This window comes from Ruegeria sp. YKSF070 (assembly GCF_059612725.1).
Genome location: NZ_JBXWRD010000012.1, coordinates 1 through 101,449, shown reverse-complemented (window position 1 = coordinate 101,449; position 101,449 = coordinate 1). Strand labels below are relative to the sequence as shown.

Sequence of the window (101,449 nt, the reverse complement as noted above, 5' to 3'; positions counted from 1 at the left end):
CTGCCTGTCCGCGATGCCGCGCCGCATGCGCGGGATCGGCGAGCAGCTGGATCACGTGCCGCCGCTGCCCGCGATGGATATCCTGCTGGTCAATCCGCGCGTGACAGTCTCGACGCCGACCATCTTCCGCACGCTTGCTGAAAAGAACAATCCGCCCATGGAGCGGGACTTGCCGCGATGGCGCGATCTGCCCGATTTCGCCGGTTGGCTCGCAAACCAGCGCAACGATCTGGCCCTGCCAGCCGTTGTCCAGCAACCGGTGATCGCCGAAGTCATCGATGCATTGAGCGAGGCCGGCGCACTTTTTGCTGGTATGTCGGGATCTGGGGCGACCTGCTTTGGATTGTTTTCACCCGATCCTCCGCCCGCTGAGCCGGTGCTTAGACGACGTCACCCGGACTGGTGGTACGCCCGGGGTCGGCTGCTCTGACCTCTTGTCCCCCTTCATTTCGCCAGAAATACTCCGGGGGTGAGGCCTGTCAGGGCCGAGGGGGCAGCGCCCCCTTGCGTCAGTTCAGCCGCGCCACCACATAATCGGCAAGATCGCTCAGCATGGCACGGATCTCGTGATTGGGCAGCACCTCCAGTGCGGTACGCGCCTTCTCGGCCCAGACGTGGGCATCGGCCCGGGTCGCCTCCAGCGTGCCGTATTTTTCCATCAGCGCCAGCGCCTCGCCCAGGTCTTCCTCGGTCTGTTTGCCTTTTTCGATGGTTCGCACCCAGAATGCGCGCTCTTCGTCGGTGGCTTGCGCCACCGCCTTGATCACCGGCAGGGTCAGCTTGCGCTCGCGGAAATCGTCGCCCACGTTCTTGCCCGTCGCCTTGGCATCGCCCTGATAGTCGAGAAGATCGTCGGCGATCTGGAACGCGATACCCAGGGCATCGCCATAGTCGAACAGCGCCTTGATCTGTGCCTCGGGCACACCGGCGATCACGCCGCCGACCTCGGTTGCGGCGGAAAACAGCGCCGCCGTCTTACCCCGCACCACTTGCAGATAGATGCTCTCATCGGTGCGCAGGTCGCTGGCCGCGGTCATTTGCAGCACTTCGCCCTCGGCGATGGTTGCGGCGGCATTGGCCAGGATGTCCAGCACCCTGAGAGAGCCGGTTTCCACCATCAGTTGGAAACTGCGGGCAAACAGATAATCGCCCACCAGCACCGAGGATTTGTTGTCCCAGAGCAAATTGGCCGTGGGACGACCACGGCGCTGGCCGCTTTCGTCCACCACGTCGTCATGCAGCAGGGTGGCGGTATGGATGAACTCGACCGTGGCGGCCAGCTTGACATGGTCCTCGCCCTGATACCCGCACAGCCGCGCCGCCGCCAGTGTCAGCATCGGGCGCAGGCGCTTGCCGCCTGCCTCGACCAGATGCGCCGTCACCTCGGGGATGCGGGGCGCGTGTTCAGACGCCATCCGTTTACGAATCAGCGTGTTTACCGCCGCTATCTCATCGGACAGGGTTGCGGCCAGCATCTCATGCGGTTTCGTGCTCACCTTGGCGTCCATCGCTCTCCTGCAACAAGGCTCGACAATGCGCCAACCTTGCCCTTACATCCATCCTTATGAAGGAACTTTTGCGCAGCACCGACCCGACCGTCATGGCCTTTGCATCCGCCCTTCTCGAGGGCGAGGATATAGACTGCTTTCAGATGGACGTAAATATGAGCGTCCTCGAAGGCGGCATCGGAATCTTTCCGCGCCGCATGATGGTGCGGGACGAGGATTATGACGACGCCCTGCGCGTGGTCACCGACAATGGCATTCCGCTGGGAAGATGACCACCTTTGCCGAGAGCGAACTGACCTGCGACGCTTTCCTGGGTGGGCATCTGCAACTCTATCAACCGCGGGCCGGGTACCGGGCCGGGGTCGATCCGGTGTTTCTGGCCGCCAGCGTCACGGCGGATGCAGGACAATCGGTGCTGGAACTGGGCTGTGGCGCTGGTGCCGCAATCCTGTGCCTGGGTCGTCGGGTGCCGGAACTGGCGCTGACGGGGGTCGAATTGCAGTCGGGCTATGCCGATCTGGCCGGGCGCAATGCGGCGCTGAACGATATCGCGCTCGACGTTGTCGAAGGCGATATCGCGGCCCTGCCGCAGGCGCTGCGACAGCAGAGCTTTGACCATGTCATCGCAAACCCGCCCTACTACCTTGCTGGCACCCACAGCCCGGCCAGCGATGCGGGGCGGGCCACCGCGTTGGGAGAGCAAACGCCGCTTGTGCGTTGGGTCGATGCGGCTGCGCGCCGTCTCCGCCATCGCGGCTATCTTCATATGATTGCAAAGGCCGACCGTCTGCCGGATATGCTGGCCGCCTGCGACGACAGGCTGGGCTCGCTTGAGGTGTTACCACTGGTTCCGCGTCAGGGCCGCGCCGCCGAGTTGGTGATTCTACGCGCCCGAAAGGGCGGGCGGGCGCCGTTTCGCCTGCATTCCGGGCTGATCCTGCATCAGGGCACCCGGCATCCGGGCGACCGCGACCATTACCTGCCTGAAATCGCAAAGGTTCTGCGCGAACCCGCACCGCTGCCATGGCCCGGCGCGGGATAAGCCGGGTTTGGCCGATATGTCGGTTTTATGACAGAATGCGACCGCTGCCCGCGTGACAGGCCGCTTGGGATGTGCTCAACTCGATTCATTGACAACAGAGAAGGAGGATCGCCATGAGTGTGAGCGCGCATTTGACCGAACTGAAGAAAAAGCACGCAAATCTCAGTCTCGAAGTTGAACAAGCCCAGCGTTCGCCAGGTACTGACGACCTTCAGATCAGCCAGCTGAAGAAACAGAAGCTGAAGCTCAAGGAAGAAATCGAGCGGCTGTCCGTCTAAGCCGCAAAGCTGGCGCGCGCTGCCAGCAGCGCGCCGCCAGTGATCAGAAGCGCAGAGATTGCCAGAACCCAGCTGGGCGCTGCGATGCCGCTTATTACCAGAACAAGTGTTGACAGCAGGGGAGCGGCATAAGAGCTCGTTCCCAGCAGTTGGATGTCTCCACGTTTCACCCCGATGTCCCAAACGTAAAAGGCCAGGCCCACCGGACCTAGGCCTAGTGCTAGTGTGGCTCCCCAGCCCAGCATGTTCTGTGGCCAGACCGTTTCTTCGACGATGAAATGCAGGCCCCATGACGCTACCGCCGTGGCCAGGCAGAACACGGCGACCGAACTGGTGGGGGCGTTCCCAAGGCGCCGGGACAGGACCGAATAGCCCGACCATGTCAGCGCGCAGAGCATCGCAAGCCCGTAGCCCGGCAGAAATTGTGTCTGGAATTCGGAGCCACCGCCGTCGGTGATGATCAACGCCGCCCCGGAAAAGGCCAAGCCTGCACCCACAAGATGGCCCCGCCGCAGGCGCTCCCCCGGCAGCAGGCCCGAAAACAGAACTATCAACAAAGGCCAGAGATAGGCAATCAGTCCCGCCTCGGCCGCAGGCGCCAGCCTGAGCGCCGAGAAATAGAGCGCGTGATAGCCGAACAGTCCCAGCGTTCCAAAGGCATATACTCTCCAGCCGACGCTGCGCAGTTGCGAGAGGTTGCCGGTGGCCATGACCCAGACCAACCCCAGCGCCCCGCCAACGGTAAAGCAGAGCGCGTTCAGCAAAAGCGGTGGCACCGGCGCCGATCCGACCGTCAGCAGCGCCAGCAACGCCCAGAGCAGAACGGCAACAAAGCCGATGGCGGTGGCGCGGGTGCGGGTCATGCGGGCGGGATGTCCTTGACGTGAACGATTGTCAAACCGTCCGAGATATGAGCGGTTTTTGCGATCTCGGCAAGAAACCAATCGCGGAATGCCGCGATCTTGGGTTGGGCTTCCGACCCGGCAAGGCAGACGAAGCGAAATCGCGCATCGGTCTCGATCGCAGTCTTGAACGGCATCACGAGTCTTCCCTCGATGACGTCCTTGATGATCATCGGGCGGCGGCCCAGCACTACGCCCACCCCTGCGACCGCCGCGTCGATGGCATGGTCCGCATTGGAAAAATGCGCCCCGCGTTTGGGGGCGAAATCCATGCCCACTGCGCGGAACCATGTGGGCCAGTCGATGGGCGGATCCAGAAAGCTGATAGATTCGTCAAAGATCAGCGGCGCTTCGCGCAGGCTTTCCGGTGTCGGGTACTGGCTCGCCAACTCGGGGGTCATCACCGGGATCATCCATTCCTTGCGGGCAGAGACGGAATAGAGTCCCGCGTCCAGCCCCTGACCAAAGCGGATCGCCACATCGACCCCATCCCGCGCAAGGTCGACCAGCCGCAGGCTGGTCGAGATGCGCAGATCGATCTCTGGATGTGCGCGCGCAAAGTCGTAAAGCCGGGGTGCCAGCCATTTCGCGGTCAGAGCTGGCCCGGCGGTCACCGTCAGGGTGGTGTTGTCCTGCAGCCGACGGGCGGCCCGCCAAGCGGCGGTCAAGACCTCGAACCCTTCCTGTGCGCCCGGGGCCAGGGCGCGCCCTTCCTCGGTCAGTTCTACCGCGCGGTTGAGGCGCCGAAACAAAGGGCGGCCCAGATGCTCTTCCAGCGATTTGATCTGAAAGGACAGCGCCGCAGGGGTCACGCTCAACTCGGCTGCGGCCTTGGCAAAGGACATGTGTCGGGCCGCGGCATCAAAGGCGCGCAGGGCGGTCAGCGGGGGTAGGCGGTCGCTCATGTCGATTCAGTTTTTCTTGTCTGAAGGTCGAAAATGTCTCGTTTGTGATGTTTTTTGATTGGGTGCATATTCACGTCAAGTCAAGCAAAACTGAATAATTCACGAAGGAGCCCCGCCATGATCGAGATGACAACCAATCCCGCCGCCCGTCGGGCTATGGACCGCGCGCATATGGAACGGGCACAAGCCTTGCGCACGGTCTGGGGATGGCTTTTCGGTTCCCGCTGACCGCTGCGCGCGCGGACTTACGGGATTGGGGGTCGGCCTGATGCGCCGGCCCCTTGGCCGTATTGCAGGCATGAAAAAGGCCGCCCCGCAATGAGGCGGCCTTTATCCCGGATCGCACCAGATCAGACGAAGAACTGAGCGCCGTTTGCCGAAATGGTCGAGCCGTTGATGAAGCCCGAGTCCTCAGACGCCAGGAAAGTCACACAGCGGGCGATCTCCTCGGGCTCACCCAGACGCCCGGCGGGGATGCCAGCGACGATCGAATCGCGCACCTTTTCGGGGATCGCCATCACCATCTCGGTGGCGATATAGCCGGGGCAGATGGCATTTGCGGTGATACCGGCGCGGGCGCCTTCCTGGGCCAGCGACTTGACGATGCCCAGATCGCCCGCTTTGGTCGCGGCATAGTTCACCTGGGCGAACTGGCCTTTCTGACCGTTGATCGAGCTGATCACGATGACGCGGCCGAACTTGCGCTCGCGCATGCCGGGCCAGACCGGGTGCACGGTGTTGAATACACCGGTCAGGTTGGTGTCGATCACCTGATGCCACTGTTCCGGGGTCATCTTGTGGAACGGTGCGTCGCGGGTGATACCCGCGTTGGCGACCACGATGTCGATCGGGCCGACTTCGGCTTCGACCTTGGCGATACCGGCGGCCGATTCCTCGTAATCGGCGACGTTCCACTTGTAGGTGGCGATGCCGGTTTCGGCGGTAAACTTGGCTGCGGCTTCGTCATTACCGGCATAGGTGGCGGCGACATTGTAGCCTTCGGCCTTGAGCGCCTTGGAAATCGCGGCGCCGATGCCGCGCGAACCGCCGGTGACGAGTGCTGTACGTGCCATTGAAGAATCCTCCAGATCTGAATTGGCTTGATAATGCTGTTACGCTGCGGGGGCAAAATACGCAATATTGTTTCGCGGAGATTTTCCGCATTGCAGAATGTCAATATTGTCGCACTTGCAGCATGCTCTTGGAATGCCACGAAAAAGGGCGCCTGACGGCGCCCTGTTCCTATGGCCGGTTCGGGCGATCAGTCACGCTCCACGCAGAGGGCGACGCCCATGCCGCCACCGATGCAGAGGGTGGCGAGACCCTTTTTGGCGTTGCGGCGCTTCATCTCGAACAGAAGGGTGTTCAGGACGCGGCAGCCCGAGGCGCCGATCGGGTGGCCGATGGCGATGGCACCGCCGTTTACGTTGACGATGGCCGGATCCCAGCCCATGTCCTTGTTCACCGCGCAGGCCTGGGCGGCAAAGGCTTCGTTGGCCTCGACCAGGTCCAGGTCCTCGACCTTCCAGCCGGCCTTGGCCAGCGCCTTGCGGCTGGCGTGGATCGGGCCGACACCCATGATCGACGGGTCGAGCCCGGCGGTGGCGTAGGAGGCGATGCGGGCCAGTGGCTCGATACCGCGCTTTTCCGCGTTCTCGGCGGTCATCAGCAGGGTGGCGGCGGCACCGTCGTTCAGGCCGCTTGCGTTGGCGGCGGTGACGGAACCGTCCTTGGTGAAGGCGGGGCGCAGTTTCTGCATCGCCTCGATGGTGGCGCCGTGACGGATGTATTCGTCCTTGTCCATCACGATGTCGCCCTTGCGGGTCTTAATGATGAAGGGGACGATTTCATCGGCGAACTTGCCGGCATTCTGCGCGGCTTCGGCCTTGTTTTGGCTGGCGACGGCGAATTCGTCCTGCATCTCGCGGCTGATCTGCCACTGCTCGGCCACGTTCTCGGCGGTCTGGCCCATGTGATAGCCGTTGAAGGCGTCCCAAAGACCGTCGCGGATCATGGTGTCGATGTATTTCATGTCGCCCATCTTGTGACCGGCGCGCAGGGCGGCGGCATGGGGTGACAGGGTCATGTTCTCCTGGCCACCGGCGGCGACGATCTCGGCATCGCCCAGCAGGATGTGCTGTGCGCCCAGCGCCACTGCACGCAGGCCCGATCCGCAGACCTGGTTGATACCCCAGGCCGAGCTTTCCTTGGGCAGGCCGGCATTGACATGCGCCTGGCGGGCGGGGTTCTGGCCCTGGGCGGCGGTGAGGACCTGACCCAGAATGGTCTCGCTCACCTCGGCCTTGTCGATGCCGGCGCGCTCGACAACGGCTTCGAGCACCGCGGCGCCAAGGTCATGCGCCGGGGTATTCGCGAAAGAGCCGCCAAAGCTGCCGACGCCGGTGCGGGCGGCAGATGCAATTACTACGTTGGTCATGTGATCCGATCCTTTGCCGTCATGATCCTATTGGGGAAATCTGACGGCATGACGGGGCGATGTCGACCCCGGAGCGCCCTTATCCCCGCTCTAGCCCCCTTGACATAGCCCAGTGCTGCACATGCAGCAACTGACAGCTTGTCTCACAAGTAATGCCAGGATGGTGATCAGCCGTTGGCCTTTGCGGTTTCGGGTCGTTCCCAGGCCGGCGTGACGGTCGGCGCGCCGTAGAGGTAACCTTGCAAGCAATCGACCCCGTTTTCAGCGAGAAAGCGCGCGTCCTCTTCGGTTTCGACCGATTCGGCGATAATCAGCATTTCGAACTCGCGGGCCAGCGCGATCAACGCTCTGACGGTGGCGCGATTGGCGGCGTCGGTACTGACCTGACGGATGAAACGACCGTCGATCTTGACCGCGTCAAAAAAGAAGTCGCGGAAACTGTTGAAGTCGATGGGGCCGTCACCGAAATCATCCAGCGCAAAGGCGATGCCGCGCGGTTGCAGCCTGTCCATGAAGTCGATCACGAGTTCCGGAACGGCCATGGCCGAGGTCTGATTGATCTCGAGGATCAGCCGATCGGCCAAGGTTTCGTCCCGCTTGAGAAAACGTTCCAGCACCTGCATCCATTTGCGGTAACCTATCGAGCGGGCGGACATGTTGATTGACAGGCGCAGCGTCGGGTTGCGAACCAGCGCCCGCAGACCGGTTTCCAGCGCGATACAATCCAGTTCCCGCCCGATTTCGGTATTCTCGACAGCTGGCATGAAATCACGTGCGGGGATGACCCGGCCGGTTTCGTCCAGCACGCGAATGAAGCCTTCATAGAAGGCAGTGCCATGTGGTGGCACGGTTTGCAGGACCGGCTGATAGGCGAGCAGACAATCGCCATGCCGTACAGCCTCGGTCGCCATGGCGACGGCGGATCGGTCACGGCTCGAGACCGCCGCGCTCAGGGGGTTTTCCGCCCCTTCGGGCAAGTCTGCCAGTTTCTTGATCCGGGGGCGCATCGAGGTTCCTTGTCTGACAGGCCAGAACGAGAGATGTGCCCAGCCTTGGCCAAAATCGTGAACCACAGGTTAAGCGCAGGATTTGACTAAAAGACGGATCACTCGGCACTGTGTCACATCGTGCTCGCGTACCCCTCTGATTTCACAGAGATCTCACGGCTATTGCGATGGCGCGGCCCATGATCTTGCGACGAGATTGTTAGAATGTGACCGAGTTTCTAGCCTTCGAAACCGGGTGTCCCCTTTTGGTCAGGGTGGCGGGCCAGGTAGCGCGCCTTGATCCCCTCCGAGGTTTCTCGGCTGCCATCATGGCTGTAGCCCGGCGGAGCAAAGGCATAGGCCAGCCGCTGCCGCCAGCTCAGACCCGGTTGGGTCACATCGCGCCAGATCCCCAGCCATTCGTGAAAGGCCACGCGCAACGGGTTGAATGTGCCAAGGTTATGGACAAGGCCGTAATCGACCCTCTCATCGTCCTGCTCGGGAACGAAGGTGCCGAACATCTTGTCCCAGATGATGAAGACACCGGCATAATTGCAGTCCAGATAGCGCGGGTTGCGACCGTGGTGTACGCGGTGATGGCTGGGCGTGTTCATCACTGCCTCGAACCACCGCGGCAATTTGCCGATCGCCTCGGTATGGATCCAGAACTGGTAAATCAGGTTCAACCCACCGCAGAACAGGACCAGAGCGGGATGAAAGCCCAGCAGCACCAGCGGTGCCTTGACCACCATCATGAAGGTAAACGTGCCGGTCCAGGTCTGCCTGAGGGCTGTGGTCAGGTTGTAGTGCTGGCTGGAGTGGTGGTTCACATGGCTGGCCCAGACCCAGCGTACCCTATGGCCGAAACGGTGCACCCAATAATAGCGCAGGTCGTCCAGCACGAAACAAATCAGCAGCGCCCAGATGGATGTGCCCATGTCCAACGGCGTAATCTGCCAGAGCAGCATGAAGAACCCCCAGGCGATGAAGCCCAGCACAATGCCCTCGGCCACCGATCCGGCACCCATGATAAGAGAGGTGACGGCATCGCGGGTCTCGTACCGCCCGCCGCGTTTCTTGATGGCGATCCACAGGAATTCGATCAGGATCGCAGCGATGAAGAAAGGCACAGCCAGCTGGGTTGCATCGGGATAGCTGATCGAATCGGTCATGCGCGGGCCAGTCTTTGTTGCCAGATCGGGGTTTCATCGGGGTCGAGTCTCAGGGTGACGCGGGGCGCGGTGAAATCGTGAAACCGGATGATCAACCCATCCGCAGTCTCGCTCAGCGCATAGTCTTGCAGCCGTCGGCCAACGGTGTCAGCGCCCAGTGCCCAAAGCAGGCCGGGCCCTGCCTCGGTCTCGACAAGGGCGGCATGGCCGTCGCGGGCCAGCAGGATATCGTGCACCTTGTCCTGGGGAAAATGCCGCAACCATGCGGCGCGCGCGTCTTCGGGCAGCAGGACCGCCCGGCTCGAGCGCCCGGTCAGGTGTAGGATGACGGCGATGGCCGATATGCCGCCGATCACCAGGATCAGCAGGATCTCAAGTGGCATGGGCTCCTCCCTGCGCCAAAGAGTGGAACCGGAGCGCGGCGCTTGTCAAAGGGTCGCGTGGCGTCAGCGCGTGGCGAGCCCGCCGGCATTGCACACCGCAGCCGCCTGCAAAGGCGTGCAGGTGCCGGTCATCGGGGACTGGATGATCGGGTGTTCGATCCCCAGAAGGTCACACAATCTCTGGTCGGGCCACATGGTCATTCCTCCTGAGCGCGGACACAGACAGGGTAGCATGAAGCGCGCCGGAGGTCTTGGTTTTGGCTCTGCTGGCTGGCCCCTCCTCTTGGAGCAGGGGCGCACCACGTCGCAGGAAAGGGGACGGGTGCCCTAGCCTTCGGTGCCGATGACCGCCGAGATGATGGCGCGGGCGCTGTCCGAGTTCCAGTCGGCATCGCCGATCAGCCGGGCGACCTCCATCCCGTCGGCGTCGATCAGCACCGTGATCGGCAGGCCGATCACCGCCATCTCGCGCGCCAGCGCCTGGCGCGGGTCCTGGTGGCGGGGCAGGTTGTCGACGCCGATCTCGCCAAAGAATTTCTCGATCCCAGCGGGCGAGTTGCGGCCGGTGGCGATGGTCAGCACCTCGAAATTCTCTCCGCCAAGCTCGGACTGGAGCGCCGACAACTGCGGCATCTCCTTGCGGCAGGGGGCGCACCAGGTGGCCCAGAAGTTCAGCAGAACCACCTTGCCCTTGTAATCGCCCAGCGTCGCCTCGCCGGCACCATCGGCCAGCTGGAACGGCACCTGCGACACGGCGCGGGTCTCGGGCAGCACGATCAGTTTCTTCATGTCGCCATCGCGCAGTGCCTCGATCTGCGCGCGGTCGGCGGCCAGGCCGAGCGATGGATTTGCGCCCAGCGCGGCGGCGGTATAGACGAGGGCGAGCAACAGTTTCTTCATATCCCCTCCGAAGGGTTCATCACGATGACCGACAAGACCTCGAACCAGATGTGGGGCGGCCGCTTTGCCGCCGGACCGGACGCGATCATGGAGGCGATCAACGCCTCGATCGGGTTCGACAAGCGACTGGCGGCCCAGGACATCGCAGGCTCGCGGGCCCATGCGGCCATGTTGGCAGCCACGGGCGTTATTACGGATAGTGATGCCGAGGCCATTCGGGAAGGGCTGCTCACCGTTTTGTCAGAGATCGAGGCGGGAGAGTTTACCTTTTCCACCGCGCTGGAGGACATTCACATGAATGTCGAAGCGCGGCTGAAGGAGATCATCGGCGAACCGGCAGGGCGTCTGCACACCGCGCGATCGCGCAACGACCAGGTGGCGACGGATTTCAAACTGTGGGTGCGCGACCAGTTCGACGCCGCCGAACAGGGGCTGTTGGCATTGATCCGGGCGCTTCTGGGTCAGGCCGAGGCCGGGGCCGATTGGGTGATGCCGGGGTTCACCCATCTCCAGACGGCCCAGCCGGTGACCTGGGGCCATCACATGATGGCCTATGTCGAGATGTTCGGCCGCGATCTGAGCCGGGTGCGCGATGCCCGCGCGCGGATGAACGAATCGCCCCTGGGCTCGGCGGCGCTGGCGGGAACGTCGTTCCCGATCGACCGGCACATGACGGCGGCGGCGCTGGGGTTCGACCGACCCACTGCCAACTCGCTGGATGCGGTCAGTGATCGTGATTTTGCGCTGGAGTTCCTGTCGGTCGCCTCGATCTGTGCCATGCACCTGTCGCGCTTTGCCGAGGAACTGGTGATCTGGTCCAGCGCCCAGTTCCGGTTCGTGATCCTGTCGGACCGGTTCTCGACGGGCTCGTCGATCATGCCGCAGAAGAAGAACCCTGATGCCGCCGAGCTGATCCGGGCCAAGGTGGGCCGCATCTTTGGCGCCAATACCGCGCTGATGATGGTGATGAAGGGGCTGCCGCTGGCCTATTCCAAGGACATGCAGGAAGACAAGGAACAGGTGTTCGACGCGGCTGACAACTGGATGCTGGCGCTGGCGGCGATGGAGGGGATGGTGCGCGACATGACCGCCAATCGCGACAGCCTCGCCGCGGCTGCGGGCTCGGGTTTCTCGACCGCGACCGATCTTGCCGACTGGTTGGTGCGCGTGCTTGGCCTGCCGTTCCGCGATGCACACCACGTGACCGGCGCGCTGGTGGCGCTGGCCGAAGGCAAGGGCTGCGACCTGCCGGACCTGAGCCTGGACGAGATGCAATCGGCCCATGCCGCGATCACCGCCGATGTCTATGGTGTCCTTGGCGTCGAAAATTCGGTAAACTCGCGTCAGAGCTATGGCGGCACCGCGCCCGCGCAGGTGCGCGCGCAGCTCGCCCGCTGGAAGGAGATGCTGGCATGACACCGATCCGCCTGACCCTCGCCCTTGCACTGGCCGCGCTGGTATCCGGTTGCGGTGCCGATGGCGAACCGGTGCAGCCGACGGTGGCGGCCAATGTCGGCGTCTCGGGCAGCGGTACCCATGTGAGCGGCGGTGTTGGGTTGGGCAAGGGTCCGTTCAACCTCTGGCTCGGGTTCTGAGCGGCCAGTCGTGTCCGGGGGCGCCGCCCCCGCCGCGGCAAGCCGCGACTCCCCCGGAGTATTTTCGGCAAAGTGAATGATATTCTGGCCGTTGCTTCTTTCTGGTTCAAAATACTCCGGAGCGCGAGGTGGAGCCTCGCAAAAATCTTCTCCGCTTTGCGTGGCGGCAATTGATCCGCCACCGGATTTCAGGCTAAGCGCGCGACATGGATCATTTTCTTTATCGTGACGGTGCGCTCTGCGCCGAGGATGTCCCCCTGGCCGAGATCGCGGCCACGGTTGGCACGCCATTCTATGTCTATTCCACCGCCACGCTGCTGCGGCATTTCCAGCTGTTTGACGAGGCGCTGGACGGGACCGAGCACCTGATCTGCTACGCGATGAAGGCGGCCAGCAACCAGGCTATCCTGCGTACCCTGGCACAGGCAGGGGCGGGGATGGACGTTGTCTCGATCGGCGAATACCTGCGTGCTCGGGCAGCGGGTGTGCCGGGCGAGCGCATCGTTTTCTCCGGTGTCGGCAAGACGGCCGATGAGATCCGGATGGCGCTCGAAGGTGGCATCCGCCAGTTCAACGTCGAATCCGAACCCGAGATGGAGGTCATCAACGCCATCGCTCTGGAACTGGGCAAGGTGGCGCCGATCACCATCCGGGTGAACCCGGACGTGGATGCCAAGACCCATGCCAAGATCGCGACCGGCAAGTCCGAGAACAAGTTCGGTATTCCGATCGCGCGCGCCAGTGCGGTCTATGCCCATGCTGCGGCGTTGCCGGGGCTGGAGGTGGTGGGGATCGACGTGCATATCGGGTCTCAACTGACCGATCTGGCGCCGTTCGAGACCGCCTATCGCAAGGTGGCCGAACTGACCGAGCGGCTGCGCACCGAGGGCCACGATATCCGCAGGCTCGACCTGGGTGGGGGCCTTGGCATTCCCTATACCCGCTCGAACGAGGCGCCACCTTTGCCAATGGAATACGGCGCGCTGATCAAGCGGACGCTGGGCCATCTGGGTTGCGAGATCGAGATCGAGCCGGGCCGCCTGATCGCGGGCAATGCCGGGCTGATGGTGTCGAAGGTCATCTATGTCAAATCCGGCGAGGGGCGCGATTTTCTGATCCTCGATGCGGCGATGAACGACCTGATCCGCCCGGCCATGTATGACGCCCATCACGATATCGTGCCGGTGATCGAACCCGAACCGGGGGTCGAGCCACAGCCCTACGATATCGTCGGCCCGGTCTGCGAAACCGGCGATACCTTTGCCAAGGGGCGGATGATGCCACCGCTGACGGCTGGTGATCTGGTCGCGTTTCGTAGCGCTGGCGCCTATGGCGCCGTTATGGCGAGTGAGTACAATACGCGCGCCCTGATCCCCGAGGTTCTGGTGCATGGGGATCAATTCGCGGTTATTCGCCCACGCCCAAGCTTTGACGAAATCATAAATCGCGATACCATCCCCCCATGGCTCTGACGCGGTGACCCCGTCGCGCGGGCCGACAGGAGGCCCGATGTGACCCTAAACCGCCCGCCGAACCTGCCCTTACCACTCTTTGCGTTGGGTCTGACGCATGCAGGCCTTTGGGCCGAACGGTTGTGGCGGGGGTTCTGGCCCTTCCTCTCGGTGCTGATGCTGGCACTGGCACCGATTCTGCTGGGCCTGCACGAGCTTGTGCCGGTGGAATGGGTCTGGGCCTTTGCGGCCGGATTTGCGCTGGCACTGGTGGTGACGCTTGTACTGGGTCTCCGGCGGTTCCGCAGGCCGTCCCGGGACGAGGCGCTGTCGCGGCTCGACGCTGCGCTGCCGGGACGACCGATCCAGACCCTCCTCGATGAACAGGCGGTCGGCGCGCAAGATCCGTCCTCGGCAGCGCTCTGGCGCGCGCATCAGTCCCGAATGGCGGCGCGGGTCGCCAAGGCGGAACCGGTCGCGCCCGATCTAGTACTGACCAAGCGTGATCCCTATGGACTGCGCTTTATGGCGGCGCTTTGTTTCGTCGCGTCGCTGCTCTTTGGCTCGGTCTGGCGGGTGGGGAGCGTGGCCGATCTGGCGCCGGGCGCGGCGCAGGCCGCAGCAGGGCCCAGCTGGGAGGGCTGGATCGAGCCGCCACGCTATACCGGTCTGCCGACGCTCTATCTGAACGACCAGAACGATGAGGTGCTGCAACTGCCGCAAGGCAGCCGTATCACGCTGCGGTTTTATGGCGAGGTGGGACAGCTGCGTCTGGCCGAGGATGTCTCGGGCAAGCCGCTGGAGCGCCCCGAACACCCGGAACAGATGGTTGAGGTCACTCGCAGTGGCCCCTTCGAGATCGAAGGGCGCGGGGGGCGCGGATGGCAAGTGGTGATGCTGTCGGACAATGCCCCGCAGGTCGAGATCGTGGGTGCGGCCGAGACCCAAGCAGGCGGAAAGATGGTCCTGCCTTTTGCCGCAATGGACGACTATGGCATCACCGGTGGGCGGGCTATCATCGCACTGGATATCGAGGCGGTTGACCGCCGGCATGGGCTTCGGATCGAGCCCGAACCGCGCGACCCGGTGGTCGCCGATCTGCCCTTGCCGATCACCGGGGACCGGCGCGAATTCACCGAGAACCTGATCGAGGATTTTTCGCAGCACCCTTGGGCTCACTTGCCGGTGACGATCACCTTGATCGCCAGCGATGCGGCAGGGCAGGAGGCCGAGACGCTGCCGTTTGGCACCGCTCTGCCGGCGCGGCGCTTCTTTGACCCATTGGCAGGGGCTGTGATCGAACAGCGCCGTGACCTTCTCTGGTCACGGGACAACGCGCCGCGCGTGGCCCAGATATTGCGGGCGATCTCGCACCGTCCGGACGAGGTGTTCCGCTCGCAAACCGCCTATCTCCGGCTGCGGGTGATCCTGCGTCGGATGGAAGCGTTGCAGCGTTTTGGCCTGAAACCGTCGCAGCAGGAGGAGATTGCCCAGGCGCTTTGGGATCTGGCGATCATGCTCGAGGACGGCACCCTGTCGGATGCGCTGGAGCGGATGCGCAGGGCTCAGGAGCGGCTGAGCGAGGCGATGAAGAACGGCGCTTCGGACGAGGAGATCGCAGAACTGATGCAGGAGTTGCGCGAGGCGACGCAGGATTATCTGCGACAGTTGGCGCAGAACCAGCAGAACGAGCAGGATGGCGAGCGGCAGGCGCAAGAGGGCGAGAGCCTGCAAATGACGCAGGATGACCTGCAAAAGATGATGGATCGCATCCAGGAGTTGATGGAACAGGGCCGCATGGCCGAGGCGCAGCAGGCGCTGGAAGAGTTCCAGCAGATGATGGAAAACATGCGCGTGACCCAGGGACAGGGCGACAATGGCCAGTCCGAAGGGCAGCGCGCGATGGAGGGGCTGGCCGAAACGCTGCGCAACCAGCAAGGGTTGAGCGATCAGGCCTTTCGCGATCTTCAGGAACAGTTCAACCCGGGCGCGCAGGCAGGCGAGAGCCAGCAGAACGAAGGCCGCAATGGGGGACAGGGCCGGGGGCAAAGCCACGAGGGCGAGGGCCAGGGTAGCCGCCAGTCTGGAACCGGACAGGACGGCGCCCAGCCGGGTGAGCCCGGCGAGACTGGCGAAGGCTCGCTCGCCGACCGGCAGCAGGCGTTGCGCAACGAATTGGGGCGGCAGGAACAGAACCTGCCCGGACAGGGTACCCCCGAGGGCGATGCCGCGCGCGAGGCATTGGATCGGGCCGGGCGTGCGATGGAGGGCGCCGAGGAGGCGCTGCGCGAGAACGATCTGGCCGAGGCGATCGACCGCCAGGCCGAGGCGATGGAAGCCATGCGCGAGGGCATGCGCTCGTTGGGCGAGGCGCTGGCGCAGCAAAGCCAGCCGGGACAGGGCAGCCAGGAAGGCGATCAACGCGCCCGGAGCCAGGACCCGTTGGGGCGCACTCCCGGTTCGCAGGGTGGTGTCGACACCGACGAGTCTCTTGTACCGGGCGATGATGTCTATCGCCGGGCGCGCGATCTGCTGGACGAGATCCGACGCCGCTCTGGAGAAAGTGACCGCCCCAAGATCGAACGCGACTATCTCAAGCGTTTGCTCGACCGGTTCTGAGGCGGGGTTACGCCGACCGCCTTATTTCGGCATCAGCATGCTGGCCTGCGCATCGAGCCACAGTCGGGCCTGATCGACCAGCGCCACATAGGCGCTGAGCATCGGGTCGGCCTGCGGCACGGTGCGCGCCACCAGCGGGGCATTTGCGTAAAGCAGGAACAGGACTGCGCCAAAGATCAGCATCACCAGAAACCCGCGCATGAAACCACCAGACCGACGACGCCGGGCGGGGCCTGCATGCACGGGCGTGGGTGCCACCGCCGCACCGTCCGAGTTGCGCAGGGTCGAGTTGATTTCCTCGATATCGGGCAACAGCCCCCGGCGTGAGGTGTTGTCTGCTTCTTGCGCCACCGGTTCCTGCCCGCGCATCCGGGCCATCCGGTCCTGCGCCTCGCGCGCGCGGCGCCCGGGCTCGTCGCCTGGATAGGCGTCCAGACCCAGATCGGGTTGACTTTCCAGAGCGTCGGCTTCGCGAGCGCGCAACTCGGCCTCGCGGGCGGCCTCTTCGCGCAGGATGTCCGAGATGTCGGGGTCGATGCCACGGGCCTTGGTTGTCTCGGCCGTGTCATCGGTCGCGTCGACTGCGTCTTCGGCCTCGCTGTCGTCCTGCCAGTTGTCATCTCCATCGTTGGCGGTGTCGCCATCAGGCGCTGGCGTCTGTTCGCTGTCGAGGTCGTCGAAGTTTTCGGTCGCTTCGGCCTCGATCGCCTGACCGGCCGCTGGCTGAAACCAGGTATGGCCGCAGTTCGAGCATTGTACATCGCGGCCCTCGGACGGGATCACCTCGTCCGGAACCTCGTATTGTGCGTCGCAATTCGGACATGTCAGACGCATGCTGTCTCCCGGTTTCTTTTTCTGCCTAAGCTTGGTTTTTTCACAGATCATAGGCGGTTGCGCCCATTGCGGAAAGAGTGATTTGCCGCAAGTCGTCGCGAGTGTCGCCCATTGGACCCAGCACAGGCGCAGGCGGGCATTGAAACCACGTTCCCCATCGGGCAAGAAGAGCCGGCAATATCAGGGGGCCGATGTGATCGAGCTTGAGAATGTGGGCTACAGCTATGGTGGCGACGAATTGCTGAGCGAGATCTCGGTCGAGTTGTCGCCGGGGTCGTTCCATTTTCTGACTGGCCCCTCCGGCTCGGGCAAGACAACGCTTCTCAAGCTCTGCTACGGGGCGCTTTTGGCAACCTCGGGACAGGTCCGCGCCTTTGGCGAGGACATGCGGCGGCTGGATCGGGACCAGATGGCGCTGTTTCGCCGCCGTATAGGGGTCGTGCATCAGGATTGCCGCTTCCTTGACCATCTGCCGCTGGCCGAGAACATCGCGTTGCCGTTGACCGTCTCGGGCCATGAATTGTCGCAAGAACAAGAGAACCTGCGCGAACTGATGGCCTGGGTCGGACTATCCAAACGGGCCGAGGCCCTGCCGCCTGAACTGTCGGGGGGGGAACGCCAGCGCGCGGCGCTGGCCCGTGCGGTGATCATGTCGCCAGATGTGGTGGTGGCAGATGAACCCACCGGTAACGTCGACTGGGAGATGTCCCAGCGGCTGCTACAATTGCTGGTGGAACTGAACAGGATGGGCAAGACCGTGCTGATCGCTACCCACGATCTGAGTCTGATCCGTGCCGCCAAAAGCCAGGTTCAGGCGCGGGTGCTGCGGATCTCGAACAAGCGGCTGCAACTGGCGGGGGCGGATCTGTGAGCAAGGGAACCATCCGCGCATTGTTGATGGCCGATAAACAGGCCGACCGGGTGGTGCCGCCTTCGGGCTTTACCGCGCAACTCACCTTGTTCGTGTCCGGCGCGATGGCTTTTCTGGCGGTGTTCGCGCTGGCTTTGTCGCTGGCCTCGGGGCGGTTGGCGGACCGCTGGGCCTCGGAACTGGCCCGGGCGGCAACGCTGCGCATCAATGCGCCCGCCGATCAGGTCGCCGCACAGACGCAGGCGGCGCTGTCCATCCTGAAACAGACACCGGGCGTGGCCGAGGCCCGCGCGCTGAGCCGCGAGGAACAGGCGGCGCTGCTGGCGCCTTGGCTTGGGCCTGATTTACCGCTGGACACGTTGCCGGTGCCGCAACTGATCGAGATCGTTGGCGGCGAACCCGCATATGACGCACAGGGGTTGCGACTGCGGCTGGCGGCCGAGGTTCCGGGCGCTGTGCTGGATGATCACCGGCGCTGGCGCGAGCCGCTGGTGGATGCGGCCAATTCGCTGCGCCGTCTGGCGCTGGTGTCGATCTTGCTGATCGGTGGCGCCACGGCGGCGATGATCACGTTGGCGGCTAATGCGGCGCTGGCGGCCAATGCGCAGGTCATCGAGGTTCTGCGGCTGGTCGGCGCGCGCGACCGCTATATCGCGGGCGCCTTCGTGCGCCGGTTCACTTTGCGGGCGTTGATCGGGTCTGCCGTGGGGGTGGTGCTGGGCATGGGCGGAGTGCTGTTGCTGCCCGAAGCCTCGGACGAGGGTGGCTTTCTGACCGGGCTCGGTTTTCGTGGCGCAGGCTGGCTGCTGCCGCTGCTGATCCCGGTTCTGGGCGCGGTGGTTGCTTTTGCCGCAACCTGGAACGCGGCCCGCCGCAGGTTGAAGGAGCTTGCATGATGATACAGTGGGTGCGTTCCATCGTCTTTACCATCGTCATTTACATCTGGATGGCCATCCTGGGGCTGCTCTTTACCCCTTATGCGCTGGTCTCGAAGAAGGGCGCGCTCAGGGCCTGCAAGCTTTACGCGCGCAGCACGATCTGGATGGCGCGCTGGATGGTCGGCATTCAGGGCGAGATACGCGGACCGGTGCCGACGGGTGAGGTGCTGATAGCAGCCAAGCATCAGTCGTTCTTTGACATCTTGCTGATCTTTCACGCGGTGCCGCATGGCAAGTTCATCATGAAACGCGAGCTGTTGTGGACGCCCGTGATCGGGGTCTATGCCAAGCGGCTGGGCTGTATTCCGGTAAACAGGGGCAAGCGCGGTGCAGCGGTGGCCAAGATGGTCAAGGACGTGGCCAAGGAATTCGCCGAACCCGGTCAACTGGTAATCTATCCGCAGGGCACCCGGGTCGCGCCGGGCGTATCCAAACCCTATAAGGTGGGCAGTGCCGTCCTTTACGAGGGGTTGCAATACAGCTGCATCCCGGTGGCGACCAATGTGGGGTTGTTCTGGCCGCGTGACGGGCTCCTGCGAAAGCCGGGGCGCGCGGTTGTGGAGTTCCTGGACCCGATTCCGCCGGGGGTGCCGCGCGATGCCTTCATGCGGCGCCTGGAGACCGAGATCGAGGGCGCCTCGGACCGGTTGATGCGTGAAGCAGGATATGAGACCGCGCAGAGTTGAGGCACGGCAGGGGGCGCTGCCCCCGTCGCCCGACGGCGACTCCCCCGGAGTATTTCCAGCGAAATGAAGCCTTGAGGGCGCCTATGCCGGGGCGGCGGTGCTGCCGCCCCGAGGCTTTGACGTTGTTACGAGTGGATCGGGCCGTCGCCGCAGGCCAGCGCCGCCTCGCGCACGGCCTCGGAATAGGTGGGATGCGCGTGGCAGGTGAGTGCCAGATCCTCGGCCGAGGCGCCGAATTCCATCGCAACGCAGATCTCGTGGATCAGCTCGCCTGCCGCCGGGCCGATGATATGGGCGCCAAGGATGCGGTCGGTCTCCTTGTCGGCGAGGATCTTGACGAAGCCGTCGCTGGCGAAATTGGCCTTGGCGCGGCCATTGCCCATGAACATGAACTTGCCGACCTTGTAGGCGCGACCCGCTTCTTTCAGGCTTTGTTCTGTCTCGCCGACATTGGCGACCTCGGGCGTGGTGTAGATCACGCCGGGGATGACGCCATAGTTGACATGGCCGTGCTTGCCCGCGACCTGCTCGGCGGCGGCCATGCCTTCGTCCTCGGCCTTGTGGGCGAGCATCGGGCCTTCGATCACGTCGCCGATGGCGTAGATGCCGGGCACGTTGGTCTGCCAGTCCTTGCCGACCTTGATCTGGCCGCGCTGGGTCATTTCGATGCCCAGCTTGTCGAGGCCCAGACCGGCGGTATAGGGTTTGCGCCCGGTAGCGACCAGCACGGTATCGGCTTCGATCTCGTGCTCGGTGTCCTTTTTCATCAGCTTGTAGGTGACCTTGGCCTTGCCCCTGGCCACTTCGGTCTTTTGCACCGCGGCGCCCATGACAAAGTTCAGGCCCTGCTTTTTCAGGATGCGCTGGAAGGTCTTTTGCACCTCGCCATCCATGCCGGGGGTGATCACGTCAAGGAATTCGACCACCGTCACCTCGGCACCCAGGCGGGCATAGACCGAGCCCAGTTCCAGCCCGATGACACCGGCGCCGATCACTACCAGGGATTTCGGGATCTTGCCCAGTTCCAGCGCTCCGGTGGACGTCACGACGGTTTTCTCATCCACCTCGACACCGGGCAGCGAGGCCGGCTCAGACCCCGAGGCGATGATGATGTTCTTGGCCTCGTGGGTGTCGTCGCCCACCTGCACCTTGCCCGCGGCGGGGATGGTGGCCCAGCCCTTGATCCAGTCGATCTTGTTCTTTTTGAACAGGAATTCGATGCCCTTGGTGTTGCCCTCGATCACCTCGTCCTTATAGGCGAGCATCTGTTTCCAGTCGACCGAGGGCGCCTTGCCCTTGAGCCCCATCTTGGCAAAGTTGTGCTGTGCCTCGTGCAGCGAGTGCGAGGCATGCAGCAGCGCCTTGGAGGGGATGCAGCCCACGTTCAGGCAGGTGCCGCCCAGGGTTTCGCGGCCTTCGACCACGGCGGTCTTCAGTCCCAGCTGGGCGCAGCGGATGGCGCAGACATAGCCGCCGGGGCCGGCGCCGATTACGATGACGTCATAGTTAGCCATTTTAACTCTCCTTCGTGTGCGCCGGGTGGGGTATTGTGGCCCGGTGCCTGAAATGTCGTGCCGGTGCCGGATCAGACCGGCGTCAGCAGTTTCACCGTGATATGGGCAATGCCGCCGCGTTCGTGGTGCATGGCCAGTTCTTCGCTGTCGAAGAAGGCCTTGGCCGAGGCGAGGTCGGTGATCTCGAACAAAGCCACCGCATGATCGGCGCGATCAGGGTCGCGCCAGATATGCAAATCGCGGATGCCCGCGGCCTTGCGCATCGCGCGATCCTCGCGGAACACCTTGAGCCAAGCGTCGAAGTCGGCCACATCGGCCTGCCAGAGGGCGTGGGTTGCCATGGGTCAGTGTCCTTTTGATCCGGCATGTAAGGCAGCGGGCCGCCGGTGCGTGACCCGGAGCGCGGCGAATCTGGATAGCATTCCGTCAATCATCTGATCCGTCTTACTCGGCTTTCTTGTCTGTCCGGCCTGGGATGGTTTCGGCCTCGCACCGGACATGGTGCGAGGCCTGTCGTCTTTGATCACAGATCCATCAGCAAGCGGCGGGGATCTTCCAGCGCCTCTTTCACGCGGACGAGGAAGGTCACCGCGCCCTTGCCGTCGACGATACGGTGATCATAGGACAGCGCCAGGTACATCATCGGGCGGATCTTGATTTCGCCGTTGATGACCATCGGACGGTCCTGGATCTTGTGCATGCCGAGGATACCCGACTGCGGGGGGTTCAGGATCGGCGAGGACATCAGCGAGCCGTAGACGCCACCGTTGGAGATGGTGAAGGTGCCGCCCTGCATTTCGGCCATGGACAGCTTGCCATCGCGGGCGCGCTTGCCCTTTTCGGCGATCGCCTTTTCGATCTCGGCAAAGGACATCTGGTCGGCGTCGCGGATGACCGGCACCACCAGGCCCTGCGGCGTACCGGCGGCGACGCCCATATGCACGTAGTTCTTGTAGACGATGTCCTGGCCGTCGATCTCGGCGTTGACCTCGGGCACTTCTTTCAGCGCGTGGCAGCAGGCCTTGGTGAAGAAGGACATGAAGCCCATGCGCACGCCGTGCTTCTTCTCGAATGCGTCCTTGTAGGTGTTGCGCAGCGCCATCACCTCGGTCATGTCCACCTCGTTATAGGTGGTCAGGATCGCGGCGGTGTTCTGGGCGTCCTTCAGGCGGCGGGCGATGGTCTGACGCAGGCGCGTCATGCGGACGCGCTCCTCGCGCGCGGCATCCTCTGCCAGGGCAGGCGCGCGGGACGCTGCGGCGGGGGCCGAAGCCGCGGCAGGGGCGGCGGCCGGTGCGGCGGCTGCGGCGGCGACGGCCGCCGCGACATCCTCTTTCATGATGCGGCCGTCACGTCCGGTTCCGGTGACCTGTGCCGGGCTGATCCCGGCTTCGGCCATCGCTTTTTCAGCCGAAGGAGCGTTGGCGATGTCCTTGCTGGTGGACGCTGCGGGAGCGACAGTGGTGGACGGGGCGGCGGGTGCGGGAGAGACGCCCGAGGCGCTGCCCGAGATCACCGCCAGCTTGGCCGATGCGTTCACAGTTGTGCCTTCGGCCGCGATGATTTCGGCCAGCACGCCGGATGCAGGCGCGGGTACCTCGACCGAGACCTTGTCGGTTTCCAGCTCGCAGAGCATTTCGTCCTGCGCGACGGTGTCGCCCACCTTCTTGAACCAGGTCGAGACAGTGGCTTCGGTCACCGATTCACCCAAGGTGGGCACCATCACGTCAACCGAGCCGCCTGACTCGGCGGCAGGCTCTGCCGCCGCTTTCGCGGTTTTTTCGCCTGCGGCGGGGGCCGCACCTTCGCCGGCGGCAATGGTTGCCAGCAGCGCGTTCACGCCAACGGTTTCGCCTTCCTTGGCCACGATCTCACCCATCACGCCTGCGGCGGGGGCGGGGACCTCGACGGTTACCTTGTCGGTTTCCAGCTCACAGAGCATCTCGTCCACTGCCACGGCGTCGCCGGGTTTCTTGAACCAGGTGGCCACTGTGGCCTCGGTCACGGATTCGCCAAGCGTGGGGACACGAACTTCGATCGTCATCGCTTATTTTCCTTCGATGCTCAGCGCTTCATTCACGAGCGCCTCTTGTTGGGCTTTGTGTTGGCTGGCCAGACCGGTCGCGGGAGAGGCCGAGGTCGCACGGCCGACATAGGTCGGGCGGGTGTGCTTGGCGCCGATGCGGGTCAGCACCCATTCGATATTGGGCTCGATGAAGCTCCACGCGCCCTGGTTCTTGGGTTCTTCCTGACACCAGACCATCTCGGCCCCCTTGAACCGCTCCAACTCGTTGATGAGCGAATGGGCGGGGAAGGGGTAATACTGCTCGATCCTGAGCAGATAGACATCGTCGATGCCGCGCGCGTCGCGTTCCTCGAGCAGGTCGAAGTAGACCTTGCCCGAGCACAGCACGACCCGCTTGATCTTGTCGTCGGCAACCAGCTTGGTGTCTGAGTTGCCATATTGCGCATCATCCCACAGCACTCGGTGGAAAGACGAACCGGTGGTGAACTCTTCGGCCTTCGAGACTGCCAGTTTGTGACGCAGCAGCGATTTCGGGGTAACCAGGATCAGCGGCTTGCGGAAGGTCCGGTGCAGCTGACGGCGCAGGATGTGGAAATAGTTGGCTGGCGTGGTGCAGTTGGCCACGATCCAGTTATCCTGACCGCACATCTGCAGGAACCTTTCCAGACGGGCCGAGCTGTGCTCGGGGCCCTGGCCCTCGAACCCGTGTGGCAGCAGGCAGACAAGGCCCGACATCCGCAGCCACTTGCTTTCGCCTGAGCTGATGAACTGGTCGAACATGATCTGGGCGCCGTTCGCGAAGTCGCCGAACTGGGCCTCCCAGAGCGTCAGCGCATTGGGTTCGGCCAGTGAATAACCGTATTCGAAACCCAGCACCGCATATTCGCTGAGCATCGAGTCGATCACCTCGTAATTCGCCTGACCCTTGCGGATGTTGTTGAGCGGATAGTACCGCTCTTCGCTGTCCTGGCTGATCAGGCCGGAATGGCGCTGGCTGAAGGTGCCCCGAGTGGCATCCTGACCGGCCAGGCGGACCGGATAGCCCTCGGTCAACAACGAGCCATAGGCAAGCGCCTCGCCAGTGGCCCAGTCGATGCCCGTACCGGTATCGAACATCGCCTTTTTGGTTTCAAGCAGACGTTCGACAGTGCGGTGCAGCGCGAACCCCTCGGGCGCGCGGGTCAGGGCATTGCCGACCTCGGCCAGGGTTTCGGGCGTGATCGCGGTCTCGCCGCGCACATATTCCTCTTTGTTCTTGTCCAGATGCGACCAGCGGCCGTCCAGCCAATCGGCCTTGTTGGGCTTGTAATCCTTGCCGGCCTCGAACTCTTCGTTCAGATGCGCCTGGAAGGCGGCCTTCATGTCCTCGATCTCGCCCTCGGGGATCAACCCGTCCTTGACCAGACGCTCGGTATAGAGGCTGAGCGTGGTCTTGTGGGTCTTGATCCGCTTGTACATGATCGGGTTGGTGAACATGGGCTCGTCGCCCTCGTTATGGCCAAAACGGCGATAGCAGAAGATGTCGATCACCACATCCTTGCGGAACTTTTGCCGGAACTCGGTGGCCACCTTGGCGGCGTGCACCACCGCCTCGGGGTCGTCGCCGTTGACGTGGAAGATCGGCGCCTCGACCATCAGGGCGATATCGGTCGGATAGGGGCTGGAGCGGCTGAAATGCGGCGCGGTGGTGAAGCCGATCTGGTTGTTGACCACGATATGCATGGTGCCGCCGGTGCGATGGCCGCGGATGCCGGAAAGCTGGAAGCATTCGGCCACAACGCCCTGACCGGCAAAAGCCGCGTCGCCATGCAGCAGCACCGGCATGACCGAGGTGCGGTCCTTGTCGCCGAACTGGTCCTGCTTGGCGCGGGCCTTGCCCAGAACGACGGGGTTGACCGCCTCGAGGTGCGAGGGGTTGGCGGTGAGGCTGAGGTGAACCGTATTGCCGTCGAACTCTCGGTCCGAGGAGGCGCCGAGGTGGTATTTCACGTCGCCTGAGCCGTCGACATCCTCGGGCTTGAAGCTGCCGCCCTGGAATTCGTTGAAGATGGCGCGATAGGGTTTGCCCATCACGTTGGCGAGGATGTTCAGGCGGCCACGGTGCGGCATGCCGATGACGATCTCGCGGACCCCCAGCGCGCCACCGCGCTTGATGATCTGTTCCATCGCGGGGATCAGCGCCTCGCCGCCGTCGAGGCCAAATCGCTTGGTTCCCATGTATTTGACATGCAGGAACTTTTCGAAGCCCTCGGCCTCGACCATCTTGTTCAGGATGGCCTTGCGCCCTTCGCGGGTGAACGAGATCTCCTTGCCGTAGCCTTCAATTCGTTCTTTCAGCCAGGCGGCCTCTTCGGGGTTCGAGATATGCATGTATTGCAGCGCAAAGGTGCCGCAATAGGTGCGTTTGACGATGTCGATGATCTGCCGCATCGAGGCATGGGTCAGCCCCAGCACGTTGTCGATGAAGATCGGCCGGTCCATGTCGGAATCGGCAAAACCATAGGTCTTGGGATCCAGCTCGGGATGCGGGGTGCCCGCGCGCATGCCAAGCGGGTCCAGATCGGCCACCAGATGGCCCCGGATACGATAGGCGCGGATGATCATCAGGGCGCGGATCGAATCCAGCACCGCGCGCTTGATCTGGTCATCGCTGACCGGAACGCCGGCCTTGGCGGCCTGTTCCTTGATCTTGCCACCAGCGGCCTTGGCGTCGATCTCGGCCCATTGTCCGGTCAGCGCGCCGGTCAGGTCGTCGGCGGGCATCGGCGGCCAGTCGGTGCGCGCCCAACTGGGGCCGTCGGCCTCTTTCTTCACATCGGTATCCGCATCGCCCATCGCGCGGAAAAACTCGGCCCATGCGGCATCCACCGCGCCGGGGTCGTTGGCGTATCGGGCATAGAGCTGTTCGAGGTATTCCGCATTGTGCCCCTGCATGAAGCTTGAGGCATGAAACTGGGAGTTGGGCGATTGTTCGGTCATTGGTTCACCTGACTTTCCTAGCTCTGGATTTCGCGGGTTGCGATGGCCAGAACGGGTTCTTTGAGCGATCTGAAACTGTGGCCTGCATTCGGTATGGCGGTGAATGTGGCGTTCAGGCCGCGCGCCTGAGCCTTGGCCACATAGTCCCGGGCAAGGCCGGGCTGCGTATTGGAATCGTTCTGGCCGGTCACCGCGATGATCCGGGTTTGTCGTGGTATCTGGTCGAGATAGCGGATCGGCGATTGGCTTTTGGGCCAGGGCGTGCCGCGTGCGGCCCGCCAGCGCGGAATGTCGAACGGGCCTGACACCATGATTGCCGTGTCGATCAGGCCCGGTACCGTTCCCAGCAGCGTGGCGGTCTGTGCCGCTCCGCCGGAATGAGCCACCACCACCAGCTTTTGATGCGGATATGCCTGGCCAGCTGCCGAAATACCCTGTGCCAGCAGATTGTTGTTCTGTTTGGTGTAATGGTCGCGGCTGCCGTTGTTCGATCCCTTGCTGCGGCGCCCGGCGACGGAATAGCCGGGCCGCGCCATCTGGATGACGGTCGACTGCGGGTTTCGCGCGGCCAGTTCCGTGGCAAAGGACGCGATGTAATCCGGCCCGGAATCTCCGTGTAGGACGATAACCAGCGTTTTGGGGCCCACACCATGAACCTGGCCCGAAATCGGCCCGAACATTTCGGCCAGCAACGGGGTGCCAAGACACAGGAACAGCGCTGCAAGGCCAGCCGCGAGGCGCTGGTGAAAGCGGGCCGGATGCGAGACGTGGGCACTCATGGCGACACCGCCCGGTTGGGATGGGGACCGTATTGATTGGTGCCCGGCTGGCTGGGCCGGGTCAGCCACCACAGCACCAGAAGCGGCGAGACGATCAGGACGGCGAGCGTCGGGATCAGCAACAGCAGCGTGGCGCGGGTGAAGAGAAGGTCGAGCGAGCCGCCAGCGGCAAAGCTGGAAGCGATGCCGATGCCGAAGACCAGGATCAATCCGGCGCCGATCATCAGCAAAATGGGAAACAGCGCAAAAAGCCCGTTGCGGCCGGTGTCGTGCATCCGGCGAAAGGCCACGGCCAGATGCGGCAGGAACACGGCGAGTGAGAACAGCGCTGCGAGGGGGCCGGTATTCTCGATACTGGCGCTGGCGCCGGTGTCCGAGGTTTCGACCGTGGTGGTCACGGAATCGAACAGCGCCGCGTCGAGCAGGGTTGCCACCACGTTGCCCAGCACCATGAACAGGAAAAAATACCAGTACTCCGGGCGAGAAGCCCGCCCGGAGAAGGTGAAGTATTTCGAGAAACACGTTCCTATGGCCTTGCCGAACGTCATGTGTCCTCCCGATTTGCGCGCCGCCCCGCATTGACGCGGGGCAGGCCGGTTACTTGCCGATCGCCGCCAGCACGGCCTCGCCCAGGGTTGCCGGGCTGTCGGCCACGACGATACCGGCCGAGCGCATGGCTTCGATCTTGTCCTCGGCGCCGCCCTTGCCGCCGGCGACGATAGCGCCCGCGTGACCCATGCGGCGGCCCGGAGGGGCAGTGCGGCCCGCGATGAAACCGGCGACCGGCTTCTTGCGGCCCTTCTTGGCCTCGTCCTTCAGGAACTGGGCGGCCTCTTCCTCGGCGCTGCCGCCGATCTCACCGATCATGATGATGCTTTCGGTTTCGTCGTCGGCCAGAAACCATTCCAGCACGTCGATATGCTCGGTCCCCTTGATCGGGTCGCCGCCGATGCCCACGGCGGTGGACTGGCCCAGACCGATATCCGAGGTCTGTTTGACCGCCTCATAGGTCAGCGTGCCCGAGCGGGACACCACGCCGACGCTGCCGCGCTTGTGGATATGGCCGGGCATGATGCCGATCTTGCAGGCATCGGGCGTGATGACACCGGGGCAGTTGGGGCCGATCAGGCGCGAGGACGAGCCTTCGAGCGCGCGCTTGACCCGCATCATGTCCAGAACCGGGATGCCTTCGGTGATACAGACGATCACCTCCATCTTGGCGTCGATCGCCTCGAGGATCGAATCGGCGGCAAACGGCGGCGGCACATAGATCACGGTGGCGTTTGCCTCGGTCACGGCCTTGGCCTCGTGGACCGAGTTGAACACGGGCAGGTTCAGGTGGGTCTGGCCGCCTTTGCCGGGGGTGACCCCGCCAACCATCTTGGTGCCATAGGCGATGGCCTGTTCCGAATGAAAGGTACCTTGCGAGCCGGTGAAGCCCTGGCAGATGACTTTGGTATTTTCGTCGATGAGGACTGCCATCTTGGCGTTCTCCTTTGAAATCTGGCGTAGTGTGGGCAGCACTGCCCACCATTCAATGAGGGATGGTGGACGGGCCGCCCACCCTACGTTCAGCCCTTGACCGCTTTCACAATCTTCTCGGCACCATCCGACAGGTTGTCGGCGGCGATGACGTTCAGGCCGGAGGTGTTGATGATCTCCTTGCCCTTTTCGACATTGGTGCCTTCGAGACGGACGACCAGCGGAACCTGAAGGCCCACTTCCTTGACCGCGGCGACCACGCCTTCGGCGATCACGTCACAGCGCATGATGCCGCCGAAGATGTTGACCAGGATGCCTTTGACGTTCGGGTCCGAGGTGATGATCTTGAACGCCTCGGTCACTTTCTCCTTGGTGGCGCCGCCGCCGACGTCGAGGAAGTTGGCGGGCTCGGCGCCGTAGAGCTTGATGATGTCCATGGTGGCCATCGCCAGACCGGCGCCGTTCACCATGCAACCGATCTCGCCATCCAGCGCGATGTAGTTCAGGTCGTATTTGGAGGCTTCCAGTTCCTTGGGATCCTCTTCGGTGGTGTCGCGCAGTTCGGCGATGTCCGAGTGGCGATAGATCGCGTTGCCGTCAAAGCCGACTTTGGCGTCCAGCACCTTGAGGCTGCCGCCCTCGGCCACGATCAGCGGGTTGATCTCCAGCATCTCCATGTCCTTCTCGACGAAGGCCTTGTAGAGGAGACCCATCAGCGAGACGCATTGTTTCACCTGCGGGCCGGAAAGGCCGAGCGAAAACGCGATGCGGCGGCCATGATAGGGCTGGTAGCCGGTCACCGGGTCGACGCTGAAGGACAGGATTTTCTCGGGCGTGCTGGCGGCGACCTCTTCGATGTCCATGCCGCCCTCGGTCGAGCAGACAAACGAGATGCGGCTGGTCTGACGGTCGACCAGCAGGGCCAGGTACAGTTCCCGCTCGATGCCCGATCCGGCCTCGATATAGATGCGGTTGACCTGCTTGCCCGCCGGACCCGTCTGGTGGGTGACCAGGGTGCGGCCCAGCATCTTCTTGGCTTCCTCGGCGGCCTCTTCGACCGATTTGGTCAGACGGACACCGCCCTTTTCACCGGCATCGGCCTCTTTGAACTTGCCCTTGCCACGTCCACCAGCGTGAATCTGCGCCTTGACGACCCACAGCGGGCCGTCCAGTTCCCCGGCGGCGGTTTTGGCGTCTTCTGCACGCAGCACAACGCGGCCGTCCGAAACCGGCGCGCCATAGCTGCGCAGAAGGGCCTTTGCCTGATATTCATGGATGTTCATTGCATCTGTCCCGTCTGACTGCGATTGACCCGTTATAGGGTGGTCTAGCGGCCATTTTTAAAGGGTTATTTGACGCGGACGGGAAATATCGTGAAGATTTTGCACGTTTGTGATCACACGGTTTCAGGCTGTGATCACATATGCAAAGCCTTGCGAGTATCTGTGATTCGCCATTGGTTGCTGCCGCAGAAAACGGCCTTGTGGCGGGGTTTTCCGACTTTTGCGCTAACGGCCCGGCGGACCGTTCGGGTGTCTGAAGCAGGGAAAGCGATAGCGTGTTTTCTCGCGCCCCCGACCCGGCTCGAACAAGTGCGCGAACCGACGGTCCGCAAGGCTATCCGTCAATCTGCCCGCAGACAGCTTGGGCAAGAGTGCGGTGTCGGACCTTTTGGGTTCCAGCCGGGGAAAGGTTCTCTGACAAGGACACTTTCGCCAGCAAACTGCCGAGGCAGATGGCAAGATGGCATGAAAAAGGCCGGCCCCCATGAGGACCGGCCCTGAAGATTGCATCGCCGGGGATCAGGCCAGAGAGCTGTCGATGCCCTTGCAGGCCTCGACAAGGCCTTTGACCGCGTTGACCGAGTTGTCGAACATTTCCTGTTCTTCCTTCGTCAGAGTCACGTCGATGATGCGCTCGATCCCGCCTGCGCCGATCACGGTGGGCACCCCTACATACATGCCCTTGACGCCCAGTTCGCCGTTGCAATGCGCGGCGCAGGGCAGGACGCGTTTCTGGTCCTTCAGATAGGCCTCGGCCATTTCGATGGCGCTGGTGGCGGGGGCGTAATAGGCCGAACCCGTTTTCAGCAGGCCGACGATTTCGGCGCCGCCGTCACGGGTGCGCTGCACGATGGCGTCCAGTTTCTCCTGGCTGGTCCAACCCATCTTGACCAGATCGGGCAGCGGGATACCGGCAACTGTCGAATAACGCACCGACGGCACCATGGTGTCGCCATGGCCGCCCAGCACGAATGCGGTGACATCCTTCATCGACACGTTGAATTCTTCGGCCAGGAAATGGCGGAAGCGGGCCGAGTCGAGCACGCCGGCCATGCCACAGACCTTGTTCGCGGGCAGACCCGAGAACTGCTGCAGCGCCCAGACCATCGCGTCGAGCGGGTTGGTGATGCAGATGACGAAAGCGTCGGGGGCGTTGTCGCGGATGCCTTCGCCGACCGATTTCATGACCTTGAGGTTGATGCCCAGCAGGTCGTCGCGGCTCATGCCCGGCTTGCGTGGCACACCGGCGGTGACGATGCAGACATCCGCACCCGCGATATCGGCATATGACTGGGTGCCCTTGAGCTTGGCGTCGAACCCTTCCGAGGGGCCGGATTCCGCGATGTCGAGCGCCTTGCCTTCCGGCGTGCCTTCGGCGATGTCGAACAGGACAACATCGCCCAGTTCCTTCAGCGCGACGAGGTGGGCGAGCGTGCCGCCGATCTGACCTGCGCCGATGAGCGCGATCTTGGGTCTGGCCATTTGGAGTATCTCCGGTCCGGTTGAAAATCGTCGCTGTGCTAGAGCGTAAAGCGGCGTCGCGCAAGTGTTCTGCGACGCGGCATCACGGCGCATTCCCCCTGTCCGAAAGCGGGTGATTGCGCTAAAAGCGTTGTAAGGTAGAGAGTTAGGGGGAAATGGCGAGTGCTGGAACCGGATATCGGCTTTTTCGCGGTGACCATTCCAGCGGTGATCTTTGCAGGTGTTTCCAAGGGTGGGTTCGGCTCGGGCGTAGCTTTTGCCTCGGCCTCGATTCTGGCGATCTACCTTGACCCTGGGCAGGCGCTGGCGTTGATGCTGCCCTTGTTGATGTTGATCGACCTGGCGACGCTAAAGCCCTATTGGCGCAGATGGAGTTGGCCCGATGCCCGGTTACTGATCTTGGGCGGGTTGCCCGGTGTGGCGCTAGGCGCGCTGCTCTACCGCGCGACCGATGCCGATCTGTTGCGCCTCCTGATCGGGGGGATTTCTCTGGCGTTTGTGGCCTGGCAGATGGCGTGCGGGCGCGGTTGGGTGCGAGAATTCCCCTCGCGCCTGCCTCCGATGGCTGGGTTGCTGGCGGGAGGCGTGGCTGGATTCACCAGCTTTGTCAGCCATGCGGGGGGGCCGCCGGCGGCAGTCTATCTGCTGTCTCAAAGGCTGGGAAAGACTGAGTTTCAGGCCACCACGGTGTTGACCTTCTGGGCGCTCAACGTCGCCAAGTTTATTCCCTATGCCTGGCTGGGAATGTTCACCCTGGACACTGCGAGTGCGGGTCTCTTGCTCGCACCCTTTGCCCTGCTCGGGGCCTGGTTGGGCGTCAAGGCACATCACCTGGTGCCGGAACGGGCTTTTTTTGCGCTGGCCCATGTCATGCTGACGGTCACCGGGGTCAAGCTGATCTGGGATGCGTTCAACTGAGCCGGGTCAAAGTGGCGCGCCGATCCGATCCGCAAATGCCTCACGAGGGAGGGGGCACATCGGACCGGCGCGCAACCCGGTTCAGGCGTCGTTGCCACTGGTCGGCAGCGCCTCGGCCAGTGCCTCATAGGACTGACCGCTGGCCACCATGCAGGTCATGCCATTGGGCAGGGTCACCGTGATGGTCCAGGTTCCGGTCTCGTCCGAGGCAAAAACCTCCATCACCGAGCCCTGCTGCACCAGTCCGATACCGCGCCGTGCCTCGCCATATTTCTGCGCCAGTTGGTCCAGCACCATCTGACGCGGCGCGCAGTTGTTGCTGTGCGCCTGAAGCTGGCCCGCCGCCAATGCCATCAGGCCAAGGCCCATCGTCATCTTGATAATCGTCGTCTTCATGGGTCGTCCCCTTTTCCGGGGCAGCCGCGATGCGCCCAGGCCTGCCGGTATTCCTGGTCAGCCGCACCGCCCGTTGCCGTTGGTCATGGCAGAACATGTCTCGGCCCGTTTTGCCCGGTGGCCTGCCCCAAGGACCCGCATGTCCTGTTCCGATACGAAAACCCTGCCGAAAAGGTGCTGAAAACCGGTTAATCCGGCGCGCGCCGCCTTGTTGTGCAAGGTTCATGCTGCATTGCGGCGTTTTTTGCCTTGAACATTCCGGCAAAAAATGCACCTCTCCGCGCAACAATATTTCTCTTGGGAGATCTGACATGGATCCGCGCCAGCGCCCCTATCGTTCCGTCCTCTATATCCCCGGCTCCAAGGAGCGGGCGTTGGACAAGGCGCGCAGCCTGCCGGTGGATGCGATCATCTTTGACCTTGAGGATGCGGTTGCCGCCGATGAAAAGGACAACGCGCGCGAGACGCTGAAGGCGGCGCTGGCCCAGGGCGGATATGGTGACCGGGTCAGGATCGTGCGGATCAACGGGCTGGACACGCCCTGGGGGCGGGCCGATGCTGAGGCGGTGCGCGAGATGGATGCCGACGTGGTGCTGCTGCCCAAGGTGGGCAGCGCGGCGGATGTGGACGCGCTGGCCGCGATCACCGGTGACCTGCCGATCTGGGCGATGATGGAAACTCCGCGCGGCATGCTGAACGCGGCGCAGATCGCCGCGCATCCGCTGCTGACCGGGTTCGTGATGGGCACTAACGATCTGGCCAAGGAGTTGCAGACTCGGTTCCGCGCTGACCGTCTGCCGATGATGGCCTCGCTGGGCCTGTGCCTGCTGGCGGCCAAGGCCGAGGGGCTGATTGCCATTGACGGGGTCTATAACGCCTTCAAGGATGACGAGGGGCTGGCCGCTGAATGCGCTCAGGGCCGCGACATGGGGTTTGACGGCAAGACATTGATCCATCCGGCGCAGGTGGATATCGCTAATGCGGCTTTTGCCCCGTCCGAGGCCGAGATCGACCTCGCCCGCCGCCAGATCGCTGCTTTTGCCGAGGTCGAGGCCAGCGGACAGGGCGTGGCCGTGGTGGATGGCAAGATCGTGGAAAACCTGCACGTTGCCACCGCCCGTGAAATTCTGGCAAAAGCAGAGGCGATATTGGCTTTGCAAGCGGGATAAACTCTCATGGGCTTCGTTCTTCTGATCCTTGGTGTGGCACTCTGGTGGGCCGCGCATCTGTTCAAGCGGGTTCGGCCTGCGCAACGCGCCGCAATGGGCGATCGCGGCAAGGGCAAGGTGGCGCTGGTGTTGCTGGGCTCGGTCGTGCTGATGGTGATAGGGTTCCGGATGACGCCTTATGTGCATGTCTGGGCGCCGCCCGCCTATCTGACCCATGCCAACAACCTGTTGGTTCTGGTTGCGATCTGGATGATGAGCCCGGCCGGAACCAAGGGCAAGCTGCTCAACAAGATGCGCCATCCGCAGTTGGCTGGTTTTCGCGCATGGGCGGCGGCGCACCTGTTGGTGAACGGAGATCTGGCGTCGATTATCCTGTTCGGCGGACTGTTCGTCTGGGGCATTGTCGAGGTCGCCGCGATCAACGCCGCTGAACCCGAGTGGAGCCCGGGCGAACCCGGCACGCTGGGCAAGGATGCGATGTTCCTGGTCGCCTCGGTCGTGCTGATGGCGGTTATTGGGTATATTCACGGGCTGGTCGGCCCCTGGCCCTTCCCGGCATAAGGACGCGCGATCATGGCCAAGCTCTATCGCCTCCTGACCGAGGAGGATACCTCCGCCTTCTGCCACAAGGTTTCCGATGCGCTGGCCAAGGGATGGGAGCTTTATGGCTCTCCAGCCTATGCCTATGACGCGGCGAACGGCATCATGCGCTGTGCACAGGCTGTGACCAAGGACGTTCCGGCCGACTATTCCCCTGACATGAAACTGGGACAACAATGATGGCAAAGACCAATCCGGGCCGCTTCTTCGAAGACTACACTGTCGGCCAGACCCTGCATCACGCGGTGCCGCGCACCGTGACCAATGGCGAGCGCGCGCTCTATCACGCGCTTTATCCGGCACGGCATGCGCTCTACTCCTCGGATGCGTTTGCGCAGGCGTGCGGCTTGCCGGGCAGCCCGATCGACGATCTGGCGGCGTTTCATGTGGTGTTCGGCAAGACGGTCCCGGATGTGTCGCTGAACGCGGTGGCCAATCTCGGCTATGCCGAAGGCCGCTGGCTGAAACCGGTTTATGCGGGCGATACACTGCGCTCGGTTTCCGAGGTGATCGGGCTCAAGCAGAACTCTAACGGCAAGACCGGAGTGGTTTATGTCCGCACGCGCGGGCTGAACCAGGGCGACGAGACCGTGATGGAATATGTCCGCTGGGTGATGGTGCGCAAACGCGATCTGGATGCGCCCGCGCCCGAAACCGTGGTGCCTGAACTGAAGAAGGCGCTGGCGCCCGTCGATCTGGTGGTGCCCGAGGGGCTGGATTTCTCGGCCTATGATTTTGCGCTGGCGGGTGAGTCGCATCGCTGGGGCGACTATGCCCTGGGCGAAACCATCGACCATGTGGATGGCGTCACGGTGGAAGAGGCCGAGCATATGCTGGCGACGCGCCTGTGGCAGAACACGGCCAAGGTGCATTTTGACCTGACCTTCCGCCCCGATGGGCGGCTGATCTACGGCGGGCACGTGATCTCGATGGCGCGCGCGCTGAGTTTCAACGGGCTGGCAAATGCGCAGATGATCGTCGGGCTGAACGGCGGGGCGCATGCCAATCCCTGCTTTGCCGGCGACACGATCAAGGCCTGGACCGAGGTGCTGGACAAGGCCGATACCGGCGCGCCCGGCGTCGGTGCGTTGCGCCTGCGGCTGGTGGCCACCAAGGGCGGTGCACCCTTTGCGCTGCGGGGTGAGGATGGCAAGTATCTGCCCGACGTGCTGCTTGATCTGGATTATTGGGTGCTCATGCCGAAATAGTCTGTGAGCCGGGACAGGAGTGCGCTGTGCTGTCAGACATGACGCGCAAGTGATCGCATTTGTAATCAACTGTGATAGCCTATGGTCATGTCTTTCTGGCGAGCATTTGTTTTTAGCCTTTTCTTGACCCAGCCAGCTGGGGCTTGCGATCTCGCCCTGGCGCTGGCGGTGGACGTGTCCGGCTCTGTCGATGAAGGCGAATACCGCACCCAGATGGATGGATTGGCCCATGCGCTCCGCGATCCGGTCGTGTCCGAGGCGCTGGTGCGGGCGCAGGCGCAGTTGATGCTGGTGCAATGGACCGGCGCCGCGCGCCAGCGGGTAACCATTCCCTGGACCCAAGCGAGCAGTTTCGAGGCGTTGGACAGCTTCGCCGACCGGGTTGCAGCCGATCCGCGCGTCTGGCGCAATTATTCCACCGCAATTGGCGAGGCGCTGGAAGTTACCATGGCGGCTTTTACCCAGGTGCCAGAATGTGCCCGCCATTTGATTGACGTCTCAGGCGATGGCCCTTCGAACGAGGGGGTCGAGCCGCTGGCGGTGCATCGCGACCTGCGTGCGCTGGGGATTACGGTGAACGCGATTGCCATCGAGCAGAGTGAGCCGGACCTGACCGCCTACTTCTACGAAAACGTCATCGTGGGCGAGGGTGCTTTTGTCGAGACCGCCAATGGCTTTGCCGATTATCCTGCGCGCATCCGCAAAAAGCTGCTGCGCGAGGTCACGCAGCAGACTGCGGCATTGGACTGAGGTACCGGTGAGAGATTCGTGATCACATCCAACCTGACCTGCTAACGCTCACATGCTGAGAATATGGAAGATATTGTGATCACGCGCCAGATCACCGTGATCACAAAGGCGCAAATCTTGCCGGGCGTGCCAAAAAACCGCGCCCTTTTGCAGTTGCGGCGCGTGACAGGACGCAAAAAAGAGGTAAAACCAAGCGCAGCCAACGGAAAGGAGCCATCATGGCCGATGTCAATCGGGGTAACCGCCCGCTTTCGCCGCATCTTTCGATCTATCGACCGCAGCTGACCTCGATCACCTCGATCCTGACGCGGATTACGGGCAATGCCTTGCTGCTTGCGGCGTTGCTGATCGTCTGGTGGTTCCTGGCCGCCGCGACCTCGCCCGAGTATTTTGCTGTCGCCGACGCGGTGGTCACCTCGCTGATCGGCGATCTGGTGATGGCGCTGTCGCTTTGGGGGCTGTGGTATCACACGCTGGCCGGTATCCGGCACCTGATCTGGGACAATGCGCTGGGTCTTGATCTGCCGACAGCCGAGAGACTGGGCTGGGCGGTCGTGATCGGGTCTGTCGTTCTCACCATCCTGACCCTTCTGGTTATCGCGTAACGGAGGCCAAAGATGCGCTATCTCACAGACCGCAAACGCGCCGTTGGCATGGGTTCGGCCAAGACGGGCACCGCTCATTTCTGGGCGATGAAGGTCAGCTCGGTGGCCCTGCTGATCCTGATCCCGCTGTTCGTGTTCACCTTTGGCCCGATGCTGGGCGAGCCGCACCAGGCGGTGCTCGACTATTTCTCGCGCCCCTTCCCGGCCATCGTTGCCGCGTTGACGCTGGTCGTCGGTTTCAAACATTTCGCCGACGGCGCCCAGGTGCTGATCGAGGATTACGTGCATGGCCTGATGCAGAAAATCCTGATCATCCTGGTGATTTGCCTTTCCTATGCCGCTGCTGCGACCGGCCTTTTCGCCATCGCCCGCATCGCCCTCTAAGACCGGAGCTTTTTCAATGGCTGCTTACGAATACGAAACGCATGAATACGATGTGGTCGTGGTCGGCGCCGGCGGTGCCGGTCTGCGGGCCACGCTGGGCATGGCCGAACAGGGGCTGCGTACAGCGTGTGTGACCAAGGTCTTCCCGACCCGCTCGCACACCGTGGCCGCGCAGGGCGGGATCGCCGCCTCGCTGTCGAACATGGGTCCGGACCACTGGCAGTGGCACATGTATGACACCGTCAAGGGGTCGGACTGGCTGGGTGACACGGACGCAATGGAATACCTCGCGCGCGAGGCCCCCAAGGCGGTGTACGAGCTGGAGCATTACGGCGTTCCCTTCTCGCGCACCGAAGAAGGCAAGATTTATCAGCGCCCGTTCGGTGGCCACACCACCGAGTTTGGCGAAGGCCCGCCCGTGCAGCGCACCTGTGCAGCGGCGGACCGGACCGGCCACGCGATCCTGCATACGCTCTATGGCCAGAGCCTCAAGAACAACGCGGAATTCTATATCGAGTATTTCGCCATCGACCTGATCATGTCCGAAGATGGGCAGTGTCAGGGCGTGGTCTGCTGGAAGCTGGATGACGGCACCTTCCACGTCTTCAATGCCAAGATGGTGGTGCTGGCAACCGGCGGTTATGGCCGTGCCTACTTCAGCGCAACCTCAGCCCATACCTGCACCGGCGACGGTGGCGGCATGGTTGCTCGCGCGGGTCTGGCTCTGCAGGATATGGAGTTTGTCCAGTTCCACCCGACCGGCATCTACGGCTCGGGCTGCCTGATCACCGAAGGCGCGCGCGGTGAGGGCGGGTACCTGACCAACTCCGAAGGCGAACGGTTCATGGAGCGCTATGCGCCCCAGTACAAGGACCTGGCGCCGCGCGACTATGTCAGTCGCTCGATGACCATGGAAATTCGCGAAGGCCGCGGCGTGGGCAAGGACGGCGATCATATCCACCTGAACCTGAGTCACCTGCCGGCCGAGGCGCTGGCCGAACGGCTGCCTGGCATCTCGGAAAGCGCCAAGATCTTTGCGGGCGTCGATGTGACCAAGGAACCGATCCCGGTTCTGCCCACTGTTCACTACAACATGGGCGGTATCCCGACCAACTATTGGGGCGAGGTGCTGAACCCTACCGCCGACAACCCGACCGCCATCGTGCCCGGCCTGATGGCCGTGGGTGAGGCCGGTTGCGCCTCGGTGCATGGGGCCAATCGCCTCGGCTCGAACTCGCTCATCGACCTTGTTGTGTTCGGCCGCGCCTCGGCCATTCGCGCTGGCAAGGTTGTGGACCCCGAGGCGCCGAACCCGGTGCTGAACCTCGCCTCGGTCGAAAAGGCGTTTGACCGTTTCGACGGGCTGCGCAACGCCAAGGGCAATGTCGCCACCGCCGAACTGCGGCTGGAGATGCAGAAGACCATGCAGGCCGATGCTGCCGTGTTCCGTACCGCCAAGACCATGGCCGAGGGTGTCGAGAAGATGACCGCGATCGCCGCCAAGATGGACGATCTGAGCGTCACCGACCGCAGCCTGGTCTGGAACAGCGACCTGATGGAAACGCTGGAGCTGACCAACCTGATGCCCAGCGCGCTGGCCACCATTGTCGGTGCCGAAGCGCGCAAGGAAAGCCGTGGCGCCCATGCGCATGAGGATTTCCCGACCCGCGACGACGAAAACTGGCGCGTTCACACCGTGTCGCGCGTGGAGGGCAACAAGGTCGATCTGAGCTATCGACCGGTGATCACCGACCCGCTCACCACCGAAGAGCAGGGTGGCATCAGCCTGAAGAAAATCGCGCCCAAGGCGCGGACCTTCTAAGGAGAGGAAACCATGGTACAACTGACCCTCCCGAAGAATTCCCGCATCACCACAGGCAAGACCTGGCCCAAGCCGGAAGGCGCTACCAATCTGCGCAAGTTCCAGATCTATCGCTGGAATCCGGACGATGGGCAGAACCCGCGCGTCGATACCTATTTCGTCGATATGGACGATTGCGGGCCGATGGTTCTGGACGCACTTATCTATATCAAGAACAAGGTCGATGCGACGCTGACCTTCCGCCGCTCTTGCCGCGAGGGGATCTGTGGGTCCTGTGCGATGAATATCGACGGGATCAACACGCTGGCCTGCATTTACGGCATGGATGAGATCAAGGGCGATGTGAAAATCTATCCGCTGCCGCATATGCCGGTGGTCAAGGATCTGATCCCGGATCTCACCCATTTCTATGCTCAGCACGCCTCGATCATGCCCTGGCTGGAAACCAAGACCAACCGCCCGGCCAAGGAGTGGAAGCAATCCATCGAGGATCGCAAGAAGCTGGATGGCCTTTATGAATGTGTGATGTGCGCCAGCTGCTCGACCTCGTGCCCCAGCTATTGGTGGAACGGCGACCGCTATCTGGGGCCTGCCGCGCTGCTGCATGCTTATCGCTGGATCATCGACAGCCGGGATGAGGCCACGGGCGAACGCCTCGACAACCTGGAAGATCCGTTCAAGCTGTATCGCTGCCATACCATCATGAACTGTGCCAAGACCTGCCCAAAGGGGCTGAACCCGGCCAAGGCGATTGCCGAGATCAAGAAGATGATGGTGGAACGCACGGTTTGAACCGTTCAGCGACCACGGTTGCAGCGGGTCCGCCCCTGGCGGGCCCGTTCTCTTTCCGGGATGGGGTGCAGCCTTGTTTTTTCTGCATGTCCAGTCTGCGCAACTGTGCGATGAATTCCCTGTGTCGCGCGCTTAGGTTCTTGCGAAGGGAGGGGCCAAATCTGATGCAAAGGATGACGCCCATGAAAGCCGCAAACAAACCCGCCAGACCCCAAATCCCCGTGCAAGAGGCGCTGGACCTGCTTAACCAGGCTTGGGCTTACTACGAACCCGAACCAGTCGTGGTTGCAAAGGAAGAGCAACCCGACCTCTTCCAATATGCCAATGCCGCCTGAGGGCAGATTGCCTAAGCGGTACTGACAAGATAGGACGAGGTCATGCCCGTCCTTCTTCTTTTTCTGGCGTTGGTTGTCTTCGCTTATCTCTTCTGGCGCGCCCGCAGCACAACCCTGACCCGAAACTGTCGTTGGCGGTTTGACCGAGATCGCGAAATGTGGACTTGCGTCTACTGCGGCGGTCAGGTTTCAGGCTCTGTGGATAAGCCGCCAACCTGTTGCGTTGAAACAGCAAATTTGGTCGACTAGAAAGAAATTTCCGCGCTACGAAATTTCCGCTTGAAACGACTCATCATTAGACCGATATCGCGATTCAAGACGCCAACGCACGCGCCTCTGTCGTAAGGGACGCACCCTATGGTTACGCAGCGACGGTAACGTCTCCACTTTTGCCGCACGGCTTTGCCGCGTCTGTTGGAGATGACCTTGAACGCAGTTGTAACCGGGCCCCTGGCCTGTGAAAGCGCGACTCTGTCCCGCGCCGAAACCTTTATCCTGTCCAACCGTTTCGATCGCCCGACGCTGGTGATCGACACCCAGGCCGTTGCCCGCCAGTTCGCCGCGCTGGCCCAAGGGCTTGGCCGCGCGCGTATCCACTACGCGGTCAAGGCGAACCCGCTGCCGGAAATCCTGTCGACGCTGGCCCGCCTGGGCAGCAATTTCGACGCCGCCTCCCGGGCCGAGATCGAGCTGTGCCTGGCCGCCGGGGCCTTGGCTGACCGCATTTCCTTTGGCAACACGGTCAAGAAACCGGCTGATATCGTCTGGGCGCATGCGGCGGGGATCACTCTGTTTGCCGCGGATGCCGAAGGCGAGTTGGACAAGATTGCAGCCCATGCGCCGGGCGCGCAGGTCTATGTCCGTATGATCGTCGAGGCTTGTGAGGCCGACTGGCCGCTCAGCCGCAAATTCGGCTGTGCGCCGGACAAAGCCATCGCTGTCCTCGACTATGCGCGCTCTGTCGGCCTCGAACCGGTTGGCCTGTCCTTCCACGTCGGCTCGCAAACCCGGCGCGCCGAGATGTGGGTGCCGGTGCTGGATCAGGTGGCCGGTGTCTGGCATGCCGCCCGCGCCGCAGGGCATGAACTGAGCCTGCTCAATATTGGCGGTGGTTTCCCGGCTTTCTACGGTCAGGAAGTGGATGCGCCCGAACTCTACGCTGCCGAGGTGATCCGCCTGATCAGCCAACGGTTTGGCGAGGTACCGCAGGTCATGGCAGAACCGGGCCGCGGCATGGTAGCCGAAGCCGGTGCGATTGCCGCCGAGGTGCTGCTGGTTTCGCGCAAATCCACCAATGACCTGCACCGCTGGGTTTACCTGGATATCGGCAAGTTCTCGGGCCTGGCCGAAACCATGGACGAGGCAATCCGCTATCAGTTCCTCACCGAACGCGAGCATGAGCCGACCGGTCCCTGCATTCTCGCCGGCCCCTCCTGTGACAGTGCTGATGTGCTTTATGAAAAGAAGATGGTGCATCTGTCGCTGGGCTTGCGCGATGGCGACCGGATCGTGATCCGCAACTGCGGAGCCTATACCTCGACCTATGCCAGCGTCGGTTTTAACGGTTTCCCACCGCTTGACGTTGTCGCGATCTGAGACACTGCTGTCGGAGACGGTCTTGCGCCGTCTCCGTTCCGACGGCTTTATGGGGTGGCAAACAGACAGGTGACCGCCCGATGACCGATGCCCCCGCCGATGCCGATGCTCGCCGCGCCGTAAAGCCGGTGATCTGTTATCCCAACGACAGTCTTCCTCGCCCCGACCTGGATCTCTATCGCGCCGCGCGCGCGTCTGCCCGCAAGACGGGCGAGGTACTTGTCCCGCCGCGCGAGGGACGGTGCTTCGAGGTCAAGGCGGGCCAGGTCTTTCGCATCAGCTCCGTCGAGGGACCGCAGGTGGGGGACTTGAACCTGCATAACCTGCATGACCTGAGCGAGCGGTTCTTCTCGGGCAAGACACGCGCCCTGCACGGTACCCACGTCAGCACGGGTGAACGGTTGTGGTCGAACCTGCCCTACCTCCGTCCAATGGCGACGATCATCGAGGATACCCTAGGCTGGTACGGGATCGACCAATATGGCGGTTCCGTCCATGATGTGATCGGCACCCGCTGCGATCCCTATACCGGCAATTTGCTGGCGGGTGGTCATTACCACCATTGTTGCCATTCGAACCTGACGCGCGCCCTGGCCGACCATACCGGGCTACCGCTGCACGATGCCGAGATGCTGGTACATGACGTTCTGAACGTGTTCATGTGTACCGGCTTCACCCGTGATACCGGGCAATACTTCATGAAGGCCTCGCCGGTGCGACCGGGGGACTATCTTGAGTTCTTTGCCGAGATCGACCTATTGGGCAATCTAAGTGCCTGCCCTGGCGGCGATTGCTCGTCCGAGCATTCCTCGGATATGGCCGCTTGTCATCCGCTGCTGGTGGAGATCTTCGAGCCGCAGGCCGACAACTTGAGCACTTGGTCCAGCCCGCCGATCAACGGCTATGATCGTAGCCACGGGCGGTGAGCGTACGAAAAACGCGGCCTAAAAGGGCCGCGTATTCCTTTTGTGATGGACTCAGGCTTCGGGAAAGGCTGCGTGCAGAGCAATCTCGACCATGTCGCCAAAGCTCGTCTCGCGCTCTGCGCTGGGTAGAGCAGCCCCGGTCAGCAAATGGTCGGAGACCGTCAGCACCGCCAGCGCCCGGCATTTGTGCCGCGCGGCCAGGATGTAAAGCTCTGCCGCCTCCATCTCGACCCCCAGCACCCCATGGCGCACCATCTGTTCGTTCAGATCGGGCCGTTCGTCGTAGAAAACGTCCGACGAATAGATGCCGCCCACATGGGTCCGCACACCCTTGGTTTCAGCGGCGCGTGCCGCGGCGTGCAACAGGGACCAATCGGCGCAGGGGGCAAAGTTCAACTCGCGAAAGATGCCGCGTGACGGCGTGCCAAGCGTCGAGGCTGTCATCGCCAGGATCACGTCTCGCACCTCGACACTGTCTTGCATCCCCCCGCAGGAGCCAATCCGGATCAGCGTTTTTGCCCCATAATCGCGGATCAACTCGTTGGCATAGATCGACAGTGACGGCATGCCCATCCCGGACCCATGAATGGTTACCCGATTACCGCGCCACATGCCGGTAAACCCCAACATGCCCCGAACCTCATTTGCCAGAACCGGATTATCCAGGAACGTTTCGGCCGCCCATTTCGCGCGATAGGGATCGCCGGGTAACAGAACAGTTTCCGCGATTTCGCCAGCCTTGGCGCCAATATGGATCGTCATTTCCCCAAAATCCGCTCAGATTTCCAGATCGGAGATATCTGCGCCGCTCTGAATCGCATCATGCACCCATTGCGGTTTGCGTCCGCGACCCGACCAGGTCTGTTCCGGATTGGCGGGATTACGGTATTTGGGCTGGGCCTTGGTCCCTTTGGTCGACTTGCGTGTTTCGCCGGACAATTCGGCCAATGAAAAACCGAATTCCGCTGCCGCCTTTTCCGCCGCTTTCAGGGCTTCCTGACGTTCGCGTTGTTCGGCGGTTTTGATGGCTGCGTCAACCTTGTCCCTTAGGTTGATCAGTTCCTTACGCGTCATGCCGCTAAGATCGTGTCCCATCCTGTGTTCCTTTTTGAGTTCTATTGAGCGCAAAAAAGTGGCGCCAATCGCGCCACGTTAAACACAGACAAAGACGCGTTTCAGCATCATTTTATTAGGGTGGCGAATTTATTCTGCAGCTATTTCGGTGTCTCTGACAAGCGTCACAATATCGCCCATTATTCCATTCAATTCGAAATCCTTGGGGGTGTAGACTTTTGCAACACCCATTGCGCGCAATTTTTGGGCGTCCTCGTCAGGGATAATGCCGCCAACGATCACCGGGATATGTGACAGACCGGCAAGGCGCATGCGATCCATCACCTCTTCGACCAGCGGCAGATGGCTGCCCGACAGGATCGACAGGCCGACTACATGGGCCTGTTGCTCGAGCGCCGAGGTGACCAGTTCCTCGGGCGTGAGGCGGATACCGTCATAGCTGATGTCCATGCCACAGTCGCGGGCGCGAAAGGCAATCTGCTCGGCGCCGTTGGAATGACCGTCCAGCCCCGGCTTGCCCACAAGGAATTTCAGGCGCCGACCCAGCTTGTCGCTGACCGCATCAACCGCCGCGCGCAGGTCTTCCAAGCCTTCGGTCTTGTTCGAGACCGACCCGGATACACCGGTGGGGCCGCGATAGGTGCCATAGGCCTTGCGCATCTCTTCGGCCCATTCGCCGGTGGTGACCCCGGCCCGGGCTGCCGCAATCGACGGTTCCATTACATTCGCTCCGGTCCGGGCCGCGGCGCGCAACGCCTCCAGCGCCGCCGCCACCGCCGCATCGTCGCGTTCTGCGCGCCAGCTATCCAGCCGCGCGATCTGTTCCTGCTCGACTTCGGGATCGACGACCATGATGCCGCCATCCTCGGTTTGCAGGGGCGAGGGTTCGCCCTCGGTCCAGCGGTTGACGCCGACCACTACGGTCTCGTTACGCTCGATCCGGTTCAGCCGTTCGGCATTGGAATCCACCAACCGCGATTTCATGTATTCGATCGAGGCAACGGCGCCGCCCATCGAGTCGAGATTGGCAAGCTCTGCGCGCGCGCCCGCCTTCAGCTCTTCGACCTTGGCATCCACCACCGGGTTGCCATCGAAGAGGTCGCCAAACTCCAGCAGGTCGGTTTCATAGGCCAGGATTTGTTGCATCCGCATCGACCATTGCTGGTCCCAGGGGCGCGGCAGGCCCAGTGCTTCGTTCCAGGCGGGCAACTGCACAGCGCGGGCGCGGGCCTTTTTCGACAGGGTCACGGCCAGCATCTCGATCAGGATGCGATAGACGTTGTTTTCCGGCTGCTGCTCGGTCAATCCCAGCGAGTTCACCTGCACCCCATAGCGGAAGCGGCGGAATTTCGGGTCTCTGACGCCATAGCGGCTTTCCAGAATCTCGTCCCACAGATCCACAAAGGCGCGCATCTTGCACATTTCGGTGACAAAGCGGATGCCGGCATTCACAAAGAAAGAGATGCGGCCGCACAACGCCGGGAAGTCTTCGGCCGGGACACGCGGTTTCAACTCGTCCAGCACAGCGATAGCGGTGGCCAGCGCATAGGCCAGTTCCTGTTCCGGTGTCGCGCCCGCCTCTTGCAGGTGATAGGAACACACGTTCATCGGGTTCCATTTCGGCACGTTGGTGTAGCAGTATTCGGCCACATCCGCGATCATCTTCAGGGACGGTTTCGGCGGGCAGACATAGGTGCCGCGCGACAGATACTCTTTGATCAGGTCGTTCTGAACCGTGCCTTGCAGCCTCGAGACATCCGCGCCCTGTTCCTCGGCCACCGCGATATAAAGCGCCAGCAGCCAGGGGGCGGTGGCGTTGATCGTCATCGAGGTGTTCATCTGCTCCAGCGGGATCTGGTCGAACAGCACCCGCATGTCGCCCAGATGGCAGATCGGCACACCGACCTTGCCCACCTCGCCCCGCGCCAGCACGTGGTCGCTGTCATAGCCGGTCTGCGTCGGTAGGTCGAAGGCCACCGAAAGGCCGGTCTGCCCTTTGGACAGGTTGTTGCGATAGAGCGTGTTCGAGGCCTTGGCGGTCGAATGGCCGGCATAGGTGCGGATCAGCCAGGGACGGTCCGCCTTGCGGTCGGAGTTTGCAGTCTGACGGTCTTTTTGCATCTGCGACATGGACGGCCTCTCGATTCTGCTTCGGTAACAAAGTTTCACTAAGGGGTTCTAAATCGCAATTTTCGGGACATGTCAATTCGCTGCATTGCGGCGAAGCCATCTCGCATCATTCGATTGTGAGGGGCCGCGATTGGTGGCAGTGTGCCGGAATGACGCAGACCGTGGAACTCCCGCTTTGGCTATTCGTGCTGATCGTGCTGTTTGCCGCGGTCACCTTCGCCTCGCACTTTCTTTTCCCATCAGTCCGCTGGTTTTTCCGCCGCAGGCTGGAACGCGCGGTTGCCCGGTTGAACACGCGGTTGGCCCGACCGATCCAACCCTTCAAGCTGGCCCGCCGTCACGACATGATCCAGCGGCTGATCTACGATCCAGAGGTGGCGCGGGCCGTGCGCGACCAAGCCCAGGCCGAGGGTATCCCCGAGGCGGTCGCCTTCGAGCAGGCGCGACGTTATGCGCGCGAGATCGTTCCGGGCTTTTCGGCCTTTACCTATTTCAGTTTTGCAATCCGGTTGGCACGCTTTCTCTCGAACGCGCTCTACCGTGTCCGGCTGGGCCATGTTGACGCCGAGGCGCTGCGGGGCATCGACCCCGAGGCGACGGTGGTCTTCGTCATGAATCACCGAAGCAACATGGATTACGTTCTGGTCACCTATCTGGCTGCCGAGCAATCCGCGCTCAGTTATGCGGTGGGCGAATGGGCGCGGGTCTGGCCTCTCAGCCGGCTGATCCGGGCGATGGGCGCTTATTTCATCCGCCGTAGATCGCGCAGCGATCTCTACCGCAAGGTGCTGGCCGCCTATGTCCGCCACGCGACCGAAGCTGGCGTGACACAGGCGATGTTCCCTGAAGGAGGGCTCAGCCTGTCGGGCGGGTTGGGGCGACCCAAGCTGGGTCTGCTGAAATACATCGTAGACGGCGCCGACCCGGCCGGGCGCGATGTGGTCTTTGTTCCCGTGTCGATCAACTATGACCGGGTGCTCGAGGACACGATCCTGACAGCGGCCGCCAGCCGCGGAGAGCGCCGTTTTCGCGCGCGGATTGGCGTGATCACGATCTGGTTTCTCAAGCAGTTCTGGTGGCGGATCACCGGACGGTTTCACCGCTTTGGCTATGCGGCCGTCAGTTTCGGCAGGCCTCTGTCTTTGTCCGGATTTCGAACCAAGGCCAAGGGAGACCCGACAGTACCGCTGGCACGCGAACTGATGGCGCGGATCGGGGCGGTGGTGCCGGTGCTGCCGGTGCCGCTGGTGGCCTGGCTGATCCAGCAAAACGGGCCGATGACCCGCAGTGCTTTGGCCGCGGGGTTCGATCATGCCCTTGCTGCGTTGCCGCATGCACATATCCACATGCCGCGCGAAGACCGCCACTATGCGATCGAAGTCGGGCTGCGGCAGTTGATCGAGCGGCGCATCCTGGTCGAGAGTGATGGCCGCTTTGGTCCGAGTACCGAGCGGCAGGACCTGTTGGCCTATTACGCGGCCTCGATTGCACATCTTATGGATGGTGGCGCTGCATATGCAGCGGAACTTTCTGCGATTGCAGGGTCATAAAATTTCAAAACATCGACCAAATGCTATTGCAATATTGCGCAGCCGTTTGTAGGTCATGCTGAGGGCCGCGATTCTGCGTTGCGGCAAAAAGATCGAAAAAGGAGGCCACCATGGCTTTGGACACCGACAGCGGTATCGCGTCCTACGCGGCGCCCGAGAAAGACCTCTATGAGATGGGTGAAATCCCCCCGATGGGATTCGTGCCGAAGAAGATGTACGCATGGGCGATCCGCAAAGAGCGCCACGGTGATCCCGATACCGCGATGCAGGTCGAAGTGGTTGACGTGCCGACGCTCGACAGTCACGAGGTGCTGGTTCTGGTGATGGCCGCCGGCGTTAACTATAATGGAGTCTGGGCCTCCAAAGGTGTTCCGATATCGCCCTTCGATGGCCATGGACAGCCCTATCACATCGCCGGTTCCGATGCTTCGGGTATCGTCTGGGCCGTTGGGGATAAGGTCAAGCGCTGGAAGGTCGGCGACGAGGTCGTGATCCACTGCAATCAGGATGATGGTGACGACGAGCATTGCAATGGCGGTGACCCGATGTATTCGCCAAGCCAGCGGATTTGGGGTTATGAGACGCCGGACGGCTCCTTTGCCCAGTTCACCAATGTACAGGCGCAACAGCTTATGCCGCGGCCCAAGCACCTGACTTGGGAAGAAGCTGCATGTTACACGCTGACGCTGGCGACCGCTTACCGGATGCTGTTCGGCCATGAGCCGCATGATCTCAAGCCCGGTCAGAACGTTCTGGTCTGGGGGGCGTCCGGTGGTCTAGGGTCCTATGCGATCCAGCTTATCAATACAGCGGGTGCGAACGCGATTGGCGTCATCTCGGATGAAAGCAAGCGCCAGTTTGTCATGGACCTTGGCGCAAAGGGTGTCATCAACCGCAAGGATTTCAACTGCTGGGGTCAACTGCCCACGGTGAACACCCCCGAATATGCCGAGTGGTTCAAGGAAGCCCGCAAGTTCGGCAAGGCGATCTGGGATATTACCGGCAAGGGCGTGAACGTGGACATGGTCTTCGAGCACCCCGGCGAGAGCACGTTCCCGGTCTCGACCTTCGTGGTAAAGAAGGGCGGTATGGTTGTGATCTGCGCGGGCACCAGCGGCTACAACCTGACCTTTGACGTGCGCTATATGTGGATGCACCAGAAGCGCCTTCAGGGCAGCCACTTTGCCCATCTCAAGCAGGCAATGGCCGCGAACCAGCTGATGGTCGAGCGTCGTCTCGACCCGTGCATGTCCGAGGTGTTCACCTGGGCCGATCTGCCTGAGGCGCATATGAAGATGATGCGCAACGAGCACAAGCCGGGCAACATGTCGGTGCTCGTGCAATCGCCCCGCACCGGTCTGCGCACCCTCGAAGAGGTTCTGGACGCCCGCGGTTAACCCAACCGCCAGACCTGACTGACATGATGGCCTGCGAATCACGACCATGGTTCGCGGGCCATTTTTATTTTTTGGGCACGTTCTCGGGGTTTCAGGAGGTTAGAAATTTCGACCTCGCTACTTTTGGGGAGTGGAAAGCAGTGAATTTTCGCCCGCAAGCCGCACATGCTATAGTTGTGTTAACCTTTCGTTAACCGTTTCGGAGAGACTCTGATGCCGCAAACTGAGTGGATACTGGACGTCCTGTCGGACCTCAAAACCTTCGCCAGCGCGAACGGGCTGAGTGCTCTGGCCGAGCAGCTCGACGACACCAAGATCGTTGCCGCGGCAGAAATCGCGTCCAAGAGAGAAGAGGCGCTGTTACCGACCCATGGGCAGAAAGGTCAACCTGAACCCGATTTTGGAGGACTTGGACGCCACCAGCGCGCTTGAAGATCTCGAAAGGGTTACCGTCAAACTGCGCGATACGCTCGAAATTGACCATATCGTCTATCATTGGGTTGACAGCGCAGGCGATCAATATGGATGTGCAACCTATCCTCAGGCCTGGCAGGAACGGTATCTGGAAAAGAACTATCATCGGATAGATCCGGTGATTCTGGGATGTTTTCAAAGGTTTCACCCGGTCGACTGGAAGCGACTCGACTGGTCCGGCAAGGTCGCCAAGGCGTTCTTGCAGGATGCGCTGGAACACGGGGTCGGCAATCAGGGATATTCGATTCCGATCCGAGGCCCGAACGGACAGTTCGCGCTCTTCACGCTGAACCATGTCTGCGATGACGCGGAATGGTCCGAATTCACCGAAACCTATGGGCGCGATCTGATTCTGATCGCACATTTTTTTAACCGCAAGGCGCTGGAATTCGAACGCTCGCGCCAACCGGAGCAACCTCGCAATCTGTCGCCGCGCGAGGTTGACGCGATGACGTTGCTGGCTCTTGGTTACAGTCGGGCACAGGTGGCGCATTCGCTGTCGATCTCGGAACACACCCTGCGGGTCTATATCGAAAGTGCCCGTTTCAAACTGGGCGCGCTCAACACAACTCATGCGATAGCGACTGCCATGAGTCGTGGGCTTATCGTGGTTTAAGCAGCGTCCGCACTGCTGACCAGATGTTAACCATTCGTATGTACCCCTTTTGTTCCATAACGGACGGCAAGGGAACGAACGAATGCTGCGCTATTTGTATGCAGATGAACTGCATCGGTATCCGAAACTCGCGAAATCCATGTTTGTGGATCGTGCGGACCAGTTCAAGACACGCCTGGGATGGAATGTACACGTCAATGAGCACGGGGAAGAGCGCGATCAATACGACGATCTGAACCCGCTTTATGTCATCTGGGAAGAACCCGATGGCAGACATGGCGGCTCGATGCGATTTCTGCCCACGACCGGGCCGGTCATGATCAACGATGTGTTTGGGCACCTGACCGGCGGCAGCCCGATTTGCAGCCCGCTGATCTGGGAGGTGACGCGGTTCTGCCTCTCGCGGCGGGCCAGCTCGCGAGTGGCGGGGGCGATCATGCTCAGCGGTGGCGAAGTCATGGAGGGTTTCGGCCTGACCCATATCGCCGGGGTCTTTGACGAGCGGATGATCCGGATCTATCGGCTTATCGGTTCCTCTCCCGAAGTCTTGGGGAGCGAGGGGGAAGGCCGCGACAAGATTTATGTCGGGCTCTGGCCTTTCTCACCCGCCGATTGCACCCGGGTCGCCGAACGGGCGGGCATCCCGCGCGAGTTGTCACGGCTCTGGTTCAACCGCGCCTTTGGCAGGGCGGGCCGCCATCGGATCGTGCGTACGGGATAATTTCCGAACCGGTCCGGTCCTCTCTGGCACGGCGCGACCACCGACTGTAGGGTCGCGCCATGACCACAAATGCTGTTACCTATTCCGATGATCAGGCCAATGCCTTTGACGCCATTGCCGAGCTTCTGCGTGCGGCCGGGGTCGATCTGGACGATGATGCGCTGCTGCGCCCGCCCGGCGGGGGCAAGACCGGGGTGATGGCAGTGATTGGTAAGGCGGGGTCGGGCAAGACCCTGTTGCTGGCCGAACTCTGCAAGGCTTTGACTGAGGCCGGGGTGCAGGTTGTTTCGGGTGACTACGAAGGCCGCAAGAGCAAGGACCGGCGCACGTTGGCGGTACTTGCCCCCACCAACAAGGCCGCCAGCGTACTGCGTCTGCGCGGGGTCCCCGCAACCACGATCCATCGTATCCTCTATACTCCGGTCTATGATCCCGATTACGAGCGTATCGCCGAATGGCTGGCCGGCAATGGCGAAAGGCCCGAGATCGAGGGGCTGAGCGATGCGGCGCTCGACCGTGCGGCGGCGTTTTATGCACGCAACACATCAATTCCCGGCGCGTTGGCGGCGGCGGGATTGCGCGGGTCGGATTTCATAACCGGCTGGAAACGCCGCGAGGAACCTCTGGATATCGGTTTCATCGACGAGGCCTCGATGCTGGATGACCGTCAGTTCGAGGATCTGAAAGAGATCTTTCCCACCCTGATCCTGTTTGGCGATCCAGCGCAGCTGGCACCGGTCAACCAATCCGGCTCGATGGTGTTCGATGGGTTGCCTGCGCCGCGTAAACTGACGCTCAGCCGTATTCATCGGCAAGAGGCCGACAGCCCGATTCTGGATTTGGCCCATGCTCTGGCTGATCCAACGCTCGATTTCGAAGCGTTCGAGCGCATGGTCGAAGACAAGGCTAGACAGGATGATCGTGTCGTCTGGGGCGGCAGGGTCGAGGTCGACCTGATGGCCCGCAGTCCGGTCCTGGTCTGGCGCAACGCCACCCGGATTCGCCTGATTAACGCCTTTCGCTCGGTCCACGGGGCGCCTGAGACCGAACTTCTGGAGGGTGAACCGCTGATCTGCGACGGGATCGAGTTGCCGCTCAAACACCGCAAGAAACGGCTCGACCTCGAAGCGCGAGGCCTGATCAAGGGCGCGCAGGTGATCTATCTGGGCCCCGGCCGCAAACCGGGTTTCTCGCGCCTGCATGTGATGGGCGCGGAGGATCCTCAGGTCAGCGCCGCCTCGATCGTCAAGATCGAAAAACCCGACGAAGAAGAACCTTTCATTCCTTTCGCGGCACGCATGGGGGCGACGTTCCTGCATGGGGCGGCGGTGACCATCCACAAGGCGCAGGGGTCGCAATGGGAGACGGTGCAGGTCTTTGCCCCTGACATCTATGCCGCTGCCCGCGCCGGACGCGTCGAGGCAGGGCAACCCCTCTGGAAACGACTGGCCTATGTGGCAATCACCCGCGCGCAGGAGAGGCTGATCTGGGTGGTGCGCAATCGCCTGTCGAAACCGACCTATCCGCTGCGGGTCGATGATCTGCGGCAGGCCGCCGCGCCGGTGCTGACGCTGGAAGAGGAGCAAGAGGCATGAGAACCATCCTGATCACAGGTGCCAGTTCCGGCATCGGGCGCGCCACCGCCGAACTGTTCCTTGGGGAAGGCTGGACCGTGGGTTTGCTGGCTCGGCGTGGAGAGATGCTGGAGGAAATCGCGGCAGGTCACGACCGCGCGGTCCCGCTGGTCGCGGATGTGACCGATCCACAGTCAGTCGAGCGGGCTGTTACCCGGTTTCAGGGCAGGGTTGGGCGGCTGGATGTGCTGTTCAACAATGCGGGTATCTTTGCTCCGGCCGGCACCATTGACGAAATCGCTCTCGATGACTGGTTCACAACCGTCAATGTGAACCTGAACGGTATGTTCCTTTGCGCCCGAGCCGCTTTTGCCTGGATGCGAGGGCAGGCGCCACAGGGTGGTCGGATAATCAATAACGGGTCGATTGCGGCCCATGCACCCCGGCCGAACTCGATCCACTACACCACGACAAAGCATGCGATCACCGGTCTGACCCGTAGCTTGTCACTGGATGGCCGCGCCTTTGGCATCGCGGCGGGACAGATCGACATCGGCAATGCCCAGACCGATATGGTACGGGGCCTGAACGAAAGGGCGCTGGCCGAAGGCCGCACGCCTGATCCGTCGATGGCGGTCGAGGACGCGGCCCGATCGGTTCTGCACATGGCGACCCTGCCGCCCGAGGCAAATGTCCTGTTCATGACGGTGATGGCGACCACGATGCCCTATGTCGGGCGCGGCTGAGTTCTAGTTTCCGCGCAGCGCCCGGAATGCGGCAGAGGCGCCCCAACCGGCGGCGATCGCAATGGCCAGCGACATCAGCCCATACAGAACCGGTTGCTGATGCGCCAGATTGAACAGGAACCGTTCCAGCCCCACCTTTCGCACGTCGATCGTGGTTTGGAAGTTCGAAACCACCTTGCCGCCGCGAGTCAGGAAGATACGCGCGACATATTCGCCCTCGGTCAGGTTGGCGGGCATGTCGATCTCGGTCCGGAACAGGGTCTGCTCATCCACGGCAACGGTGTTCTCGCGGATGGAATACAGCCCTTCGTTCTGGCGAATGCGAACAACGGCTCGGGTAAACTCTTGCGCGTCGGCTATGTTCATGTCGGCGCCTACCGAGCGGATTGCCCGCTTGATGGAAACCTTGTGGCGCAGGTCCTCGGTATCGCTCAGGGCCTGGCTGAACGGCGCACTGGTCGCGGCGGCATAGAAACTGGGGGCTGAATCCACCAGAACGCTGTCGGTGTTGACCCAGATTCCCAGCTTCTTTTCCTTGCGGCGAACCAGCACCGGGGTCGAAGGACCCGACACCGCCACGATCACCTGAAGCGGATCGCCCTGCGGGATCGGTGTTTCGCGCTTCACCGCGCCAAAGATCAGGATGTCTGAACCGTCAAAGTCGGCGGTGATCGCAACACGATCACGGCTCAGGCCAAGTACCACTTGTTCTTCGGTGGCCGTGGCCATCAGCGGCATCACCAGCGCCAGCAGAGTGGCAAGAACGACGCGGCGCATCTCAGTGCCCCCCCGAGGCGCCAAGCGAGAAAAGCTCGCTGGGCATCAGCAGAAGGTCGAGTGCCAGTTTGGCGCAGACCGCCAAAACCAGCCCAGCCAGCAGGATACGCAGTTGCTCGGCCTTCATCCGGGCGCCGATCACCGTTCCGATTTGTGCACCGACCACTCCTCCGATCAGCAGCAGCACCGCAAGCACCACGTCAACCGTGTAGTTGGTGGTGGCATGCAGCATGGTGGTAAAAGCGGTGACAAAGATGATCTGGAACAGCGAGGTGCCCACCACGACCTTGGTCGGCATGCCCAGCAGATAGATCATCGCGGGCACCATGATAAAGCCGCCGCCAACCCCCATGATTGCTGACAGCACGCCGACCAGCAGACCAACCACCACAGGCGGGATGACCGAGATATAAAGGCCCGAGGTGCGGAATCGCATCTTGAACGGCATCGCATGGATCCAGCCACGCTGGCGCCGTTTTGGGACCGCGCCACCTGTCTTGCGCGATTTACGGATCGCATTCAGGCTTTCGATGAACATCAGACCGCCGATGATGCCCAGAAAGACGACATAACAGAGCTTTACCAGCAGATCGACCTGGCCCAGGCTCTTGAGATAGTTGAACAGGACCACCCCCAGCGCCGCGCCGGTCAGGCCGCCGATCAGCAGGATGGTTCCCATCCTGAAATCGACCGTACGCCTTCGGAAATGCGCCAGAACCCCCGAAAAGGACGAGGCGACGATCTGGTTCGCTTCGGTCGCCACCGCCACGGCGGGCGGGATGCCGATGAAGAACAGCAAGGGCGTCATCAGAAAGCCGCCACCAACCCCGAACATGCCCGACAGGATGCCGACCATGCCGCCGAGGCCCAGCAGCAGGAACGCGTTGACCGAAACCTCGGCAATGGGAAGGTATATCTGCATGTTTTTTGTTAAACCGGCATGCCCCGTCAAATCAACGGGGAATGCCGCTTTGCAGCGAACAGGACCGAAATTCCCCGGGGAACTGGCCCTATCACCGCTCTTTCACATAGGGTTCGCCACCCGCGCGCGGGGGAATCGCCTTGCCGACGAATCCCGCCAGGATCACCACGGTCAGGATGTAGGGCAGGGCGTCCATCACCTGGACGGGGATTACGACACCGCCAAGGTCGATATTCTGGAACCTGAGCGCAATGGCTTGCAGCAGCCCGAACAGTAGGCAGGCCCACATCGCATGCAACGGGCGCCATTTGGCAAAGATCAACGCCGCCAGCGCGATAAAGCCGCGTCCGGCGGTCATGTCCTTGACGAACCCGGCCTGAAGCGCAGTGGCCAGGTAGGCGCCGGCTATACCGCAGAGCACGCCGCAGATCATCACCGCCGCATAGCGCAAACCAACGACCGAGACACCGGCAGTATCGACAGCGGCCGGATTCTCGCCCACCGCGCGCAGGCGCAGGCCGAATCGGGTGCGATAAAGCAGCCACCAGGTGCCGGGCACTGCAAGAAACGCCAGATAGACCAGCACCGAATGGCCCGACAGCAACTCGGCATAGATCGGCCCCAGAACGGGGATGCCGCTCAACGTCTCGGCCAGCGGCCAGTCGATCGGTTCGAACCGGGCGCCCCCGAACAGCGACGGCGTGCGCCCGCCCTGCTTGAACCAGTCCTGCGCCACCAGAACAGTCATGCCTGCGGCAAGGAAGTTGATCGCGACCCCGGAAATCAGCTGGTTGCCGCGAAAGGTGATCGAGGCCAGCCCATGCAACGCTGCCAGCACCAGAGACGAGGCGATCCCGGCAAGAAGGCCCAGCCAGACCGAACCGCTGACCGCGGCAACGGCTGCGGAAAAGAACGCGGCCATCAGCATCTTGCCTTCAAGGCCGATGTCGAAAATGCCCGCCCGTTCGGAATAGAGCCCGGCCAGGCAGGCCAGCAACAGCGGCGTCGACAGGCGGATCGTCGAGTCGAGCACCTGGATGATCGTCAGGAAATCCATCACGCTTTGCCTTTCCGCAGGGCCAGGAAGACTTTCTCCAGCGGCATCCGCACCATGTTGTCCAGCGCCCCGGTGAACAGGATCACCAGCGCCTGGATCACCACGATCAGTTCGCGCGGGATGTTGGTCCACAAGGCCAATTCAGCGCCGCCCTGATAGAGAAAGCCGAACAGGATCGCGGCCAGAAATACCCCGAAAGGGTGGCTGCGCCCCATCAGCGCCACGGCAATCCCGATAAAGCCCGCGCCTTCGGTTGAGTTCAGGACCAGCCGCTCGGCCTCGCCCATCACGTTGTTGGTGGCCATGAGCCCGGCCAGCGCGCCCGAGATCAGCATGGCGACCATGGTGATCTTGAAGGGCGATATCCCGGCATAAAGCGCCCCGGACTCGGAATGGCCATAGGCGCGGATTTCATATCCCAGCCGGGTGCGCCAGATCAGCGCCCAGACCACGACACAGGCCAGCACCGCCACCAGCAGCGAAACGTTTGCCGGTGCCGCCTTGGAAAAGCTGATGCCGATCGGGGCCAGCAGCTCATGCAGGGTGGGCAGATGCACGGCGGTCGGAAAGCGTTCGCTGGCCGGGTCCATCGAGCCGTCGGGCCGCATCACATTGACCAGCATATAGTTCAGCAAGGCCGCAGCGATGAAGTTGAACATGATCGTGGTGATCACGATATGGCTGCCCCGGCGCGCTTGCAGATAGGCCGGGATCGCGGCCCAGACGGCCCCGAACAGCATCGAGGCCGCGCAGGCGGCCAACAGCGCCATCGTCCAGTGCGGCCAAGGGATGTAGAGGCAAATCATCGCCACGCCAAGCCCGCCCAGCATTGCCTGCCCCTCGCCGCCGATGTTGAACAGGCGGGCATGAAAGGCGACGGCCACGGCCAGGCCGGTGAACATGAAATTGGTGGCGTAATAGAGCGTATAGCCCCAGCCATAGGTCGACCCCAGCGCCCCCGATACCATCATGTTGACGGCGGCCACCGGATCCTCACCGATACCAAGGATCACCAGTGCCGACAGGATCGCGGCCAGGATCAGGCTGATCAGCGGGATCAGCACCACATCGGCCCATTTGGGCATCTTGTCCATCAGGCGGCCTCCCCGTTGACACCGGCCATCAAGAGGCCAAGTTCCTTTTCATCCGTCTCGTCGGGCAGGCGTTCGCCCATGATATGGCCGTCGAACATCACCGCGATACGGTCGGCGAGGCCAAAGATCTCCTCCAGCTCGACCGAGACGAGCAACACCGCCTTGCCCTGATCGCGCAGGGCGACGATCTGTTTGTGAATGAACTCGATGGCGCCGATATCGACGCCACGCGTGGGCTGACCGACCAGCAACAGGTCGGGATTGCGCTCGATCTCGCGCGCCACGACGATCTTTTGCTGGTTTCCGCCCGAGAAGTTCTTGGCCGCCAGCCAACCGTCGGCAGGGCGGACATCGAATTTCTCGATCTTGCGGTCGGTATCGGCGCGCAGGGCGGCGTTGTTCATGAATATGCCGGATTGATAGGCCGGATCGTGGTGATAGCCAAAGGCGACGTTTTCCCAGGCGTGGAAGTCCATGATCAGACCTTCACGCTGGCGATCCTCGGGCACATGGGCCACATGGGCGGCGCGGCGGGCACGGGCGTCGGATCCCGGGCCGCTCAGCGGCAGCGGGGCGCCGTTCAGCCGGATCGCGCCGCTGCCTGGGCGCATGCCGCCCAGCACCTCGAGCAGTTCCGACTGGCCATTCCCGGCAACGCCGGCAATGCCCAGGATCTCGCCCGCGCGCACGGTCAGGTCGATGCCCTTGACCCGTTCGACTCCCTTTTCGTCGGTTACGCGCAGGTTTTCGATTTCCAGGATCGGTTGGCCGGGTTTTGCGGGCACCTTGTCGACGCGCAGCAGCACCTTGCGGCCCACCATCAACTCGGCCAGATGTTCGGGACTGGTTTCGGCCGTCTTGACGGTGGCCGTCATCTCGCCGCGCCGCATGACGCTGACCGTGTCAGTCGCCTCCATGATCTCGCGCAGCTTGTGGGTGATCAGGATGATCGTCTTACCTTCGTCCTTGAGCCGGTGAAGGATGCGGAACAGCTGATCGGCTTCGGCCGGGGTCAGCACGCCAGTCGGCTCGTCCAGGATCAGGATTTCGGCCTGACGATACAGCGCCTTGAGGATCTCGACCCTCTGCTGCATGCCGACGCCGATCTCTTCGATCACCGCATCGGGGTCGACGTTCAGCTCGTATTCGGCGGCCAGCTCGGCCAGGGTTCGGCGGGCCTTGGCCAGCGAGGGTTTCAGCAACCCGCCATCCTCGGCGCCCAGAATGATGTTTTCCAGCACGGTAAAATTCTCGACCAGCTTGAAATGCTGGAAAACCATGCCGATTCCGGCGGCAATGGCCGCCTGGCTGTCAGGGATCTCGGTCTTCTTGCCGTTGATCCATATCTCGCCCTTGTCGGCCTTGTAGAAGCCGTAAAGGATGCTCATCAGGGTGGACTTGCCCGCACCGTTTTCGCCGATGATACCGTGAATGGTGCCGGGGGCGACGCTGATCGAGATGTCCTTGTTTGCTTGCACAGGCCCAAAGGATTTGGAAATCCCTTTAAGCTCGATGGCGGGGACGGTCATGTCTTGTCCTCGATGGCCGAAAGGGCGCTCATCCGCCTAGGCGGGCGTTTTCGCAAGGATGGCCCGCAGGGCCGAAGGAGCGCCGGGTGAATGCGGGCCGGAGGGTCCGGCCCGCGATCTGGATCAGAACTTCAGTGCGGGGCAGCTGTCGTTCTCGTAATAGCTCACCACGTTCAGCTTGCCGTCGATGATGTCCTGGCGGGCCTGATCGACCGCCGATTTCATCTCGTCCGAGATCAGGGCGGCGTTGTTGTCGTCCAGCGCATAGCCCACGCCCTCTTCGGCCAGACCCATGTTGAAAACGCCGGTTTCGAGGTTTTCGCCGGCCTTCATCGCGTCATAGACGGCCACATCGACGCGTTTCAGCATCGAGGTCAGCACCTTGCCGGGATGCAGGTGGTTCTGGTTGCTGTCGACGCCGATCGACAGAATGCCCTCATCGGCGGCGGTCTGCAGCACGCCGACACCGGTGCCGCCGGCGGCGGCATAGACCACATCAGCGCCCTGGCTGATCTGCGCTTTGGTCAGTTCCGATCCCTTCACCGGGTCGTTCCATGCGGCCGGAGTAGTGCCGGTCATGTTGGCCACGATCTTGACATCGGGGTTCACCGCCTTGGCGCCCTGGGCATAGCCGCAGCCAAAGTGACGGATCAGCGGAATGTCCATGCCGCCGACAAAGCCCACGGTGCCCGATTTCGAAGCCATCGCCGCCATCATGCCGACCAGATACGAGCCTTCGTGTTCGGCAAAGCCGATCTGACGGATGTTCGGCGCGTCAAGCCAGGTCACGTCGACCGCGACGAACTTGGTGTCGGGATAGTCGGCGGCCACTGCGCTCAGCGGGTCGGCCATGGCAAAGCCCATGGTGATGACCGGGTTGGCGCCTGCCTCGGCAAAGCGGCGCAGCGCTTGCTCGCGCTGGGCTTCCGATTGCAGTTCGATCTCGCGGAAGCTGCCGCCGGTCTCCTCGGCCCAGCGCTGCGCGCCGTTGAATGCGGCCTCGTTGAACGACTTGTCGAACTTGCCGCCCAGATCAAAGATCAGGGCTGGTTCGGCCAAGGCGGCGCCTGCGGTCAGCGCCATCGCGGCGGCGGCTCCCATCAGGGATTTCATCAGGGTCATTTTATACTCCCGTTGGTTATTGTTCCCGGGGCGGTGGGCGGACCAGTCACCCCGCTCAGAGCGAGCAGAACTGCTGTGATGCTGGCAATTAAGGACGGTTGCAAGCCTGCCGGTCAACCGCTTTTTGACCGCTTGGTCCGAGAATGCGGCGCTTGCCGTCAGGGCAGGGGGCGCTCCATCACGATGGCATCGGCTGTCTCTCCACTCGGACGCCGGTAGTAGCTCCGGCGCAGACCGCAGGGCGCATAGCCGCAGGAGGTATAGAGTGCAATGGCCGGTTCGTTATCGTCCGCGACGTCAAGCAGGGCGCGGGTGGCACCGGCATGCGCCGCCTGTATCTGCCACTCATTCATGCAGGCGCGGGCCAGCCCCTGGCGGCGCTGGTCCGGATCGGTGGCGATGGTCAGCAATTCGGCCTCGCCCGCGATCACCTGAAACAGGGCGAAACAGCGGAGATTGCCGACGAGATGGGAATGCGGATTACCCAGCAGAGCGGTGAACTCCGACTCGCTCCAGGGGCGCGACTGGGTGAAGGCGCGGCCATGCAGCCGGGCCAGCTCTGCCGGTGTCATGGATCGAGCAGCACCGGAGGCCGGTCGCGTGATGGCGCCGCATCTGCCGGGCGGACATAAAGCGGGGCCGGCGGGATGGTGGCATCGCGCCAGCGCGGGGCGGCGGCATGGGCGATGGCCTCGGCCAGCCCTTGCGGGCTGTACTCGGCCTGAAGCGGGCCAAGCGCCTCGGCCTGATCCCGGGGCAAGAGCTGTGGGGTGCCGCCATCGGGGGCGAGGTAGACGTGATCGCGGGGCGCGGGGATCGCCGGGTAGACGCCCGGCGGGGTCAGCAGCGCGCGGGCCTCGAACCCGTCCACGCCGACTGCCGGGATGCCAAGCCCCAATGCCAGCCCGCGCGCGGCCGAGACGGAAATGCGGATGCCGGTGAAATTGCCCGGCCCGATACCGACGCCGATGGCGTCGAGATCGCGCCAGCCCAATCCCGCTTCTCTCAGCATCTCTTCGAGCATGGGCACCAGCCGCTCTGCCTGACCGCGCGTCATTTCCTCGGCGGTGGCGGCGACGATCCGGTCACTCACCAGCAAAGCGGCCGCGCAATGCGCGGCCGATGTGTCGAATGCCAGAATGACCGGGTCAGACGGCAACGGGGCGCACCTCGGTTACTTCGGGAATGTAATGGCGAAGCAGGTTCTCGATACCCATTTTCAGGGTCAGCGTCGACGAGGGGCAGCCGGCACAGGCGCCCTGCATGTGGAGATAGACTACACCTCTGTCAAACCCGTGAAAGGTGATGTCGCCGCCATCCTGAGCCACCGCCGGGCGGACCCGGCTGTCCAGCAGCGCCTTGATCTGGGTCACGACCTCGGCATCCTCGCCGCTATGTTCGGCATGGCCCGAGGCGGCCTGTGCATCGGCGCCCATCACCGGCTGGCCGGACTGGTAATGCTCCATCACCGCGCCCAGGATCGCGGGTTTGATATGATCCCACTCGATCCCTTCGGCCTTGGTCACGGTTACGAAATCATTGCCAAAGAAGACGCCGGTTACCCCGGAGACAGCAAAGATGCGCGCGGCCAATGGTGATTTCTCGGCGGCGTCAGCCGAGGGGAAATCGGCGGTTCCTGCCTCCAGAACTGTCTGTCCAGGCAGGAATTTCAGCGTTGCCGGGTTCGGGGTCGATTCGGTCTGGATGAACATGGTCGGAATTCCTTATCGCTCCCCTCAGATATGAGGCGGCACCCGCCCCTTGTCAACTTTTGAACCATTCTAAATCTCGGGTTGGCCTTGATCTGGCCAACCCTTTGACGGTCACCGGTGATCACATCGCTGTCAGGGCGGCTTGGGCGCGGTCATACCCCGCCTGCGGATCGTTCGTCAGCAGCGAAGGCTGGTATCTGACGATGGTCACATCCGTGATCCCGATGGTCTCGAGCCACCACTTCAGATAGGTTGAGTGAAAATCGCTGCCATACTTTGCGTCCGCACCCTCGGACCAGACGCCGCTGGTGGTCACCACCGTTGCCTTCTTGTTCCGCAGCAGGCCCGAATAACCTTCTTCAGGGTCGAAGCCGAACAGCATTCCGGGCTGGGTAATGATGTCGATATAGTGCTTCAGCCGATAAGGTATGCCGCCGTTCCACATCGGAACGCCGAGCACGATGTGGTCGGCCGCCATGAAGCGGTCGGTGATCCGTGCAACTTCGGACCAGGCTTGTTCCTTGGCCGGGTCCATCTCGCCCACTCCGAAAAAGGTCATCTTGGCGGCGGCTGGATCGCCGTCAAAGGCGGGCAGGTCCTCGTTCCAAAGGTCAATGCGATCCACCCGGAGAGTGGGGTCTTTGGCGCGTTGTGCGGTGACGAAGGCCTCGGCAAGTGCGTTTGATTTCGATGCGACGCCACGGGGTGAGGCGACGATATGAAGAAGGGTTGGCATAGGGGGCTCCTCTGTAACCATTTAAGGTAATATGATCGGTTACATGGGGGTGGAAACTTGTAAAGAGCGATTTAGGGGGTTACGAAATGGGTCACGCCAACGTGACCTGACTCGGGGCATTCGATCCATGCGCACCACGCTTCCACCGCCTTATCTGATTGCCGACGATACGGGGGTCGAACTGCTGAACTCGATGGGGGCGCCCTATGGCGAGGAATTGGACTGGTTGCGAAACGGTACCGAGATGCTGTGTTGGATGCAGTCCGTCGGATTGCTCACCGCCGAAGAGGCTGAGGCGGTAAGTAACACGCTTGAGGCACAGGAACTTGAGGCCACCGCCTCTGACCTGCGGGAACTGCGGGCCGCGTTTCGCGACAATGTCCCCGTCGCCTCGGCCGAATTCCTTGACCGCCTGAATGCCTGTCTTGCGGAAACCAGCCGGCATGGCCGCATCGTCGTGAAGGAGGGGGGCGTGCCGGAATTGCAGCAGGTGCCAAGACTTCGAAATGGCAGCGATTTGGTCGGCCTTTGCGCCGCTGCCATAGCCGAGTCGTTGTGCCAGGGGGAACCCGGCCGGACCCGGCAATGCGACGGACCCACCTGTACCTACTGGTTTCGCGATACCAGCAAGAACAATCGGCGCCGATGGTGCAGCATGGCGGTCTGCGGCAACCGGGCCAAGGTCGCGTCACATCGCGCCCGCACCAGATCAGAGTGAACTCGACCGCTCATGCAAACGGGTGCGCGCAGGACGCCGAAGATTTGGGTCATTCAGGACCGTGCAGCCAGCGCCAGCGCCTGATCCAGCCGGTCATCGCCCCAGAACAGTTCTTCGCCCACCACGAAACTGGGGGCGCCGAACAGATCGAGCGCGGCAGCGCGTTCACCTTGCGCAAATAGCGCGGCCTTGATCTCGGGCGTTTTGGCCTGCGCCATCGCCTCGGGCGGTAGCCCTGCCTCGGCCCAGCATTCGGACATCACCTGCGGGTCCGAGATTGTCAGCCCGCGCCCGAACTGCGCGCCATAGACGGCGCGTACAAAGGCTGCGATGCCGCCCATCTCGCGGGCCACCAGTGCCAGTCGTGCCGCCGGAAGTCCATTTTGCGGGAACGGGTCGGGGCGCGTCAGCGGCAAGCCCTGCCGGGCACAAAGCCGCTCCATGTCGCGCCACATGTACCGCCCCTTGGCTGGATAGAGGTTGAAGGGTGAACTGGTCCAGCCCTGCGCTGCAAAGATCGGCCCCAGCAGGAATGGTTCCCAGTCGACCGAGACCCCCAACTCTTCGGCGGCCCGTTCGATCCGCATCGCCGAGAGATAGGAATAGGTCGAGGCAAATTCGAACCAGAATGCGATGCGTTTGCTCATGTTGGCCTCAGGTGATCGCTTCCAGCTTTTCCTTGCTCAGGTCGCCCGGCACGATGGTTATGGGAATGGGCAAGCTGCCCGACGAACGGCTCATTTGTGAAACCAGCGGGCCAGGGCCCTTCTTGTCGGTACCCGCACCCAGGACCAGAACACCGATTTCGGGGTCTTCCTGAATATGAGCAATGATCTCGGGTACGGCTTCGCCCTCGCGGATCACCAGTTCGGGCTCGACCCCCTGCTTGTCGCGCATCCATTTGGCGAACACCTCGAAATGGGCGTGGATACGCTCACGCGCCTCTTCGCGCATCACTTCGCCGACGCCGATCCAGTGATTGAACTCATCAGGTGGGATCACCGATAGGATCGCCACCCCTCCGCCGGTATGGGCGGCGCGCATGGCGGCAAACCGCATCGCGTTCAGGCATTCGCGGCTGTCATCCAGTACAACAAGGAACTTGCGCATCTCGGTCCTCCACAATCCCGGTCAATCTGCCTGAGGGGCCTAACGCTGTCCATCGCTTTTCCCTGCCGCCCTCCGCGCTACCTTCGTGGCATAGAGGGTCAGGACGACGGCCAATACGGACAGTCGGAACAGATGCGCCGCCGCGACAAAGCTGGGATCGGCGCCCATGGCGGCGCCGAGAATGATCATGGTTTCAAGACCGCCGGGCGAAAAACCCAGTAGTACATCCAGCAGCGGCAGACCGGATAGATAAGAGGCCGGGAGCGCCACCAGCGCCGCCAGGCCCGTGGTCAGGGCGACAATGGCCAGACCGGCTGTCAGGCTTTGACGCAACTCACGCCACCCCATGCCTCCAAACCGGGTTCCGATCAGCGTACCCATCAGGACCAGCGCCGCTTGCGCGGCCCAGCTTGGCAGGCCGCCTTCCGTCCAGCTCGCAAGATGCGTTGTGGCGGCCACCAGAATGCCGGCAATCAGCACATGAGCGGGCAGCCTGGCCGCTTTCAGCAGGGGGGCAAGCAACAAGGCCGCCACGAGCTGGCCAAGAATCCAGACCCATGGAGTCACGACCGACGCCTGCGGCAGGCCCGGACCGATCTCGATCCCCGCCACAGTAGCGGCCAGAGGCACCAGAAGCGTCAGCGCCATCAGACGGATCGAGGCCAGCACGACGGGGCGGGTGAGCGACAGGCGCAGGCTGTCGGCCAAGGCGATAACAAGGCTTAGGTGACCGGGGGCGGCGGCGAGAAATGCTTCATCCCGGTCGATGGGCAACAGGCGCGGGATCAGCCAACGCCCGGCCCAGGGCGTGATCAGGGTCAGCCCGGCCAGCAGGCCGAAAGCCACCGGCCAGCGCATCATCGCCTCGATGCTTTCAGGGCTCACCATAGAGCCGATGCTGAGGCCGACAATGAGAAAGCCTGTGTCGCGTAGCCGTGGCGAGATATGCAGCGATAGCCCCGACACCCCAGCCAGCGATACCAGGACGGCGGGTCCGGCCAAAAGCGCCATCGGAAAGTGTAGCAGGGCCGCAACCAACGCGCCACACGTACCGACCGCAAGCGTCAGCAGGTCCCGACGCAGCTCTGCAAAGCGCAGGATCACGCGTTGGATTTCGCCCAGTCCCAATAGAGCGTGCGCGCGCGACGGGCGATCGGGCCGATCTGGTACTGGGTGTCGTCCAACGCGGTGACCGGGGTCACTTTGCTCATGTTGCCGGACATGAACACCTCGTCAGCGGCATGGAAATCGGCAAAGCTCAGAACCGCTTCATGCACGGGAACACCGTCAGCGCGCAGATTCTTGATGTGGCGGGCCCGGGTGATGCCGGCCAGGAAGGTGCCGTTTGCGATGGGTGTGAACACCTCGCCATCCTTGACCATAAAGATATTGGCGGTGGCGGTTTCGGCCACATTGCCCAGCGCATCGGCGACCAGCGCATTGGTGAACCCCTTCGACCGCGCCTCGCGCAGCATCCGGGCGTTGTTGGGGTAAAGGCATCCGGCCTTGGCGTTGACCACCGCGTCCTCGAGCACCGGGCGGCGGAACCGGGTGGTTGTCAGCGTCGCCGAGGCCGTGGCGGGCGCCATCGGGATTTCTTCGAGGCAGACGGCGAAACCGGTGCTGTCGGCCTGCGGGATGATCGCGGTCGGATCCCCGTCGATGCCCCAGTACATCGGCCGGATATAGACCGCCTGGTCTGGGCCATAGGCCTTGAGCCCTTCGCGCACGATCTCGATCATGTCTTCGGTCGACACCGTGGGGGTCAGCATCAGCGCCTCGGCCGAGCGGTTGACCCGGGCGCAATGCGCCTCAAGATCGGGGGCCATTCCGTCAAAATAGCGGGCACCGTCGAACACGCCCGATCCCAGCCAGGCGCCGTGATCGGCGGCGCGGATGATCGGGGCGTCGCCCTCGTGCCAGCTGCCTTGGAAATAGGTGCGGATATTGCTGCCGGTTGCCATGATCGCCTCCCTCGGGTTGATATCAGGGTAGGCCTGACTGGGTCAGAGGTCCAGACCTTTCTAACGGCGGATTGCGGGCAGGCTGTCGCGCTGGACCATGGTGCGCAGGGCAAAGTTGGACCGCAGGTTGCGGATGCCGGGGATCTGCATCAGACGGTTTTCCAGAAACGCATCGAAGGCCGCCAGATCCGCTACCAGAACCCGCAGCAGGATATCGCGCGAACCGGTCATCAGATAGCATTCCATCACCTCGTCACAGGTACGGATCGCCCGTTCGAATGCATCGACGGCGGCGCGCTCCTGTCGCTCCAGTTCGACCGAGACAAAGACCGACACGCCCAGCCCCAGCTTTGCCGGATCGACCCGGGCGCTGTAACCGGTGATCACGCCGTCACGCTGCAACCGCTCCAGCCGCCGGGCGCAGGGGGTGGGCGACAGCCCGACCTTGTCGGCCAGATCCGAGATGGTCATGCGCCCGTCGCGTTGCAGGGCGCGCACAATGCGATGGTCGATCTGATCCATTGGTGAATATCTCCAAAGATAATGGATATCTTGGTGAATAACTCTAATCTTTGCCGACGCGGCGCGCAATCTTGGTGAAAAACAGCGCCGCAGTTGTGGCAGATAGAGGGCCATTCAGCGGAGGATTCCATGCAGATTACACCCGTCGCAGCGCCCGAACATGAACAGGTGGTCCGTATCGCGGACCCCGAGAGCGGGCTTCTGGGCTTTATCGCCATCCACTCCACCCGGCGCGGTCCCGCTGCGGGCGGCGTGCGGATGCGCCCCTATGCGCAAGAGGCGGACGCACTTAACGACGCGCTGCGCCTGTCGCGCGGCATGACTTACAAGAACGCCGCGGCGGGTCTTGATCTGGGCGGTGGCAAGGCGGTGATCATGGCCGATCCCGCAACCCAGAAGACGCCGGACCTGCTTGCTGCCTTTGGTGCGGCGGTCGAGGCACTTGCGGGCCGTTACTGGACCGCCGAGGATATGGGCATGACCCCCGCCGACATGGCTCGGATCGGCACGCGTACCGCCTGTGTCGCGGGCCTCGCCGATGGGGATTTCGCCAGTGGTGACCCCTCGCCGATCACCGCGCGCGGCATCTTCAACGCCATCCGCACGGCGGCGCGGCACCGCTTTGGTTCGGACGACCTGCGCGCGCGTATCGTTTCGGTGCAGGGGCTGGGCCATGTGGGCCACTACCTGTGTGGCTATCTGCATCAGGCAGGCGCCAAACTGATCGTCACCGATATCGACTCGCGCCAGGTTGCCCGCGTGGCCGAGGAGTTTGGCGCCACCGCCGTCGCGCCCGATGCGATCTACGGGGTCGAGGCCGATATCTTTGCCCCCTGCGCCATCGGTGCCATCCTGAATGCCGAGACCATCCCGCAGTTGAAGGTCCGGGTCGTTGCCGGCGGGGCCAACAACCAGTTGGCCACGCCCGAGGATGCCACCCGCTTGCACGATCTGGGCATTCTCTATGCGCCGGATTACGTGGCCAATGGCGGTGGCATCATCAATGTGGCGACCGAGATCCTCAAGATCTCGGGGCGCGAGGCCTGGGTCGCCGGTCGCCTTGCGGCGTTGGACGAGACCATGGACCGTATCCTGACCCGCGCCCGCACCCTGTCGGTCAGCCCCGCCGAGGTGGCGGATGCCACGGTGGACGAGATCCTGCAGGCCAAGGCTGCCTGAAAGTAGCGTGACCGAGGCCGGTCCTAACCGGCCTCGGCCAGCAGCGCGGGGATATCGAGCGGCGCGTTGGTCATCGCCAGATTACCCTCGGCATCGCGCGGCCAGTCCACGGGCGCGCGGTCACGATACAGCTCGACCCCGTTGCCATCGGGGTCGCGCAGATAGACCGCCTCGCTGACCCCGTGATCGGCGGCGCCGTCGATCGGTATCCCGGCCTCGATCACCTGCCGCAGCACCGTTCCCAGCGCCTTGCGGTCCGGGTAGAGGAAGGCTGAATGGTAAAGACCGGTCGCCCGCGCGGGCGGCTGCTCGCCACCCCTGCTGTGCCAGGTGTTCAGCCCGATATGGTGGTGATAGCCACCGGCACCCAGAAAGGCGGCGGCGTCGCCGTATCTCTGTTGCACCTCGAATCCCAGCACATCGCGATAGAACATGATGGCTCGGTCCAGATCGGACACTTTCAGATGGACATGGCCGACACAGGTGCCGGCGGGGGCGGAATAGGTCATGGTGCGTCTCCTTTGCCCGATTATCGGATGGATCCGCGTTCCGGCAAAGGGTCGATCCCGCGCAGATCCCCTGCGCGGGCGTATATCAACCTTGAGAGCTAGGACACCATGCCTACGATTTCATAGGTCCGTTTCAGGATCGGCGCGGTGATCGCGCGGGCGCGTTCGGCGCCACGTGCCAGGATGCGGTCGATCTCGGCCTGATCGTCCATCAGCCGCGCCATCTCGGCCGAGATTGGCGACAGCTTCGCGACCGCGAGTTCCGCCAGCATCGGCTTGAACTCTCCGAACTGTTTGCCGCCCACCTCGGCCAGCACCTGATCGACGCTCTGATCCGCCAGTGCGGCATAGATATTGATCAGGTTGCGCGCTTCGGGGCGCCCCTCCAGCCCCTCGACCTCCGAGGGCAGGGCGTCGGGGTCGGTCTTGGCCTTGCGGATCTTTTGCGCGATGGCATCGGCATCGTCGGTCATGTTGATCCGGCTCATGTCCGAGGGGTCGGATTTCGACATCTTCTTTGATCCGTCGCGCAGGCTCATCACCCGCGTTGCGGCGCCCTCGATCACCGGTTCGGTAACGGGGAAGAAATCGACGCCGTAGTCGTGGTTGAACTTGATCGCGATGTCGCGGGTCAGTTCCAGATGCTGTTTCTGGTCCTCGCCCACCGGCACATGGGTGGCGTGATAGATCAGGATGTCGGCGGCCATCAGCGACGGATAAGCGAACAGGCCCAGCGAGGCGTTCTGCTGGTTCTTGCCGGCCTTGTCCTTCCACTGGGTCATCCGCTGCATCCAGCCCATGCGGGCGACGCAGTTGAAGATCCACGCCAGCTGCGCATGTTCGGGCACCTGGGATTGGTTGATCAGGATCGACTGTTCCGGGTCGATCCCGGCTGCGATAAAGCCCGCACACAGCTCGCGTGTAGAATGCGCAAGTTCCTTGGGGTCTTGCCAGACGGTAATCGCGTGGAGATCGACCATGCAATACACGGTCTCCATCTCAGGTCCCTGCATATCCACAAATCGCTTGAGCGCACCGAGGTAGTTCCCAAGATGCAGGTTTCCCGAAGGCTGAATGCCGGAAAACACACGCGGCGTGAACTGGGTTTCGGTCATGATGGGGAACTCCCGTCTGGAAAATTCGGCCCCCGTCGCTTACCCATGGGGCAAAGGGACGTCAACAGCCGCGAAAGGCCCGCCCATGAGCAGTGATAACGATACATCGCCGGTCAATCCGCTGCCGCCCGTCGTGGTGGCGCTGGTCCTCTTCATCATGGGGATCGAGATCGCCTTTTCGCTGGGCGCGCGCGGCATCGTCGGCGGGCCGCAGGCGGTGGGCTGGCGGCTGGCGGCGATGCAGTCCTATGCCTTCTCACCCGATATCCTGACCTGGATGTGGGAGACGGGGCGCTGGCCTGTCGAACATGTGATCCGGTTTGTCAGCTATCCCTTCGTCAACGCTTCGTTCACCCAGTCGCTGTTTGTCTGCGTCTTCGTTCTGGCGATGGGCAAGATGGTGGCCGAGAGCTTTGGCAGCCTGGCGATGCTGGTAGTCTTCGTGGTTTCGGGTATCGGGGGGGCGCTGGGATATGCGCTGATGACCGGTTCACCGGTGGCGCTGATCGGGGGCTTTCCACCTGTTTACGGGTTGATTGGCGCCTTTACCTGGCTTTTGTGGCGCAAGCTGTCGCTGGTGGGGCAGCATCAGGCGCGCGCGTTCAGCCTGATCGCCTTTCTGATGGGGGCGCAATTGCTGTTCGGCCTGCTGTTTGGCGGCGGGCTGGACTGGGTCGCTGATCTGGCGGGCTTTGCCACCGGATTCGCGCTGTCCTTCTTCCTGTCGCCGGGCGGCTGGGAGCGGATGCGCGGCCGGATCCGCCACGATTAGGGCGGTCCGGCCACGCAGGTTTATTTCTTCAGCGGGCAGGTGTTCAGGCCGAGGATGGTATAGAGCGGGCAGGACCCCACCAGCCCGGTCAAAAGCGGGATCAGGCCAACCAGACCCCACATGGTCTTGGGGCCGATCACGGTCAGCGACAACAGGACGAGGCCCAGTATGATACGGGCGGCGCGGTCGAGGGTTCCTGCGTTACGGGTCATCTTGCGAATCCTTTCAGGTCAGAGATCTGTGTCCATTGTGACTGATCCCGCGGCGCCTGTCGGTGACAGTGTCACCGTTCCTCTGCGGCAATCCGTTCCAGCCCGGACCGGTCGCACAGTGTCACCCGCCCGCGCGCCAGCTCTACCAGACCCTGACGCGCGAATTCGGCCAGTCGGCGACTGACAAAGGCCCGGCCCGAGGCGGTCTCGGCCGCAAGTGCTTCATGCGTCGCGGTCACGGTATCGCCCTTTGCCAGCCGCAACAGAACCCGCGCCAGCCTTGTGTCGAACCCGGTCAGGGCCACGTCCTCGACCAGATGTTCGAAATCGGCAAACCGGCGTGCCACCGCCTGCATGACCTCGGTGCGGAACGCCTCGTTTTGGGCCAGCGCGCTGCGGAACTCGGCATGGCTCATCAGATGGCCGCGCACCCGGGTTTCGGCCACGCCCTCGGCGCTGTAGCTGCGCCCCTCGGTCAGGCAGGCAAAGGTCTGCAGGCAGACATCGCCCGGTCCGACCCGGTAGAGCACCACCTCGCGCCCGTTGGCGGCGGTCAGGGTGACGCGGATCGAGCCTTCGTCCAGGCGCAGGAAGCCGGGGCAATCCTGCCCGGCGCGGAACAGGACGGTGCCGGGGGGGCAGTCAAGCGCGCTCATGACCGCCTCAAGGCGCGGCGGAATTCCGACAGGCGAAAGGCGCCGATCAGATGGCCGACCCCGAAATAGACCACAGCAGCAAAGAGGATCAGCGCCAACAGGCCCAGATAGCGCCAGCTGGGCAGGTCGAGCACCCAGCCGAGCGGGATCAGCACCGCATGAAGCGCCGCCCCCATGATCAGCGAGGCCGCCAGGATACGCCAGGCGCGACGGTGAAAGCGGGTGTCGAACCGGGCCACGTCTCCCATGCGGCGAGCGCCCAGGGAAAGCTGCGCCACCATGGTCCAGCCCGCGACGGTGGTGGCGATGGCGGGCGCGATCCAGCCCAGCAGCGGATAAAGCGCAAAGGCCAGCACCGCATTTACCACCATGGCCACCACCGCATAGCGGAACGGGCTTTTGGTGTCTTCGCGGGCGAAGAACAGCGGCTGGAACACCTTTTGCAGCATGAAGGCGGGCAGGCCCAGCCCGTAGACCGCGACAGCCAGAGCGGTGGCGGCGCTGTCCTCGGGCGTAAAGGCGCCGCGCTGGAACAGCACCGCGACCAACGGCAGCGGGATCGCCACCAGCGCCATGGCCGAGGGCAGGGTCAGGATCAACGAGAACTCGCCCGCGCGCGAATAGGCCTCGCGCGCGCCGGTATCGTCACCGGCCCGCAGGCGGCGCGACAGATCGGGCAAAAGAACGATCCCCACCGCGATGCCCACCACGCCCAGCGGCAGTTGATAAAGTCGGTCCGCCGCAAAGAGCCAGCTGACCGCGCTTTCGGTGCGCGAGGCGACAAGCTGTCCCACCACCAGGTTGATCTGCGTCACCCCCATCGCAAGCGCGGCGGGAAAGGCCACCCGCACCAGCCGCCGCATGTCTGGGCTGAGCCGGGGCAGCCCGGGGCGCAGTCGGATGCCCGCACGCTCGGCCGCGACCCAGACCAGCGCCAGCTGCGCCACACCCGCGACCGGGATCACCCAGATCAGCCAGTCGATCACTTCGCCACCCAGTGCCGAGCCGGCCAGCATCGCGGCGCAAGCGAACACGTTCAGCAGAACCGGCGCGGCGGCAGCGGCGGCAAAACGCCCGGTGGCGTTCAGAACGCCGGAAAACAGCGCCGCCAGTGACATGAACAGGATATAGGGAAAGGCGATCTTGCCATAGCCCACCGCCAGGTCAAACCGCGAATCCCCGGCAAAGCCGCTGGCGGTGGCCCAGATCAGCGCAGGCATGAAGATCATGGCCAGCGCCACCAGCGTCAGCACCGCCGCGCCCAGCAGGTTGAAGGCCTGTTGGGCAAAGCCCTCGGCATCCTCGCCACCTTCGAGGCGTTTCGAGAACATCGGTACGAAAGCCGCGTTGAACGCACCCTCGGCAAAGAAGCGGCGGAACAGGTTGGGCAGGCGAAAGGCCGCGACAAAGGCATCCATCACCGGGCCGGGGCCGATATAGGCAGCCAGCAGGATCTCGCGCACGAAACCCAGGATCCGGCTGGCCAGTGTCCAGAAACCGACCGTGAAAAAACCGGCCATCATGCGAACGGGCTTCATGATGCGGCAGCCCGTTCTGCACCTTCGGTTATGGCCTTGCGCAGCTTTGTTTCAAGCGTGCGCTGCTTGGCCTCGGAATGGTATTTGAGCCCGAACATGTCCTTGACATAAAAACTGTCGACCACCTGTTCGCCATAGGTCGCGATCACCGCATTGGCGATATAGACATTGGCCGCCGCCAGCGCCCGCGCCAAATCGTAGAGCAGGCCGGGCCTGTCGCGGGTATCGACCTCGATGATCGTGTAGATGTCTGAACCCTCGTTGTCGAAGGTGATATGGGTTGGCACGTTGAACGCCTTTTCCCGCTTCTTGATCTTGTCGCGGGATTTCAGCGCGTCGCGGGCCACCACCTCGCCCTTGAGGGTTTTCAGGATCATCTGGCTGAGCCGGGGCAGGCGCGCGGCCTCGTAAGGGTGACCTTCGGCATCCTGGATCCAGAACGCATCGGTGACATAGCCGTCCTTGGTGGTATAGCTGCGGGCATCAACCACGTTGGCCCCGACCAGCGCCAGAGCGCCAGCCATCCGCGAGAAAATGCCGGGATGATCGGCCATGGCGAAACAGGCGCGAGTGGCGTCGCGGTCCTCGTCAGGGTCGAGCCGGATTTCGATGCCGCCGGGATCGCCGCTTTGTTCCAACTGGCGCAGCATCTCGGCAAAGGTGACATGGGTCTCGACATTGAAGCCCTGCCAATAGGGGGGATAGTGGCGGGCGATTTCGGTCTTGATCTCGCCTGCGGGCCAGTCGGACAGGGCCGCGCGCAGCGCCTTCTTGGCCTCGTTTCCGCGCCCTTCGCGGTTGAGCGCCTCCATACCCATTTCAAGCGCCCGCTTGGTTTCCGCATGCAGGGCGCGCAACAGCGTGGCCTTCCAGTTGTTCCAGGTGTTGGGACCGACTCCGCGAATGTCGCAGACGGTCAGCACCGTCAGCAGGTCCAGCCGCTTGACCGTCTGCACCGCCTTGGCGAAATCGCGCACGGTGCGCGGGTCGGAGATATCGCGTTTCTGCGCCATGTCTGACATCAGCAGGTGATAGCGCACCAGCCATTCCACCGTTTCGCAATCGGCCTTGGACAGGCCCAGACGCGGTGCCACCCGGCGGGCGATACGCGCCCCGAGGATCGAGTGATCCTCGGGACGGCCCTTGCCGATATCGTGTAGCAGCAGCGCCACATAGAGAACCTTGCGGTTCACCCCGGCCTTGAGGATGGACGAGGCCAGCGGCAGCGATTCGACCAGCTCTTCCTTTTCGATCTGGGCGAGGTTGATAATGGTCTGGATCGTGTGCTCGTCCACCGTATAGCTGTGATACATGTTGAACTGCATCATCGCCACGATGGGTTCGAATTCGGGCACGAAGGCCGACAGCACCCCCAACTCGTTCATCCGCCTAAGCGCCCGCTCGGGGTTGCCGTGTTTCAGCAGCAGGTCCAGAAAGATGCGCCGCGCCTCCTTGTCGTTGCGCATGTCGTCATCGATCAGGTCCAGATTGGCGGTCACCAGCCGCATTGCATCCGGATGGATCAGCATGCCGGTGCGCAACCCCTCCTCGAAGATGCGCAGCAGGTTCAGCTTGTCGTCCAGAAAAGTCTCGGGATCGAGCACGTCGATCCGGCCATGTACCACCTTGTACCCCTGCTTGACCCTGCGGCGACGGCGAAAGATGCGCTCCAGCAGCGGCGCGCCCTTCATATGCGACGCCTCCAGCTTGGTCAGGAAAATCCGCGTCAGCTCGCCCACTCGGGTGGCTTCGCGAAAGTATTTCTGCATGAACACTTCGACCGCGCGGCGCCCCGCACGGTCCTGATAGCCCATGCGCTCGGCCACTTCGACCTGGAGATCAAAGGTCAGCTGTTCTGTGGCCCGCCCGGTAACCAGATGCAAATGCGCACGCACCGCCCATAGGAACTCTTCGGCCTGTACAAAGGTGCGGTATTCCGATGCGGTGAACAGTCCCAGCGGCACCAGTTCGGCGGTTTCCTTCACCTCGTAGATGTATTTGGCGATCCAGTAGAGCGATTGCAGGTCGCGCAGCCCGCCCTTGCCCTCCTTCACATTCGGTTCGACCATGTACCGCTCGCCCTGCTTGCGGTGGCGGGCGTCGCGCTCTTCCAGCTTGGCCTCGATGAATTCGCGCTGGGTATCCTTGTATAGTTCGCTTTTCAGGCGCTGGTCCAGCGACCGCGCCAGGGGTGCGTGCCCGGCCAGGAACCGGTGTTCCAGCATCGCCGTTCGAATGGTGAAATCCTCGCGCCCAAGCCGCACGCAATCCTTCACCGTGCGCGAGGAATGCCCGACCTTCAGTCGCAGATCCCAAAGGATGTAGAGCATCGATTCGATGACGCTCTCGGCCCAGGCGGTAATCTTGTAGGGGGTCAGGAACAGCAGGTCGACATCGGAGAACGGCGCCATCTCGCCGCGCCCGAACCCGCCCACCGCCAGCACCGCGATCCGTTCGCCCTGGGTGGGTGTGGCCAGCGGGTGCAGGATTTCCGAGGCCACGTACATCGCCGTCTTGACCAGCCCGTCGGTCAGATAGGTATAGGCGCGGGTCAATGGTCGTGCGGCAAAAGGGTCGCCTGCAAAGCCTGCAGCGATCGCGGCCCGGCCCGACTTCTGAACATCGCGCAGAATGGCCACGACCGAGCCGCGCAGCGCTGCGTTGTCGGCGGCCGCTGCCGCCGCTTCGGTGATCCGCGCAAACACGACCGGGGCGTCGAACACTTCGGCCGGGTCGCAGATCAGATCGCCGGTCAGCCAGGGCTGGATCGGCAGGGACGTATCGGTCGGATCAGAATCCGGCGCCGGAGAAGCTTTGTGGGGCAGGGTCAATCACAACCACCTGTTTGTTCTGGATCGTGGCCACGGCCAGCCCCCGTTCATTAGTCCCGTCGGGGCGCAGACGGAAGATGCCACCGACACCCTGGAACCCCGCACTTTGGGTCAGAGCGGCGCCAGTCAACGCATCCGACTTGCCCGCGCCCACCAGCGCGCCGATGGCGGCAATGCCGTCATAGGCCAGCCCGCCGATCGGGTGCGGTGCGCCGCCATAGGTGCTTTGGTAGCGGGCGCGGAAAGCTTGTGCCTTGGACGGGTCGGGCAGAGCGAACCAGCCGCCCTGCACGCCGGGCAGTTCCAGCGTCTGCGCCGGAATGTCCCAGCGGGTCAGGCCGATATACTGGGTCTCGGCCGGCGATACGCCCGCCTCGGGCAAAAGCTGGGTGTAGAGCGGCAATGCCCCGGCCGTGGTCGAGGTGAAAAAGATGGAATCCGCGCCGGTCCCGTCCACCGTCGCCTTGACTTGCGGGACCGAGTTGATCACGCCCTGCTGCGACCGTTCATAGGCGACCGTTCCGGCCAGCTTGGCGCCGCTGGCAGAAATCGCGTTGGTGATCGCTGACCGACCCTGTTGTCCGGCCTCGTCGGTGCTGTGCACCACGACGATATTGCCCTTGCCTTGACGTGCGGCAAAACTCACCAGCCGTTCGGCGCTGTTGTTGAAGGTCGGCCCCAGGACAAAAACATTTCCCCCGGCGATATTGACGTTGTTGGAGAAGGACAGAACGTTGATGTTCTGGTTCAGAACCGCCAGTCCAGCGGCATTGGCGGCCTGCGCATAGACCGGACCCAGGATGATCTTGGCGCCTTCGCCGACGGCCTGTTGGGCAACGGCGGCAGCAGTCCCGGCATCCCCGGCGGTGTCATAGACACGCAGGTCGATCTGAACGTTCTGCAGGTCTGCAATTGCCAACCGGGCGGCGTTCTCAAGGCTCTGAGCCAGGACCGCATCACCCGATTGGGCCGAGCCGCGCGGAACCAGCAGCGCGACCGGAACCGGTTTGGATGCATTGATGGACGGCCCACCACCACCCGTGGCGACAGGATCGCATGCCGATAACAGCGCAGCCGCCGCCAAGGCCATCGCTGAAAGGGCAATCTTGCGGGCGGGGTTGAAAACGGCAAACATCTAATCAATAGCTCCTTGATCCGGCGGCAGCCCGCCGCAGTGGTCGAGCCGCGATAATAAACGTCACGAAACACGGGTCCAGCGTTGAATTACCAAAAGCTCAGATTGCCTGCGGGCCTGTATTTCGTCGGCACACCGATCGGGTCGGCGCGCGACATCACGCTCAGGGCGCTGGATGTACTCGCCTCGGCCGAGGTGATTGCCGCCGAGGATACACGCTCGCTGCGCCATCTGCTCGACATTCACGGGGTGCCGCTCGATGGGCGGCGGGTCCTTGCCTATCACGACCATTCCGGTGCCGCGGCGCAGGCGCGGCTGATAGAGGCATTGGCCGAGGGCAAGTCGGTGGCCTATGCCTCGGAAGCGGGCATGCCGCTGATCGCCGACCCCGGTTACGAGTTGAGCCGCGCGGCCGCCGAAGCGGGGTATATGGTGACCTGCGCGCCGGGGCCTTCGGCGGTGCTGACGGCGCTGACGCTGGCGGGTCTTCCGACGGATGCGTTTTTCTTTGCGGGGTTCCTGCCGAATGCGGCGGCGGCGCGCAAAACCCGACTCGAAACTTTGCGCGGGGTGCCCGGCACGCTGGTGTTTTACGAATCGCCCAAGCGCCTGGCGGCCAGCCTGCGCGACATGGCGGCGGTGCTTGGCGGTGACCGGCCCGCAGCGGTGTGCCGGGAACTGACCAAGAAATTCGAAGAGACTCGCCGGGATACGCTGGCTGGGTTGGCCGACGCACTTGCAGAGGCACCAGTTAAGGGCGAGGTCGTACTGCTGGTGGACCGCGCCCGTTCAGCTCCGGTTAAGGAGTCTGACCTAGAACAGGACCTACTGGCGGCGCTCGAAACGCATTCGGTCCGGGATGCCGCCGATCTGGTGGCGCGCATGCATGATGTGCCCCGGCGCCCGGTCTACCAGCTGGCGCTGAAGCTCGGGAAGGGATGACATGAAGGCGCTTGCATCGCGAGGGGCACGAAATCACCTGGCCGGAGAAGCGGCCGAGCATTCGGTGCTGCGCGATTACGAACGGCGCGGATATTGCCTGGTCCGCCGCCGCTGGCGCGGCAGGGGTGGCGAGATTGACCTGATCGCCCGGTCGGGTGACGAGATCGTCTTTGTCGAGGTCAAGAAGAGCCGGGATTTCGCCCGTGCCGCCGAAAGCCTTGGTGCGCGCCAGATTGCACGCCTGCATGCGGCCGCGGCCGAGTTTCTGGCGGAGGAACCCGACGGGCAGCTGACGCCGATGCGCTTTGACGTGGCGCTGGTTGATGGAACCGGTCAGCTTGAAATCATCGAGAATGCCTTTGGTCATGGCTGATCGCCATTGAACCCACTGCCCCTCTGCGCCATGTATCTGGACAATCGATAGAGGGACTTGCCATGAAGATCGCCTTTCAGATGGACCCGATCGGGGCCGTGAATATCAATGCCGACAGCTCTTTCCGGCTGGCCGAAGAGGCACAGATGCGCGGGCATGAGCTGTTCTTCTACGGCCCTGACCATCTTGCCTATCAGGAAGGGCGGATCACAGCGCGCGGTCATGACATGACCGTGCAGCGCGTGGTTGGCGACCCAGCCGTTCTTGGGCCGCTGCGCGAGGTCGATCTGGCTGATTTCGATGTGGTCTGGCTGCGCCAGGATCCTCCTTTCGACATGCACTACATCACTTCGACCCATCTGCTGGACCGGCTCAAGGGGCAGACTCTTGTGGTCAACGACCCGTTCTGGGTGCGCAACTATCCCGAGAAGCTACTGGTTCTTAGCTTTCCGGACCTTACCCCGCCCACTGCCATCGCGCGTGATCTGGACACGATCCGGGCGTTCAAGGCCCGGCATGGCGACATCATCCTGAAGCCGCTTTACGGCAATGGCGGCGCCGGTGTGTTCCGCTTGGACGAGAACGATCGCAACCTGTCCTCGCTGCATGAGCTGTTCGTGGGGTTTTCGCGCGAGCCGCTGATCGTGCAGAAATACCTGCCCGATGTGCGTAAGGGTGACAAGCGGGTTATCCTGGTTGATGGGGAGGCCGTGGGTGCCATCAACCGGGTCCCAGCCGAGGGAGAGGTGCGTTCGAACATGCATGTAGGCGGGCGGCCCGAAAAGATCGGGCTGACCGAGCGTGACCGCGAGATTTGCGCGGCCATCGGCCCGCTCCTGCGGGAAAAGGGACAGGTCTTTGTCGGGATCGATGTGATCGGCGACTATCTCACCGAGATCAACGTGACCTCGCCGACCGGTATTCAGGAACTGGAACGGTTCGACGGGGTGAATATCGCCGGTCGGATCTGGGAGGCTATCGAGGCCAAGCTCTGAGCGTGCGGCAGGCGGCCGTTTTCCGTCGCGGAAAACGGCCCGGAAAACGTGTCGTTTTCCGGCACCCTTAGCTCAGAGCTTTCGCCGAAACCCGAAAGCTGAGCGCTTCGGCGACATGCGGCCGCCGAACATCGGGTTCTTCGGCAAGATCCGCGATGGTGCGCGCCACCCGCAGGATGCGGTGATAAGCGCGTGCGGACAGCCCGAACCTGTCGGCGGCGGTGATCAAGAGGTCGCGTCCCTCGGCGTCGGGCGTGGCGATCTCTTCCAGCGCTTTACCCTCCGCATCGGCATTTTGCCGTAAGCTCGGGTGGCTACCGAATCTCAATGTCTGGACCGCCCGCGCTGCCGCAACGCGCGCCGCCACCTCGGCTGAACCTTCGACGCTGGGCGGCAGGTCGAGATCGGTAAAGGCCACTGGCGGCACCTCGATTCTGAGATCGAACCGATCCATCAAGGGTCCCGAGATGCGGCCCAGGTAATCTTCGCCGCAGGCGGGCACCCGGGCACAGGCGCGTGCCGGATCGCTGAGATAGCCGCAACGGCAAGGATTGGCCGCCGCCACCAGCATGAACCGACAGGGGTATTTCACATGGGCGTTGGCGCGCGCCACCATCACCTCGCCGGTCTCGATCGGCTGGCGCAGGGTTTCCAGCACAGTGCGCGGAAATTCTGGGAATTCGTCCATGAACAGGACCCCGTTATGGGCAAGGCTGATCTCGCCCGGTTTCGCACCCTTGCCGCCACCGACAATCGCGGCCATCGAGGCGGTGTGATGGGGTTCTCGAAATGGTCGCGTGCGGCTGATCCCACCTTGGTCGAGCAGGCCGCAAAGCGAATGGATCATCGAGGTTTCCAGCGCCTCGACCGGGGTCAGCGGTGGCAAAATGCCGGGGATGCGCGCGGCAAGCATGGATTTTCCCGATCCGGGCGTGCCGATCATGATCATGTGATGACGTCCCGCCGCCGCGATCTCCAGCGCCCGTTTGGCTCGTTCCTGTCCCTTGACCTCGCGCAGGTCGCGCTCGAACGCGGTGGCGCTGACCTCTCCGGGCCGGGCCGCGTCGATCGGAGCCTGCCCGGTAAAGTGGCGTACCACCGCCGCCAGGGATGGGGCGCCGATCACCTTGGCCGCGTCGACCCAGGCGGCCTCGGCGCTCGACGCTTCGGGGCAGAGTAGCAGCCAGTCCTCTGATGCCGCGGTCATCGCGGCGGGCAGCGCGCCGACCACCGGCACCAGCGACCCGTCAAGCGACAGTTCCCCCAGCGCCAGCGTCGCCTCGGCGGCATCTGCGGGCACGATCTCCAGCGCGGCCAGCAAGGCCAGCGCGATGGGCAGGTCGAAATGGCTGCCCTCCTTGGGCAGGTCGGCGGGGGACAGGTTGATCGTGATCCGTTTCGATGGCAGCGCGATGGCCATGCCGCTGAGCGCGCTGCGCACCCGGTCGCGCGCCTCGGACACCGCCTTGTCCGGCAGGCCGACGATGGAGAAGGCGGGCAGGCCCGGCGTGACGGCGCATTGCACCTCGACCGGGCGGGCCTCGACTCCCTGAAACGCAACGGTATGGGCGCGGGCGACCATGTGGAACCTGCCTCGTGGTTAACACTTCGTTGCTATCCCGAGGCAGGTTTAAGAATGGTTAACCCTTGGCCACCATCGCGGTGAATTTCGGCCAGGCGCCGGGGTCGGCCACGGTCTTGTCCCGGCAGAACGCGTTGCAGAAGCCCCAGACGCTTCCATCGAGTTCCAGGAAATCGGTCACTGGATTCCCGGAATAGGGGCAGGAGGCGTTCAGCGACGGGCCGGCTTCGACCGCGCGCGCGGCGCTCGGCGTGCCCACAGGCCAGTCAAGCGTCGGCAGGTCCAGCGCATAGGGCATCGGATCGTAGCGCACCGTCAGCCCCATCGCCCGCCATTGCCGTACGGCGGTATCGCCGAGCAGAAACAGGCAATAGTCTCGCGCCGCCGCGCTGACCGGCAGGCCATAGCCGACGATGCGCGCGGCAACCGGCACATAGAACACGTCCGCCAGCGAATAGACACCAAAGAGCGGCCCCGTCGCAGCGCCCGACACCTCCCTGGCATGCGACCAGAGCGTTTCGATGCGCGCCAGATCGGACAGCGTTTCCTTGCTGGGCTCAAACCCTTCAAAGCAATAGAGAAGCTGCATCGGGCATTCGCCGCGCAGGGCGGAGAAGCTCGACACCATTTCGGCGCACAACCAGCGGGCGGTCGCGCGGGCAGCTGGGTCGGCGGGCCACAGCCCGGCCTCGGGGTGCTGTTCTGCCAGGGTCTCGGCCATGGCAAGGCTTTGACCCACCACGATACCTTCGGGCGTACGCAGGGCAGGCACCTGTCGTGCCGGGGCCAGGGGCGCCAGATCCGCGGCCATGGTGCCGGAATAGAGCCCCACCAGATGCGAGCGATAGGGGATGCCGAATTTCTCGAGCATCAGCCAACCGCGCAGCGACCAGCTGGAGAAACTGCGGTCGCCGATAAAAAGATCATATGTCATGCGCAGACGTTACGCGTCAGGCAAAGCGCCGGTAAATCGACGTTTCGTGCGGCGGCGCATCACACCAGATGATTGATCCGGCCGACCTCCCACCCCTGCGGCAGGCGCGTGATCTCGGTCACGGACAGGTTGTCGATCCGATGGGCAAAGGCCTGATCGGCGTCCAGCCGCAGGGCGCGCTGTACCTGGGTCAGGATCATGCCGAAATGGCCGACCACGATCAGCTCACCGCCGGGATGCGCGGCGATCAGTGCATCGATCTCGGAATCGACACGGGCGCAGACCTCGTTCCAGCTCTCGCCGCCGGGGGGGCGCACATCGCCGGGGGTCTCCCAATAGGCGCGGATATGTTCGGGATCCTCGGCCTCGATCTCGGCAAAGCGGCGCAGTTCCCAGGCGCCGAAATTGATCTCGCGCAGTCCGGCCCTGTGCGGCAGGCGGGTGCGGTCGCCCTGGATGGCGCTGGCGGTATCGGCGGCGCGGCGCAGGTCGGACGAGACGACCAAAGCCTGTGGCGGCAGATGCTCCGCGAGTCGGGTCAGGAAACCGGTATCGCTCAGATCGGCGGGCAGGTCGGACCAGCCAACCATGGATTTGGCATGGGTGGGGCCATGGCGGACCAGATGCAGGCGGGTCATGGCAATTGCCCCTTCAGGACCAGTGGCAGCCCGGCCACCACCATCACGACCAGATCGGCCTCGGCCGCCAGCGCGATGTTGAGCCGCCCCTGCGCCTCGCGGAACTGGCGCGCCAGGGCGTTGTCCGGCACGATCCCGTGACCCACCTCGTTCGAGACCATGATCAGCGGCGCCGGACAATGGCGGATCGCCGCCATCAGCCGTTCCTGCGCGGCGTCCAGATCGCTTTCGGCCAGCAGGTGATTGCTCAGCCACATGGTGGCGCAGTCAAACAGGCAGATATCGCCGGCGCTCAGCGCAGCGAGGGCCGGTCCGGGCTCCAGCGGTTCCTCGATCGTGCTCCAACCCGGCCCGCGCTGGTCCAGATGGCGGTCGATCTTGGCCTGCATCTCGGCATCAAAAACTTGTGAACTGGCGAAATAAACACGGGATTTTCCAGTGGAAACAACCATCTGTTCGGCAAAGGCCGATTTGCCCGATGCTGCACCGCCCAGAACCAAGGTGAATTTGGGATACAGCATTCCTACCTTTCTGGTGATCCATCCGTGCAATCCGTGCGTAATGGGTAGGACGGCTCAGGGAAAGTCAAGCTGAGCGCCGGACATTTGGGGAGAGATGTATGGCACTGGACGACCCGCAGGACAAACGCATGTCCCGACAGGCGATGAAGGCCGAACTGCTCGATGCCGAGACAGAACTGGCCTTGGCCTATGCCTGGCGCGACCACCGCGACGAGGCGGCGCTGCACCGCCTGATCACCGCTTACATGCGGCTGGCGATATCGATGGCGGCCAAGTTCAAACGCTATGGCGCGCCGATGAACGACCTGATCCAAGAGGCCGGTCTGGGCCTGATGAAGGCCGCCGACAAGTTCGACCCCGATCGTGGCGTGCGGTTTTCGACCTATGCGGTCTGGTGGATCAAGGCCAGCATTCAGGACTATGTGATGCGCAACTGGTCGATGGTGCGCACCGGATCGACCTCGAGCCAGAAATCGCTGTTCTTCAACATGCGCCGCGTGCAGGCCCGGCTGGAGCGCGAGGCCGCCACCGATGGGCTGGCGCTGGACCGGCATCAGTTGCACCAGATGATCGCCTCGGAAATCGGCGTACCGCTGCGCGATGTCGAGATGATGGAGGGCCGCCTTTCGGGTTCCGACTTCTCGTTGAACGCGACCCAGGCCTCGGACGAGGAGGGGCGCGAATGGATCGAGGCGCTGGAGGATGAGAGCGAGCAGGCCGCCGAACTGGTGGCGCACCGTCACGATACCGAACAGCTGCGCGACTGGCTGATCGAGGCGATGCAGGCGCTGAACGAGCGCGAACGCTTCATCGTGCGCGAACGCAAGCTGCGCGAGGATCCCCGCACATTGGAAAGCCTGGGCGATGAGCTGGGGCTGAGCAAGGAGCGGGTGCGGCAGTTGGAAGCGGCGGCCTTTGCCAAGATGCGCAAGAGCCTTGAAGCGCGCTCGCGCGAGGTGCAACACTTCCTGGTATGAAACGTTTCTTTGCCGCGGGCCTGGCGCTGGCCCTGTGTCTGGCCGCCCCGCTTCGGGCGGCGTCTGCCGGTGAGCTGATCCCGGAGGACATCCTTGCCGCCATGCGGCAGGCCGATGTGGTGATCCTGGGTGAGACTCACGACAACCCTCGTCATCACCTGGTTCAGGCCGAGGCGGTCGCCGCGATCGGCCCCGGCGCGGTGGTCTGGGAGATGCTGACCGAGGAGGGCGCCCAGCGCCTGACCCGCAAGGCCGTGAACGATCCCGACGAACTGGAGCGCATCCTGCAATGGGCGGAACTGGGCTGGCCCCCGCTGGCGATGTACCTGCCGGTGTTCGCGGCGGCGGATACGCCCGTTTATGGCGCGCTGGTGACGCGGACCGCAGCGCGGGCGGCCATGGAGACTGGGGCCGCTGCGGCGATGGGTGCGGATGCCGCACGCTTTGGTCTGACGGTACCGTTGACCGAGGCCGAGCAGGCCGCACGCGAGGCGGATCAGCAGGCTGCCCATTGCAACGCGATGCCGCCCGAAATGCTGCCACAGTTGGTGGCGATCCAGCGCCTGCGCGACGCGGTGCTGGCGCGTGCGATCCTGCGCGCACAGGACGAAACCGGCGGACCGGTCGCAGTGATCACCGGAAATGGCCATGCGCGGGCCGACCGGGGCGTCCCGGTCTTTCTCTCCCGGATTTCGCCGGGCCTGCGAGTCTATGTGCTGGGCCAGTCCGAGGATGGCATGATCGAGGGCCGTTTCGATGCGGTGATCGACAGCCCCGCAGTCCCGCGCGAAGACCCCTGTGCCGCTTTCGACAAGAGCTGAGGCCGGGGTTTTGTGCTGGCACTTGACCGGCGGCGGGCCTAAGTTCAGGGCCGACCCGGGTTTTCGGAGACGCGCGCCATGCTGGCATCCAGACGCATTCTGCTGATCATCGGCGGCGGCATCGCCGCTTACAAGGCGCTGGACCTGATCCGGCGGTTGCGCGAACGCGGCGCGGCGGTGACACCGGTCCTGACCCGGGCGGCCGAGGAATTCGTAACGCCGCTCTCGGTTTCGGCACTTGCGGGCGAGAAGGTTTATCGTGACCTCTTTGACCTGACTGACGAGGCCGAGATGGGCCATATCCAGCTGTCGCGCTCGGCCGATCTGGTGGTGGTGGCGCCCGCCACCGCCGATCTGATGGGCAAGATGGCGGCGGGGCTGGCCAATGACATGGCCTCGACCCTGTTGATGGCGACGGATACCCCGGTGCTGATCGCGCCGGCGATGAATGTACGCATGTGGCAGCATCCGGCGACGCAGCGAAACCGGGCGCAACTGGCGGCGGATGGCATCCGTTTTGTCGGACCGAACGAGGGCGACATGGCCTGCGGCGAATTTGGGCCGGGGCGGATGTCTGAACCGCTGGAAATCGTGGCCGCCATCGAAGCGGCGCTGGGCGACGGGCCGCTCAAGGGTAAGCGTGTGCTGGTGACCTCGGGTCCGACGCATGAACCGATCGACCCGGTGCGCTACATCGCCAACCGGTCCTCGGGCGCGCAGGGCGCGGCGGTGGCGCGTGCCCTGGCGGCGCTGGGTGCCGAGGTGGTGTTTGTCACCGGTCCGGCCGACGTGCCCCCGCCCGAAGGGGTCGAGGTGGTGCGGGTGCAGAGCGCGCGCGAGATGGACGCCGCCGTTGATGCGGCCCTGCCGGTTGACGCCGGGGTATTCGCAGCCGCGGTCGCCGATTGGCGCGTGGCCAGCGCCTCGGACCGCAAGCTGAAGAAGTCCAAGGACGGGTTGCCGGTGCTGGAATTCGCCGAGAACCCGGACATCCTGAAAAGGGTGAGCCGGTTGGAAACGGGCCGCCCGGCGCTCGTGGTGGGATTTGCCGCCGAGACCAATGACGTGATCGAGAATGCCACTGCGAAGCGGCTGCGCAAGGGCTGTGACTGGATCGTGGCCAATGATGTCAGCCCGGCCACCGGCATCATGGGTGGTCGCGAGAATGCGGTGACCCTGATCACCGCCGAGGGGGCCGAGGAATGGCCGCGCATGGGCAAGGACGCGGTCGCCGACCGTCTGGCCCTGCGCATCGCCGAGACCTTGGCGGGGTAGAGATTTTTCGACGAAAAATCTCGCGCGCCGCGCGGGCAGCGCAGAGAAACGGGAGAGGTTGGAAATGATTGCCATTCGGGTGATCCGGGATGCAGGGACGGATCCGGACGTGCCTTTGCCGTCTTATGAAACGGCCGGTGCGGCTGGGGCCGATATCCGGGCCAATATGCCCGATCGCGGTTCCGTCACGCTTGCCCCGGGCGGGCGGGCGCTGATCCCGACCGGGCTGCGGGTCGAGATCCCCGCAGGCTACGAGATTCAGATCCGCCCCCGCTCGGGTCTGGCGCTGAAACACGGGATCACCCTTCCCAATACCCCCGGCACCATCGACAGCGATTATCGCGGGCCGCTTGGGGTGATCCTGCTGAACGCGGGCGCCGAGCCGTTCGAGGTGGTTCACGGCGAACGGATTGCCCAGTTGGTGGTGGCGCCGGTGGTGCAGGCCCGGTTCGAGTTGACCGAAGCCTTGGGTGAAACAGAACGTGGGGCGGGCGGATTCGGCTCGACGGGGCGCGGCTGATGCTGCTGGTGTTGGCGCTTGCGGCGGGTCTCTGGGCCATGGGCCACATGATGGGCGTGTCACGGCGGGCCAGGCTGGTGATGCTGGGCGCTCTCTTTGCCATGGTTCTGTTGCTGCAAGTTGCCTTGCCAGTGTCGCATCCCCTGCGCGTGGCGACCGGCGGGTCACCTGCGCTCTGGCTGCTGATCGGCGGCTTCGGAGTTCTCGCCTTTGGCTATGGCAGCGGGGTTGCCTGGCTCAAGGCGCGCGCGCAGGGCCAACCTGCCGAAGTCACGGCAAAACCCGGCAGTTTCACCGAGACCGAGTTGGACCGTTACGCCCGCCATATCGTCCTGCGCGAGTTGGGCGGACCGGGGCAGAAGCGGCTGAAACAGGCGCGGGTTCTGGTGATCGGGGCGGGTGGGCTGGGCGCGCCCGCGTTGCAATATCTTGCGGCGGCGGGGGTCGGCACCATCGGCGTGATCGACGATGATGTGGTCGAGAATGCCAACCTGCAACGGCAGGTGATCCACCGCGATGCCGATATCGGCAAGCCCAAGGTGTTTTCGGCCGAGGCCGCCATGCTGGCGCAGAACCCCGCCGTTACCGTGCGCCCCTATCACCGGCGCCTGACCGAAGAGATCGCGGCCGATCTGTTTGCCGATTACGATCTGATCCTGGACGGGACCGATAATTTCGCCACACGCTATCTGGCCAACCAAGTGGCGGTGGCGCAGGGCAAGCCTCTGATCTCGGGCGCGTTGTCGCAGTGGGAGGGGCAGCTGAGTGTCTTTCACCCGGCAGGTGGAACGCCCTGTTACCAGTGCATCTTTCCCGAGGCGCCCGCGCCGGGGCTGGCGCCATCCTGTGCCGAGGCCGGGGTGATCGGCCCCCTGCCCGGTGTGGTGGGCGCGATGATGGCGGTCGAGGCGATCAAGGTGATCACCGGCGCTGGAGCACCGCTCAGGGGTGAAATGCTGATCTATGACGCACTCTATGGTGAAAGTCGCAAGATCCGGCTTAGACGCCGGGCCGATTGCCCGGTTTGCGGCAAGGGGTGACTCAACCCCGAGATGGCCAGCACGAGATGGGCACGAACCTGTTTCACGCCGAACTGGCCAATTACCTCGGGGTCGGAGACCTGCGCAGCGATGATCCCGATGGCAACTGGCCGTGGAACCGCCACAGGCTGAAACTGGGCCGCTACCAAGTAGAGTTGACGCGGAAACCAGCCCCCTGCATCCGAAGGCACTCCATTTCCGTCCGCTGTTGGCCATCCGTAAAAGCGCCTCGATTGCTTACCTATTCGAAAAGGTCTGGCCGCGCTAACGGGCGCTCAAACGGAAGTGCAAACTGGGCGAGGTGATCGACATGCTGCTGTACCGCCATGCAGCGCGGCTGGGCAAGGATATCGGTTGAATGCACACCCGCACCGGGGGCCCGTCGGGCGCCCGGCGCCGGGCCCACGCCGCCAGCGGGCATCTTTGATGCCTGCGCGGGGGCGGGAGCCGCCCCTGACTGGATCAGACCGGTTCGGATTTTGCCGATTTGGTCGCCTTGCGGGCGATGTCGCGGGCCTCGTCCAGCGTTTCCTCGACGGCTTCGGCCTCGGTCTTGGACACGTAGTCGGCGCAGCGCGAGACCGTGTCGAACCATTCGCGCGCATCCTCGACCAGCCGTTCGACCGAATGGCGCTGCCAGTCCATCACCGTTTCCATCGCCTGCGCCGGATTGGCCGGATCGGCGGCGGTTGCGCTGCGCGCAGCGTCCAGCGCGGTGCGGATCGCCTCGTGCCGGCGCTCGAACCAGTGCCGGGTGAAACGCTCGGATTCGGCCAGAAGCTTTTCCTGGGCGTCCCAGAACTGTTCCAGCTGCGGCTGAACCAGCGATGTCATCGACACCGGCCCCTGCAGGGATTTCAACACCTCGGTGAACGAGGTGGGTGTGATCTTGGTCGTCTCTGTCTTGGCCATGGTCTCTCTCCCGGTCACGGTTACCCGCCCAAGTCTGGCAGGCCCGTGGGGGGCCTGCCTTAACCCAGATCAATATGGCGGGTTTTCGCCTGTGCCGCGTTGTTCGAGGCTATGCCAGCGCCCGATCCAGATCGGCGATAAGGTCCTCGGGGTCTTCCAGCCCCACCGACAGTCGGAAAATCCCGTCGCCCGCATAGGCGCGATAAGCCTCCAGCTGGGCGCCCTCCAGCCGGAACGAGGTCTCCATCAGCCCGGCGGTCCCCATCCAGAAGATCAGGCTGCGGTGATGGCCCAGCGACACGGCATAATGAATCACCTCAAGCCGCTCGATCATCTGCCTGGCCAGGCGTTCGCCCGTGGCGGCATCGCCCACCTGGAACGAGATCATCGCCGACATGTTCGACATCTGCCGCGCGGCAAGCTCTGCCTGCGGATGCGAGGGGAGGCCGGGATAGATCACCCGACCGACGCGGGGATCGGCCTCCAGCCATTCGGCCACCGCCTGGGCGCCCGCCGCATGCGCCTTCATCCTGAGCGGCAGTGTGGCGGCCCCGCGTGCGATCAGCCAGGCGTTGAAGGGTGACAGCACCCCGCCGTGGTGGATCGCCGCCTCGACCCGCATTCGTGAGACCAGATCGGCCCGGCCACAGACCGCGCCCGCCACCGCGTCGCCATGGCCGCAGATATACTTGGTCACCGAATGCATGGTCAGATCGACGCCCAGCGCGACCGTGTCCATTCCCAGTGGCGAGGCAAAGGTGGCGTCACAGCTCAGCAGCGCGCCTGCCTGCCGTGCCAGAGCCGAGATCGCAGCCAGATCGGTCAGCCGCCCGATCGGGTTCACCGGGGTTTCGGTATGGATAAGCCTGGTCTCGGGCCTGATCGCCGCCGTCACGGCGGCAAGGTCGGACATGTCCACGGTGCTGACCACGATCCCCATCCGGGGCAGCGTGTCGCGCGCCAGTTCGGCCACGCCCGCATAAGAGACATCCGACACGATCACATGATCGCCCGCCGACAGGAAGGTGAAGAAGATCGCCGCTGCCGCCGCCATGCCCGATGCGGTACACAGGCAGGCCTCGGTTCCCTGCATCGCGGCGATCTTGGCCTCGAGCATTGCGACGGTGGGATTGGCCCAGCGTGAATAGGCATAGGGACTTTCCGGTGTCAGGTCATGGGCGGAAAAGCCCAACACATCCTCGGACACATAGGTCGAGGACATGTGGATCGGCGGCGCCGAGGCCAGCGTTGCCGGGTCCGGGGACTCTCCGGCGTGAATGGCGGTGGTCATCGGGCCTGCGGGGCGGTTGGTCTTTTTCATCGTGTCTCCTCCTTGCGCCAGACCCTGAGGGTGAGGGCGCGCAGATGCAACCCGGTTTCGGCCCGGCACCTCTGGACCATTCCCGCCCGCGCTCCTAGCTTGTCGGTCAAAGGAGAGCCGCATGACCAACCCCATCCTTGCCGACTGGCAGACCCCGTTCGACATCGCCCCGTTCGACCGGATCGCGGACAGCGATTTCGCCCCGGCGCTGGAAGCGGCGCTTGCCGAACACAGGGCCGAGATCGCTGCCATCGCCGACAGCCCCGAGGCGCCGACCTTTGCCAATGTGATCGAGACGCTCGAGGCGGCGGGCGGTGCGCTGGACCGGGTGTTGGGCGTGTTCTTTACCGTGGCGGGGGCGGACAGCAATCCGGCGCGCGAAGAATTGCAGCGGGCGTTCTCACCCCAGTTGGCGGCGCATTTCTCCGAGATTTCGGCCAACAAGGCGCTGTTCGCCCGCGTCGCCGCCGTGTGGGAGGCGCGCGAGGATCTGGAACTGACGGACGAACAGCAGCGGGTACTGATGCTGACCCATCGTGGCTTTGTTCGTTCGGGCGCCGCGCTCAGCGGCGAGGCCGAGGCGCGGATGAAAGAGATCAAGGCGCGGCTGGCGGTGCTGGGTACCGAATTCACCCAGAACCTGCTGGCTGACGAGCGCGACTGGTTCATGGACCTGTCCGAGGACGATCTGGAGGGACTGCCCGATTTCGTAACCGCCGCCGCCCGCGCGGCGGGGCAGGAGAAACAGGCCGCAGGGCCGGTGGTGACCCTGTCGCGCTCGCTGATCGTGCCCTTCCTGCAATTCTCGCCGCGCCGCGATCTGCGCGAGCGGGCCTATCGCGCCTGGGCGGCGCGTGGGGCCAATGGCGGCAAGACCGACAACCGCGCCATCGCGACCGAGATCCTGGCGCTGCGCGAGGAGCGCGCCGCGCTCCTGGGCTATGACAGTTTTGCCGCCTACAAGCTGGAGACCGAGATGGCCCGCAGCCCCGACAGGGTGCGCGACCTGCTGATGCAGGTCTGGGCGCCCGCCCGTGCGCGGGCCGAGGCGGATGCCGAGGTGCTGACCGCGATGATGCAGGAAGACGGGATCAACGGGCCGCTGGAACCCTGGGACTGGCACTATTACGCGGCGCGGCGGCGCAAGGCCGAGCATGATCTGGATGAGGCGGCGCTGAAACCCTACCTGCAACTGGACCGCATGATCGAGGCGTCCTTTGCCTGCGCCAACCGACTGTTCGGGCTGGAGTTCCGCCCGCTCGACATCGCGCTCTATCACCCCGATTGCCGGGCCTGGGAGGTGACGCGGGACGGCCGGCATGTGGCCGTCTTCATAGGTGACTATTTTGCGCGCGGTTCGAAACGGTCGGGCGCCTGGTGCTCGGCGATGCGGGCGCAGGCGAAGTTCCCGCGACACCAGGCGCCGGTGGTGATCAATGTCTGCAACTTCGCCAAGGGCGATCCGGCGCTGCTGAGCTATGATGATGCGCGCACGCTGTTTCATGAATTCGGCCACGCCCTGCACCAGATGCTGTCGGATGTGACCTATGAAAGCGTGTCGGGCACATCGGTCGCGCGCGATTTCGTGGAACTGCCCAGCCAGCTTTACGAGCATTGGCTGGAGGTGCCCGAGGTGCTGGCCGAGTTCGCCACCCATGCCGAGACCGGTGCGCCGATGCCCGCCGAGATGCTGGAAAAGGTGTTGGGCGCGGCCAATTTCGATCAGGGGTTCCAGACGGTGGAATATGTCGCCTCGGCCCTGGTGGATCTCGCGTTTCACGACGGGGTGGCGCCGGTCGATCCGATGGCGAAACAGGCCGAGGTGCTGGCGGAAATCGGCATGCCCCATGCCATCGGCATGCGGCACGCTACCCCGCATTTTGCCCATGTCTTTGCCGGCGACGGCTATAGCTCGGGCTATTACAGCTATATGTGGTCCGAAATGATGGATGCCGACGCCTTTGCCGCGTTTGAGGAGGCGGGCGGTGCCTTTGATCCTGAGCGGGCCGAGGCGCTGGAGCGACATATCCTATCGACCGGCGGGTCACGCGAGGCCGAGGACCTCTATCTGGCCTTCCGGGGCCGCTTGCCGGGGGTCGAGGCCCTGCTCAAAGGCCGCGGATTGATCGCGGCCTGAGATTTTTCGACGAAAAATCTCGCCTGCGGCGGGAGTATTTTTCGCGAAATGAAGGGGGGGCCGTCAGTAGCCGAGAGTGCGGTCGACCAGGTGCAGGAACGTTTCGCTGCTTTCGCCCCGGCGGATGTTCTCGCAGATCACCTGCGCCGCCGTTTCAGGGCGGGTTTCCGAGGCGATATGCGGGGTGACGGTGACGTTGGGATGTGCCCAATAGGGATGATCCCGGGGTAGCGGTTCGATGCGGAATACATCGAGCGTCGCATGGCCCACCCGCCCGCTGTCAAGTGCGGCAAGCAGGGCGTCGTCGTCGATCAGCGGCCCGCGCCCGGGATTGATGATGCGGGCGCCCCGGGGCAGGCGGGACAGCGTTTGGGCATTGAGCGTGTTTTCGGTTGCGGCGGTGCTGGGCAGCAGCAGCACCAGGATTTCGGCGCCCGCCAGCGCTTGGTCCAGCCCCTCCGGCCCATGCAGGCAGGTGATGCCGGGCAGGTCCTTAGGCGATCTGCTCCACCCCGTGACTTGGAAGCCCAGCGCGGTCAAGGCGCGGGCGGCGGCCTCTCCCAGCGCGCCGAGGCCCAGGATGGTCACCTGCCGCTGGCTGGCCAGTGGCGGCACGTCGTGACGCCAGTCGCCTTTCAGACCGTGGATATGGGCATCCATCCCGAGATGGTAGCGTAGCACGTGTCCCACCACCCATTCGGTCATGCCCTGGGTCAGCCCATGATCGACCATCCGCGCCAAAGGCACCACAAGGGTGGAATTGCCGGCGATGCTCTCTACCCCGGCCCAAAGGCTCAGCACTGCCTTGAGCCGGGTGAACCGGGTGAAATCGTGCAGACCGCCATTGGGCGCGTAGACGACATAGTCTACCTCCTCCGGCGCGAATGCGTTGCGCAGGTCAAAGGTCACTCCCATGTCTGAGAGGTATCCTTCGATCAGCGGTCGATAGATCGGCCAAAGCTCGGGGCGCGCGGAAAAGAGCACATTGACGGGCATGGTAGATCCTTTCAGGGGGTCAGCGGGGGCGGTGGATATGGGCACTGTGCACAAGGCCAAAGGCCACCATCAGCACCAGCATGGCCGAGCCACCATAGCTGACCATCGGCAGCGGCACGCCAACAACCGGGGCCAAGCCCATGACCATCGACATGTTGACAGCAAAAAACAGAAAGAAGTTCACTGCGATCCCCATCGTGACCAGTGACGAGAACCGGTCGCGGGTAGCGAGCGCAGTGACCACGCAAAACGCGATGATCAGCGCATAGAGGGACAACAGAGAGATGCCGCCGATAAAACCGAACTCTTCGGCCAGGGTGGTAAAGATGAAGTCGGTATGCTTTTCGGGCAGGAAGTTCAGCCGCGACTGGGTGCCCTGCATGAAGCCGCGCCCCGACCAGCCGCCCGAACCCAGCGCGATCTTGGACTGGGTGATGTGATAGCCGGCACCCAGCGGATCCGAGGACGGGTCCAGAAAGGTGTCGATGCGGCGGAACTGATAATCCTTGAGCAACTGCCAATCGGTTCCACGGCTTTTGAACACCGCTGTGATCAGTCCTACGCCCGCCGCAATGACGGCGGCGAAATAGGCCCAATGCACCCCGGCCAAGAACATCAGCGCCCCACCCGCCGACAAAAGTAGGATGGCGGTACCGAGGTCGGGCTGTTTCAGCACCAGCGCGGTGGGGACCAGGATGATCAGCACCGGCACCAGCACCCAGAGCGGGCGCGAGGTCTTCTTGCCTGGAAGCCAGTCGTAATAGGCCGCCAGCACCATCACCAGGGTGATCTTGGTCAGCTCCGAGGGTTGCAGCCGCATGAACCCCAGGTCGATCCAACGCTGGGCGCCCATGCCGACGGCGCCGAACAGCTCGACCATGATCAGCAACACCAGCGATCCGCCATAGGCAACGGCGGCCATGTTGCGCCAGAACCAGATCGGCACCATCGCCACAGCGGTCATCACCACCAGCCCGGCCAGGAACCGCTTGATCTGGGGTTCGGCCCAAGGGCTGAACGAGCCGCCGGCGACGGAATATAGCATCAGGAACCCGGCCGAGGCCACCGAGATCAACAGCAGCGTCAGGGGCCAGTTCATGTAGAGGATCTTGCGCAGGCCGCTGGGCGTCGATTTGACTGTATACTCAAGATAGCTCATGCGCGGTCCTTGTCCTCGGGCCGCGTCACCGGGCGCAACTCGCGGCGCAACCGCTCTTGCTGCGCCTCGATCCGGCTGCGGTCCTTGGCCGGATAGGCCTCGAGCGGTGGAAAACCGTCATAAAGTGCCTGAAGCAGGATGTCGCGCGCGATAGGCGCTGCGGCGGTGGACCCACCACCGCCATGTTCGACCACCACCGACACTGCGAAACGCGGGTTATCGTACGGGGCGAAACAGACAAACAGCGCATGGTCGCGCCGCTCCCAGGGCAGGTCCTCGTTTCGGATCACCCCGGCGGCACGCTCGGCGGCGGTGATGTTGCGCACCTGGCTGGTGCCGGTCTTGCCCGCCATCCGATTGTCATCTGCCAGGATGCGGCTGCGATAGGCGGTGCCACGGCGATTGTTGCTGACCGCGTACATGCCCTTGCGCAGGCGGCGCAGGTTGGCCTGGTTCACCGACAGCGGCTCGCCCGCGCCCGAGGGCTGCTCGACCCCGTCGATGGATTTCACCAGCCGGGGCGCCACCTTGCGCCCGGTGGCGATCCGGGCGGTCATCACCGCCAGTTGCAGCGGTGAGGCCAGCATGAAGCCCTGTCCGATCGAGGCGTTGGCGGTATCGCCGACCAGCCAGTCTTGGCCGTGCACCCGTGCTTTCCAGTCGCGATTGGGGGCCAGCCCGCGCGCCACGGCGGACATCGGAATATCGTGCCGTACGCCGATACCGAACTCCTCTGCCATGGCCGAGATCTTGTCGATGCCGACCTTGAGAGCCACGTCGTAGTAATAGACGTCGCAGCTCTGCTCCAGCGACTCTTCCAGGTTCATGTGACCGTGGCCGCCGCGTTTCCAGCAATGGAAGCGGCGGTTGCTGACCTCCAGGAAGCCGGGGCAATAGACCGTCTCCTCGGGGCTGGTAATACCGGCTTCGAGCGCGGCTATGGCGGTGATCATCTTGAAGGTCGAGCCGGGCGGATAAGCCCCCTGGACCGACTTGTTGGCCAGCGGGCGATAGGGGTCCTCGGTCAGGCCGCGGTAGTCGGCCACCGAGATACCACGCACGAACAGGTTGGGATCGAAACTGGGGGCCGAGGCGATGGCGCGCAGATCACCGGTTTCGCAGTCGATGACCACTGCTGCCGCGCTTTCCTGTCCCAGCCGGGCCTGCACATAGGATTGCAGTGCCGAGTCGACAGTCAGTTGCAGATCGGCGCCGGGTTTGCCCTCGCGCCGGTCCAGCTCGCGCATGACGCGCCCGTTGGCGTTGACCTCGACCCGTTTGGCGCCGGCCTTGCCACGCAAGAGGTCTTCCTGTTTGGCCTCCAGCCCGACCTTGCCGATCTGGAAACGCGGAATGCGCAGCACCGGTTCGGGATCCTGGATCTGGCTCAGGTCGTAATCGCTGACCGGGCCGACATAGCCCACCACATGGGCAAAATCACCGGCCTGCGGATAGACTCGGGTCAGGCCGACCTCGGGCGTGATGCCAGGCAAGGCCGGGGCGTTCACCGCCACTTTCGAGATGTGCTCCCAACTGATCTGATCAGCCAGCGTGACCGGCAGGAATGGCGGCGAGCGGCGCATCTCGGCCAGGGCGCGGTCCAGTTCCTCGGGGTCCAGCGGGATCACCCTCTTCAGGTTTTCGATCACCTCATCCACATCGCCCGCATCCTCGCGCACCATGACGATCCGGTACGAGGGGGTGTTCTGGGCGATGATGGCGCCGTTGCGGTCGAACAGTTCACCCCGTGTTGGCGGGATCAGGCGGATATTGATCCGGTTCTCCTCGGCCAGCAGGCGGAACTGGTCGGCCTGATCGACCTGCATGTAGCGCATGCGCATCGCCAGTCCGCCGACAAAGGCCGCCTGTGCACCGCCAAGCAGTAGGGCGCGGCGGGTCAGGACCCGCTGTACCTTGTCCATATCGCGCGCCGACCGTCTCATCTCAACGGGCTCCCAGTGCTTCGGCATCGGCTGGCGTCAGGCGGCGCACACCGAACACCGCCTGGCTGGACCCGGCCACCAGCGGATAGATCAGGATGGTCAGCAACAGTTGCGAGGCCATCAGGAACAGCGGCGCCTGATCGACCGAAGTGATCGCTAGAACGATCCGGTAGAACAGGGCGATTGCAATCAACACCACGGCCACCGCCAGCCATTCCGCAACAAACCCGGTTTCACCATGTCCGCCGAAGCGGCTGTGCAGAAAGGCAGCACCCGCCACCGTCAACGCTGCCAGCAGGCCAGGAGGGCGTTGCAGCAGCAAATCGGCAAGCAGGATGACGATCGCAATCAGCAGCGGTGGTACGAAATCGGGCCGACGCAGCGCCCAGGCCAGCGTCAGCGCCAGCAGCAGGTCAGGCGCCGCCCAGCCCCTTGGCAGGGTATCGAGCGGCAGCAGGTGAAAGAACAGGATCACCATCGCCAAACCGGCATAGCATAGGCGCATCACCCAGATGCGCGAGGGCGCGAGGCTATCCATCGGTGGCCTCCGCTGGGGTGGTCAGCGCCGAGGTATCGGGCGCGGCGGGGGCCGGTGGGCCGACCACGTCGCCGTGATCCTCGATCTTCTCGGTACCGTGATGGCGCAGCACGCGCAGGAACTCCAGCCGTTCGTAATCGGCCGACAGGCGTACGCGCAGGCGCCCGGTCCGGTCCTCGGCCACCTGTCCGATCAAGAGACCGGCGGGAAACACGCCGCCATCGCCCGAGGTGACGACCCGGTCGCCGGGTCGGACCAATTCGCGGTTCTCCAGGAAATCCACCACCGGGGCCGCCGTGTTGTCGCCAGTGATCAGCGCCGTCTGGCCCGAGGGCTGTATGGTGGCGGGTATCGAACTTGCCGCGTCGGTAAGCAGGATGACCCGAGCCGAGGATTGGCCCACGCCCGATATCCTGCCAACCAGTCCGATCCCGTCCATCGCGGCCCAGCCGTCGACGATCCCGTCGCGGGCGCCTACGTTCAACAGGACAGACTGCCGGAAGGGTGAGCCGCTGTCGGCCATCACAACGCCGGTGATATAGGTCAGGCGCGGATCAAGCCGGACATTGTTGAGATCGAGCAACCGGGCATTCTCCTGTTCCAGCTGCAACGCGGCCTCTTTCCAGGCGCGCATCTGGCGCAGCTCGCTGCGCAGCTCGCGGTTCTGCTCGCTCAGCCGCTGATAGCTCTGGAAATCGCGGATCAGGTTGATGGTGCCGGTGACCGGCACCATGGCCCAGTCCATCGAGGGGATGACCGTGTCGACGACCTGGGCGCGGAAGCGTTCGACGCGTGGGCTGTCGATACGCCAGACCAGAAAGATGCCCAGCAGGCACAGCAGCAGAACCCCGAGCAACAGGCGGCGCAGGGGGCCGGCATAGTCCTCGCGCTGTGAGCGGTCGCGTGCCAAAGAGGTCCTTTCCGCCAATCGTCCGAGCCGCCGGATGGCAGCCGCCTAGACCGCCAGTTACCCCCGGATCCTGCGCGGCTTAGCTGTCGTAGTCAATCGCGTGGCGCAGCTGCTTTTCGTATTCCAGCGCCTTTCCGGTGCCGAGTGCGACGCAGTTCAGGCTTTCATCGGCAATCGAAACCGCTAGACCGGTCTGTTCGCGCAGGGCCAGGTCAAGATCGCCCAGCAACGCACCGCCGCCGGTCAGCATGACGCCGCGGTCGACGATGTCGGCGGCCAGATCGGGCGGCGTGGTTTCCAGCGCGGTCATCACCGCCTCGCAGATCTGCTGCACCGGTTCGGCCAGCGCCTCCGCCACCTGGGCCTGGCTGATCTCGATCTCCTTTGGCACGCCATTGAGCAGGTCGCGACCCCGGATCAGCATCGACTGGCCGCGCCCGTCATCGGGCATGCGCGCGGTGCCGATCGAGGTCTTGATGCGCTCGGCGGTGCTTTCGCCCACCAGCAGGTTCTGCTGGCGGCGCAGATAGCTGATGATCGCCTCGTCCATCCGGTCGCCGCCGACGCGGACCGAGCGGGCATAGACGATGTCACCCAGCGACAGGACAGCCACCTCGGTGGTGCCGCCGCCGATATCGACAACCATGTTGCCGGTCGGGTCGGTGATCGGCATGCCGGCCCCGATGGCGGCGGCGATGGGTTCGGCGATCAGCCCGGCGCGGCGGGCGCCGGCGCTCAGCACCGACTGACGGATCGCGCGCTTTTCCACCGGGGTGGCGCCATGGGGGACGCAGACGATGATCTTGGGTTTCGAGAAGGTCGAGCGTTTGTGCACCTTGCGGATGAAATGCTTGATCATCTCTTCGGCGGTGTCGAAATCGGCGATCACACCTTCGCGCATCGGGCGGATCGCCTCGATGCTGCCCGGGGTCCGGCCCAACATCAGCTTGGCATCCTCGCCCACGGCAAGAACCTTCTTGACCCCGTCCTTGACGTGATAGGCCACCACCGAGGGTTCGGACAGGATGATGCCCCGTCCCTTGACATAGACCAGCGTGTTGGCGGTTCCCAGGTCGATGGCCATGTCCGCTGCGAACAGACCACTCAAATTGTCAAAGAACCCCATTGCGGTTGATCCTGCTCTTCTCGATTGTTGCGATTGCCCGCGACTCGACGGCTCGGGGCCGATTGACTTATAGGGCGCGCAGGCACTGTGGAAAAGGGCCGATTCTGCGCGGGTCAGCACCAATCCGCCGCGCCGAGACATATGACGCGGGGCAGGACAGGCAAATGCTATCTTATCAGCACATTTATCATGCCGGGAACCTGGCCGATGTCCAGAAACATGCGCTGCTGGCGGTGGCGCTTGACTATCTGACGCGCAAGGACAAGCCGCTGAGCTATCTGGAAACGCATGCGGGGCGCGGACTTTATCACCTGGATGCGGCCGAGGCGGTGCGCACGGGCGAGGCGCGGGCCGGAATCGGCCGGGCCGAAGGGGCGGCATGGTTCGATCCGGCCCATCCAATGACGCGGGTGCTGGCAGCTGTGCGGAGGGATCACGGCGCTATGGCCTATCCCGGCTCGCCGCTGGTGGCGGCGCATCTGCTTCGGCCCGGTGATATGATGCACCTGGCCGAGCTGCATCCGCAGGAACACGCAGCGTTGGAACAGGCGATGGCGGGATATCCGGCACGGGTCTACCGGCGGGACGGGGTCGAGATGGCGCAGTCGCTGCTGCCGCCCGAGCCTCGGCGGGGCATGATGCTGATCGATCCCAGCTATGAGGTGAAATCCGACTATGACCGGATACCGGCGGTGATCGCGCAATTGCATCGCAAGTGGAATGTGGGCGTGATCGCGCTCTGGTACCCGATCCTGACCGATGAGCGGCACAAGGTGATGCTGGCGGCGCTGGAGCGGCTGGACCTGCCCAAGGTCCTGCGGCACGAGGTCCGCTTTGCGCCCGCCCGCGAGGGACACCGGATGGTCGGGTCGGGCATGTTCGTGATCAATGCGCCCTTCGGGCTTGCCGACGAGGCGACGCGCCTTTCGGGCCTGTTCGCCCAGCTCTGAGAGGGGCGCCGTTTTCCGAGCCGGAAAACGGCCCGGAAAACGAAGTTTTCCGTTTCGGAATTCTTGCAGAATTCCGATCTATCAAGGCGTCAGGTCAGGTCCTTGTAGCTGATCTCGCGGGTATCGGCTCCGGGTCCTGCCTTCTCGCGCCGCACGATCAGGCGGTTAAGCGCGTTGACATAGGCCTTGGCGCTGGCCACCACCGTGTCGGTATTGGCGGACTCGCCGGTGGCAATCATCCCGTCCTCTTCCAGCCGAACGCTGACCGTGGCCTGGGCGTCGGTGCCTTCGGTCACCGCATGCACCTGGTAGAGCTGCAGATGTGCCTTGTTGGGATGCAGCTCGCGGATCGCCTTGAAACTGGCATCTACCGGCCCGTCGCCATGTGCGGTGGCGCTGACATCCTTGCCGTCAATCTCCATCTCGACCGTCGCCTCGGCCGGGCCACCGGTGCCGCAGATCACTTTCATCGACACCAACTGCAAATGGTCCTGTTCGGCATTCTCGCCCGAGCGCATCAGCGCGATCACATCGTCGTCGAACACTTCTTTCTTTCGGTCGGCCAGTTCCTTGAACCGCACGAAGATGTCTTTGAGCTGGTTATCACCGACCTCGTAGCCGAGGTGTTCGAGCTTGTCGCGCAACGCTGCGCGCCCCGAATGCTTGCCGAGCGGCAGCGAGGTCCCCGAGAGACCGATATCCTCGGGCCGCATGATCTCGAAGTTCTCGCGGTTCTTCAGCATCCCGTCCTGGTGGATGCCGCTTTCATGGGCAAAGGCGTTCTTGCCCACGATGGCCTTGTTGAACTGCACGTTGAACCCGGACACGGTCGCCACTCGGCGCGAGATCGCCATGATCTTGGTGGTGTCGATCCCGGTATGCCAGGGCATGATGTCGTGGCGGGTCTTCATCGCCATCACCACCTCTTCCAGTGCGGTGTTGCCGGCGCGTTCGCCCAACCCGTTGATGGTGCATTCGATTTGGCGCGCGCCACCTGCCACTGCGGCGAGGCTGTTGGCCGTCGCCATACCAAGGTCGTTGTGGCAATGGGTGGCAAAGATCACTTCGTCGGCTCCCGGTACCGTTTCGATCAGCCTCCGGATCAGATCGGCGCTTTCGGCGGGGGCGGTATAGCCCACGGTATCGGGGATATTGATGGTGGTGGCACCCGCCTTGATCGCGATTTCGATCACCCGGCACAGGTAATCCCACTCGGTCCGGGTTGCGTCCATCGGCGACCATTGCACGTTGTCGCACAGGTTGCGGGCGTGACTGACCGTTTCGTGGATCTTCTCGGCCATTTCGTCCTGGGTCAGGTTCGGAATGGCGCGGTGCAGCGGTGACGTCCCGATAAACGTGTGAATTCGGTTCTGTTCGGCGTGTTTCACCGCCTCCCAGCAGCGGTCGATATCGGCGAAGTTGGCGCGTGCCAGCCCGCAGATGCGGCTGTTTTTCGAACGTTTGGCGATCTCGCTCACCGCCTTGAAATCGCCTTCCGAGGCGATGGGGAACCCGGCCTCGATGATGTCCACCCCCATCTCGTCGAGCATCTCGGCGATCTCGAGCTTTTCGGTATGGGTCATGGTGGCGCCCGGGCTCTGCTCGCCGTCGCGCAAGGTGGTGTCGAAGATCAAGACGCGGTCTTGGTCGGTCGCATGGGTCATGTCGGTAACTTTCGTATCTGTCCTAAGCCAAATGGCGCGCAAGCCTCCTCCTCTGAGCGGGCGCGCCGAAAGGGCACGCTCAGAGGCGGATTAGGATCAGTAGGCCACGCAGAGCGGCGCCAGAAATGGCGCTGCCGGTCAGGTATATGTCTGCGCGGTTGATCATGGGTCAAGGTTATAACGGTGCACGCGGGAATGGGAAGGGCGAAAATGCAGGCCCCGAAGACCGGTCGATATTGAAGTCGGTGTGGTTTCCGCTAGCTGCGGAAACATGGAAAAAGCACTTGTTATCGGCGCGACAGGAGGAATCGGAGCCGCCATTGCGGCAGCACTTGATGCGCGCGGCGTTGCCGTAACCAGGGTGTCACGTTCCACAGATGGGCTGGACCTGACCGATGATCAGGGAACAGCACGGTTGTTGCGGGCGCTCGATCCTCCGTATGATCTGGTAGTAGTGGCGACAGGCGCGCTCGAGATCGACGGAGCCGCGCCTGAAAAGTCTCTGCGCGCGCTGTCGGCTCGGGCGATGGCCGACCAGTTTGCCCTGAACGCGATCGGCCCGGCCCTAGTGCTGCGCGAGGCGGCTCGTCTTTTGCCGAAAGACAAACGTGGCGTGTTCGCGACGCTTTCCGCGCGGGTCGGGTCGATCGGTGACAATCGTCTGGGTGGGTGGGTCAGCTATCGTGCCTCGAAGGCGGCGTTGAACCAGATCGTTCGAACTGCTGCCATCGAGCTGGCGCGCAGCCACAAGCAGGCGGTGTGTGTCGCCTTGCATCCCGGAACGGTGGCTACGGCATTCACCGAAAAATACCTTGTCCGCCACCCTGCGGTGTCGCCGGAAGAGGCGGCATCGAACCTGTTGCGCGTGATTGACGAATTAACCCTGGAACAGAGCGGCGGCTTTTATGATTGGGCCGGAAAGCCGGTTCCGTGGTAACCCGTCTTGTTCTGGTGCTAGGCGATCAACTTAGTAAGGGTCTATCGGCGCTTGCTGCTGCGGATCGTGAGCACGATATCGTTGTGATGTCCGAGGTCTCCTCCGAGACCGGATACGTTCCACATCACCCCAAGAAGATTGCGCTGGTACTTGCGGCAATGCGCAAGTTCGCGGTGCAGCTGCGCGCGGAAGG

The 101,449-nt window shown here is 63.3% G+C and carries 105 protein-coding genes and 1 pseudogene; 47 read left to right on the top strand and 59 right to left on the bottom strand.

The genetic code is table 11. From position 1 onward, the window contains the following. Positions 1–430 (top strand): annotated as a pseudogene (locus tag AC2FL1_RS09180) (4-(cytidine 5'-diphospho)-2-C-methyl-D-erythritol kinase); the annotation flags it as partial. A 79-nt stretch (positions 431–509) separates the two neighbouring features. On the opposite strand, the gene AC2FL1_RS09175 reads toward AC2FL1_RS09180, so the two are convergent. Then, the gene (locus AC2FL1_RS09175) at positions 510–1,508 is read right to left on the bottom strand and encodes a polyprenyl synthetase family protein (RefSeq protein WP_496825347.1); all 999 of its coding nucleotides are present in this window, start codon (positions 1,506–1,508) and stop codon (positions 510–512) included. A 56-nt stretch (positions 1,509–1,564) separates the two neighbouring features. On the opposite strand from AC2FL1_RS09175, the gene AC2FL1_RS09170 reads away from it, so the two are divergent. From AC2FL1_RS09170 to AC2FL1_RS09160, 3 genes are all read left to right on the top strand, one after another. Continuing rightward, positions 1,565–1,780: a putative signal transducing protein gene (locus AC2FL1_RS09170; protein WP_496825348.1), complete on the top strand. Its 216-nt coding sequence runs from the start codon at positions 1,565–1,567 to the stop codon at positions 1,778–1,780. Continuing rightward, complete coding sequence (locus tag AC2FL1_RS09165) at positions 1,777–2,550, top strand: tRNA1(Val) (adenine(37)-N6)-methyltransferase (protein ID WP_496876707.1); 774 nt, start codon at positions 1,777–1,779, stop codon at positions 2,548–2,550. Before AC2FL1_RS09170 ends, AC2FL1_RS09165 begins: the two co-directional genes overlap by 4 nt. Positions 2,551–2,663: 113 nt before the next feature. Further along, positions 2,664–2,828: a YdcH family protein gene (locus AC2FL1_RS09160; protein ID WP_011046083.1), complete on the top strand. Its 165-nt coding sequence runs from the start codon at positions 2,664–2,666 to the stop codon at positions 2,826–2,828. On the opposite strand, the gene yddG is transcribed toward AC2FL1_RS09160, so the two are convergent. The 9 genes from yddG to AC2FL1_RS09115 all read right to left on the bottom strand — a co-directional run bounded on the left by yddG (position 2,825) and on the right by AC2FL1_RS09115 (position 10,513). Further along, the gene (gene yddG / locus AC2FL1_RS09155) at positions 2,825–3,691 is read right to left on the bottom strand and encodes an aromatic amino acid exporter YddG (protein WP_496876706.1); all 867 of its coding nucleotides are present in this window, start codon (positions 3,689–3,691) and stop codon (positions 2,825–2,827) included. The genes AC2FL1_RS09160 and yddG overlap by 4 nt on opposite strands. Then, positions 3,688–4,635 (bottom strand): transcriptional regulator GcvA, encoded by a 948-nt coding sequence (locus tag AC2FL1_RS09150; protein WP_496876705.1) that lies wholly within the window; start codon positions 4,633–4,635, stop codon positions 3,688–3,690. The genes yddG and AC2FL1_RS09150 overlap by 4 nt, the downstream gene beginning before the upstream one ends. A 350-nt stretch (positions 4,636–4,985) precedes the next feature. Beyond that, positions 4,986–5,708 (bottom strand): acetoacetyl-CoA reductase, encoded by a 723-nt coding sequence (gene phbB / locus AC2FL1_RS09145; protein ID WP_496876704.1) that lies wholly within the window; start codon positions 5,706–5,708, stop codon positions 4,986–4,988. A gap of 188 nt (positions 5,709–5,896) precedes the next feature. Further along, positions 5,897–7,072 (bottom strand): acetyl-CoA C-acetyltransferase, encoded by a 1,176-nt coding sequence (locus tag AC2FL1_RS09140; protein ID WP_011046087.1) that lies wholly within the window; start codon positions 7,070–7,072, stop codon positions 5,897–5,899. A 167-nt stretch (positions 7,073–7,239) separates the two neighbouring features. Continuing rightward, on the bottom strand, positions 7,240–8,079 hold the full coding sequence (locus AC2FL1_RS09135; protein WP_496825352.1) for an EAL domain-containing protein: 840 nt from the start codon (positions 8,077–8,079) through the stop codon (positions 7,240–7,242). Positions 8,080–8,297: 218 nt separating this feature from the next. Then, positions 8,298–9,230, bottom strand: a complete 933-nt coding sequence (locus AC2FL1_RS09130; protein ID WP_496876703.1) for a sterol desaturase family protein — start codon at positions 9,228–9,230, stop codon at positions 8,298–8,300. Next, a complete protein-coding gene (locus AC2FL1_RS09125) occupies positions 9,227–9,613 on the bottom strand; it encodes a hypothetical protein (RefSeq protein ID WP_496876702.1) in 387 nt (128 codons plus the stop codon). Before AC2FL1_RS09125 ends, AC2FL1_RS09130 begins: the two co-directional genes overlap by 4 nt. A 63-nt stretch (positions 9,614–9,676) precedes the next feature. Further along, the gene (locus tag AC2FL1_RS09120; RefSeq protein WP_496876701.1) at positions 9,677–9,814 is read right to left on the bottom strand and encodes a hypothetical protein; all 138 of its coding nucleotides are present in this window, start codon (positions 9,812–9,814) and stop codon (positions 9,677–9,679) included. A gap of 126 nt (positions 9,815–9,940) precedes the next feature. Continuing rightward, a complete protein-coding gene (locus AC2FL1_RS09115; protein WP_496876700.1) occupies positions 9,941–10,513 on the bottom strand; it encodes a TlpA disulfide reductase family protein in 573 nt (190 codons plus the stop codon). A gap of 24 nt (positions 10,514–10,537) precedes the next feature. Between AC2FL1_RS09115 and argH the strand changes: the two genes are divergently transcribed. From argH to AC2FL1_RS09095, 4 genes are all read left to right on the top strand, one after another. After that, positions 10,538–11,929, top strand: coding sequence for an argininosuccinate lyase (gene argH, locus AC2FL1_RS09110; RefSeq protein WP_496876699.1), 1,392 nt, complete (start codon positions 10,538–10,540; stop codon positions 11,927–11,929). Continuing rightward, entirely contained in the window at positions 11,926–12,108 is a 183-nt protein-coding gene (locus tag AC2FL1_RS09105) for a hypothetical protein (protein ID WP_234137229.1), read from the top strand. Before argH ends, AC2FL1_RS09105 begins: the two co-directional genes overlap by 4 nt. 206 nt (positions 12,109–12,314) lie before the next feature. After that, the gene (lysA, locus tag AC2FL1_RS09100; protein WP_496876698.1) at positions 12,315–13,580 is read left to right on the top strand and encodes a diaminopimelate decarboxylase; all 1,266 of its coding nucleotides are present in this window, start codon (positions 12,315–12,317) and stop codon (positions 13,578–13,580) included. A gap of 39 nt (positions 13,581–13,619) precedes the next feature. Beyond that, positions 13,620–16,178, top strand: a complete 2,559-nt coding sequence (locus AC2FL1_RS09095) for a TIGR02302 family protein (protein WP_496876697.1) — start codon at positions 13,620–13,622, stop codon at positions 16,176–16,178. Positions 16,179–16,199: 21 nt separating this feature from the next. Here AC2FL1_RS09095 and AC2FL1_RS09090 read toward each other — a convergent pair whose 3' ends face one another. Then, on the bottom strand, positions 16,200–17,012 hold the full coding sequence (locus AC2FL1_RS09090) for a zinc-ribbon domain-containing protein (RefSeq protein WP_496876696.1): 813 nt from the start codon (positions 17,010–17,012) through the stop codon (positions 16,200–16,202). Between the two features lie 193 nt (positions 17,013–17,205). Here AC2FL1_RS09090 and AC2FL1_RS09085 point away from each other — a divergent pair, with 193 nt between their 5' ends. From AC2FL1_RS09085 to AC2FL1_RS09075, 3 genes are read left to right on the top strand one after another with little or no spacing between them, the layout of a single operon-like run. Continuing rightward, on the top strand, positions 17,206–17,883 hold the full coding sequence (locus AC2FL1_RS09085) for a cell division ATP-binding protein FtsE (protein ID WP_496876708.1): 678 nt from the start codon (positions 17,206–17,208) through the stop codon (positions 17,881–17,883). After that, entirely contained in the window at positions 17,880–18,779 is a 900-nt protein-coding gene (locus AC2FL1_RS09080; RefSeq protein ID WP_496876695.1) for a cell division protein FtsX, read from the top strand. Before AC2FL1_RS09085 ends, AC2FL1_RS09080 begins: the two co-directional genes overlap by 4 nt. Beyond that, the gene (locus AC2FL1_RS09075; RefSeq protein ID WP_496825363.1) at positions 18,776–19,507 is read left to right on the top strand and encodes a lysophospholipid acyltransferase family protein; all 732 of its coding nucleotides are present in this window, start codon (positions 18,776–18,778) and stop codon (positions 19,505–19,507) included. Before AC2FL1_RS09080 ends, AC2FL1_RS09075 begins: the two co-directional genes overlap by 4 nt. Positions 19,508–19,632: 125 nt before the next feature. Here AC2FL1_RS09075 and lpdA read toward each other — a convergent pair whose 3' ends face one another. The 9 genes from lpdA to mdh all read right to left on the bottom strand — a co-directional run bounded on the left by lpdA (position 19,633) and on the right by mdh (position 31,052). Next, positions 19,633–21,021 carry a dihydrolipoyl dehydrogenase gene (gene lpdA / locus AC2FL1_RS09070; protein ID WP_496876694.1) on the bottom strand — a complete coding sequence of 463 codons (1,389 nt, stop codon included), beginning with the start codon at positions 21,019–21,021 and terminating at the stop codon, positions 19,633–19,635. A gap of 71 nt (positions 21,022–21,092) precedes the next feature. Beyond that, positions 21,093–21,362 carry a hypothetical protein gene (locus AC2FL1_RS09065; RefSeq protein ID WP_234137236.1) on the bottom strand — a complete coding sequence of 90 codons (270 nt, stop codon included), beginning with the start codon at positions 21,360–21,362 and terminating at the stop codon, positions 21,093–21,095. Positions 21,363–21,544: 182 nt separating this feature from the next. Continuing rightward, on the bottom strand, positions 21,545–23,065 hold the full coding sequence (gene odhB, locus AC2FL1_RS09060) for a 2-oxoglutarate dehydrogenase complex dihydrolipoyllysine-residue succinyltransferase (protein WP_496876693.1): 1,521 nt from the start codon (positions 23,063–23,065) through the stop codon (positions 21,545–21,547). Between the two features lie 3 nt (positions 23,066–23,068). Next, the gene (locus tag AC2FL1_RS09055; protein ID WP_496825366.1) at positions 23,069–26,026 is read right to left on the bottom strand and encodes a 2-oxoglutarate dehydrogenase E1 component; all 2,958 of its coding nucleotides are present in this window, start codon (positions 26,024–26,026) and stop codon (positions 23,069–23,071) included. Positions 26,027–26,043: 17 nt separating this feature from the next. After that, positions 26,044–26,805, bottom strand: coding sequence for an alpha/beta hydrolase family protein (locus AC2FL1_RS09050; protein ID WP_496876692.1), 762 nt, complete (start codon positions 26,803–26,805; stop codon positions 26,044–26,046). Then, positions 26,802–27,353 (bottom strand): DUF805 domain-containing protein, encoded by a 552-nt coding sequence (locus AC2FL1_RS09045; RefSeq protein ID WP_496876691.1) that lies wholly within the window; start codon positions 27,351–27,353, stop codon positions 26,802–26,804. Before AC2FL1_RS09045 ends, AC2FL1_RS09050 begins: the two co-directional genes overlap by 4 nt. A gap of 49 nt (positions 27,354–27,402) precedes the next feature. Further along, complete coding sequence (gene sucD / locus AC2FL1_RS09040) at positions 27,403–28,287, bottom strand: succinate--CoA ligase subunit alpha (protein ID WP_496825369.1); 885 nt, start codon at positions 28,285–28,287, stop codon at positions 27,403–27,405. Positions 28,288–28,376: 89 nt separating this feature from the next. Beyond that, positions 28,377–29,570: an ADP-forming succinate--CoA ligase subunit beta gene (gene sucC / locus AC2FL1_RS09035; protein ID WP_234137243.1), complete on the bottom strand. Its 1,194-nt coding sequence runs from the start codon at positions 29,568–29,570 to the stop codon at positions 28,377–28,379. Between the two features lie 519 nt (positions 29,571–30,089). Further along, positions 30,090–31,052 (bottom strand): malate dehydrogenase, encoded by a 963-nt coding sequence (gene mdh / locus AC2FL1_RS09030; protein WP_496825371.1) that lies wholly within the window; start codon positions 31,050–31,052, stop codon positions 30,090–30,092. Positions 31,053–31,214: 162 nt separating this feature from the next. On the opposite strand from mdh, the gene AC2FL1_RS09025 reads away from it, so the two are divergent. Beyond that, positions 31,215–31,970 (top strand): sulfite exporter TauE/SafE family protein, encoded by a 756-nt coding sequence (locus AC2FL1_RS09025; RefSeq protein WP_496825372.1) that lies wholly within the window; start codon positions 31,215–31,217, stop codon positions 31,968–31,970. Between the two features lie 81 nt (positions 31,971–32,051). Here the strand turns inward: AC2FL1_RS09025 and AC2FL1_RS09020 are convergent, their stop codons facing one another. Beyond that, positions 32,052–32,366 carry a hypothetical protein gene (locus AC2FL1_RS09020; protein ID WP_496825373.1) on the bottom strand — a complete coding sequence of 105 codons (315 nt, stop codon included), beginning with the start codon at positions 32,364–32,366 and terminating at the stop codon, positions 32,052–32,054. A 311-nt stretch (positions 32,367–32,677) separates the two neighbouring features. Between AC2FL1_RS09020 and AC2FL1_RS09015 the strand changes: the two genes are divergently transcribed. The 13 genes from AC2FL1_RS09015 (at position 32,678) to AC2FL1_RS08955 (ending at position 42,553) form a co-directional block, all read left to right on the top strand. Further along, on the top strand, positions 32,678–33,535 hold the full coding sequence (locus AC2FL1_RS09015; protein WP_496876690.1) for an HpcH/HpaI aldolase/citrate lyase family protein: 858 nt from the start codon (positions 32,678–32,680) through the stop codon (positions 33,533–33,535). Positions 33,536–33,541: 6 nt separating this feature from the next. Then, entirely contained in the window at positions 33,542–34,096 is a 555-nt protein-coding gene (locus AC2FL1_RS09010) for an NnrU family protein (RefSeq protein WP_234171139.1), read from the top strand. A gap of 12 nt (positions 34,097–34,108) precedes the next feature. Continuing rightward, a complete protein-coding gene (locus AC2FL1_RS09005; protein WP_234216094.1) occupies positions 34,109–34,315 on the top strand; it encodes a DUF1737 domain-containing protein in 207 nt (68 codons plus the stop codon). Next, positions 34,315–35,343 carry a MaoC family dehydratase gene (locus AC2FL1_RS09000; protein ID WP_496876689.1) on the top strand — a complete coding sequence of 343 codons (1,029 nt, stop codon included), beginning with the start codon at positions 34,315–34,317 and terminating at the stop codon, positions 35,341–35,343. The genes AC2FL1_RS09005 and AC2FL1_RS09000 overlap by 1 nt, the downstream gene beginning before the upstream one ends. An 87-nt stretch (positions 35,344–35,430) precedes the next feature. Further along, entirely contained in the window at positions 35,431–36,093 is a 663-nt protein-coding gene (locus AC2FL1_RS08995; RefSeq protein WP_496876688.1) for a DUF1194 domain-containing protein, read from the top strand. A gap of 63 nt (positions 36,094–36,156) precedes the next feature. Continuing rightward, on the top strand, positions 36,157–36,378 hold the full coding sequence (locus AC2FL1_RS08990; RefSeq protein ID WP_496825376.1) for a hypothetical protein: 222 nt from the start codon (positions 36,157–36,159) through the stop codon (positions 36,376–36,378). Continuing rightward, complete coding sequence (sdhC, locus tag AC2FL1_RS08985; RefSeq protein ID WP_496876687.1) at positions 36,312–36,698, top strand: succinate dehydrogenase, cytochrome b556 subunit; 387 nt, start codon at positions 36,312–36,314, stop codon at positions 36,696–36,698. The genes AC2FL1_RS08990 and sdhC overlap by 67 nt, the downstream gene beginning before the upstream one ends. Before the next feature lie 12 nt (positions 36,699–36,710). Further along, positions 36,711–37,082 (top strand): succinate dehydrogenase, hydrophobic membrane anchor protein, encoded by a 372-nt coding sequence (gene sdhD, locus AC2FL1_RS08980; protein ID WP_011046120.1) that lies wholly within the window; start codon positions 36,711–36,713, stop codon positions 37,080–37,082. A 16-nt stretch (positions 37,083–37,098) separates the two neighbouring features. Further along, positions 37,099–38,904 carry a succinate dehydrogenase flavoprotein subunit gene (sdhA, locus tag AC2FL1_RS08975; RefSeq protein ID WP_234142570.1) on the top strand — a complete coding sequence of 602 codons (1,806 nt, stop codon included), beginning with the start codon at positions 37,099–37,101 and terminating at the stop codon, positions 38,902–38,904. Positions 38,905–38,916: 12 nt separating this feature from the next. Further along, on the top strand, positions 38,917–39,696 hold the full coding sequence (locus AC2FL1_RS08970; RefSeq protein WP_234142571.1) for a succinate dehydrogenase iron-sulfur subunit: 780 nt from the start codon (positions 38,917–38,919) through the stop codon (positions 39,694–39,696). Positions 39,697–39,878: 182 nt separating this feature from the next. Continuing rightward, positions 39,879–40,031 (top strand): hypothetical protein, encoded by a 153-nt coding sequence (locus AC2FL1_RS08965; protein ID WP_496876686.1) that lies wholly within the window; start codon positions 39,879–39,881, stop codon positions 40,029–40,031. Positions 40,032–40,451: 420 nt separating this feature from the next. Then, positions 40,452–41,627 (top strand): type III PLP-dependent enzyme, encoded by a 1,176-nt coding sequence (locus AC2FL1_RS08960; protein WP_496876685.1) that lies wholly within the window; start codon positions 40,452–40,454, stop codon positions 41,625–41,627. A gap of 80 nt (positions 41,628–41,707) precedes the next feature. Continuing rightward, complete coding sequence (locus AC2FL1_RS08955) at positions 41,708–42,553, top strand: urea carboxylase-associated family protein (protein ID WP_496876684.1); 846 nt, start codon at positions 41,708–41,710, stop codon at positions 42,551–42,553. A gap of 51 nt (positions 42,554–42,604) precedes the next feature. Here AC2FL1_RS08955 and deoD read toward each other — a convergent pair whose 3' ends face one another. The 3 genes from deoD to AC2FL1_RS08940 form a co-directional block, all read right to left on the bottom strand. After that, positions 42,605–43,315 (bottom strand): purine-nucleoside phosphorylase, encoded by a 711-nt coding sequence (deoD, locus tag AC2FL1_RS08950; RefSeq protein ID WP_496825383.1) that lies wholly within the window; start codon positions 43,313–43,315, stop codon positions 42,605–42,607. Positions 43,316–43,330: 15 nt separating this feature from the next. After that, entirely contained in the window at positions 43,331–43,648 is a 318-nt protein-coding gene (locus tag AC2FL1_RS08945) for an H-NS histone family protein (RefSeq protein ID WP_234137261.1), read from the bottom strand. 108 nt (positions 43,649–43,756) lie between these two features. Then, positions 43,757–45,757: a protein meaA gene (locus AC2FL1_RS08940; RefSeq protein WP_496876683.1), complete on the bottom strand. Its 2,001-nt coding sequence runs from the start codon at positions 45,755–45,757 to the stop codon at positions 43,757–43,759. A gap of 149 nt (positions 45,758–45,906) precedes the next feature. On the opposite strand from AC2FL1_RS08940, the gene AC2FL1_RS08935 reads away from it, so the two are divergent. The 7 genes from AC2FL1_RS08935 (at position 45,907) to AC2FL1_RS08905 (ending at position 52,835) form a co-directional block, all read left to right on the top strand. Beyond that, entirely contained in the window at positions 45,907–47,307 is a 1,401-nt protein-coding gene (locus AC2FL1_RS08935) for a 1-acyl-sn-glycerol-3-phosphate acyltransferase (RefSeq protein ID WP_496876682.1), read from the top strand. A gap of 110 nt (positions 47,308–47,417) precedes the next feature. Beyond that, complete coding sequence (ccrA, locus tag AC2FL1_RS08930) at positions 47,418–48,704, top strand: crotonyl-CoA carboxylase/reductase (RefSeq protein ID WP_011046131.1); 1,287 nt, start codon at positions 47,418–47,420, stop codon at positions 48,702–48,704. A 213-nt stretch (positions 48,705–48,917) separates the two neighbouring features. Continuing rightward, complete coding sequence (locus tag AC2FL1_RS08925; RefSeq protein WP_496825386.1) at positions 48,918–49,136, top strand: hypothetical protein; 219 nt, start codon at positions 48,918–48,920, stop codon at positions 49,134–49,136. Next, the gene (locus AC2FL1_RS08920) at positions 49,075–49,794 is read left to right on the top strand and encodes a helix-turn-helix transcriptional regulator (RefSeq protein ID WP_496825387.1); all 720 of its coding nucleotides are present in this window, start codon (positions 49,075–49,077) and stop codon (positions 49,792–49,794) included. Before AC2FL1_RS08925 ends, AC2FL1_RS08920 begins: the two co-directional genes overlap by 62 nt. 82 nt (positions 49,795–49,876) lie before the next feature. Then, positions 49,877–50,515, top strand: a complete 639-nt coding sequence (locus tag AC2FL1_RS08915; protein ID WP_496876681.1) for an acyl-homoserine-lactone synthase — start codon at positions 49,877–49,879, stop codon at positions 50,513–50,515. Between the two features lie 59 nt (positions 50,516–50,574). Then, positions 50,575–52,110 carry an ATP-dependent DNA helicase gene (locus tag AC2FL1_RS08910; protein WP_496876680.1) on the top strand — a complete coding sequence of 512 codons (1,536 nt, stop codon included), beginning with the start codon at positions 50,575–50,577 and terminating at the stop codon, positions 52,108–52,110. After that, positions 52,107–52,835, top strand: coding sequence for an SDR family oxidoreductase (locus AC2FL1_RS08905; RefSeq protein ID WP_496876679.1), 729 nt, complete (start codon positions 52,107–52,109; stop codon positions 52,833–52,835). Before AC2FL1_RS08910 ends, AC2FL1_RS08905 begins: the two co-directional genes overlap by 4 nt. 3 nt (positions 52,836–52,838) lie before the next feature. Here AC2FL1_RS08905 and AC2FL1_RS08900 read toward each other — a convergent pair whose 3' ends face one another. The 10 genes from AC2FL1_RS08900 to AC2FL1_RS08855 form a co-directional block, all read right to left on the bottom strand. Then, entirely contained in the window at positions 52,839–53,612 is a 774-nt protein-coding gene (locus AC2FL1_RS08900) for a TIGR02186 family protein (protein WP_496876678.1), read from the bottom strand. A gap of 1 nt (position 53,613) precedes the next feature. After that, a complete protein-coding gene (locus tag AC2FL1_RS08895) occupies positions 53,614–54,534 on the bottom strand; it encodes a sulfite exporter TauE/SafE family protein (RefSeq protein WP_496825392.1) in 921 nt (306 codons plus the stop codon). 91 nt (positions 54,535–54,625) lie between these two features. Next, positions 54,626–55,591, bottom strand: coding sequence for an ABC transporter permease (locus AC2FL1_RS08890; RefSeq protein ID WP_496876677.1), 966 nt, complete (start codon positions 55,589–55,591; stop codon positions 54,626–54,628). Continuing rightward, positions 55,591–56,685, bottom strand: coding sequence for an ABC transporter permease (locus AC2FL1_RS08885; RefSeq protein ID WP_496876676.1), 1,095 nt, complete (start codon positions 56,683–56,685; stop codon positions 55,591–55,593). Before AC2FL1_RS08885 ends, AC2FL1_RS08890 begins: the two co-directional genes overlap by 1 nt. Next, positions 56,685–58,214, bottom strand: coding sequence for an ABC transporter ATP-binding protein (locus AC2FL1_RS08880; RefSeq protein ID WP_496825393.1), 1,530 nt, complete (start codon positions 58,212–58,214; stop codon positions 56,685–56,687). Before AC2FL1_RS08880 ends, AC2FL1_RS08885 begins: the two co-directional genes overlap by 1 nt. 123 nt (positions 58,215–58,337) lie before the next feature. After that, positions 58,338–59,336 carry a BMP family lipoprotein gene (locus AC2FL1_RS08875; RefSeq protein ID WP_496876675.1) on the bottom strand — a complete coding sequence of 333 codons (999 nt, stop codon included), beginning with the start codon at positions 59,334–59,336 and terminating at the stop codon, positions 58,338–58,340. Between the two features lie 158 nt (positions 59,337–59,494). Then, complete coding sequence (locus AC2FL1_RS08870; protein WP_496876674.1) at positions 59,495–59,908, bottom strand: GNAT family N-acetyltransferase; 414 nt, start codon at positions 59,906–59,908, stop codon at positions 59,495–59,497. Next, a complete protein-coding gene (gene tsaB, locus AC2FL1_RS08865; protein ID WP_496876673.1) occupies positions 59,905–60,495 on the bottom strand; it encodes a tRNA (adenosine(37)-N6)-threonylcarbamoyltransferase complex dimerization subunit type 1 TsaB in 591 nt (196 codons plus the stop codon). Before tsaB ends, AC2FL1_RS08870 begins: the two co-directional genes overlap by 4 nt. Next, entirely contained in the window at positions 60,485–61,048 is a 564-nt protein-coding gene (locus AC2FL1_RS08860) for a NifU family protein (protein ID WP_234219669.1), read from the bottom strand. The genes tsaB and AC2FL1_RS08860 overlap by 11 nt, the downstream gene beginning before the upstream one ends. 121 nt (positions 61,049–61,169) lie before the next feature. After that, a complete protein-coding gene (locus AC2FL1_RS08855; RefSeq protein ID WP_496876672.1) occupies positions 61,170–61,784 on the bottom strand; it encodes an FMN-dependent NADH-azoreductase in 615 nt (204 codons plus the stop codon). A gap of 127 nt (positions 61,785–61,911) precedes the next feature. On the opposite strand from AC2FL1_RS08855, the gene AC2FL1_RS08850 reads away from it, so the two are divergent. Continuing rightward, positions 61,912–62,502 (top strand): CGNR zinc finger domain-containing protein, encoded by a 591-nt coding sequence (locus AC2FL1_RS08850; protein ID WP_496876671.1) that lies wholly within the window; start codon positions 61,912–61,914, stop codon positions 62,500–62,502. 53 nt (positions 62,503–62,555) lie between these two features. On the opposite strand, the gene AC2FL1_RS08845 is transcribed toward AC2FL1_RS08850, so the two are convergent. The 5 genes from AC2FL1_RS08845 to AC2FL1_RS08825 are packed head-to-tail and all read right to left on the bottom strand — an operon-like array spanning position 62,556 to position 66,098. Continuing rightward, the gene (locus AC2FL1_RS08845; RefSeq protein ID WP_496825400.1) at positions 62,556–63,149 is read right to left on the bottom strand and encodes a 2-hydroxychromene-2-carboxylate isomerase; all 594 of its coding nucleotides are present in this window, start codon (positions 63,147–63,149) and stop codon (positions 62,556–62,558) included. A 7-nt stretch (positions 63,150–63,156) separates the two neighbouring features. Beyond that, positions 63,157–63,612: a universal stress protein gene (locus AC2FL1_RS08840; protein ID WP_496825401.1), complete on the bottom strand. Its 456-nt coding sequence runs from the start codon at positions 63,610–63,612 to the stop codon at positions 63,157–63,159. Between the two features lie 39 nt (positions 63,613–63,651). Next, positions 63,652–64,716: an AbrB family transcriptional regulator gene (locus tag AC2FL1_RS08835; protein WP_496825402.1), complete on the bottom strand. Its 1,065-nt coding sequence runs from the start codon at positions 64,714–64,716 to the stop codon at positions 63,652–63,654. Further along, positions 64,713–65,576 (bottom strand): branched-chain amino acid aminotransferase, encoded by an 864-nt coding sequence (locus tag AC2FL1_RS08830; RefSeq protein WP_496876670.1) that lies wholly within the window; start codon positions 65,574–65,576, stop codon positions 64,713–64,715. Before AC2FL1_RS08830 ends, AC2FL1_RS08835 begins: the two co-directional genes overlap by 4 nt. Before the next feature lie 60 nt (positions 65,577–65,636). After that, positions 65,637–66,098: an Lrp/AsnC family transcriptional regulator gene (locus AC2FL1_RS08825; RefSeq protein WP_011046150.1), complete on the bottom strand. Its 462-nt coding sequence runs from the start codon at positions 66,096–66,098 to the stop codon at positions 65,637–65,639. A 129-nt stretch (positions 66,099–66,227) separates the two neighbouring features. On the opposite strand from AC2FL1_RS08825, the gene AC2FL1_RS08820 reads away from it, so the two are divergent. Beyond that, entirely contained in the window at positions 66,228–67,277 is a 1,050-nt protein-coding gene (locus AC2FL1_RS08820; protein ID WP_496876669.1) for a Leu/Phe/Val dehydrogenase, read from the top strand. A gap of 23 nt (positions 67,278–67,300) precedes the next feature. On the opposite strand, the gene AC2FL1_RS08815 is transcribed toward AC2FL1_RS08820, so the two are convergent. Then, positions 67,301–67,786: a VOC family protein gene (locus AC2FL1_RS08815; protein ID WP_496876668.1), complete on the bottom strand. Its 486-nt coding sequence runs from the start codon at positions 67,784–67,786 to the stop codon at positions 67,301–67,303. A gap of 98 nt (positions 67,787–67,884) precedes the next feature. Continuing rightward, positions 67,885–68,901: a tryptophan--tRNA ligase gene (gene trpS, locus AC2FL1_RS08810; RefSeq protein ID WP_496876667.1), complete on the bottom strand. Its 1,017-nt coding sequence runs from the start codon at positions 68,899–68,901 to the stop codon at positions 67,885–67,887. 85 nt (positions 68,902–68,986) lie between these two features. Between trpS and AC2FL1_RS08805 the strand changes: the two genes are divergently transcribed. Beyond that, positions 68,987–69,673: a rhomboid family intramembrane serine protease gene (locus AC2FL1_RS08805; RefSeq protein WP_496876666.1), complete on the top strand. Its 687-nt coding sequence runs from the start codon at positions 68,987–68,989 to the stop codon at positions 69,671–69,673. Positions 69,674–69,693: 20 nt separating this feature from the next. On the opposite strand, the gene AC2FL1_RS08800 is transcribed toward AC2FL1_RS08805, so the two are convergent. The 5 genes from AC2FL1_RS08800 to AC2FL1_RS08780 form a co-directional block, all read right to left on the bottom strand. Further along, on the bottom strand, positions 69,694–69,885 hold the full coding sequence (locus tag AC2FL1_RS08800; RefSeq protein ID WP_234137289.1) for a YgaP family membrane protein: 192 nt from the start codon (positions 69,883–69,885) through the stop codon (positions 69,694–69,696). 71 nt (positions 69,886–69,956) lie between these two features. Next, a complete protein-coding gene (locus AC2FL1_RS08795) occupies positions 69,957–70,541 on the bottom strand; it encodes a Crp/Fnr family transcriptional regulator (protein ID WP_496876665.1) in 585 nt (194 codons plus the stop codon). Next, the gene (murJ, locus tag AC2FL1_RS08790; protein WP_496876664.1) at positions 70,538–72,079 is read right to left on the bottom strand and encodes a murein biosynthesis integral membrane protein MurJ; all 1,542 of its coding nucleotides are present in this window, start codon (positions 72,077–72,079) and stop codon (positions 70,538–70,540) included. The genes AC2FL1_RS08795 and murJ overlap by 4 nt, the downstream gene beginning before the upstream one ends. Next, on the bottom strand, positions 72,076–74,910 hold the full coding sequence (locus AC2FL1_RS08785; protein ID WP_496825410.1) for a [protein-PII] uridylyltransferase: 2,835 nt from the start codon (positions 74,908–74,910) through the stop codon (positions 72,076–72,078). Before AC2FL1_RS08785 ends, murJ begins: the two co-directional genes overlap by 4 nt. Then, positions 74,870–76,045, bottom strand: a complete 1,176-nt coding sequence (locus AC2FL1_RS08780) for a penicillin-binding protein activator (RefSeq protein WP_496876663.1) — start codon at positions 76,043–76,045, stop codon at positions 74,870–74,872. Before AC2FL1_RS08780 ends, AC2FL1_RS08785 begins: the two co-directional genes overlap by 41 nt. 84 nt (positions 76,046–76,129) lie before the next feature. On the opposite strand from AC2FL1_RS08780, the gene rsmI reads away from it, so the two are divergent. From rsmI to gshB, 3 genes are all read left to right on the top strand, one after another. Next, positions 76,130–76,987, top strand: coding sequence for a 16S rRNA (cytidine(1402)-2'-O)-methyltransferase (gene rsmI, locus AC2FL1_RS08775; protein WP_496825412.1), 858 nt, complete (start codon positions 76,130–76,132; stop codon positions 76,985–76,987). Position 76,988: 1 nt separating this feature from the next. Continuing rightward, a complete protein-coding gene (locus tag AC2FL1_RS08770; protein ID WP_496825413.1) occupies positions 76,989–77,360 on the top strand; it encodes a YraN family protein in 372 nt (123 codons plus the stop codon). 62 nt (positions 77,361–77,422) lie between these two features. Continuing rightward, positions 77,423–78,355 carry a glutathione synthase gene (gene gshB, locus AC2FL1_RS08765; protein WP_496876662.1) on the top strand — a complete coding sequence of 311 codons (933 nt, stop codon included), beginning with the start codon at positions 77,423–77,425 and terminating at the stop codon, positions 78,353–78,355. 67 nt (positions 78,356–78,422) lie between these two features. Here gshB and AC2FL1_RS08760 read toward each other — a convergent pair whose 3' ends face one another. Genes AC2FL1_RS08760 through cobU form a run of 4 tightly spaced genes read right to left on the bottom strand, consistent with a single transcriptional unit; the run spans position 78,423 to position 82,030 of the window. Further along, positions 78,423–79,937, bottom strand: a complete 1,515-nt coding sequence (locus tag AC2FL1_RS08760) for a YifB family Mg chelatase-like AAA ATPase (protein ID WP_496876661.1) — start codon at positions 79,935–79,937, stop codon at positions 78,423–78,425. A 58-nt stretch (positions 79,938–79,995) separates the two neighbouring features. Then, positions 79,996–80,871: a glutathione S-transferase gene (locus tag AC2FL1_RS08755; RefSeq protein ID WP_496876660.1), complete on the bottom strand. Its 876-nt coding sequence runs from the start codon at positions 80,869–80,871 to the stop codon at positions 79,996–79,998. Positions 80,872–80,930: 59 nt separating this feature from the next. Continuing rightward, entirely contained in the window at positions 80,931–81,509 is a 579-nt protein-coding gene (locus AC2FL1_RS08750; RefSeq protein WP_496876659.1) for a histidine phosphatase family protein, read from the bottom strand. Next, on the bottom strand, positions 81,506–82,030 hold the full coding sequence (gene cobU, locus AC2FL1_RS08745) for a bifunctional adenosylcobinamide kinase/adenosylcobinamide-phosphate guanylyltransferase (protein ID WP_496876658.1): 525 nt from the start codon (positions 82,028–82,030) through the stop codon (positions 81,506–81,508). The genes AC2FL1_RS08750 and cobU overlap by 4 nt, the downstream gene beginning before the upstream one ends. A 98-nt stretch (positions 82,031–82,128) precedes the next feature. Here cobU and AC2FL1_RS08740 point away from each other — a divergent pair, with 98 nt between their 5' ends. From AC2FL1_RS08740 to AC2FL1_RS08720, 5 genes are all read left to right on the top strand, one after another. Continuing rightward, the gene (locus AC2FL1_RS08740) at positions 82,129–83,007 is read left to right on the top strand and encodes an RNA polymerase factor sigma-32 (RefSeq protein ID WP_234137300.1); all 879 of its coding nucleotides are present in this window, start codon (positions 82,129–82,131) and stop codon (positions 83,005–83,007) included. Further along, entirely contained in the window at positions 83,004–83,828 is an 825-nt protein-coding gene (locus tag AC2FL1_RS08735; protein WP_496876657.1) for a ChaN family lipoprotein, read from the top strand. Before AC2FL1_RS08740 ends, AC2FL1_RS08735 begins: the two co-directional genes overlap by 4 nt. A 78-nt stretch (positions 83,829–83,906) precedes the next feature. Next, entirely contained in the window at positions 83,907–85,103 is a 1,197-nt protein-coding gene (gene coaBC / locus AC2FL1_RS08730; protein ID WP_496876656.1) for a bifunctional phosphopantothenoylcysteine decarboxylase/phosphopantothenate--cysteine ligase CoaBC, read from the top strand. Positions 85,104–85,167: 64 nt separating this feature from the next. Continuing rightward, the gene (dut, locus tag AC2FL1_RS08725; RefSeq protein ID WP_496876655.1) at positions 85,168–85,623 is read left to right on the top strand and encodes a dUTP diphosphatase; all 456 of its coding nucleotides are present in this window, start codon (positions 85,168–85,170) and stop codon (positions 85,621–85,623) included. Further along, positions 85,623–86,663 (top strand): HesA/MoeB/ThiF family protein, encoded by a 1,041-nt coding sequence (locus AC2FL1_RS08720; RefSeq protein WP_496876654.1) that lies wholly within the window; start codon positions 85,623–85,625, stop codon positions 86,661–86,663. Before dut ends, AC2FL1_RS08720 begins: the two co-directional genes overlap by 1 nt. Positions 86,664–87,125: 462 nt before the next feature. Here AC2FL1_RS08720 and AC2FL1_RS08715 read toward each other — a convergent pair whose 3' ends face one another. Together AC2FL1_RS08715 and AC2FL1_RS08710 are read right to left on the bottom strand one after the other, a co-directional pair. Further along, a complete protein-coding gene (locus AC2FL1_RS08715; RefSeq protein ID WP_496876653.1) occupies positions 87,126–87,575 on the bottom strand; it encodes a phasin family protein in 450 nt (149 codons plus the stop codon). Positions 87,576–87,684: 109 nt separating this feature from the next. Beyond that, positions 87,685–88,896, bottom strand: a complete 1,212-nt coding sequence (locus AC2FL1_RS08710; protein WP_496825426.1) for a trans-sulfuration enzyme family protein — start codon at positions 88,894–88,896, stop codon at positions 87,685–87,687. Between the two features lie 121 nt (positions 88,897–89,017). On the opposite strand from AC2FL1_RS08710, the gene AC2FL1_RS08705 reads away from it, so the two are divergent. After that, the gene (locus tag AC2FL1_RS08705; RefSeq protein ID WP_496876652.1) at positions 89,018–91,033 is read left to right on the top strand and encodes a M3 family metallopeptidase; all 2,016 of its coding nucleotides are present in this window, start codon (positions 89,018–89,020) and stop codon (positions 91,031–91,033) included. Positions 91,034–91,096: 63 nt separating this feature from the next. Here the strand turns inward: AC2FL1_RS08705 and AC2FL1_RS08700 are convergent, their stop codons facing one another. The 6 genes from AC2FL1_RS08700 to AC2FL1_RS08675 all read right to left on the bottom strand — a co-directional run bounded on the left by AC2FL1_RS08700 (position 91,097) and on the right by AC2FL1_RS08675 (position 97,705). Next, a complete protein-coding gene (locus AC2FL1_RS08700) occupies positions 91,097–92,029 on the bottom strand; it encodes a 2-hydroxyacid dehydrogenase (protein ID WP_496876651.1) in 933 nt (310 codons plus the stop codon). A 19-nt stretch (positions 92,030–92,048) separates the two neighbouring features. Next, on the bottom strand, positions 92,049–93,188 hold the full coding sequence (gene rodA / locus AC2FL1_RS08695) for a rod shape-determining protein RodA (RefSeq protein ID WP_496825429.1): 1,140 nt from the start codon (positions 93,186–93,188) through the stop codon (positions 92,049–92,051). Next, entirely contained in the window at positions 93,185–95,131 is a 1,947-nt protein-coding gene (gene mrdA, locus AC2FL1_RS08690) for a penicillin-binding protein 2 (protein WP_496876650.1), read from the bottom strand. Before mrdA ends, rodA begins: the two co-directional genes overlap by 4 nt. Position 95,132: 1 nt before the next feature. After that, positions 95,133–95,669, bottom strand: a complete 537-nt coding sequence (locus tag AC2FL1_RS08685) for a rod shape-determining protein MreD (protein ID WP_496825431.1) — start codon at positions 95,667–95,669, stop codon at positions 95,133–95,135. After that, a complete protein-coding gene (mreC, locus tag AC2FL1_RS08680; RefSeq protein WP_044027828.1) occupies positions 95,662–96,579 on the bottom strand; it encodes a rod shape-determining protein MreC in 918 nt (305 codons plus the stop codon). Before mreC ends, AC2FL1_RS08685 begins: the two co-directional genes overlap by 8 nt. Before the next feature lie 79 nt (positions 96,580–96,658). Next, complete coding sequence (locus AC2FL1_RS08675) at positions 96,659–97,705, bottom strand: rod shape-determining protein (protein ID WP_011046181.1); 1,047 nt, start codon at positions 97,703–97,705, stop codon at positions 96,659–96,661. 164 nt (positions 97,706–97,869) lie between these two features. Here AC2FL1_RS08675 and AC2FL1_RS08670 point away from each other — a divergent pair, with 164 nt between their 5' ends. Next, positions 97,870–98,655, top strand: coding sequence for a 23S rRNA (adenine(2030)-N(6))-methyltransferase RlmJ (locus tag AC2FL1_RS08670; RefSeq protein ID WP_496876649.1), 786 nt, complete (start codon positions 97,870–97,872; stop codon positions 98,653–98,655). Between the two features lie 89 nt (positions 98,656–98,744). Here AC2FL1_RS08670 and AC2FL1_RS08665 read toward each other — a convergent pair whose 3' ends face one another. After that, positions 98,745–100,319: a 2-isopropylmalate synthase gene (locus tag AC2FL1_RS08665; RefSeq protein ID WP_496876648.1), complete on the bottom strand. Its 1,575-nt coding sequence runs from the start codon at positions 100,317–100,319 to the stop codon at positions 98,745–98,747. 271 nt (positions 100,320–100,590) lie between these two features. On the opposite strand from AC2FL1_RS08665, the gene AC2FL1_RS08660 reads away from it, so the two are divergent. After that, a complete protein-coding gene (locus tag AC2FL1_RS08660) occupies positions 100,591–101,256 on the top strand; it encodes an SDR family NAD(P)-dependent oxidoreductase (RefSeq protein ID WP_496876647.1) in 666 nt (221 codons plus the stop codon). After that, positions 101,250–101,449 (top strand): cryptochrome/photolyase family protein (locus tag AC2FL1_RS08655; RefSeq protein ID WP_496876646.1); only part of this gene is annotated, 200 nt, incomplete at its 3' end. The genes AC2FL1_RS08660 and AC2FL1_RS08655, both read left to right, overlap by 7 nt.

Coding starts and splice junctions, on each gene's coding strand:
- AC2FL1_RS09175 (WP_496825347.1), bottom strand. CDS start 1,508: ATGGACGCCAAGGTGAGCACGAAACCGCATGAGATGCTGGCCGCAACC.
- AC2FL1_RS09170 (WP_496825348.1), top strand. CDS start 1,565: ATGAAGGAACTTTTGCGCAGCACCGACCCGACCGTCATGGCCTTTGCA.
- AC2FL1_RS09165 (WP_496876707.1), top strand. CDS start 1,777: ATGACCACCTTTGCCGAGAGCGAACTGACCTGCGACGCTTTCCTGGGT.
- AC2FL1_RS09160 (WP_011046083.1), top strand. CDS start 2,664: ATGAGTGTGAGCGCGCATTTGACCGAACTGAAGAAAAAGCACGCAAAT.
- yddG (WP_496876706.1), bottom strand. CDS start 3,691: ATGACCCGCACCCGCGCCACCGCCATCGGCTTTGTTGCCGTTCTGCTC.
- AC2FL1_RS09150 (WP_496876705.1), bottom strand. CDS start 4,635: ATGAGCGACCGCCTACCCCCGCTGACCGCCCTGCGCGCCTTTGATGCC.
- phbB (WP_496876704.1), bottom strand. CDS start 5,708: ATGGCACGTACAGCACTCGTCACCGGCGGTTCGCGCGGCATCGGCGCC.
- AC2FL1_RS09140 (WP_011046087.1), bottom strand. CDS start 7,072: ATGACCAACGTAGTAATTGCATCTGCCGCCCGCACCGGCGTCGGCAGC.
- AC2FL1_RS09135 (WP_496825352.1), bottom strand. CDS start 8,079: ATGCGCCCCCGGATCAAGAAACTGGCAGACTTGCCCGAAGGGGCGGAA.
- AC2FL1_RS09130 (WP_496876703.1), bottom strand. CDS start 9,230: ATGACCGATTCGATCAGCTATCCCGATGCAACCCAGCTGGCTGTGCCT.
- AC2FL1_RS09125 (WP_496876702.1), bottom strand. CDS start 9,613: ATGCCACTTGAGATCCTGCTGATCCTGGTGATCGGCGGCATATCGGCC.
- AC2FL1_RS09120 (WP_496876701.1), bottom strand. CDS start 9,814: ATGACCATGTGGCCCGACCAGAGATTGTGTGACCTTCTGGGGATCGAA.
- AC2FL1_RS09115 (WP_496876700.1), bottom strand. CDS start 10,513: ATGAAGAAACTGTTGCTCGCCCTCGTCTATACCGCCGCCGCGCTGGGC.
- argH (WP_496876699.1), top strand. CDS start 10,538: ATGACCGACAAGACCTCGAACCAGATGTGGGGCGGCCGCTTTGCCGCC.
- AC2FL1_RS09105 (WP_234137229.1), top strand. CDS start 11,926: ATGACACCGATCCGCCTGACCCTCGCCCTTGCACTGGCCGCGCTGGTA.
- lysA (WP_496876698.1), top strand. CDS start 12,315: ATGGATCATTTTCTTTATCGTGACGGTGCGCTCTGCGCCGAGGATGTC.
- AC2FL1_RS09090 (WP_496876696.1), bottom strand. CDS start 17,012: ATGCGTCTGACATGTCCGAATTGCGACGCACAATACGAGGTTCCGGAC.
- AC2FL1_RS09075 (WP_496825363.1), top strand. CDS start 18,776: ATGATGATACAGTGGGTGCGTTCCATCGTCTTTACCATCGTCATTTAC.
- lpdA (WP_496876694.1), bottom strand. CDS start 21,021: ATGGCTAACTATGACGTCATCGTAATCGGCGCCGGCCCCGGCGGCTAT.
- AC2FL1_RS09065 (WP_234137236.1), bottom strand. CDS start 21,362: ATGGCAACCCACGCCCTCTGGCAGGCCGATGTGGCCGACTTCGACGCT.
- odhB (WP_496876693.1), bottom strand. CDS start 23,065: ATGACGATCGAAGTTCGTGTCCCCACGCTTGGCGAATCCGTGACCGAG.
- AC2FL1_RS09055 (WP_496825366.1), bottom strand. CDS start 26,026: ATGACCGAACAATCGCCCAACTCCCAGTTTCATGCCTCAAGCTTCATG.
- AC2FL1_RS09050 (WP_496876692.1), bottom strand. CDS start 26,805: ATGAGTGCCCACGTCTCGCATCCGGCCCGCTTTCACCAGCGCCTCGCG.
- AC2FL1_RS09045 (WP_496876691.1), bottom strand. CDS start 27,353: ATGACGTTCGGCAAGGCCATAGGAACGTGTTTCTCGAAATACTTCACC.
- sucD (WP_496825369.1), bottom strand. CDS start 28,287: ATGGCAGTCCTCATCGACGAAAATACCAAAGTCATCTGCCAGGGCTTC.
- sucC (WP_234137243.1), bottom strand. CDS start 29,570: ATGAACATCCATGAATATCAGGCAAAGGCCCTTCTGCGCAGCTATGGC.
- mdh (WP_496825371.1), bottom strand. CDS start 31,052: ATGGCCAGACCCAAGATCGCGCTCATCGGCGCAGGTCAGATCGGCGGC.
- AC2FL1_RS09020 (WP_496825373.1), bottom strand. CDS start 32,366: ATGAAGACGACGATTATCAAGATGACGATGGGCCTTGGCCTGATGGCA.
- AC2FL1_RS09015 (WP_496876690.1), top strand. CDS start 32,678: ATGGATCCGCGCCAGCGCCCCTATCGTTCCGTCCTCTATATCCCCGGC.
- AC2FL1_RS09010 (WP_234171139.1), top strand. CDS start 33,542: ATGGGCTTCGTTCTTCTGATCCTTGGTGTGGCACTCTGGTGGGCCGCG.
- AC2FL1_RS09005 (WP_234216094.1), top strand. CDS start 34,109: ATGGCCAAGCTCTATCGCCTCCTGACCGAGGAGGATACCTCCGCCTTC.
- AC2FL1_RS09000 (WP_496876689.1), top strand. CDS start 34,315: ATGGCAAAGACCAATCCGGGCCGCTTCTTCGAAGACTACACTGTCGGC.
- AC2FL1_RS08995 (WP_496876688.1), top strand. CDS start 35,431: ATGTCTTTCTGGCGAGCATTTGTTTTTAGCCTTTTCTTGACCCAGCCA.
- AC2FL1_RS08990 (WP_496825376.1), top strand. CDS start 36,157: ATGGAAGATATTGTGATCACGCGCCAGATCACCGTGATCACAAAGGCG.
- sdhC (WP_496876687.1), top strand. CDS start 36,312: ATGGCCGATGTCAATCGGGGTAACCGCCCGCTTTCGCCGCATCTTTCG.
- sdhD (WP_011046120.1), top strand. CDS start 36,711: ATGCGCTATCTCACAGACCGCAAACGCGCCGTTGGCATGGGTTCGGCC.
- sdhA (WP_234142570.1), top strand. CDS start 37,099: ATGGCTGCTTACGAATACGAAACGCATGAATACGATGTGGTCGTGGTC.
- AC2FL1_RS08970 (WP_234142571.1), top strand. CDS start 38,917: ATGGTACAACTGACCCTCCCGAAGAATTCCCGCATCACCACAGGCAAG.
- AC2FL1_RS08965 (WP_496876686.1), top strand. CDS start 39,879: ATGAAAGCCGCAAACAAACCCGCCAGACCCCAAATCCCCGTGCAAGAG.
- AC2FL1_RS08960 (WP_496876685.1), top strand. CDS start 40,452: ATGACCTTGAACGCAGTTGTAACCGGGCCCCTGGCCTGTGAAAGCGCG.
- AC2FL1_RS08955 (WP_496876684.1), top strand. CDS start 41,708: ATGACCGATGCCCCCGCCGATGCCGATGCTCGCCGCGCCGTAAAGCCG.
- deoD (WP_496825383.1), bottom strand. CDS start 43,315: ATGACGATCCATATTGGCGCCAAGGCTGGCGAAATCGCGGAAACTGTT.
- AC2FL1_RS08945 (WP_234137261.1), bottom strand. CDS start 43,648: ATGGGACACGATCTTAGCGGCATGACGCGTAAGGAACTGATCAACCTA.
- AC2FL1_RS08940 (WP_496876683.1), bottom strand. CDS start 45,757: ATGTCGCAGATGCAAAAAGACCGTCAGACTGCAAACTCCGACCGCAAG.
- AC2FL1_RS08935 (WP_496876682.1), top strand. CDS start 45,907: ATGACGCAGACCGTGGAACTCCCGCTTTGGCTATTCGTGCTGATCGTG.
- ccrA (WP_011046131.1), top strand. CDS start 47,418: ATGGCTTTGGACACCGACAGCGGTATCGCGTCCTACGCGGCGCCCGAG.
- AC2FL1_RS08925 (WP_496825386.1), top strand. CDS start 48,918: ATGCCGCAAACTGAGTGGATACTGGACGTCCTGTCGGACCTCAAAACC.
- AC2FL1_RS08920 (WP_496825387.1), top strand. CDS start 49,075: ATGGGCAGAAAGGTCAACCTGAACCCGATTTTGGAGGACTTGGACGCC.
- AC2FL1_RS08915 (WP_496876681.1), top strand. CDS start 49,877: ATGCTGCGCTATTTGTATGCAGATGAACTGCATCGGTATCCGAAACTC.
- AC2FL1_RS08910 (WP_496876680.1), top strand. CDS start 50,575: ATGACCACAAATGCTGTTACCTATTCCGATGATCAGGCCAATGCCTTT.
- AC2FL1_RS08905 (WP_496876679.1), top strand. CDS start 52,107: ATGAGAACCATCCTGATCACAGGTGCCAGTTCCGGCATCGGGCGCGCC.
- AC2FL1_RS08900 (WP_496876678.1), bottom strand. CDS start 53,612: ATGCGCCGCGTCGTTCTTGCCACTCTGCTGGCGCTGGTGATGCCGCTG.
- AC2FL1_RS08895 (WP_496825392.1), bottom strand. CDS start 54,534: ATGCAGATATACCTTCCCATTGCCGAGGTTTCGGTCAACGCGTTCCTG.
- AC2FL1_RS08890 (WP_496876677.1), bottom strand. CDS start 55,591: ATGGATTTCCTGACGATCATCCAGGTGCTCGACTCGACGATCCGCCTG.
- AC2FL1_RS08885 (WP_496876676.1), bottom strand. CDS start 56,685: ATGGACAAGATGCCCAAATGGGCCGATGTGGTGCTGATCCCGCTGATC.
- AC2FL1_RS08880 (WP_496825393.1), bottom strand. CDS start 58,214: ATGACCGTCCCCGCCATCGAGCTTAAAGGGATTTCCAAATCCTTTGGG.
- AC2FL1_RS08875 (WP_496876675.1), bottom strand. CDS start 59,336: ATGACCCTGATGAAATCCCTGATGGGAGCCGCCGCCGCGATGGCGCTG.
- AC2FL1_RS08870 (WP_496876674.1), bottom strand. CDS start 59,908: ATGACACCGGCAGAGCTGGCCCGGCTGCATGGCCGCGCCTTCACCCAG.
- AC2FL1_RS08860 (WP_234219669.1), bottom strand. CDS start 61,048: ATGTTCATCCAGACCGAATCGACCCCGAACCCGGCAACGCTGAAATTC.
- AC2FL1_RS08855 (WP_496876672.1), bottom strand. CDS start 61,784: ATGCCAACCCTTCTTCATATCGTCGCCTCACCCCGTGGCGTCGCATCG.
- AC2FL1_RS08850 (WP_496876671.1), top strand. CDS start 61,912: ATGCGCACCACGCTTCCACCGCCTTATCTGATTGCCGACGATACGGGG.
- AC2FL1_RS08845 (WP_496825400.1), bottom strand. CDS start 63,149: ATGAGCAAACGCATCGCATTCTGGTTCGAATTTGCCTCGACCTATTCC.
- AC2FL1_RS08840 (WP_496825401.1), bottom strand. CDS start 63,612: ATGCGCAAGTTCCTTGTTGTACTGGATGACAGCCGCGAATGCCTGAAC.
- AC2FL1_RS08830 (WP_496876670.1), bottom strand. CDS start 65,576: ATGGCAACCGGCAGCAATATCCGCACCTATTTCCAAGGCAGCTGGCAC.
- AC2FL1_RS08825 (WP_011046150.1), bottom strand. CDS start 66,098: ATGGATCAGATCGACCATCGCATTGTGCGCGCCCTGCAACGCGACGGG.
- AC2FL1_RS08820 (WP_496876669.1), top strand. CDS start 66,228: ATGCAGATTACACCCGTCGCAGCGCCCGAACATGAACAGGTGGTCCGT.
- AC2FL1_RS08815 (WP_496876668.1), bottom strand. CDS start 67,786: ATGACCTATTCCGCCCCCGCCGGCACCTGTGTCGGCCATGTCCATCTG.
- trpS (WP_496876667.1), bottom strand. CDS start 68,901: ATGACCGAAACCCAGTTCACGCCGCGTGTGTTTTCCGGCATTCAGCCT.
- AC2FL1_RS08805 (WP_496876666.1), top strand. CDS start 68,987: ATGAGCAGTGATAACGATACATCGCCGGTCAATCCGCTGCCGCCCGTC.
- AC2FL1_RS08800 (WP_234137289.1), bottom strand. CDS start 69,885: ATGACCCGTAACGCAGGAACCCTCGACCGCGCCGCCCGTATCATACTG.
- AC2FL1_RS08795 (WP_496876665.1), bottom strand. CDS start 70,541: ATGAGCGCGCTTGACTGCCCCCCCGGCACCGTCCTGTTCCGCGCCGGG.
- murJ (WP_496876664.1), bottom strand. CDS start 72,079: ATGAAGCCCGTTCGCATGATGGCCGGTTTTTTCACGGTCGGTTTCTGG.
- AC2FL1_RS08780 (WP_496876663.1), bottom strand. CDS start 76,045: ATGTTTGCCGTTTTCAACCCCGCCCGCAAGATTGCCCTTTCAGCGATG.
- AC2FL1_RS08770 (WP_496825413.1), top strand. CDS start 76,989: ATGAAGGCGCTTGCATCGCGAGGGGCACGAAATCACCTGGCCGGAGAA.
- gshB (WP_496876662.1), top strand. CDS start 77,423: ATGAAGATCGCCTTTCAGATGGACCCGATCGGGGCCGTGAATATCAAT.
- AC2FL1_RS08760 (WP_496876661.1), bottom strand. CDS start 79,937: ATGGTCGCCCGCGCCCATACCGTTGCGTTTCAGGGAGTCGAGGCCCGC.
- AC2FL1_RS08755 (WP_496876660.1), bottom strand. CDS start 80,871: ATGACATATGATCTTTTTATCGGCGACCGCAGTTTCTCCAGCTGGTCG.
- AC2FL1_RS08750 (WP_496876659.1), bottom strand. CDS start 81,509: ATGACCCGCCTGCATCTGGTCCGCCATGGCCCCACCCATGCCAAATCC.
- cobU (WP_496876658.1), bottom strand. CDS start 82,030: ATGCTGTATCCCAAATTCACCTTGGTTCTGGGCGGTGCAGCATCGGGC.
- AC2FL1_RS08740 (WP_234137300.1), top strand. CDS start 82,129: ATGGCACTGGACGACCCGCAGGACAAACGCATGTCCCGACAGGCGATG.
- AC2FL1_RS08735 (WP_496876657.1), top strand. CDS start 83,004: ATGAAACGTTTCTTTGCCGCGGGCCTGGCGCTGGCCCTGTGTCTGGCC.
- coaBC (WP_496876656.1), top strand. CDS start 83,907: ATGCTGGCATCCAGACGCATTCTGCTGATCATCGGCGGCGGCATCGCC.
- dut (WP_496876655.1), top strand. CDS start 85,168: ATGATTGCCATTCGGGTGATCCGGGATGCAGGGACGGATCCGGACGTG.
- AC2FL1_RS08720 (WP_496876654.1), top strand. CDS start 85,623: ATGCTGCTGGTGTTGGCGCTTGCGGCGGGTCTCTGGGCCATGGGCCAC.
- AC2FL1_RS08715 (WP_496876653.1), bottom strand. CDS start 87,575: ATGGCCAAGACAGAGACGACCAAGATCACACCCACCTCGTTCACCGAG.
- AC2FL1_RS08710 (WP_496825426.1), bottom strand. CDS start 88,896: ATGAAAAAGACCAACCGCCCCGCAGGCCCGATGACCACCGCCATTCAC.
- AC2FL1_RS08705 (WP_496876652.1), top strand. CDS start 89,018: ATGACCAACCCCATCCTTGCCGACTGGCAGACCCCGTTCGACATCGCC.
- AC2FL1_RS08700 (WP_496876651.1), bottom strand. CDS start 92,029: ATGCCCGTCAATGTGCTCTTTTCCGCGCGCCCCGAGCTTTGGCCGATC.
- rodA (WP_496825429.1), bottom strand. CDS start 93,188: ATGAGCTATCTTGAGTATACAGTCAAATCGACGCCCAGCGGCCTGCGC.
- mrdA (WP_496876650.1), bottom strand. CDS start 95,131: ATGAGACGGTCGGCGCGCGATATGGACAAGGTACAGCGGGTCCTGACC.
- AC2FL1_RS08685 (WP_496825431.1), bottom strand. CDS start 95,669: ATGGATAGCCTCGCGCCCTCGCGCATCTGGGTGATGCGCCTATGCTAT.
- AC2FL1_RS08675 (WP_011046181.1), bottom strand. CDS start 97,705: ATGGGGTTCTTTGACAATTTGAGTGGTCTGTTCGCAGCGGACATGGCC.
- AC2FL1_RS08670 (WP_496876649.1), top strand. CDS start 97,870: ATGCTATCTTATCAGCACATTTATCATGCCGGGAACCTGGCCGATGTC.
- AC2FL1_RS08665 (WP_496876648.1), bottom strand. CDS start 100,319: ATGACCCATGCGACCGACCAAGACCGCGTCTTGATCTTCGACACCACC.
- AC2FL1_RS08660 (WP_496876647.1), top strand. CDS start 100,591: ATGGAAAAAGCACTTGTTATCGGCGCGACAGGAGGAATCGGAGCCGCC.